This is a genomic window from Kitasatospora sp. NPDC002551 (genome assembly GCF_040296005.1).
Taxonomy (GTDB): domain Bacteria; phylum Actinomycetota; class Actinomycetes; order Streptomycetales; family Streptomycetaceae; genus Kitasatospora.
In genome coordinates this window covers 1-113956 of the sequence record NZ_JBEOWI010000025.1, presented here as the reverse complement: position 1 = coordinate 113956, position 113956 = coordinate 1, and the positions used below count along the sequence as shown (strand labels likewise).

Here is a 113956-nt window from a genome sequence, read left to right as displayed (position 1 = left end):
GTTGTGGCGGATCAGCAGGCACCGGTTCTTGTCCGCTCCGGTCTGCACCCACGCCCAGTCGTAGTAGCGCGGGCCCTTCGCGCCGGCGCCGGCGCTCTGCCTGTGCCAGGTGTCCCGGGGCAGTGACGCGGCCACGGTGACGGCCTTGACCACTGTGCGGTTCTCGTTGATCCTCACCTTGGTGGTGCAGGCGACCGCCAGGACGTAGCCGATCCCGCGTGCCTCCAGGACGGAGCGAAGCTGGGGGTCCTGGCCGCAGACCTCATCGCCGGTCACCCACGAGGAGGAGCACCCGGCATCCAGGACCGCTTCGATCATCTGCGATGCCAGGCGGGACTTGGTGGCGAACTCCACCTGCTCGTGAACCGCGGAGCCCGACCGGCGATCGGGATCCCGGCACCAGGTGTGCTCGGGAAGGTGGAGCCGACGGTCGATCAGGGCCCGCCCCCGCGAGGATGCGTAGGCGAGGAACACGCCGACCCGGGCATTCTCGATCCGACCGGCAGTGCCGGTGTACTACCGCTGTACGCCCGCCGAACGGAGGCCCTTTTTCAAGAACCCTGTCTCGTCCACAACCAACACCCCGTCACCGCCGAGGTGGGCCAGCTCAGAGGAACGGACCTCGTCGCGCACCCCGTCGGCGTCCCAGCGTGCGCTTCGCAGCAGCCGCTGCATCGCGCCGGGGCGGGCATGGCCGGCCTCCTCGGCCAGCTGCCAGCAGTTCTCGCGTTCGACGCCCGACAGCAATCCGAGGACGAACGCCCGTGCCGTCACCCTCGGTTCCACTCGGCGGAACCGGCCCGCGAGGCGGGCCGTGGCCTGGTCGAGCATCGCCCGCCAGCGGGCAGGGTCTGCGCCATGGCCCGCGGCCATGGCGCCATCTTCAGAAGCTCACACAACCTCTGATGATCACGCGGTGGCCGCTTCCGTATCGGCCCCTGCCGCCAACCGGTGCCATGCATGGGTGCATCCGCCGGCGCAGAACCGCTCCCGGCAGCGCTTGTCCGCCACCCCCAGTAGCGCGACCAGCAACCGAAGCGCCTTCACGCGCTCGTGCTGCGGCAGATTGATGATCTTTGTCAGCTGCCCGGCCAACTGTCCACGCGTGATCAGCACCGCCGGGGTGTGCGTCGGCCGGATACCGGCGAGTCGCATGCCCTCGGGCCCATCCTCCACCGTCGCGCGCGCCTGAAGGCCGTGCCCGCCCAGATCCCGCAGGACCTCGAACTGGTCCTCGGAGGGGAGGGCTTCGAACCACTCGACACCCTGCCCGAGCGGGCGCAGGCCCCGCGCGAGTTCGTTCAACATGACCGTGCGCTCGTCCATCCGCCCACCTCCGTGACTCGGCTGAGGCCAGAAGGTCCCGTGGGTCATCGAACCAGATCGCGAAGTATGACTGGAGTACTAAAGAACGCCTGCAAAGATCAGATCCAGTGAAGCTCAAGCGGCTGGTCGAACACGGGATCCTGGTCGAGACCGAGCACGGGTTGCTCATCCAGCCCCTTCCCCGGATCGGGTGACGGGCCAGCGTCCCGTAGCACACGAGGCTCCCGTGCCGTTGAGAGATGTGCTCGACGTCTCAATTCATCAGCACAGGTGCCTCGTTGGTTCCCCGTCCTGCCGCACTCGACTTGCCGCACGCTCTGGTCGAGTGGGTATCCATGCTCATCGTCACCCGTGAGGGTGACCGACGCTGCAAACTGCCGCCTCACCAGCGTGCTCTCGTCGGCCTGGTCTACCTGCGCCGGCACGACACGCTCGCACAGATCGCCGCCGGATTCGGCATATCCGTGGGGACCGCCCACACCTACGTCACGGCCGTCGTCGGCCACCTGTCCCGCCAAGCACCCGGCCTCCTGCGGGTCCTGCGCGAGACCGACCCGGACTACGTCCTGCTCGACGGGACGCTCGCCGAGTGCGACCGGGTCGGCGACAGTCGGGCCGACTTCTCCCAGAAGCACCGCCGTCACGGCGTGAACGTGCAGGTCGTGGCCGATCCCACCGGCAAGCTGCTGTGGATCTCACCCGCGCTGCCCGGCCGCACCCACGACCTGACCGCGGCCCGTGCCCACCGCATCATCCGGATCTGCGAACGCCAGGGCGTCCCCGTGCTCGCCGACCGTGCCTACATCGGGGCCGGCTCCTGGATGACCACACCCATCAGTCGGCTTCCCGGCCGGGACCTCACCACGACCCAGCGGACAATCAACCGAGCCTTGTCAGCGGCACGAGCAACGGTCGAACGAAGCATCGCTCGACTCAAGTCCTGGCAGATCCTCCGCCGGGCCCGCTGCAGCCCCAACCGGATGACCGTCATCGCCGCAGCCGTCCTCACGCTGGAACGCCATCGCTGACGAGGCTCATTGTCGTTCCAAGGTGAGGGCGGCCTGGCAATGGCCGTCATCCGGTTGAGGACCGTCTCACGACCAGACAAGTCGGCCTTCGGTGAACCGACAGACCGGGGAGCTTCCACCAGCGATCCTCGTCAGCGTCTCTGCCACGGAGTCGAAGTACCGGGCCATCGACTCGTACTCGCCCGTGACCGTGATCTCACCCACGAACCAGCTGCCGACACGCCCGTCCCGCACATCGATGAACTTTCCCCTCCAGCCGTCCTGGTCGGACAGGAACGGGATCCACTCGTTACGCCAGAACGGATAGTCCGGCTGGTCCGGAGGGTCGAATCCACAGGACGTCGAGCGGTTCGCATAAAGCCTCTCCATCGCCCGGATACCCAGAAAGAAGCTTCCCTCGTCGGGGAACCCGTCGAAGCCGCAGCACATCACGTCGTCGTCGACGTCTTCCACCGGCAGATCCGGATTGTTCTGCAACAGCCACGTCCGCAGGTCCCCATGCAGGGAGATCCCCATCCGCTCTTCGGCTGCCGCGAGCATCTGCTCCGTAGCGGGCCCCGGCAGATCCGCGTGATCGGCCGGCGCGTGCTCCCGAAGAAGACTCATCACACGCGACCAACTCTCAGCCACACTCATCGCCCTCTGCCCTCCCTGCAGAAATGTCTCCGTCCGACCACGCCACTGCGGAGGTTGAGAAGTACCGGCCGGAGAACCTTGCAGAGATGGTACTTGGAGCGTGTGTTCCATTCCTCCCCACGATCGTCTTCCGCCCCGAAGCGCAGGGTCGGCCCCTCAGCGAACTGCCCGCCCGCGACTTTCACAGACAAGCCACTGTGCCCGGCGGGCCCAGCCGAACAGCTTCCAGGACTCAAGCGAGGGCCACGGCGTCACCCCGGAGTGGCGAACCTGAAAACGCTCACTCTCCGAGATCAGGTGGCCGTTCTGGAGTTCTCATCAATTCAGCGCAGGCGCTTTCCAGCTCATCGCCAGTGCGAACCCCAGATCATCGAAGTGGGCTCCCGGGAAGACCGAGCCGTAGAGGGAGCGGAACTGGTCGCGGGAGAGGTACCGGTCACTGAGCAAGTGGTCGAGCCAGGGTTTGCTGTGCCAGAACCGCAGCATGAACCAGGCGTCCCGCAGACCGAGTTCGCGCACGCTGCGCGGGAACCCCCAGACCGCCGGCCAGGTGTATGCCGCTCGGGGCGGCGTCGGACAGAGATCTGAGACGTTGTCGATCAGTGCCACCGTGCCGCCAGGACGGACCAGGGACTTGAGGTGTTCCAGGCCCGCCCGGTAGTCCTCCAGGTGGTGCAGCATCGTGTGGCTGTAGACCAGGTCGAAGCCGCCCTCTTCACGTATGTCGAGTACGTTGCTCCGCACGTACCGGACGTTGTCCCTGCCGCGCTTCACGCTCGCGATGTCTAGCAAGGGCTCGCTCAGGTCGACCCCAACAACCTCTCCGAACGAGTCGGCGAGCACCTCAACAGCATGGCCCGGGCCGCATCCCGCGTCCAGGGCCCTCTTCCCTGCGAGGCCAAGGCCCGAGATCCAGGAGGTGTTCCGCCCTGGAAGCAAGCCGACGAAGCGGTCATAGTCCCGAGCAAACCTGTCAAACGACTCCGGGTTCGTGTCGGCTGCCACAGCGGGAAATCGTATCGCCTGGATCCGGCGTGCGGCGGGCCGTCACCTGAACCGAGGTCTCGACCTTCGACATCGCCGATGACCGGGCCGCCCGACCCGACCAGGTTCCCAACCGAACAAGGATGGCGCCGCCTTCGAGCGTTCACCGCAGTGACCCGCAGAACGCCGGGCAGCCGAGGCCACGACCCACGCCAGAGGCGATGGACGGCCTTCCAGCACCTCCTACACACTCCTGACAATCCCGGCCACACCCATCCCGCCATCGCAACACGCGCAACAACCAACTCATCAGGCACGTCCGACCGAACACTCCGGCGTGCACCACAAACCACCACGGCGGAAACCTCAAACCGAGGCGCCACGAACAGCCCAACGCCCCCAACCCCGACCACCACAGCCCGCACGACGAGCGCCACCTCGGCCACCCCGGGCCGACGAACGGTGGACCACTCGTACCGCGCGGGAAGTCGGCCACTCCGACTTCCTGCGCGACGGATGCCGCCCCTCACCCCAGCTGACCCTGGATAAGCTTCTCCAGCATCCACCACGCACCCCAAAGGCCTGATATGCCCGAATCCCAACAAGTTGCAGAATCCGGCCCCGCCGCCCGATAGACCCGCAGCTCACGAACTCTGCTCCCCGCGCATGCGGGGATGGTCCCGAAGGCCGCGGCCGGGGTGCTCGGCGGGGCTTTGGCGCAGTTCTTTGGATTCCGATGGGTGGTCGCGCGGGGCCGAGGGGTTTGAGCGGGTGGTGAGTTGGTGGGCGTCGCGTGGTGGGGTTGTCGTGGTGTTGGTGGCAGCAGTTCGCGTCGGGGTGCCGAGGGAGGGGCGCATGGCGCGGGGGCCGTTGGCGGTGCGTAGTTTGGGGGGCATGCTCGGCGTAGGTGGTGATGTGGGGCCGAGACTTTCCCAGTAGTCGTGGGCGAGTTGGGCGGGCGGGCAGGTGAGGGAGGTGAATTGGGGGCGCTTGGCGGGCGCCGGGGGAGGGCAGGTTGTTCACGGTGGTGGCCTTGGTCCGGAAGGTCGTTCCAGGGGCCGAGGAGGTAGGCGGCGTGCGCGCTGGGTGTCCGGCTTGCGATCCTTGCCGCAGAGCCTGACGGGCGGTCGAGTGCGTCGCCGTCGAGCCGCTGTCGGAGCCGTTCGAGCATGTGAGGGTGGGGCAGCCGCACGCTGCTCGGGTCTCGTGGGCCCGGTAGCTCGTAGAGCACGGCGCGTCGGGAATTCCGTGGTCCTGGTAGCCGTTCCCGGTTCCGGGCCCCGAGCCTGAGGTCTCGTCAAGTTTGTTGGTGGTCAGGCGGGTTGGAAGAACGCGAGCATCTTCCGGCTGGCGTCCGGCGACGCCAGGATGTCCTGGATCTGCGCGGACTGCCGTCCGGCGGCGCTGGTGCGTTCGAACATCTCGTGTTCGTATTCCTCGACGGCGGCCGGGAAGTCGTCCGGGTGCGCGGCGAGCGCGAGGCCGAGGAGGGCGCCGTCGAGCAGCGCCATGTTGGCGCCCTGGCCCACCGGTGGCATCAGGTGCGCGGCATCGCCGAGGAGGGTGACGCTTGGTGTCGACGGCCAGGTCAGGCCGACCGGGAGGGTGGTGATCGGCCGCGGCAGGATCGTGCCGTCGCAGGCGGCGATCAGTGCGGTGAACCGCGGGTCCCAGCCGGCGAACAGGTCGATCAGCCGTGCCCGGGCGGCGGCCGGGGCGTCGAACGGGATGCCGCTGGTGGCGAGCCAGTCCTCGGCGGTGTCGTAGAAGCTGAGGTAGACGCGTACGCGGCCGTCCCCGTTCCGCTGCGCCGCGAGGGACTGCCGGTTGCCGAGCACCCAGTAGTTGCCGCGCCCGACCATCGCCGCGAGGTCGGGGTGCGTGTGGTCGATGTCGGGGATGCCGAGCTCGACGACGTTCTGGCCGGTGTGGGTCGGCCGGGCATCGGTGAGCAGTGCGCGGACCCGGGAGTCCGCCCCGTCGGCGCCGACCAGCAGGTCGTACGTCGCTGAGCCGCCGTCGGCGAAGCGCAGGTGCCCGCTGTCGGCGGACTCGAACGCGCACCCCCAGCGAACCGTGCGGTCCGGGAGGGAGTCCAGCAGGAGGTTGCGCAGATCGGCGCGGTCGACCTCGGGCCGGTCGAGCGGAGCGTCGTCGGGCGTGTCCTCCTGGAGCAGCAGGGTGCCGTCCGGTTCGAGGAGACGCAGGTCCTGGCCTTGACGTCGGGCGATCGCGTGGAACCGGTCGATCAGGCCGGCCTTGCGCATGGCCTGTTGGCCGGTCCCGGCGTGCAGGTCGAGCATGCCGCCCTGAGCGCGCGCACCGCGCGAGGATTCGCGTTCGTAGACGACGGCGTCGATGCCGTTCACGTGGAGCACACGGGCGAGGAGCAAGCCGCCTAAGCCGGCTCCGACGATGGCGATGGTCATGGCTACCCCGATTCACCGTATTGGTCGATACACCGTATCGAGCGAGGTCACTGTAACAGGGAGGCGGGGTATTGTCGTCGGCATGTTGGTATGGGAGCGGCCGGAGCCGTCGGATCGACCGGTGCCCGCCCCGCTGAGCCGGGAGCGGATCGTTCGAACGGCGATCCGACTGGCGGACGCGGACGGCCTGGAGGCGGTGTCGCTGCGCAAGGTGGCCGCCGCGCTCGACGTCGGGCCGATGCGGCTGTACGGCTACATCGCCACCAAGGACGAGTTGCTCGACCTGATGGTCGACACCGTCCACGCCGAGATCCGACCGACCGGTGACGGCTGGCGGGAGGTCCTGCGCTCGCTGGCCGAAGCCACCCGGCAAGCCGCCCACCGGCACGAGTGGTTCGCCGACCTGATCGGTGGACGGCCGCAGCTCGGGCCGCACACGCTGGCCAGCGGGGAGGCGGTGGTGGCCGCGATGGGCGGCGTCGCCCTGGACGTCGCCGTGCCGGCGATCGGAGCGGTCAACGCGTACGTGATCGGCGCGGTGCGCCGGGAGATCACCGAGCGGCGCGCCGAGCGGTCCACCGGGATGGACAAGGCGCAGTGGCAGGCCGCCTTCGGGCCCTATCTGCAGCGGACGTTCGCAACCGGCCGCTTCCCCGCGCTCGCCACGGTCGTACGCGACGGCCCGCATCTGGACCCCGACGAGACCTTCCGGACCGGCCTCGACTTCCTCCTCGACGGCATCGCGGCCCGCATCTCAACCTGAGGCCCGAGCATGGGAGCAGAAGAACTCAGCCCGTGACACCCACTCAGCGACGCCACATTGCAGCGACGAACCCCGCACCGGAGCACGGAAGCCAGGCGATCACCCTGGACCATGTGCCGAGCAACTACATCGACACCCTGGGGCATGAGGAGAACGCCTTCTTCCCCCGCACGTTGGGGAACAGAGCAGTCCGTTCCCCAACTGCCCGATTGGCGCCCGCATGGGGGAACAGCTGAGATCTGCTTTGTAAGAGCAGCGCTCTTGGGAACCATCCCCGCGGCGCGGGGAGCAGAGCTTCTCCCACCGCAGCGCGCCAGGGGAGACGGGACTATCCCCGCGGGCGCGGGGAGCAGCGTCCAGCTCCCCGGTGCGCGCCATCCGGACCAGGGACCATCCCCGCGGGCGCGGGGAGCAGAGTTCGTGAGCTGCGGGTTCATGGGGCGATGGGGCGGGATTCTGCAACTTGTTGAGAGTCGGGCATATCGGGCATTTGGCGTGCTTCGCAGCGGGTGTGGGAGAAGCCTATCCGGGTTCGGGGTGGCCGGCGTGGGTCAGTTGTGGTGAATGCGGTGTTCGGCGGTTGGGTGGGCGGTCCATGCGGGCAAGGGTCGGGGGCGGGCGGGTTCCAGGCGCGGGCGTAGAGAACTTGACGATGCGTCGACAGCTGTGGGAGTTCATCGCCGGGTCCCCCGTCGCCCGCTGCGGCATACTGTGCCGCGAGTGATGCGGCCGGGGGGTCGGTCGCGACACGCTGGGGGACGCTTCGTTCGCCGCTACCTGGACTCCCTGTTGGTGACGGGCGCGGACGCGGTCGGCGGTGCGGGGGAAGCGGCGCGCGGGAGCCACTCGTGGTGGCGGCGGTACCTGGCCGCCCTCGTCGACGTGCGGTTGACGACGGGCGGCCCCTGGCTCCGCCCACGCCCTGATCGCGTGCCCCGCCGTCGGAGCTCCGGTCGTCTGCACACGCACGTCCACGCGTCCGGGAACGCGTCTGCGGGGATCCGGACCCCTGCCAGACCGCGCTCGTTCGGCCTCCGCAGGCTGGTGGGCGCCGCCATGGCGTTCTTCGTGGTCTCGGGATTGGCCTACGGCCTGGTGGGCCAGAGCGCCGACGTGGCGTCCCCGCCGCCGGGGACCGGTAGCGGGGACAGACCGCCGCTCCCCACGGCGACGTACCCGACGTTCGCGCCGACGACCGCCGGTGCGCGGCCGGCGGCGTGCACCGGCGCCGCCTGGAGCCTCATCGTCAGCGTGAAGTTCGGCGTGGCGATCGGGATGGCGAAGGACGACCTGTCCGCCGACAATCCCGTCGGACTGGGCGGCGCCTCCGAGTTCGGCCGGGTCAGCGCACCCGGGCCGTTCGGCACCACCATGTACGGCGCGTGCGATGAACACGGGCCCCGGCTCACCTCGGACCGGACCGGGCCGGTACGGCTCGGTTCCGAGGACCGGGCCTCCGCCAGTGGCTTCTGGCACGTCCAGCCGGCGGCGGGAGGGACGGGCTACACGATGCGTGACGTCGTCACCGGGCGCTGCCCGCGGGCCAACGGCGTGAACGCCGCCGTCACCATGGCCGAGTGCCGGCCGGACGACCCGGCGCAGCTGTGGAGCTTCAGCGCTGGTTGACGTCCGAGAGGACCAGGACGGTCCAGTGGACGTCGGAGCGGCCGTGCAGGTCGGGGCGTTCGGTGTGCAGCACGGGGCGCAGGCCCCAGGCGCGGGCGAGGGCGAGCGTCTCCTCGGCCGGGGCGTCGTACATCCGGCGGCCCGGCGGGACGGGGCCGTGGCGCAGCGAGAGGAAGAGCCGGCCGGCGGGGGCGAGCAGGCGGGTGAGGGCGTCCATGGCCGGCGGGCGCTCGTCGGGGCGCAGGTGCATCCAGACGGCGGTCAGCAGGACGACGTCGAAGCGTGCGCCCGCCGCGCCGAGGCGGGGCAGGGCGGGCAGGGCGTCGTCCACCCAGCGCACGCCGGCGGCGGCGTGCAGGTGCTCGCCGATCCGGCGCAGTTCGGCGGTGGGCTCGGCGGCGACGACGCGGTGGCCGAGGGCGGCCAGCGCGGCGGCGTCGCGCCCGCTGCCGGCGCCGATGTCGAGGACGTCGGCGGGCCGGGTCGGGAACAGGTGCAGGGCCTCGCGGTGGACCTCGGCGAAGGTGACGGCCTCGTACTGCGCCGCCAGTTGTTCGGCCGCCTCGCCGTAGCCGGCGGTACCCGCCGGGCGGTCCGTGCGCGCGTCCCCCACAGCCACTCCCCCTCCACCCTCCGAAGCCGTCCGACCGGCCCACGTCCCGGCCCGCCTGCCGGCCGGCGCCGCGCGGTGTCAACCGGGGCCGTCAGCGGGCCGCGTCAACCCTACCCGGATGGGCGTCACGCCTGCGGTCAGGCCTCGCCCGGGTGCCAGGCGGGCCATTCCCAGGGGCGGTCCTCCCACCGGACGCGCACCGGGTCGCGGGGGTCGAGGTCGGGGAACAGCTGGTGGACCCTCGGTTCGAACTCCTCGGGGCCGAGCGGCTCCCAGCCGTGGCCCTCGAAGTGGACCAGCCGGTAGCGGCTGTCGGTGCGGAACTCGGCGACCTTGACGAGGGGCTGCGCGGTGCCGGAGGTGCTGTTGGTTTCCATGGACCCCAGCATGTGGCGGACCTCCGGGGAACGCACCCGGGGTACGGCAGGCAGCGTACGGGCGGGGCGCGGGCGGGCCCGGGCGCGCCCCCGGGCCCCTCTTACGGGTCATGTCCCGCCGTCGGCGCGCTCGTTGAGCACGGCGAGCAGGGGCCCCTCGGCTGTGCCGGACCGGCCCCGTTCCCGTACGACCGGGCGTCGGTGACGGGTGGGCCGCCAGCGGGCCGCCGGGGAGCCGGGGCAGGCGATGGCAGGAGGACGAGGACATGAGCGGGCATTCGGCAGGCGGCGGGGCTCCGGCGAACGGGGGTCCGCCGCCGCGCGGACCGGTGGTGGGCGGGCCGCCCAGCGGGTCGGCGGGAGGAACGGCGGGCAGAACGCGGCCGACCGGCGCGGGCACCACGAAGCCCTCCGGCGCCGTGCAGTGGCAGTGGCCCTCGCAGGCGTGGCAGCCCCCGCCGGTGCCGGCCCCGCCCGCGGCGCCCCACGAGCCACCGGCCTGGGAGGCGATGGCGGCGGCGGCCGAGGCGTCCCGCCGGCGGCGGCGCCGGATGTGGGCGGTGGGCTCGGCCGGGATGGTCGCCGGACTGGCGGCGGTGCTGGCGATGTGCGGGACCGGGCCGGGCGAGGAGTCGTCCGGGGTGGTGGCCTTCCCGGCGCCGTCCGCGGCACCTCCGCTGGCGCCGTCCCCGGCCGCGTCCCCGGCGGCCGACCGGCTGCCGGTGCCGGCCCCCTCCCCCCTGCCGCCGCCGACGACGACGGGCGGCGAGGCCGCGCGGCCCGCCACCGCGGAGGGCGGGACGGGTGAGACGAGCGCGGCGGCCGGGCCGACGGCGGGCGCGGTGTCCCGGGCCGACGGCGGGGATCACGCGGCGTCACCGCGACCGAAGACGAGCCGCTCCCCGCGCCCGGCGCCCACCCGGACGGCGGGCGCCCCTGCCGCCGCTCCCGCTCCGGCGCCCACCCCGGCGCCCGGGGCCACGCGCGCGCCTTCCCCCGCCGTCAGCGCCCCTCTGGCGGGCACTGCACCGGGAGGGGCGGACACGATCTGTGACCAGGCGGAGCGGTTCGGCCGCTGGACGGCCGGCTCCGAGCAGGCCCGCCTCTGCCACAGCATCTACGGCTGAGCGGGCGCGTCCTGTGGACCGTCGGCGGCGGCCGCCGGCAGCGACCACCCGTCGGCCCGCACCGCCGCCGCTCCACCACCCGCCGCTCCCCCGGCCGCCACGCCCCGCGCGCCGGCACCGCGTCGAGCACGGCCCGCACGGCGCCCGGTTCGCGCAGGTTCGGCGAGGCGCCGTGCGTGAACCCCACGCCACCGCAGCCCGGCGGGAACCCGCCCGGGACGAAACGGCCCGGGCCCCTCAACGAGGACGATGCGCAGCGGTCCGCCGGAACCGGCGGGCTGCGGGTGGAGCCCGAGCGTCCCGCGGCACTCCCGGGACCGGACGCCACCCGGCGCGGCGCCGCCGTGGCTTCGGCTGTGGGCGTGGCTGTGGCTGTGGCTGTGACGGAGCGTCCACAGGGAGGTGTGCCCGTCGGAGACCGGGCGGCGGGGCTCGTTCCGATGGCGGGGCACGTCGCCGAGCGTACGCGGCCTCCCCGGAGGACTCCCCCGCAAGGACCTGGGTGATCGGCGACTGGAACAATCACGATCATGTTCGAGCACGAAACACCGGAACCCGATCCCGCACCGCTCACCGTCGTGGCCGCCGCCGTCGTCGAGGACGGCCGGCTCCTGGTCGTCAGCAAGAAGGCGGCACCGGACGTCTTCTACCTCCCCGGCGGCAAGCCGGACGCCGGGGAGGAGCCGCTCGCGGCGCTGACCCGCGAGCTGGCCGAGGAACTCGGTGCGGCCCCCGTCGGACCGCGCCACCTCGCGGACATCGAGGCGGTCGCGGCGCTGGAGGGCGTGCCGATGCGGATGACCGTGTTCGAGGCCGGGCTGGACCGCGTGCCCGCCCCCGCCGCCGAACTCGCCGACCTGCGCTGGACGGACGGCCTCGACCCGGCCCTGCACCTGGCCCCCGCCGTGCGCGACCACCTGCTTCCCCTGCTGCGCGAACGCGGTCTGCTGCCGGTCCTCACCCAGGGCTGATCCACGACGGAGAAAGCGGCAGAGGCCGCCCGCCACCGCACGGGCGGGCGGCCCCACACCGGGCCCGCATCACGCCGGGCCCGCATCAGGCCGGTGCCGCGCACCGCCCGACGCCGGGTCGTCACGGCCGGGCGGTGAGCTCCTTGGTCAGCTTCTCGAACCGCAGATCGGGACGGAGCGGGATGCCGAAGCGCTCGTCTCCGTACGGGAACGGCGAGTAGTGGCCGGTGCGCCGGAAGCCGCGCCGCTCGTACCAGGCGATCAGCTCGGCGCGCTGCTCGATCACGGTCATCTCCATCTCCACCGCGCCCCACTCCTCGGCCGCGTACCGCTCGGCCCGCGCGAGCAGGGCACGCCCGAGACCACCGCCCTGGCGGCCGGGCCGCACCGAGAACATGCCGAAGTAGGCGTGCTCGCCCCGGTGTTCCAGCTGGCAGCAGGCGAGCAGCTCGCCGTCCAGTTCGGCCAGCAGCACCACGCCCTCGGGGTGGGTGACCGCCGCGGTGACGCCCTCGGTGTCGGTGCGCTGGCCCTCCAGCAGATGGGCCTCGGTGGTCCAGCCGGCCCGGCTGGCCTCGCCCCGGTAGGCGGACTCGACCAGGGCGAGCAGGGCCGGGACGTCGGCGGTGGTCGCGGTGCGGAAGGCGAGCCGGTCGGTGCCGACGGCCTCGGCGGCCGCTCGGGTGCTGCTCTCGGGCACGGGGGCCTCTTCTCGGGCGGGCCCGGGACGGGTCCCCGGGCGGGGCGGCGGCCGTGGGGCCGATCCCTGGCATCGTGCCACAACCGACCGGGCCCCCGACCTGCCCGGACGTCCACCTCGGCACCCGCCCCGACGCCACCCGACGCCACCCCGGCCCGCCGTACCGCGCGCCGGTGTCCGCCCTGCGCGCGGCAGCCGTCCGACAGCCGGACGCCACCCCGGGCGCCGCGCCGCCTCCGGCAGGATGGCCGGGACGAGCCCGGCCCTCCCTCCCCTCCAGCCCGTCCCACCCATTCCGTCCTCCCTGTCCATTCCGCCCATCCCACCCGGCCCACTCATCCCGGAGGCCCCATGACGACCGTCGAGATCCCCGGCTCCAAGTCGGTGACCGCTCGGGCGCTGTTCCTCGCCGCAGCCGCCGACGGCACCACCGCCCTGCTCCGGCCACTGCGCTCCGACGACACCGAGGGTTTCGCCGAGGGCCTGCTGGCGCTCGGCTACGCGATCACCCGCGAGACGGACCGGTGGACGGTCGAGGGCCGCCCGCAGGGCCCGGCCCGCGACGCCGAGGTCTACTGCCGCGACGGAGCGACCACCGCCCGCTTCCTGCCCGTGCTCGCCGCCGCCGGCCGCGGCTCCTTCCGCTTCGACGCCTCCGCCCAGATGCGCCGGCGCCCGCTCGGCCCGCTGACCGGGGCGCTGCGCGCCCTCGGCGTCGACCTGCGGCACGAGGAGGCCGAGGGCCACCACCCGCTGCGGATCACCGCCGACGGGGTCCGGGGCGGCGAGCTGACCCTCGACGCGGGCCTGTCCTCGCAGTACCTCACCGCGCTGCTGCTGCTCGGCCCGCTCACCGAGCAGGGCCTGCGGATCACGGTCACCGACCTGGTCTCGGCGCCGTACGTGGAGATCACCGTCGCGATGATGCGGGCCTTCGGCGCCACCGTGACCCGCACCGGCCGGGTCTTCGAGGTCGCGCCCGGCGGCTACCGGGCGACCGCCTACCCGGTCGAGCCGGACGCCTCGACGGCGAGCTACTTCTTCGCGGCCGCCGCGCTCACCGGCCGGGAGCTGACCGTCCCGGGGCTCGGCGAGGACGCGCTCCAGGGGGACCTGCGGTTCGTCGACGTGCTGGCCCGGATGGGCGCGCGGGTGGAGGTCGGCGCGGACCGGGTGACCGTCGAGGGCCCCCGGGACGGCCGGCTCTCGGGCCTGACCGTCGACATGCGCGACATCTCCGACACCATGCCGACGCTCGCCGCCCTCGCCCCGTTCGCCGACGGGCCGGTGCGGATCGAGAACGTCGCCAACACCCGGGTCAAGGAGTGCGACCGGCTGGACGCCTGCGCCGAGAACCTCCGCCGGCTCGGCATCGCGGTCGCCACCGGCCACGACTGGATCGAGATCAGCCCGGGCACCCCGCGCGGCACCGCGCTCGCCTCGCACGGCGACCACCGGATGGTGATGTCCTTCTCGGTCACCGCGCTGCGGACGCCCGGGATCACCTTCGACGACCCCGGCTGCGTGCGGAAGACCTTCCCCGAGTTCCACGAGGTGTTCGGGCGGCTGCGCGAAGAGTGGGCGACGGCCGGCTGACCGCAGCGGAAAGACGCGGCGGTGCGGGTGCGCCGGCCGGGCGCTCCCGCACCCCCCGTCCGCACCCGCGCCCGCGCCGTCCGTAGCCGCGTCGGCCCAGGTGGGCGGTGCGCCGAGGGGCGGCACGGGCCGGGTTCCCGTGCGAACGGAGGCCGAAAGGTGGGGACCAACACCATGTGACGCCCGTTCAGGATGTGGCCACCGATACCTGGCGGGCTGGCACGTACATGGCTAACCTGCTCCAGCCGGTTGCCGTCACCGGCGCACCGGCTGTCCGCGCATCCAACGGGTCGTCACCACGGACCAGAGGAGTGTCATGCCCAGCACTTCCCGCTCCGCCAGCCCCACCGCCACCGCCACCGCCAGCACCCGCAAGCAGGGGAACCGCCGTCTCCCCGCGTTCGCCGCCCTCGCCGCCTCGGCCGCCCTGGCCGTCGGCGTCGCCGCCCCGGCGTACGCGGCCGAGCCCGCGCCCACCACCGCGTCCCCCTCCGACGCGGTCACGGCCGAGAACTCCGCCGCCCGGCACGGCGAGCTGCCGCCCATCCACCCCGAGCTCGACTTCGCCGGCTCCACCGTCGCCGCCCACGAGGGCCGGGAGGCGGGCGCCGCCCCGGCCGCCGCCTTCGCCGTCACCCAGACCCCCGGCCTGGACGTCTCCAGCTACCAGGGCAACGTCGCCTGGTCCACGGTGCGCGCCAACGGCGCCCGCTTCGCCTACGTCAAGGCCACCGAGGGCACCACCTACACCAACCCGTACTTCGCCCAGCAGTACAACGGCTCCTACAACGCCGGCCTGATCCGCGGCGCCTACCACTTCGCCCTGCCGGACCGCTCCTCCGGCACCGCGCAGGCCAACTGGTTCGTGGACCACGGCGGCGGCTGGTCGAAGGACGGCAAGACCCTCCCGCCCGCCCTCGACATCGAGTACAACCCCTACGGCGCCACCTGCTACGGCCTCAGCCAGAGCGCCATGGTGAGCTGGATCCGCTCCTTCAGCAACACCGTGCACACCCGCACCGGCCGCTACCCCACCATCTACACCACCACCAACTGGTGGCAGACCTGCACCGGCAACAACGCCTCGTTCGGTGCCACCAACCCGCTGTGGATCGCCCGCTACGCCTCGACCGTCGGCACCCTCCCGGCCGGCTGGAGCTTCCAGACGATCTGGCAGCACGCCGACTCCGGCACCTTCCCCGGCGACCAGAACCTCTTCAACGGCGCCTTCGACCGCGTCCAGGCCCTCGCCAACGGCTGACCCGAACGCCGCTGCGCACCCCGGCCCGGGCCGACCGCGCCCCGGCGGCGGAACGGCGCTCAGGCCCCGAACACCGGCGGTACCGGGAGGACTTCGGGGACCGGCAGGACCAGCTCCCAGGTGTCCACGGCGAAGTCCGTCGTCATCCCGTGGGCCTCGTAGAGGGCGAGCGCGCCGGTGGCGTTGGCGGTGTCGACGCCGAGCGCGACCCGGTCGCGGCCCAGGGCGGCGTAGTGCGCGAAGAAGTGACGCAGCAGGTGTCCGCCGACGCCCCGCCCCCGGGCGGCGGGCAGGACGCCCAGGCGGTCGGCCCACCCGTGGACGGCGCGGTCGTCGCGGGTGCGGAGCACGGCCGCGTCGCCGACGCCTTCCAGGGTGGCGATCCAGGTCAGCGACCAGTCGAGGCGGGCGCCGTCGATGTCCCGCCACCACTGCTCGAAGCCGCGCGGGTGGTGGTCGAAGTGCCCGGCGAAGGCCTCCTCCTCCAGGCGGTGGGCGGTGCGGCGGTCCTCCTCCGAACGGCAGTCCCGGAGGGTGACGCCCGGCGGCGGCACGGGGGCGGGGTCGCTCCGCGGGCCGACCCGGCGCGCCATCACGTGGTAACGGCGCACGCGTTCCCAGCCGCGCCGGCGGATCGCCGGGGTGTCCAGCGTGGGCCGGGTGTTCAGCAGCAGGTGGAGGACGGCCCGGGAGGCGCCGTTGGCCGCCGCCCACTCCGCCGCCCGGTGCTCCATCAGCGCGAACAGGTGCAGCGCCTCCGCCTGGTAGGGCGGCAGGACGTACTGGTCGAGGTCGATCCGCTCGCCACCGGACCGGTCCCGGACGAGGCCGTAGCCGACCAGTTCCTCCCCGTCGAAGAGCAGCCAGGAGTCCCGGCTCAGGTCGGTGCCCGGGTGCTCCAGGTCCGCCCGGACCTCGTGCAGTTCGGTCTCCGCCCGGCCGATCTCCAGCAGGTCCACCCGGTTGAGCAGATCGCGGACGGCCGGGGCGTCGTCGGGGGTGGCGGGCCGCAGGGCGAGGCCGGCGGGCGGGAGGCTGGTCGTGGTCATCCTGGTGGTTCTCCTGATCGGGGACGTTCCCGGCGCGGGGCCGTCCCGGCAGCCTGCCGGACCCGGCGTGCAGAACGCGTGCAACCGGCACGTACGCTGCACCGGACCCTCCGGCCGCGTACCACCGCCGACGGGGGACGGCACGACGGAAGGGGCGGCGGATGGCCGGTCGGGATTGGCGGTTCGGCGTGCTCGGACCCCTCGCGGTGCACCACGGCGGGCGGGCGCTGCCGCTGGGCGGGACGCGGCAGCGGACGGTGCTCGCCACCCTGCTGCTGGCGCACGGCAGGGCGGTCCCGGTGGCGGGCCTCGTCGAGAGCGTGTGGGACGGCCGGGAGCCCGCCAGCGCGGTCAACACGTTGCAGAGCTACGTCTCCCGGCTGCGCGCCGTCCTCGCCGACACGTCGGGGGACACCGGCGCGCCCGGGGGCACCGGCGCGCCGGGCACGGCCGGCGCGGCGCCGCGGCTGCTCGGTACCGCCGGCGGCTACCGGCTCGACCTCGGCCCGGCCCACGGCCCGGACGAGGAGGCCGTCGACGTCCTCCGGTTCGAGCGGCTGACGGCCGAGGGCCGCGCGCGGCTGGCGGACGGCGACGCACACGGCGCGCACGCCCGGCTGGTCGAGGCCCTCGGCCTGTGGCGCGGGCCGGCCCTCGCGGACCTGTGCGAGGTGCCCCGGCTCCGGGCGGAGGCCGTCCGCCTGGAGGGCCTGCGGCTGGCCGCCGTGGAGGCGGCGGCCGAGGCCGAACTCGCCTGCGGGCGACCGGCGGCGGCCGTCGACCGGCTGTCGCGCGCGGCCGCCGAACACCCGCTGCACGAGGGTCCGCAGGCGCTGCTGATGCGCGCGCTGTACCGCGCCGGGCGGCAGGCCGAGGCGCTGGCGCTGTACGGCCGCACCAGGCGCCGGCTGGTGGAGGAACTCGGCGTCGAGCCGGGCGCCGGCCTCGTCGCCGTCCACCGGGCCATCCTGCGCGGGGAGTTGCCGCCGCCTCCGGAGCCCGCGGCGTCGCCCGTCGCCGCTCCGGCGCCGTTCGTCCCGCACCGCTTCGAGGTGCCCGACCGGCTGGAGGGCCCGGGCTTCCTGCTGCGCCCGATCGGCATCCGGGACCTCGCGCAGGACCACGCGCTGGTGACCGCCTCCCGGGAGCAGCTCCGGGAGCAGTTCGGCCGGGCCTGGAACTGGCCGCCGCCGGACCTCACCGAGGAGCAGGACCTCGTCCAGCTCGCCTGGCACCAGCACGAGTTCACCCGGCGGACGTCCTTCGCGCTGGCGGTGGTGTCACCGGGCGACGAGCGCCTGCTCGGGTGCGTCCACCTCGATCCGCCCGGCGACCCCCGGCACGAGGCCGACCTGTTCTTCTGGACCGGCGACGGCCCCGGGTCCGCCCTGGACCGCGCGCTGTCCACCACCCTCGACCACTGGCTCGCCGCCCGCTGGCCCTGGCGGCGCGTCGCCCGGCCCGGCCGCACCGACCCCTGGCCGCCCGGTCCCTCCCCCGCCTGAGCGGGCGGCAGGAGCCGGGCGGCGGAAGCCGGACGACCGGGGTCGGGCGACGGCGGCGGGACGACGGCGGCCGGACGACGCGCCGGTGCGGCCCGGCCGCCGGTGCGCCTCACGCCGACGGCGTGCCGGCGGCGGCGAGCGGTGCACCTCGGTCGGCCCCGGTCAGTGCCGCCAGCAGCAGCCGCCAGGCCGCGTCGTACGCGGCCGGGCCGGCCCCCTCCGGCGGGCCGAAGGAGACGTGCGGGGCCCCGTGCAGGACGGCCAGCAGCAGCTGGGCGACCAGCTCGGGCGGCCGGGGCGCCATGCTGCCCTCGCCCTGGGCCCGCCGGATCAGGGCGACCAGTCCGCGCTGCACCTCCTTGAAGATGTCCGGCGCCGACGGGTCCGGGGCCGGCCGCGCCGGGTGCGGTTCCTCCTCCGGCTCCGGGATGTCGGTGGCCAGGCGGAGCGCCGCCCGCAGCCGGACGTCCTCCTTCAGCCGGTGGGCGAGGTCCAGGACCAGCCCCTCCAGCACGGCGGACGCCTCGGCGCCCGGGACGTCGCGGGCCAGCCGCATCTCCTCCCAGACCCGCTGCGACTGCGACATCAGCGCACCGGCGAGCGCGCGTTTGGAGGCGAAGTGCCCGTACAGCGCCCCCTTGGTCATGCCCGTCCGCTGCGCCACCGCGTTGAGGGTGGCCCGGCTGTAGCCCTGGGCGGAGAACTCCTCGGCCGCGGCGTCGAGCACCTTCTCCCTCGTCCGCCGGGCCCGTTCCTGCTTCGTCATGCGCCCTCCCTGGGGGAAGAACATACCTTTCTGAACGAATGTTCTCAGCGGCGGGCCCGTTCCCGCAGGGCCTTCCCGCATCAGACGGGATCCGATCGGTGACCGGCCGTCACCGCACCCGCGTTCCGGGGGCCGCGCCGTCCGCCGAGCACCGCCCAGCCGACCCGGGCGGCCTCGGCGAGCAGGTCGGGCGAGCCGTTGACCACCACCGGGTGGCCGACGGCGCGCAGCATCGCGAGGTCGCTTCCGTGGTCGCCGTAGGCGAAGCAGTCGGCCGCCCGGGCACCCCGGCCGCGCAGCACCGAGGCGACCGCCTCGGCCTTGGCCGGGCCGATCATCGGACGGTCCACCTCCCCGGTGAGCAGACCGCCGGGCGACACCGACTGCTCGGTGCACCGGACCTCGTCCGCCCCGAGGTCCTCGGCGACCGCCTCCAGCAGCGGGCGCAGCGAGCCGGACACCAGCACCACCGCGTGCCCGAGGGCCCGGTGGCGGGCGAGCGCGGCGAGGGCGGGGGCGACGAAGGCCTGCGGGCCCCGGCGGTAGTCGGCGTACCAGGCGCGTACCGCCGGGCGCAGCGCGGCGGCGGGCACGCCGGCGAAGCCCCGGTAGTAGCGCCGGTTCAGCTCCTCCCGCGGGACGCCGGGCGCCGTGTAGTCGAGGTCCGCGGGGCGCTCGGAGGTCCGGGCATGTGCCCGGGAGGCGTCCCAGTGCTCGCGGAAGGCGGCCATCCCCTTGACCGCGAGCAGCGTCTCGTCCACGTCGAAGAAGGCGACCGGGGCCGGTCCGGGGCCGCTCACCCCGGCCCGCCCCGCGCCGCGAGCACCGCGTCCAGGTAGCCGCGCGCCGCCGCGTCGGCGTCCAGGGTGCGGTGGGCCGCGATCGCCGCCGCGTCCCGCCAGGCCCGCTGGAGCACCGAGGCCGGGTCCTGCGCGCCGACGCCGGACGCGAGGAACAGCGCGTCCACCGCCTCCCGGCAGAGCGCGGCGGCCGTCGTGGCGTCGCGCCGGTTCTCGGCCACCGCCAGGGCGGTCACCTCGCCCCGGTCGGCCCGGCCGGCGGCGCCGTCCAGCAGCAGCCCGGCCATCCGGACCTTGGCGGACGCCCCGGCCAGCACGGTGTGCGCGGCCGGGTGCGGGACGGCTGCGCGGCGGGCCCCGGCGGTCCACTCCCGCAGCGCGGCGCGGGCGATGCCGAGCAGCGGGGCGGCGAAGACCAGCGCGGCGACCATCGGGTAGGGCACGCGGTGGCAGCGGGCGCCGCCCTCCTGCGGGGCGAGCAGGGTGTCCAGGACGAGCGTGCGGTGGCCGGGCACGTGGACCGCCGTGGCGCTCACCGAGGTGCTGCCGCTGGCGCGCAGGCCCGCGGAGTGCCAGGTGTCCAGGACCGTCAGGTCGGCCCGGGGCACGGCGAGGACGCGGTGCTCCCGGGCGTCCTCGCTCCCCGTCCAGGCGGCCAGCAGGATCCACTCGGCGTGGTCGGCGCCGCTTGCCAGCCGCCAGAGGCCGTCCACCTGCCAGCCGTCGCCCCGGCGTTCGGCCCGGCCCTGGGGCGGGATCACCGAGGCCGCGATCCGCGCGTCCGGTCCGTCGCCCCAGAGGTCGCGCTGCCCCTCGGGCGGGAGGTAGGCGGCCAGCCGCCCGTGCGAGGCGTACAGCGCGGCGCACCAGGCGGCGCCCGCGCAGGACTCGGCGAGCGCGGCCACCGCGGTCACGAGGTCGCCGAACTCCCCGGCGGTGCCGCCCCAGCGGCTGGGCACGAAGTGGCGGGGGAAGTGCGCGCGCCGGATCCCGGCGGCGACCTCCTCGGTGAGCCGCCGTCCGGCCTCCGCCCGCGGGGCGTCCCGCCGGGCGAGGTGGGCGAGTTCGGCGGCGCGGCCGGTGAGGCCGGCGGGCCCGGCGGGGTGCGCGAGGTCCTCGTGGCTCACCGTCCCGCCTCCGCGCCGGGAGCGAAGCCGGGGACGGGGCCGGCCGCGCAGCGCAGCCGGGCCTCGGCGATCGGGCGGCCGTCCTGGACGGCGCGCAGCCGTACGGTGCCCTCCGCGCCGGGAGCGAAGCCGGGGACGGGGCCGGGAGCGGGGCCGGGAGCGGGGACGGGGTCGGGCTCGGCGAGCACGGCGATCGGGGAGCCCGGCTCCCCGAAGGCGAGGAAGTCGACGTGCAGGGTGCGCGGTTCACGGTCCGCCGCCCCGTCCCCGGCCGCGCGACCGCCGCCGGCCAGGGCGGTCAGGGCGGTCAGGGCGGTCAGGGCGGCGGCCTGGCGGAAGGCCTCCAGCAGCACCATGCCGGGCACGTGGTCCACGGCGTGGTCGTAGAGGACCGGGTGGTGCTCGAAGGGCCGCAGCCACCACCGGTCGGCGCGCTCCGGGTCGGCCGCGAGCAGTACGTCCCGCGCCTGCCCCGCCCGGGCGGTGTCCGGCGGCAGCAGGGCGGGCGGCTGCGGCTCCGGGTCACCGGCGCCCGCGGCGGAGCGCCGCCGGAGCACCGCGTAGCGCTCGGGCGCCAGCACCTCCCAGCCCAGCCGGACCCGGCCCACCGGCCGCTGCCCGGCCCAGGCGACGCCCTCCAGGAGGAAGCGTTCGCGGCCGGGCGAGGGCCGCCGGGCGGCGAGGGCCCGGCAGTCCAGGTCGAGGCCGACGTCCAGCCCGTCCGGGCCGGCCGGCGGCAGCGGCCGGTCGAGTTCGACGGCGAGGCCGTTCAGGACGAAGGGGTGCCCGTAGGTGCTGCCGTGGAAGCGGTGGGCCAGGTGGATCGCGCTCTGACGGACCGTCTCGGCGAGCAGCAGCGGGTCGGCGGCCGGGGCGTCCCGGTGGCCGAGGTGGTGGTCGCGGTCCCAGAGCGCCGCGACGGCGAACCGCTCCTCCCCCAGCCGCGCCGAGTCGGTCAGCAGTACCTCGGCGTCCGCCGCCTTGTGCACCGCCTCGCGCGGTAAGTGCCGGTCGAAGCGCAGGCCGCGCCACCCCGCGCGGAGCGGTGGACGGTGCTGCGCGGACACAAATGATGACAGAACATTCATGAATTCTTCCTCCCCCACGGTCGCGGAGGCCGCAGCGGGCCCGCTACATTGCGGTGCCCCGACCGGTGCGACAGCTCAGGAACATACCTTCTGGAAGGTTTACCGTCGAGGCGAAGATTCCCGCCAGCGTGTCCAAATCGCCTTGTCTGCCGTCGAGTTGACCTAGGAGCCGATCATGCCCGAGCCCGATCAGGCCGCCCCGTTCCGGGTGCGGCCCATCATCACCCGGCGAGGCCCCGATCCCAAGCAGGACCGGGCGGCCCGCACCAAGCTGCTGGTGCTCACCGCGGCCGCCGAGCTGTTCGCGGCCCGGGGCTTCCGCCACACCTCGATGAAGGACGTGGCGGACCGGGTGGAGATGACCAAGGGCGCGGTCTACTTCCACTACCCCACCAAGGAGACCCTGGCGGTGGCCGTGGTGGAGCAGCACTACGCGCGCTGGCCCGAGCTGCTGGCGGACGTGACCGCCGAGGGGCACGGGCCGCTTGAGACGGTGGCGCGCCTGCTCGCGAGCGCCGCGGCCGCCTTCCGGGACGACATCGTCGTCCAGGCGGGCGCCCGGCTGCAGATCGAGCGGCCGCAGATCGACGCCGAGCTGCCGACGCCGTACGTCGACTGGACCCGGCTGCTGGCCGGCCTGCTGGAGCGCGCCGCGGCGGCGGGCGAGCTGCGCCCCGGGGTCTCCCCGCAGGCGGCGGCCCGGTCGCTGGTGGCCGCGTTCTTCGGCACCCAGCACATCTCGGACGTCCTGCACGAGCGGACGGACGTCGTCGAACGCTGGTCGGAGACGGCCGAGTTGCTGTTCCGGTCGATCGGCACGCGCTGACCGGCACGCACCGGCCGGCGCCCGTCCCGGCACGCGCCGGAACAGCAGGGCGGGCCCGCCGGGCACACCCGCGCGCCCGCCCGTCCACCGCCGCTACCCCGCCGCCGGCGCCGGCGCCCGCTCCCCGGCGGGAGCCGCCGCCCCGGCGGCCCGGACGGGCGCGGCGCCCCGGGTGGTGACCCAGGCCGTGGCGGCGGCCAGCAGGGCGAGCACCGTCGCCGCGAGCGGGAACCAGCGCCCGCCGACCAGCGCGATCGCCGCGCTGCCAGCCGCGCCGCCCGCCGCCGTGCCCAGGTAGAGGGCGCTGCTGTTGAGCGAGATCAGCACCTGGGCGTTGGCCGGGTCCAGCGAGGCCAGCCGGTGCGGCAGCGCGACCGAGACGGCCCACCCGGCCAGCGGGGTGACCACGGCGTAGGCGAGCGCACCGGGCATCGAGCGCCCCGCCCAGGGCAGCGCGGCGAACGCGGCCGCCGCCACCGTGCTGCCGACCAGCAGCACCCGCCGGACACCGGCCCGGTCCACCAGCCGCCCGCCCAGCCAGCTGCCCGCCACCGAGGCGAGGCCCGAGACGAGCAGGACCAGGCTCAGCCGGTCCGCCCGTCCCCCGGTGGCCGGGGCGACGGCGGTGGCCAGGTAGATGTAGACGGACTGGAAGGCCAGGAAGAACACCAGGGTGGTGAAGGCCGCGCCGAGCACCCGCCGGTCGCTCAGCGGCGCCAGCCGGTCCCGCAGCCCGGGCGCGGCGGCGGGCACCGGCAGCTCGCGCAGCAGCAGCGCCAGACCGGCCAGGGCGACCGCGCTCAGCGCCGTGACCAGCCACATCGTCAGCCGCCAGTCACTGCGCCCGACCCAGGTGCCGAGCGGCACGCCGAGCGCGGTGGCGACCGTCATGCCGCCGAGCACGGTGGCCAGCGCCCGGCCGCGCCGCTCGGGGGCGACCAGCGTGGTGGCGACCGCGTTGGCGGTCGGGGTGTAGAGCGCGGCCCCTGCGGCGGCCAGCACCCGGGTGGCCAGCAGCGTCCCGTACGAGGGGGCGAGCGCGCTGAGCGCGTTGGCGGCGCCGAAGACGGTGAGCGCGGTGAGCAGCAGCCGCCGGCGCGGCCAGCGGGCGGTGAGGGCGGCGAGCGGTGGGGCGAGCAGCGCGTAGCCGAGGGCGAAGACGGTCACCAGCTGGCCGGCGGCGGCGACCGAGACCCCGAGGTCGTCGGCGACCGTGCCGAGGATGCCGGCGGTGACCATGGTGTCGGTGCCGACGGCGAAGGTGCCGAGGGCGAGCAGGAGCAGGCGGACGGGCACGTCGATCCCCCACGATCATTGTTGGACGTCAATGCAACAGTTTGATGCTCGCCAAACAGTACGGATTGGTGGATGATTGTCAAACCGTCCCGCCCGCGCGCCGCACCCCGCGCCCGACCCCGAGGAGGCCGCCGGCCATGACCGACGACGAGCGGCTGCCCCAGCCCGCCCCCGCCGAGATCGACCTGGTCACGGTGCTGCACGCGCTCGGCGACCCGGTCCGGCTGCGCCTGCTGACCAGCTACGCGGACGGCGCGGAGCACTCCTGCGACCCGCGCCACCTCGGCCTCGAACACCTCCACAAGTCGACCGTCTCGCACCACATGCGGGTGCTCCGCGAGGCCGGCGTCACCACCACCCGGGTCGCCGGGCGCAACCGGTACGTCTCGCTGCGCCGCGCCGACCTCGACGCCCGCTTCCCCGGCCTGCTGGACGCCCTGCTCGCCGCCACCCGGCCCCGGTCGGGCTGACACCGGGGGGCCTGGCCCTCCGCCGCCGCCGCCCGTCCGGGCGTACCGGACCGGCGCCGCACCCGGCCGCTCGGTAGCGTGACCGGGACGGCGAGGCGCCGATCAGCGGAAGGCCGGGCGGGTGCGATGGTCGAAGACGTCGGCGGCGGGCTCGATCTCGGCGGGCTGCGACGCGTCTACGGCACCCCCGGCCACCGGCTCTTCTACACCCTGGTCTGCCGCCGCGCCCGGCACTGGGGCTGGACCGAGCCCGGCCAGTCCAAGTGGCACTGCTGGCGCGCGCAGCGCCGGCTGGAGGCCGTGCTCGGCCGCAAGCTGGCCCTGCCTCCCGGCTCCCTGGTCCTGGACGCCGGCTGCGGCTCGGGTGTGGTCGCCCGGCGGCTCGCCGCCGACTTCGGCCTGCGGGTCACCGGCGTCGACCTGATGGACTTCCACGTCCGCGAGGCGCGCCGGCTCAGCGCCCGGACCGCCCTGGAGGACCGCACCGCCTTCGCCTGGGGCGACTTCCACGACCTGGTGTACCCGGACGGCTCGTTCGACGGCGTCTACGCGATGGAGACGCTCTGCCACGCCCACGACCCCGCCCGCGCGCTGGCCGAGTTCCACCGCCTGCTGCGCCCGGGCGGGCGGCTGGTGCTGCTCGGCCCGGCCGCCGTCCCGCGCGCCGAGATGCCCGCCCGCCAGCGGGCGCTGCTGGAGCCCTTCCTGGACGCGATGGTGCTGCCCGGCGCCCGGCACTACACCAGTCGCACGCTCGGCGCCCTGGTCACCCGCGCCGGGTTCCGGCTGGAGGAGGAACTGGACGCCACCCGCTACTACCTGCCGACCACCGAGGCGCTGTACGCCTACTTCCGGCTGCCGTACGCGGTGCTGCGGCGCTGCGGCGCCACCGAGCAGTGGCTGGGGCTGCGGTCCACCGTGGAGATGTACGAGCTGCGCCACCACGTCGCCTGGCTGGTGCACACCGCCGTCAAGGACGGCTGACGAGCCCGGGAGACCAGCGCGCGGCGCCCAGCATCCGGAGCACCAACTCGCCGTATCGGCGGCCGAGTTCCTCCGGCGTCTCGCTGCTGCGCTCGGTGTACCAGCGGGACACGTCGATGCCCAGCGAAGTGACCGCGCGGGCGGCCGTGCGGACCTCGGCGACCTCGAAGTCCCCGGCCGCCCGGCCCTCCTCGATCAGCGTGCCGACCTCGCGCTCGATGTCCAGCCGCAGCGCCGAGACCACCGCGTAGGCGTCCGGCGGGAGCGCGTGCAACTCGTAGTTGACCACCCGGCCGACCGTCCGCGCCCGGGCGTGCCAGACGGTGAACTCCTCGACCAGGCGCCGCATCCGCGCCACCGGGCCGCCCTCGCCGGCCGCCGCCGCGCGGACCAGTTCCAGCGTCGCGGCGTGCCCGACCCGGCTGATCTCGGCCAGCAGGGCCGCCTTGGACGGGTAGTGGATGTACAGCGCGGCCGGGCTCATCCCGGCGCCGGTGGCGATGTCCCGGGTGGTGGTGGCGTGGAAGCCGCGCTCGGCGAAGGACTCCACGGCGGCCTGGAGCAGCCGGTACGCCGCCTCCGGGCGGGCGTCGGCGCCGCCGGGCAGGGTGGGCCAGAGGTCGGCGATGGGCGTGCTGGTCATGGCGCCATCCTCGCAGATCGGTGGTCCGGGCAGCCGTACGGGCGTTCGCCTCGCGGGGCCGCCGGGCTGTTGACAGGGTCTCGCACCCGCACCATGCTGAGCAAGCGCTTGGTCAGCGGCCCCGCCGGCCGCGCTCCACGCCGAAAGGACCCCCCGTGGTGAACTCCTTCAAGGGCCGGGTGGCCCTCGTCACCGGATCGAGCCGGGGCATCGGCCTCGGCATCGCACGCGAGCTGGTCGCCCGGGGGGCGAAGGTCTGCCTCACCGCCCGAACCCCCGAGCCGCTCGCCGAGGCGGTCCGCGACCTCGGCGGCCCGGAGGTGGCCATCGGCGTCGCCGGACGCGCCGACGACCCGGCCCACCAGGAGGAGGCCGTCACCCGCACCCTGGAGGCCTTCGGCCGGCTCGACCACCTGGTCAACAACACCGGCATCAACCCCGTCCACGGCCCGGTGCTGACCGTCGACGAGGCCGCCGCCGCCAAGATCCTCGCCGTCAACGTGCTCGCCCCGCTGGCCTGGACCCGCCGCGCGCACGCCGCGTGGATGGGCGAGCACGGCGGCTCGGTGGTCAACGTCGCCTCGGTGGCCGGGATCCGCGCCTCGCCCGGCATCGGCATGTACGGGGTCTCCAAGGCCGCGCTGATCCGGCTCACCGCCGAACTCGCCGCCGAACTGGGCGGGCAGGGCATCCGGGTCAACGCCGTCGCCCCCGCCGTGGTGAAGACGAGGTTCGCCGAGGCGCTGTACGAGGGCCGCGAGGAGCAGGTCGCCGCCGCCTACCCGCTGGGACGGCTCGGCGTGCCCGAGGACGTCGCGGGCGCCGTGGCCTTCCTGCTCTCCCCCGACGCCGCCTGGATCACCGGCCAGACCGTGGTGGTGGACGGCGGCGTGACCCTCGCCGGCGGCCTGTGACCGGCGGCGCACCGCCGCGGGCCGCGCCGGGGCCCGCACCGTCGGCCGGGCCGTTCGCGCCGCCGGCCGGGCCGGGCACGGTGGTCACCGGGCCGCGTCGGGGCCGGCCGCGATGACGTCGAGGGCCGGACGCGGGGCGCGGCCGAGCAGCGCGGCGAGGTCGCCGGGCTTGCCGGGGCCGGACAGGAAGCCGTGCGCGATCGCCGAGCAGGTGCTCGCCAGCATCGGCACCTGGAAGGCCTCGGCGCCCGAGGCCGCGACCGCCGCCCGGGCCCCGGCGAGGGTGCCCGGGCGGTACACGACCGGGCGGCCGGTGCCGCGGGTGAGCGCGGCGGCGACGTCCGCGCCGCCCACCGCCTCCTCGCCGACCAGTTCGTAGACCCGGCCCGCGTGCCCGTCCGGCGCCAGCGCCACCCGCGCCGCGACCTCGGCGAGGTCCGCCCGGGCGACCGCCGCCAGCCGGCCGTCGCCGAGCGGGGCGGTGATCACGCCCTCGGCATCGGGGCGGGCCAGGAAGCCGAGGAGTTCGGCGTAGAGACCGTTGCGCAGGACCGTCCAGCGCAGCGTGGCCGATTCGCGCAGCCGGCGCTCGGTCCAGCGGTGGGCCAGCGCGTAGGCGAGGTGGTCGCCGTCGCCGGAGAGGCTGGTGTAGACGACGTGCCCGACCCCGGCGCGTTCGGCCGCCTCGATCGCCGCCCGGTGCCGGGCGATCACCACGTCGTCCTCGCCGTAGCCGGCCGAGACCAGCAGCAGCGTCCGCACCCCCGCGAAGGCCGTGTCCAGGGTCCGCGGCCGGTCGAAGTCGACCGTGCGCACCGGGACGCCGGTCCGCGCCGCCCGCTCCGGTGTGCGGCTGCCGGCCAGCACGCCCGCCGGGCCGCCGGGCCGTGCGGCCAGCCGCTCCAGCACCAGCGAGCCGAGGCCGCCGTTGGCACCCGTGACGAGAAGCATCGTTCCTCCGAGGATCGGTATCGGGTCGGTGGCGGGCGAGAGGTCGCCGCCGGGCCCCGCGCCCCCGCCCGGCGGCCCGGTGACCATCCTGGATAGGCTGGGCCTCCGTCGTAAGGAGGCACTTCGATGTCAGTGGGGCACACCGCGGTAACCACCCCGGCCGGCACCGACCGTCCGGTGGTCTGGTGCGAGGACGGCGTGGACTGCGGGATCCGTGACCTGCTGAACCGGCTCGGCGACCGCTGGACGGTCCTGGTGGTGGTCGAACTCGCCCAGGGCGTACGGCGGTTCCGCGAGCTGCAGCGCGCCGTGCCGGGCATCTCGCAGCGGATGCTGACCCTGACGGTGCGGCGGCTGGAGCGCGACGGCCTGGTCTCCCGCACCGTCCACCCGACGATCCCGCCGCAGGTGGAGTACGAGCTGACGGCGCTCGGGCACAGCCTGACCCACCTGGTGCGGGCGATGGCCGACTGGTCCTACGGCCACCACGACGCCATCGTCGACTCCCGCCGGGCCTGGGACGCCGCCAACCCGGAGTCCGAGCTGGCGAGATGACGGGCGGTCAGCCCTGCCGTCAGCCCTCGAAGCGCATCTCCGGGAAGCGCGCCGAGGGCCCGTCGAGCAGGTGGTCGTCGTGGCCGCGCAGCCAGCGGTCGAAGAAGGAGCCCACGTACGCGCGGGTGGCGAGCACCGCCCGCTCCGGGCGGACGTCGCCGATGTCGCCGCGCACGGCCTCGGCCGGCACCGCGCCCTGGCGGGCGAGCTGGGGCAGCAGCGCCTGCGCGTCGGTGTACGAGCCGTGCCGCGAGCCGAGCAGGGTGACGTCCGCCTTCCAGCCGCGGGTGTGCTGCCAGAAGGCGGCCCAGCCGGGCTGGCCGGTGTAGGGGCCGGAGTCCGGGCTCTCGGTGCCCATCAGCAGGAACGGGCGGTCCAGACCGTCCTCGGCGACGCCGCCCAGGTGCACGCCGGTGCCGTCCGGGCCGGGGAAGTGCAGTTGGCCGTCCAGGTTGACGCCGGCCTTGATCCGGGGGTCGTCGTGCATCGCCTGGGCGGCGGTGAACCCGCCGGCGGACTGGCCGGCCATGCCGATCCGGCCGAGGTCCAGCGAGCCGGCCAGGGCCGCCGGGAGCCGGCCGTCGGTGCGCAGCGCGGCCAGCTCGTCCAGGACGAAGCGGATGTCGGCGACCCGGACGGCCAGCGCCTTGCGCAGCAGCGCGCCGATGTCCAGGCCGGGTTGGGCGGCGAGCGCGGGGAACACCGAGGTGGCCAGCCGCCCGTCTGGGAAGGCCACCTCGGAGGCCTCGTAGGGGTGGTCGACGGTGACCACGACGTAGCCGCGCGAGGCGAGGTCCTCGACCAGGCCGGTCCCCCAGGTGCGGGGGTCGCCGAGCCCGGCGGACCAGAGCACCACCGGGCGCGGCCCGGCGCCGAGCAGCGGCGGGGCGTCGGGGCGGGCGTGGGTGCGGACCGCGGACCAGTCGGTGCGGCCGGGCTCGGCGCCGTAGTTGAAGGCGGCGGCGCCGTCCGGGCCGCCGAAGTGCCGGGCGGCGCGCGGCACCATGTAGGGCGCGCGCTCGTCGCCGTACGCGGGGCGGCTGGCCGGGTACCAGAGGCTGATCATCAGTTCGCGGGCGCGTCCCGGCCGCCAGGGGTCCTCGCGGCCGGGGTCGACCAGGCGCAGGTCGGTGGTGCCGACCGCGTAGGGCCCGGTGGGCAGCGGGAGGGCGGCCCGGGCCCGGCGCTCGGCGACGGCCGGGGCGGCCGAGGCGGGCGCCGCCGTCCCGGCGGCGCCCAGCACCGTCGTGGCCGCCAGGGCGACGGCGACGCCCCTGCGCAGGCCCCGCGCTCCCCACTGACTGCGGGCGTCCTGTCCCCGGCCCCGTTCGCGCATGCTCCCCAGCTCCCCTGTCCCCGTGCGGGGGCCCGCCGCCCGTCGGCCGGCCCGTACGGCGACAGTACGGGCCGGGCCGGTGGGCGGACGTCATACCGCGGAGCCAACCCTCCGGGTGCTACCCGGGTATGACCCGGGCGGGGGTGTCGGTCTCCGGGAGGGGGTGCGGCCCGGGGGTCAGCGGTGACGGCGCAGCTCCCGCCGGGCCAGCGAGCGCTTGTGCACCTCGTCCGGCCCGTCCGCCAGCCGGATCGTCCGGGCGGCCGCCCACAGCGCGGCGAGCGGGGTGTCCTGGCTGACGCCGGCCGCGCCGTGCGCCTGGACGGCCTTGTCCAGGATCCACTCGACGGTGCGCGGGGTGGCGATCTTGATGGCCTGGATCTCGGTGTGCGCGCCCCGGTTGCCGACGGTGTCCATCAGCCAGGCGGTCTTGAGGACCAGCAGCCTCAGCTGCTCGATGCGGACCCGGGATTCGGCGATCCAGTCCTGGACCACGCCCTGCTCGGCGAGCGGGGCGCCGAAGGCGGTGCGGTCGAGGACCCGCCGGCAGGTCAGCTCCAGCGCGCGTTCGGCCATGCCGATCAGCCGCATGCAGTGGTGGACGCGCCCCGGGCCGAGCCGGGCCTGGGCGATGGCGAAACCGGAGCCCTCCTCGCCGATCAGGTGGTCGGCCGGGACGCGGACGTCCTCGAAGGTGATCTCGGCGTGGCCGCCGTGGTCGGCGTCGTCGTAGCCGAACACCGTCATGCCGCGCCGCACCGTCACGCCGGGGGTGTCGCGCGGCACCAGGATCATGCTCTGCCGGCGGTGCGGTTCGGCCTGCGGGTCGGTCATGCCCATCACGATGAGGACGGCGCAGTCCGGGTTCATCGCGCCGCTGACGTACCACTTGCGGCCGTTGACGACGTACTCGTCGCCGTCGCGCTCGATCCGGGTGGCGATGTTGGCGGCGTCCGAGGAGGCGACGCCGGGCTCGGTCATCGCGAAGGCGGAGCGGATCCGGGCGTCGAGCAGCGGTTCCAGCCAGCGCTCGCGCTGCTCGGGGCTGCCGAACCCGGCGAGCAGTTCCATGTTCCCGGTGTCGGGGGCGGCGCAGTTGAGGGCGGGCGGGGCGAGGTGCGGGCTGCGGCCGGTGATCTCGGCGAGCGGCGCGTACTGGAGGTTGGTCAGCCCGGCGCCGTGCTCGCCGGGCAGGAAGAGGTTCCACAGCCCCTGCTTGCGCGCCTCCACCCGCAGGTCGGCGATCACCGCCGGCACCTCCCAGGTGGGCCGGCGCGGGTCGGCGAGCCGGGCGGCCAGCACCGGTTCGGCGGGGTGGACGTGCCGGTCCATGAACTCCGTGAGCCGCTCGCGCAGTTCGAGGGTGCGCCGGTCGTAGGCGAAGTCCATCGGTCAGTGTCCCTTCAGGGTGGTGAGGCCGTGGTCGACGAGGAGGGGTGCCATGGTGCCCGCGCGCTCGAAGCCGGCTCCCAGGGTGCGCCCCTGCCGGTAGCGGTAGTGGATGCCCTCGGCGACGACGGCGAGCTTGTAGCAGGCGAAGGCGACGTACCAGTCCAGCGCGGCGGCCTCCCGGCCGGTCGACCCGGCGTAGCGGGCGACCAGTTCGGCGCTGGACGGGAAGCCGGGGGCGGTCGCGGCGGAGGGGATGAGGCCGCCGCCGACGCCGGCCAGCTCGGTGTACATCACCAGCAGCCCGACGTCGGTGAGCGGGTCGCCGAGGGTGGACATCTCCCAGTCCAGGACGGCGGCGACGGCGTCCCGCCCGTCCCGCTCGGCGACCAGCACGTTGTCCAGCCGGTAGTCGCCGTGCACCAGGGCGGGCGCCGGGGAGTGCGGGCGGCCGGCGGCGAGCAGCTCGCGCAGCCGGTCGGCGCCGGGCAGCTCGCGGCTGCGCGAGGCATCCAACTGGGACGACCAGCGCCGCAGTTGCCGCTCCAGGTAGCCGTCGGGCCGGCCGAAGTCGGCGAGCCCGACGGCCGCCGGGTCGATCCGGTGCAGGTCGGCGAGGGTGTCCACCAGGGCCTCGCCGATGCCGCGCACCCGCCGCTCGCCGAGCGCGGCGAGGGCGGCGGCGTCCCGGTGCACGGTGCCGGGCACGTACGCCATCAGGTACCAGGGCGCGCCGAGCACCTCCGCCCCCGGGTCGAGGTGGACGGTGGCGGGCACCGGCACGCCGGTGTCGCGCAGCGCGGTCATCACCCGGTACTCGCGGCCCATGTCGTGCGCGGTGGCGAGCACGTGCCCGAGCGGGGGCCGGCGCAGCACCCAGACGGTGACGCCGTCGGTGAGCCGGTAGCTGAGGTTGGAGCGGCCGCCCTCGATCAGCTCGGCGCGCAGCGGGCCGGTGACCGTGCCGGGCCGTTCGCGGTCGAGGTGGGCGCGCAGCCGCTCCAGGTCCAGCCCGGGCGGGGCGGGCGGCTCCGGCGTGGTCTCGGGCACGGGCAGTCTCCGTTCGTCGGCCGGCGGCGCCGGTGGTGACTAAGCGCTTGCTCAGCATTCAGTCGGCGGCCGCTCCCTGTCAATCCCCGCCGTGCCCGCACCGGCGCGCCGGCGGCGGTCACGGCGGCCCCCGGCGGACCGTCACAATGTGCGCCATGAGGTTGATCCACACCGCCGCGGGCGTGCTGCTCCTGCTGCTCGTCATCGCCAGCATCCTGCGCACGCTCGTCGTCCCGCGCGGCCTGTACTCCTCGCTGGTGCACGGCCTGTGGCGCATCCTGCGCAAGGCCCTGGGCCTCGCCGCCGCGCCCTTCGGGACCTACCGCGCGCAGGACCGGGCACAGACCTGGCTGGCCCCGCTGATGCTCACCGGCATGCTGGCCGTCTGGCTCGGCGGCATGCTGGTCTCCTACACCCTGATACTGCACGGCACCTCCGAGCTGAGCTGGACGGTCGCCGTGCGCGAGGCCGGCTCCAGCCTCTTCACCCTCGGCTTCGCCAGCGGTGAGCGGCTCCACCTCTCCCTGATCGACTTCCTCGCCGCCGCCAGCGGCCCGCTGGTGATCGCCCTGCAGATCGCCTACCTGCCGACCCTCTACGCCGCCTACAACCGCCGCGAGCTGGAGGTGACGCTGCTGCAGTCCCGGGCCGGCGAACCCGCCTGGGGCCCCGAGCTGCTCGCCCGGCAGTCCCTGGTGGACACCGAGACCGCCCTGCCCCAGCTCTACCGGGACTGGGAGCGGCTCGCCGCCGACATCGGCGAGAGCCACTCCAACTACCCCGTGCTGATCTCCTTCCGCTCCCCGCAGCCCAACCGCAGCTGGGTGGTCGGGCTGATCGCCGTCATGGACGCCGCCGCCGTCCACCTGGCCGTCTGCCCGCGCAGCGCCCCGCCCGAGGCCCGGCTGGTGCTGCGGGCGGGGTTCACCGCACTGCGCGACATCGGCCGCTCGCTGCGCGTCGACTTCGACGCCGACCCGGCCCCGGACGCGCCGATCCGCCTCGGCTACACCGAGTTCGACGCCGCGGTGGCCATGCTCGCGGCCGCCGGCTTCCCGCACGAGCGGCCCGCCGCCGAGGCCTGGCCGCACTTCCACGGCTGGCGGGTCAACTACGAGCCGCTCGCCTACGAGCTGGCCCGCCGCAGCGACGCCGTCCCCGCGCTGTGGACCGGCCCGCGGGACTTCCGGGCCCCGTCGATCCCCCCGGCCCGCCCCGCCGACCGCCGCCCGGCGGCCCACCCGGAGGGCTGAGCACGGCGCGTTGCCGCGGCCCCGGCCCGCTGCTCTGTGCTCGGCGCCATGCCGATCGAACATTTCTTCGACTGCTCCTGCTGCGCCGACCGGCACGAGGGTCCGCCGCTGTCCTACGGAGCCCCCGCGCCGGAGGGCTGGAAGCCGCGCTACGCCCGGCGCCGGGACAGCGAGCTGACCGCCGACCAGTGCGTGATCAAGGACCGCGAGTTCTACGTCCACGGCCTGATCGAGATCCCGGTCCTGGACGGCGACGAGCCGTTCTCCTGGGGAGTGTGGGTCTCGCTGAGCGAGGCGAACTTCGCCCGGATGCACGACCTGTGGGAGGACCCGGCGCGCGAGCAGGAGCCGCCGTACTTCGGCTGGCTGACGACCGAGCTGCCGCTCTACCCGCAGTCCACGCTGCTGCTCAAGACCCACGTGCACACCCGGGCCGTCGGCCGGCGTCCGCTGATCGAGCTGGAACCCACCGACCACCCGCTCGCCGTCGAGCAGCGCGAGGGCATCACCGGCGAGCGGGTGCGGGAGTTCGCGGACCGGCTGCTGGGCGGCTGACGGCGGGCGGTAGGCCGGCGGGCGGGGCGTCGGCGGGGCGGGTGCTCAGACCTCGACGGTCGCGCCGGTGGCCAGCGAGCGCTCGGCGGCGGCCAGGATCTCGACGGTGCGCAGGCCGAAGGCGGCCGAGCACGGGTGCGGCTCGCCGGTGCGGGCGGCGGTGGTGAGGGCGTCCAGGGCGCGGTGGTAGGCCGCGATCGGCCCCTCCCCGCGCGCCGGCAGGTGGACGGTGCCCGACTCGCCGCGCAACTCCATCCCGGTGCCGCCGCCGGCCACCGGGGTGGTCAGGCTCAGCCCCAGGGTGCTGGAGGCGCCGCCGACGTGGCGCAGCACGAGGTGGACGGTGTCCAGCGGCCCGGCCACGGCGGTGACGGCGGTCGCGTCGCCGATGACCGGGAGCAGCACGGAGAGCGCGTGCGGGCCGACGTCCCAGAGCGCGCCCTTCTCCTCGCGCCAGGCCGAGGCGGCGTACGGGCTGGTGGAGTCGGGGGCGAACACCGAGCCGAACCAGTCCGAGCGGCCGGTGAACCAGCCGCCGACGGCCGCCTGCTCCTCGATCCACGGCAACTGGTCGCCGCCGAAGCGCACGGTGAAGAAGACCACGGACGCGACGCCGTGCGCCTCGGCCGCCTCGGCCACCCGGCGGGCGTCGGGGACGGTCAGCGCCACCGGCTTGTCCAGCAGCAGGTGGCAGCCGGCCTCGGCGGCGCGCACCGCGAGGTCGGCCTGCACGGTCGGGGGCAGCGCGATGGCGACGGCGTCGACCCCGGCGAGCAGCCCGTCGAGGTCGGCGTGGCCGGGGACGCCGTACTGCGCGCCGAGCGCTTCGGCCGCCTCCGGGCGGCGGCCCCAGACGCCCGCGAACTCCACGCCGGGGTGCTCCGCCAGGACGGGCGCGTGCACCCGCTGCGCCCAGGGTCCGGTGCCCAGGAGTCCGATCCTCATGCTGTTCCCACTTCTCCGTCGTGCTCGGTGCTCGGTGCTCAGTACTTCAGTGTGCTCAGTGCCCGGTGTGGTGCCCGGTGCCCGGTGCCCGGCTCACGCGAACGCCGCTGCCGGGACGACGTCCGGGCAGCGGCGGGCGTGACGGTCCGGGTGGACCCGGGTGGACCGGGGTGGACCCTCGCGGGCCCGGGCCGGTCAGTCCGCGGCGGGCGCGACGACCGTCGTGGTGGCGGGCGCCTCGCCCGCCCGGTCCTGCGCCGCCGCGTCCTCGGCCTCGTGGGCCTCGGCCGCCTTGGCCGCCCGGCGCTTCATCAGCCACGCCGAGAGGGCGCCGCCGGCCACTGCGGCGAGCAGGCCGATCCAGGAGAACTTGGACAGCCACTGCTCGGCGACCTTGCCGACCTGGTAGACCAGCAGGGTGGTGCCGCCGGCCCAGACCACGCCGCCGAGGACGTTGGCGATCAGGAACTTCCAGTAGGGCATCTTCAGCGCGCCGGCGAGCGGCCCGGCGAAGATCCGCAGCAGGGCGATGAAGCGGCCGAAGAAGACCGCCCACATGCCCCACTTCTGGAAGGAGCGCTCGGCGGTGGCCAGGTGGCTGGGGCCGAAGTGCTTGGGGAACCTCCGCCCGAGCTTCTCGAACAGCGGCTTGCCGCCCCTGCGGCCGATCGAGTAGCCGATCGAGTCGCCGATGATCGCGCCGAGGATCGCGCAGACCGCCACCCAGACCGGGCTGACCACGCCGCGCGCGGACAGCAGGGCGGCGGAGACCAGGGCGATCTCCCCGGGCAGCGGAATCCCCAGCGACTCCAGTCCGATGATCAGAGCCACCAGGGCGTACACCGCGCCCGGTGGTACGCCTTCGATCCAGGCGTCGATGTGCAGCAAGGCCAGTACCTCCGTGGCAGGACGGGACCCACGGCGGCACCGGCCGGGGCCCGATCAGGTCCCCGCGGCCCGCACGCCGGTCCCGACGTCGTCCTCATGGCGGCACCAGGCCGCTCCCCGAAGATGCAGCCTAACGTGCCGGGCGGCCCGTCCCCCCGGCCATCACCCCTGGTTGGGACGTACGGGGCCACTGCGCGGTTCCGGTCCGGGCGCCCCTGCCGCCCGCCGGCCGGCCCGGCCGGCGGGCCGCCCGCGCCGTGCGGCGCCAGCAGCGACTCCAGGGAGGCGACGTCCCCGGTCCGGACGGCCCCGACGAACACCTCCAGCAGCCGCCGGTGCTCCCCTGCGTCCACGGCTTCCCGCTGCCCCGCCACCAGACGCTTGCGGGCCCGGCTGGTGATCTTGCGGACGTTGACGACGCTCAGGCGCAGCATCCCGGCGATGTCGGCATAGGCGTAGTCGAAGGCCTCGCGCAGGATGTACACCGCCCGCTCCGTGGGCGTCAGCCGCTCCAGGAGCAGGAGCAGCGCGGAGGCCGGCTCCTCCGCCCGCTGCACCCCGGCCGCGGGGGCGCCGCCGGGGTCGACGGGCTCGGGCAGCCAGGGATCGATGGAGGTCTGCCGGCGCGAGCGGGCGGACCGGGCCACGTTTGATGGCCAGCCGGGCGGTGGCGCGGGACAGGAAGGCGGACGGGCTGAGCACGGCCGAGCGGTCGGCCTTCTGCCAGCGCAGCCACACGTCCTGGACCACGTCCTCCGCCTCGACCGCGCTCTCCAGCATCCGGTACGCGATGCCGAACAGCCGCGGCCGCAGCTCCTCGAAGACGGCCGCGGCCTCGTCCAGGGAGTCTTCCCCGGCGGACGGCCGGGACTCCGCGAGCAGGCCGGACAGGTCTATGGACACGGTCACCACGGCTCCGTTTCACCCACGGCATCCGTCGATGCCCTCGGGACCACGCTCCCGCCGTGCCCCCTCGGTGACGCCTCGGAGAGTGCCTGGTCCTGCCCCCCCCGGTGGCACCCCGGGGTACCGGGCGGGCACCGGGAGGCGCGGCCCGCGCCGGGAGCTCAGGCCGTGACCGGGGCCGCTTCGAGCAGGGCGCCGCCGAGCTGCCTGCGGGAGGTGACGCCGAGCTTCGTGTAGACCTTGCGCAGGTGCCACTCCACCGTGTGCGGGCTGATGAACAGCTGGGCCCCGATCTCGGGGTTCGTCATCCCCCCGCCGGCCAGGGCCGCGATCCGCGCCTCCTGCGCGGTCAGGGCGGTGCGCGCCTCGGCCGTGCGCCTGGGCGCCGCCGCGCCCGTGGCGCGCAGTTCGCGCCACGCGCGCTGCGCGAACCCCGCGACCCCGGCCCGGCTCAGTGCCCGGTAGGCGGTGCCCAGGTGCTCGTGCTCCACCGCCCGGACGGCGTGGTCGAGGGCGTCCCGGTACCGGCCGAGGCCGTTGTACAGGACGGCGAGGAGGTGGTGTTCGAGGCCGGTCGCCCGCCCCTCCCCCCAGGACACCGCGTCACCGGCGGCGTCGCGGATCACCTCGGCGGCCCGGGCGCCCTCGCCGCGCCAGGCCATGAGCAGCAGCGCGGGGTACGCCATCGGCGAGTGGCCGGTCACCTCCGTCAGGGAGTCGGCCTCGTCGATGAGCGCCGAGGCGAGGTCGAAGGCGCCGGCGTGCACGGCCAGGGCGGCCCGGTAGCCGAGGGCCAGCGGCAGGACGTTGAGGGCGCCGCTCTCGCGGGCCGACCTGACCGCGTGCTCGGTCAGCCGGTGCCACGTCCCGTCGTCCCACATCTCCCCGGCCACCAGCCACGTCAGCCAGAGCCAGCGCATGACGTCGCCGCCCTCGTGTCCGGCGGCCCGCCCGAACGCCCCCAGCGCGGCGCGCAGGTGCGGACCCCCGGGGCCGCAGCCCTCGGCGAACCAGGTCACCAGGCCGTCGAGCAGGAGGTCCGTCGGCCGCGGCGGGCGCGCCCCGGGCGGCGCCGTCCGGGTGGCCTCGGCGACCTCGCGCACACCGGGGCCGTCGCCGAGGCGCCCGGCGAAGACCGCCGATCCGAGGGCGTCGAGGTACGCCTCACGGGCCTCCGGGTCACCCACCCGCGCCAGCCGGCCGGCCGCGTCCAGCAGCAGGGGCAGCGCCTCCCCGCCGCGTCTGCGGGCGAAGACCACCCGGGCGTGCAGCCTGGTCAGCCGGGCCTGCTGCACCTCGTCGGACGGGCTCAGCCGCGCCGCGGCGAGGAGTTCGAGCGCCGCGTCGGGTGACCCCGCGTCGAACGCGGCCTGCGCGGCGGCCGCCGCCCGCGTCCCGCGCCGGACCGGATCGGGTGTCAGCTCGGTCGCCCGCCTGAAGAAGGCCGCCGCGGCCGCGATCCCGCCGCGGGCCTGGGCCCGGCCGGCCGAGCGTTCCAGCGCGCCCGCCAGCGCCTCGTCGGGCTCGACCGCCGCGTGGGCGCGGTGCCAGGCCCGGCGGTCCGCGTCGAAGTCGGGATCGGTCGCCTCGGCCAGCGCGCGGTGCACGTCCCGGCGCACGGTCGGGTCGGCCGCGCGGTAGGCCGCCGAGCGCACCAGCGGATGACGGAACCGCACCCGCGTGCCGAACTCGACCAGCCCCGTCGCCTCCACCGCTCCCGCGGCGTCCGCGCCGATGTCGAGCCGTTCGGCGACCCGCCGCAGCAACGAGACGTCCCCCACCGGCTCCGCGGCCGCCGCCAGCAGCAGCCGCTGCGCCGCGAGGGGCAGCGATCCGATCCGCCTCAGGTAGCTCTGCTCGATCCGGCTCGCCAGCGGGCGGACGTCCGGGCGCCCGAACCCGCCGGCCAGCTCCGCCGCGCTCAGACCGCGGGTCAGTTCCAGCAGCGCCAGCGGGTTGCCGCGGGTCTCGGCCACGATGCGGTCCCGCACCCGCTCGTCCAGCCGACCGGGGACGACCGATTCCAGCAGCGCCCGCGCGTCGTCGTCGCGCAGCCCCCGGACGACGATCTCGCGCAGCCCCCCGAAGGGGTCACCGCCCTCGGCGGGCTCCGACGCGCGTATCGCGAACACCAGCGCCACCCGCTCCGCCAGCAGCCGGCGGGCGACGAAGGCCAGCGTCTGGGCGGAGACCCGGTCGAGCCACTGGGCGTCGTCCACGACACAGACCAGCGGCCGCTCCTCCGCCGCCCCGGCCACCAGGCTGAGCACCGCCAGACCGACCAGGAACCGGTCCGGCGCGCCGCCCGCGCTCAGTCCGAACGCGACGGACAGGGCGTCACGCTGGGGGCCGGGCAGCCGGTCGAGCCCTCCCAGCAGGGGCACGCACAGCTGGTGCAGCCCGGCGAACGCCAGCTCCATCTCGGGCTCGACGCCGACGGCCCGCAGGACCTGACACCCCGTCGCGCCGTCCACCAGGTACTCCGCCAGGGCGGACTTGCCGACTCCCGGCTCACCGCGCAGCACGAGCGCCCGGCCCCGGCCGCTCCGGGCGCCGGCGATCACCTCGTCCAGCGCTCCGCACTCGCCACGCCGCCCGAGCAGCCGGCGCCGTCCACGCCTGGGAGCGCCGTCCGCCATCCATCACCACCACGCAGTCCGAGGCCCTGACCCTGATCAACTCGGGCCCCGCCCATCATGCATCAGCGCGCGGACCGGACAGACGTCCGCCGGACAGGTGTCACATCCGGCGCGGCCACCTTGTCATGACTGGTGTCAGCACGTCGGCGGCCACCACGTCAGGAACCCGGTGGCCGCCGGCGCGGCCGGTGCGACGCGGCGGCCGCGCTGACGCGCGGGGCGCCGACGCCTCTGCCGCACACCGCGGTTCGGCCCCCGCTCCCGCGCGGCCCCCGCTCCCGGGCGCGCCGCGCGCACCCCCGTTCGAGAGCAAACCGGAGGAAGAAATGCCCAGCAAGCCGAACACCTTCCGCACGGCGGCGGTGGCGCTCGTCGCCACCCTGGCCGCCGCGAGCGCCGTCACGGTGCCGGCCACCGCCGGGGCCGCACCGGCCGGCACCGCACCGGCCGGGGCCGACGCCGGCATCTCCGCCCTGAGCTTCCCCGGTGAGGGCAGCGACTGGAAGCCGGTGACGTACGCCGGCGGGGCGATCACCAGCAGGTCCACCCCGGGAGAGGCCCGCGACAACCGCGGCAACATCCTGCACGCCTGGCGCGGCGGGGACAACGACACCATCTGGATCTCCTTGAACAACGGGCCCGCCCGCGCGCTGCCCAACGCGCAGACGTGGACGTCCCCGCGGGTGATCTGGACCGACGACGGCGGCCGCGGCAACTTCCGGATCTTCCACACCGGCACCGAGGGCCACGTCTACCAGCACCGCGTCCAGCTCGACACCGGCTACCAGCTGCCCGCCACCCTGCCCGACTGGACCAGGATCCCCAACGACACGCGCACCACCGACACCGTGCCGGTGGCGGCCGCCGCGCTGCCCGGAAACTCCTTCATGCTGGCCTGGAACAGCCAGTCCAACGACGACATCTGGACGATGTACTACAACGGCCAGACCGCCTCCTACGGCACTCCCTCCCTGGTTCCGGGCGCGCTGAGCAAGGACGCGCCGGCCCTGGCCGCCCAGGTGGACACCGACAACAACGATCCCGCGCCCTGGAACCAGGTCGTCCTCGCCTTCACCGGCACCGACAACCGCGTCTACCTGTCCCGCCAGCGGTACGGGACCTCCGGCTGGACGACGCCCCGTCAGATCTTCGCCGCGAACTCCTACGGCTGGACGAGGCAGGCCCCGTCCGTCGCGCTGTCCCGCAACGGCTGGGGCGTGATCAGCCTCACCGAGGACCGCGACTCCACCATCGGCAGCTACCTGATCTCCCGCGACGGCGGGTGGAGCGGGTACTACGAGGAGCCGAGCTTCGCGAGCACGTACGGCAGGACGCCCCTGGCCGTGATCGCCGGCACCGAGCTGTACTACGTCATCAACGGCACGGGCGGGGGCCACAACGGCGTCCTGTGGAAGCGCGTCTACGACCTCGCGGCCCTGCCCAAGCCCTCGGCCCCGCAGTGGTGATCCCGGGCCGGTCTCCCGCGCTCCCCCGCATGCGCGCGACACGACGAGAACGCCGAGGTGGACATCACGTGAAACCGCTCCGACCGGCGGCCGGGCTGCTGTCCGGCCTGCTGCTCGCCCTGCTGATACCCGGGACCGCCGCGGCGGTGCCCGTTCCCGTTCCCCGGGAGACGGTTGCGGCGCCCGTCCCGGCGGCGGACCCGCCACCGGCCGGTCCCGGCGCGTCCGGACCGGACCTGAGCTCCGCCAACCGCACCGGCCCGCCCGACGGCATGCCCGACTGGTCCCGCGTCGGCTACCGGGGCGGTCGGCAGCCGCCCAGCGGCGAGACCTCCCGGAGCACCGACGCCGCCTGCCGGATCACCCCGGCCGAGCTCGCCTCCGGCTACCAGGTCCGGCCGGACGACGGGGTCGACGACACCGCCGGGCTGCAGAAGGCGATCGACGACATCAGGAGCGCCTGCTCGCCGACGGCCAACTTCGACCGGCTCTCGCTCATCGAGCTGCCGACCGGACGCGTCGACCTCTCCCGGCAGGTCTACGTCGACGCCGACTTCCTGACGCTGCGCGGTCAGGGCTCCGGCGAGGGCGGCACCCGCCTGGTGTTCCGGCCCGACCTCAGCACCCGCTACGACACGGTGATCAACGGCCGCTGGGACCAGGACGGCATGGTGGCCGGCACCGGGAGCGACGTCGGCACGGGCGGCTGGATGTGGCCGGGCCGCGGCATGTTCCGGGTCCAGACCCGCGACGTGGCGGAGCGGTACAAGGACGACTGGGCGGCCGCCTCGACCCTCCCGATGCGCAAGGACATCTTCGAGGGCAGCGTCAACCAGCACTGGGTGTCCGGCATCAAGGTCGCCGCCCGGGACGGCGACCCGGGCTTCGCGGGCCGCCAGGGCCACACCGTCGTGCGGCTGGACCCGAAGGCCGACATGAAGAAGTTCCGGCTCGGCGGCTACGTCTGGGTGGGCGCGGCCAACAGCAGGAAGTTCTACGAGCAGCAGGGCATCACCGACCCGGGCATGATCGAAGCCCTCCACATGCGCCAGCAGATGTTCCGGGCCACCGGCGTGGACGTCAACAACAAGACGATCACCCTGGACCGCCCGCTGGAGTGGGACCTTCCGGTCAACTCCGAGTCGGACGGCTCCGATCCGCTGACCGGCAGCGGCACGCCGTACGCCAGCAAGGTCACCCCGCTGAAGGCGGTCGAGGGCGTCGGTTTCGAGGACTTCGCCTTCACCCAGGACATGAACGGCCTGCCGAAGATCGGCGGTCAGGGAACGTACGACCTGACCCCCGATCAGGCCGTGCACAACTACGGCAACCTGGCGCCCGAGTACGCGATGCACGGCATCGTCTTCAAGTGGGCCGCCAACAGCTGGGCGCGCGGGCTGAAGGCCGAGATGACCGGCTCGCACCCGATCGTCACCGAGAACGCCCGCAACCTCCAGATCGAGCGCAACAGCTTCGACGGCGCCTGGAACAAGGGCAAGGGCGGCAACGGCTACCTGCGCGGCAGCCGCGTCTGGGACTCCCTGTGGGCCCACAACCTCAGCCGCAACCTGCGTCACTTCACCTTCCAGTGGTCGGCCGGCGGCAACGTCGCCTTCCGCAACGACCTCGACTCCGACCTCAACCTGCACGGCGGCTGGGAGCACAACAACCTCTTCGAGCAGAACACCGTACGGATCCCCTACGAACACCGCTCGGGCAGCTGCCGGGCCAACTGCGGCGGCGAGGGCGGCGAGATCGACGAGGGGACCTGGTACCCGATCTGGTGGGCGGCCGGCCCCAAGGCGGGCAAGTGGTCCGGCTCCTCCGGCCCGCAGAACGTCTTCTACAACAACACCCTCGTCAAACAGACCACCCCGGGCGGGCCGTTCGAACCGTACGCCCCGTACGGCACCCGCTCCGGCACGGCCTTCCGGTTCGGCTCCGCCGACGACGACCCCCGCCGGTTCCTGCCGCTCGGCCAGGCCGGGCAGCCCATCGCGGACTGGACCGGCCGGGAGGCCCTGGACTACCGGGGCCAGGGAGTGGCGACCCTCGACGTCGGCAAACGCCATTCCCTGTTCCTGCGCGACACCGGCGGCGAGATCGAGCCCCGTGACGAGGCCCGCCGCAACGCGATCACCTGGAACATGCTCGGCTCGGGCGTCAACCGGGGCAACTTCAAGTGGACCTCGGGAGTGCGCGCCCTGGCGGACACCAACGACGCCGACGTCATCGCGCTGCAGGAGGCCGGCACCCCGCCCCCGGGGAGCGAGTACCAACGGCCGGGGACACTCGCCCTCATCGAACAGTCGGAGTTCGGCCGGACGTACGGGGACGATCCGCGCGTGAACTATCCGCCGGTCCGGGAGTACCGCATCGGCACGGCGGCCCAGACGCACGGCTACGTGTACTGGCTCCACACGGACACCAACAGGCTGGCGAACACCGCCCGGGCGAACCTCGCCGTCTGGACCAGGGACCGCGTCTACGATCCGATCCTGGAACCCAACGCGGAGGGACGCGTCTTCGTCGTGCCCGGAAGGACCGCCGCGGGAGTGCACACCGGCCGGCCGGCGCTCGGCGTCCGCGTCGGCGACGTCGTCTACTTCACCCTGCACGGGGACTCGCAGGCCAACGGCACCGACGTCCCCGTGCTCCTGGCCAACATCGAGGCGCGGATGCGGACCGCGGGCCCCAACGGGACGCCGCTGCACTGGGTCGCCCTCGGCGACTTCAACCGCGAGCCGCTCGGCCTCGCCCTGGAACTCGGCGGCGTCACCGCCCCGTACCGGGTGCGCGCCGGCGAGGAGCCCACGTATCCGGCGGGAAGGCCGGTCAGCCGGTACGACTACGCGGTCCTGCCCCGCACCGTCGGCGACGCCCCGAACGCGGTGAGCGCCGCGCACATCACCCGGCTGGACCTGCCCTCCGCCGGGATCTCGGACCACCATCCCGTCCTCTACGAGTTCAGCAACCTGCCCAACAGCGGTCCGCGGCCCGTGCCCCGGCCCCTGGCCCGGACCGTGCCGACGGACACACCGGTCGTGCTGCGCAACGCCGGCAGCTCCGCTGCCGCCGCCCGCTCCGGCAGCGGCAGCGGCACCGGCCAGGTCGTCGACCTGCCGGTGAACCGGGCCAACCGGGCCGCCCAGGAGTTCACCCTGCAGGCGGATCCCGAGTACCCCGGCTACTTCCGGGTGCTCCACACCGCGAGCGGCGCCTACCTGGGCCAGTCCCTCCCCGCCACCGGAGCACCGGTGGTGCTGCAGAACGAGGACCGGGGGCCCACCCAGCTGTGGCTCGTCGTCGACCAGGGCGACGGGACGTGGGTCCTGGAGAACATGGCCACCAGTCAGATCCTCACCGCCGTCCCCTGGAGCACCGGCGAGGAGCCGCAGGGCCGCGAGTTCGACCAGGCCGATCCCGCCCAGCGCTGGTTCCTCCAGCCGCCAGACGAGGCGGAGGCCGTCGACGAGATCGACCTGGTGGACGCCACCACGGTGCCCCTGGTGCTCAACGTCGAGTACGGGGACACCGCGGAGGGCACCCCGGTGAACGTGAGCCGTGACCAGGACCTGCCTAGCGAGCGGATCCGCTTGATCTACGCGGGCAGGAGCGGCAACGACAGCTGCTACTACCTGACCTACGGCGGGAAGTACATCAACTCGACGGCGGCCGGTTCACCGCCGCAGTCGGGCAACACGGTCACCCTGAACGCCTTCCGTCCCGACGACGACGGCTTCATGTGGCGCGAGTCGCCCAACCGGTCGGGTGTGTCCCTGAGCAACCACACGGCGTCCGGTGAGCGCCTCCATCTGGACACGCACGGGATGGACGCCCAGCTGACCGTCCGCCTGTTCGGCCCCGACGAAGTCCCGCCCGTCTGGAGGTACGAGCGGACCAGCTGACCCGCGCACGCGTGACGGCCCGCCGGCCCCGTCGGCGGGCCGTCACGCGTTCCCGTCACGGCCGGCCGGGGCACTCGGGCCGCTCGGCGAAGTCCAGGACGGTGACGGAGGGACCGCGGACGGCCAGCGGGGGGACCGCCGAGGCGAGCCGCAACAGGGCGCCGAACGGGCCGCGGCCCCGAGGTACAGACCGGTGCGGTTGGCCGTCCTCGCACCTGTTCGGGCGGGCGGCGCGAGAGACGGGCCCGACCCAACGAGCACCCGTCTCAATGAAATGTCACCGGTCACACCTTGACAAGTCACCCACAGCTCGGAATCATCCACCATCAAGAAGTCTCCCCCCCAGGCCGCGTCCGCACCCGGCCGCAGCACCGGCGGACGGCGGCGCGATCACGCGGCGGCACCACATCGCACCACGGGAGCGGGTTCGGCCCCACGGCGAAGCCCTCGCTTCTCTGGGCCCGGGAACCTTCGAATTACCCTTCCGGCAGCGATTTCTGACTGCACGGCGCCCGAGAGAGGTGAGCGACATGGGGATCCTCGACGCGGAGTTCATCGACCTGGAGCCACTCGGTGCGGACAAGGCGGCCGACGCACGCGACCCCATCGCCGAGGCCGAGGTGCTCGCCGGCCTCACGGGCTCCGGCCGCACCCTTGTGGTGATGGCCCACCCCCTGAGCGCCGGCCGGGTCATCACCGTCGGGTCCGGGCGGATCCACCGGCCCTCACCCGCCTCATGACCGGGACCCTGCGGATCACGTCGGACTGTGCGCGGCTGGTCGCGATGTTCGACTGGGCGGTACGCACGGCCCGGACCCATGTGTACCCCGCCGGGTGGACCGGCCCGGTGAACGCCGACGAGCATCGGCCGCTCGGCACCGGGACGGCGCCCTACCTCCCCACCTACCACGCCGGCTACCGGCACCGGAGCGCCTTCTACGCCCGCGACTTCGCGCACCAGGCGGTCGGCGCCCATCTGCTCGGGCTGGCCCTGGAGAATGCCACCATGCTCCGGGCCTTCGCCGCGTCGGCCACCGCCGGGCACGGCCACCACCCGGTCTGGGCCTGCAACTTCGACGGCACGTTCCACACCATCGACTACCACGGGCCCGAACGATTCGTACGTGAACTGCCCGCTGTCTTCGAACTCGTGGAGACCGTCCTGCGCCTGTACCGGTGGACCGGGGACCGCACCCTGGTCGACGACCCCGTGCTGTGGGCGTTCTGCCGCACCACCGTGACCGAGTTCGTCCGCCGCCGCACCGCCGGCTCGCCAGTCGCCCGCGGCACCGGCGGCGGCATCTTCGACGGCACCGCCAGCTACCACGAACTGAGCGAGGAGCGGCTGGTGGAGGCGGGCGACGGAATCGCCACCCAGTACCGGGCATACCTCGCGGCGGCCGAACTCGCCACCGCCCGCGGAGAGCACGCCTTCGCCGCCCGGTGCGCCGAGCTCGCCCGAGAGCTGAAGCGCTACTTCAACGAGGAATGGAGCCGCGTCCGCCCTGCGGACGGCCAGGCGCGGCGGAACGGCCGGGGCGAGCACCCGGCCGACACGGTCCGCGGGTACACCGGCGACGGTCGGCCGGTCACCGGCTGGGGCCGAGAAGGCAGTTGGTTCATGCCGCTCAAACGCATCATCGACGCGGGCCCCCGCAACGAGCGGTACCTCGACTACATCGACGAGGAAGCCGCCGGTCCCGACGCCCCGCCCAACGCGGAGGCGTACACCTACCTGCCAGAGGTGTTCTTCGCCCACGGCCGCGCCGAGACCGCCTGGCGCTGGATGACCGCCGTCCACGACCTGCGGGACCGGCCCCACCCGGTGCCCGAACAGGGACGCAACGGCGACTACCCCGAACTCTCTTTCACCCTCGTCGGCCAGACCGTCGAAGGGCTGCTCGGCCTGCTGCCCGACGCGCCCGCACACCGCCTGTCCACCCTGCCCGGACTGCCGGGCGCCATCGGCCGGGTCGAGGTTCGGGACATCCCCTTCGGAGACGGTCTGTTGACGCTCCGACACGACGGCGACGGCAGCACGCTCACTCGCTCGACCGGCGCCGAACTGAGCTGGGAGGCCCGGCTCCCCGGTGCGCACACGGCGCTCACCGTGGACGGGCAGCCACGTACGCCGGAGGTCAGGACCGATGGCGGGGTGACATACAGCCGCACCACCGTACGCGTCGCGCCCGGCCGGGCGTGCACGGTGCGCGTCGCGCGCCCGGCCGAGGCCGTCCCTCCGGTCGGCCCAGGTGGTCGGCGGCCGCGGGACGCCGACTCCGGGCGGTGAGCCTGCCGAGAGCCAGTAGGGCTGGAGGCGGCCTTTGTGCTGTCCTGGCCACAGTGCGGCCACAAGCACCGGCTCGCCCCGGCGGGCGCGGGCCGGGTGGTGCCCGCTCAGTCGGTGGCCTCTGCGATCAACCGGTGTCCCAGGGCTGACATCTCCCGGCCGAAGCGGTCGTTGGTGAAGCGGTCCAGGACTCGGTCGCGGGCCCGGGCACCGCGGGTGGTGGCCTCGTCCGGGGTCTCCAGGGCGAGGCGGAGCGCTGCTGCCAGGTCGGCCGGGTCGAGGCGGCGGCTGCCCGACGGGCCCCCGACCGGGACGGGGTAGCCGACGGAGTCGTCCGGGACCAGTTCGCGCAGGGAGTCCACGGCGGTGGCCACCACCGGGCGGCCGAAGGCCATCATCTCGGCGCACACGTAGCAGAACGACTCCCAGAGACTGGGCACCACCGCCACGTCGGCCACCGACATCCAGCCGAGCGCCTCCGCGCGGCTGATGTCGCCGAGGAAGGCGACCTGCCCGGTCAGGTCGAGCTCCGCGGCGCGCCGCCGCAGGTGCTCCTCCTCCGGGCCGACGCCGACCAGCGCGAGCCGGACCGGGACGGGGGCCGGGCCCAGGTCCGGCCGGTGCACGGGACCCAGGCGGGCCAGGGCCGTCAGCAGCGCGTCGAAGCCCTTCACCGGGACCAGCCGGCCGCAGGCCACCACGAGCGGCTGCTCCCAGGCCCGGGCGCCCAGCAGAGCGGCCCGCCGCTCGAACCGGCCCGGGTCGGCCTCGACGGCGGCGATCTCGGCCGGGTCGACGCCCAGGTGGACCACCGACCGGGTGGCGTCGTCGGCGCCGTAGCGGGCGGTGATGGCGTCGCGCAGGGCGTGGCTGATGAAGACCGTGTGGTCGCTGCCGTGCAGCGCCTTGGCCTCGATCGCGAGCAGGTCCGCGCGGTCGGCGGTGGTGCCGTTCGTCACCCGGTGGCCGTCCCGGTCGTAGGGCGTGATCGCCTCGAAGTCCTGGAGCAGCACGTTGACCAGCGGCGCGGAGTGCTCGCGGGCCAGGACCGCGGCCTCCGGGAAGCAGAACAGGTCGGGCAGGGCGACCAGGTCCGGCGGGCCCACCTCGCGGACGAGCTGCTTGGCGGCCGCGAGCAGGCGGTGGTGGGTCCGCAGGCTCTGGTCCCGCAAGCCGGTCTCGCTGTTGTAGAGGACCCCGGTGCCGGTCCGCAGCACCCGCACGCCGTCCACCTGCTCGTGGATGTCACCGGATCCGGTGTGGCTGGTGACGACGTGGACCTGCCACCCCTGGGCGGCCAGGCCCGTCGCCAGGCTCCTGGCCACCGTGCTGGTGCCGCCGACGGTGAGCGGCGGGTACTCGCGGGAGAAGACGAGGACGCGGGGTGCGGGACTCATGAGCGGTTGCCTCCGGCGGGGTCGGCCAGGTCTGGGACGCGGGTGAGGAACCGGTCGATCTGCGCGCGGGTCGCCAGGTCGGCGCCCATGCCGCGGTCGACCGTGCGGTGCCACTCGACGATCGCCGCCGCGGCCCCGTGCAGGTCGAAGTGGTGCTCCCAGCCGAGTTCGGCGGCCGCCCGACGGCCGTCCAGGCGGAGCACCGCCTCCTCGGCGAAGCCGGGATCGGACTTGGCCAGGACGGCCGGGGCGTCGAGTCCGGCGGCGGGCGCCGCGGTGCGCGCCCAGTGGGTGCGGAGCGCGCTGACGAGCTCGTGGACGGTGGCACCGTCGCCGGGCGGGGCGAAGTTGAACACACGGCCGGCGGGCACCCGGCCGGCGGCCAGGGCGTCGGCGAGGCGCAGCAGGCCGGCCGTGACGTCGAGGACGTGCTGCCAGGGCCGCACGGCGGACGCGTTGCGCAGCTCGATCGGCGCCCCGGCGGCCAGCGCCGCCATCGTGTCGGGCACCAGCCGGTGCGCCGCGTGGTCGCCGCCCCCGATCACGTTGCCGAACCGCACCGAGGCGGCCAGGGTGCCCTGCCGGTCCCGGGAGCCCTGCCGACCCCCGGTGCCCTGCTGGTCGAAGAGCGCCGCGTACCCCTCGAAGACGAGCTCGGCCGCCGCCTTGGAGACGCTGTAGGGGTCGCCGCCGCCGATCTCGTCGGTCTCCCGGTAGGGCCAGGGCCAGCCGAAGTTGCGGTAGCACTTGTCCGAGGTCACGTGGACCAGGACGCCGGGCCCGGTGCTGCGGGCGGCCTCCAGGACGTTGACGGAGCCGCCGATGTTCGTGGTCAGGGTGGTCCGCGGATCCTCCAGGCCGGCGCGGACCAGGGGTTGGGCCGCCAGGTGGAAGACGCAGTCGTAGGGCGCGCCGCCCATCAGCCGGTGCACGGTGTCGTAGTCGCGGATGTCGCCGACGTGGCCCTTGACGCCGTGCTCCGCCAGCCAGCGGGAGCGGGTGCGGGTCACCGGGTCGGCGTTGTGGGCGATCCCGTCGACCTCGGCGCCGAGTCGACGCAGCATCAGGGCGAGCCAGGAACCGACGAATCCGGTGTGACCGGTGATCAGCACCCGGCGGTCGCGCCAGGCTCCGTTCAGCTGGGTGTCGGCCACGGGAACTCCTCTCGCGCGATGAGGTCCTCGACCTCGGTGAAGTCCTTGAAGGTGTCCAGGGGGTGCCAGCGGCCCTCGTGGACGACCGCCCGCAACCGGCCACCGGCGGCCAGCCGGGGCAGCACGGTCTCTTCGAACTCACCACACGGCTCCGCCAGTTCGTCGAAGACGGCGGGAGTGCACAGGAAGTAGCCGGCCGAGATCAGCTCGGGGCGCAGCGGTTTCTCGACGAAGGAGGTGACCAAGGCGTCCGGTCCGACGGTCAGTTCGCCGTAGCGCGCTCTGACCCGGGTCGCGGCCATCACGGCCATCGCGCGGGTGGCCTGCTGGACGCTCTGCAGCATACCCAGGTCGAAGTCGGAGAGGACGTCGGCGTAGCCCAGGAAGAAGGAGCGCTCCCCGATGTGGCCGCGCGCGTCCCGCAGGCGCCGGGACTTGGACGCCAGCGGGCCGCTGTCCACCAGGGTCACCCGGACCCCGCCGGTGAACCGGGTCCAGCCCGGACCCGACTCGACCGCCTCCGCGGGGACGTGGAACTCGGCGAGCAGGGCCCGGCGGATCGCGTCCGCGCCATAGCCCACGCAGAGCACGAACTCGTCCGAGCCGAAGGCGCGGTAGTAGTCGATCACGTGCAGCAGGAGGGCGCGCCCGTCCGGCAGCGGCCGCAGCGGTTTGGGGGTGTGGTCGTCATGGGTGCGCTGGCGCAGGCCGAGGCCTCCGCACAGCAGCAGGACCGGTGGGCGGCCGTCCGCCCTCGTCGCCTGCCCGGGTGTGGCGGTCATCAGGGATTCCCGTTCTCGTTGATTCCGGTCCGGCACCGGGGCGAGTCCGGCGGGGTCGCCGGACTCGCCCTAACGCAGACCGGTTCGGTAGGCCTCCGCCTGGATCCCGTACAGCTGTGCGTAGTGCCCTCCGAGTGCGATCAATTGGTCGTGGGTGCCGAACTCGGTGACGCGGGCGCCGTTCAGCACGAGGATGAGATCGGCCGCCCGGACGGTGGAGAAGCGGTGCGACACCAGCAGGGTCACCCCGCCCGTGCCGGACCGGGTGCCGCTGCGGGCGAGCACGGCGTAGCGGTCGAAGAGCGCGTGCTCGGTCTCGGCGTCGACCGCGGAGGTCGGCTCGTCCAGGACGGTGAGCAGCGGTTGTTCCCGCATGAAGCCCCGGGCGAGGGCGACCCGCTGCCACTGGCCGTGCGAGAGGTCCACTCCCCGCGGCCAGCCGGCGCCCAGCCGGGTCTCCGCTCCGTCAGGCAGGGCCCGCGCGATGTCGTCCGCCCCGGCCCGCTCCAGCGCCGTGCCGACGGCCTCCGGGTCGTCCGCGCGCGGCAGGTCGCCGATGCCGACCGAGGTCCGCAGCCGGAACTCGAAGGCGAAGAAGTCCTGGAAGGTGCCGGTCACCCGGCGGCGCCAGGAGACCGGGTCGGTGCGCGCGAGGTCCTGGCCGTCCAGGGTGATCCGCCCGGAGGTCGGCGGATACAGACCGCACAGCAGTTTCACCAGGCTCGACTTGCCGGCGCCGTTCTCGCCCACGACCGCGATCACGGCTCCGGCCGGCAGCAGCAGGTCGATCCCGTCGAGGACCGGGCGGTCCGTCCCGGGGTAGGCGAAGGTGACCGCGTCGAGCCGGATGCCCTCGGCCAGGCGCTCCGGTGCGGACCACTCGGCTTCCGCCCGGTGCTTCGCGGCGTAGTCCTCCAGCCAGGCCAGCTTGCGGGAGCAGTCGAGCCAGATGGTCCGGAAGAAGTGCAGCTGGGTCATGGTCTGGCCGATGTACCCGGAGAGCCGGCTGCCCGCCGCGAGGACGAGCAGCACGGCGGCCGTGCGGTTCGCGGCGTGCGCCGCCGTGTAGGCCAGGGCCGCGATGAAGGCCGCCGCGAACAGGGCCTGCGCGCCGGCCTGCCAGGCGGTGCTGACCCAGCGGGCGCGGGCGAGCGGGCGGTGGCCCTGCTCCCAGGCCCGGTGCCGCAGTCGCCGGATCAGCGGGCCGGTGCGGGCGACGCGCAGTTCCTTGCCCGCCGTCGCGGAGGTGGCCAGCAGGAACAGGTGGCGGGCGAGCCGGTCGTGCCGGGCGCCGGCCTCCTCCACCCGCTTCTCCGCGGCGGCCCGCCGGCCCGAGACGAGGAGCGTCGGCAGCGGGAAGAGCCCGAGCAGCACCAGGAGCGGGTTCACCGAGGCCAGCAGGCCCAGGGTGATCGCCGCCCGGAGCAGCACTCCGATGAGGGTGAACAGGTGCCGGTACAGGTCGCTGAGCGCCGAGGCGTGGTCGCGCAGTACCGAAATGCGGTCGAGCTGGGCGGGCCGCTCGTGGTGCTCGATGGTGGCCACGCCGGCCTGCAGCTCGGCGATGTGCGACTCGACGACGACGGCGGCCCGGTCGGCGAAGCGCTGGTTCACCCGCGAACTGACCGTCTCTAGCAGCCAGTTGCCCGCCGCCATGGCGGCGAGGAGCCCGCAGCCGGCGGCGATCTGCGTACCGCTGTGGGCGATCACCGCGGTGGCGAAGGCGGTGAGTCCCCAGGCGAACATCGCGTCCGGCACGGCGCTGAGCACCTCGGTGCAGAAGGCCGTGGCGATCATCGCGGGGCTGGAGCGCCAGCCCATGCGCAGCGAGCGGCCCAGGGAGCGCCAGGCTCCGGGCAGCGGGTCGAGTTCGTCGGCGGTCACGGCCGGACCTCCTGTCCGTGGTCGTCCTGGGCGCTCCCGGCCGAGCGCGTGGCCGGCACCAGGCCCTCTGCCGGCTCGGTGCCGTCCGACGACTCGATGCCGTCGGCGGCCGGCTCGTCGAAGCGGGAGGCTTGCAGGGTGTAGAGGTCGTGGTAGCGGCCCTGGGCGGCCATCAGCTCGGCGTGGCTGCCGAGTTCGACGATCCGGCCCTGTTCGAGCACGCAGATCCGGTCGGCCTGGCGCACGGTGGAGAACCGGTGCGAGATCAGCAGGGTGGTGACGCCACGGGTGGCGCGCAGCAGGCGTCCGAAGATCTCGGCCTCACCGCGCACGTCGAGCTGCGCGGTGGGCTCGTCCAGGATCACCAGGCCCGCCCCGGAGCGCACGGCGGCCAGCGCTCGGGCGATGGCCACCCGCTGCCACTGGCCGCCGGACAGCTCGGTGCCGCCCTCGTACTCGCGGGCGAGGACGGTGTCGAGCGGCGCGAGCCCGAGCCCGCCGGCCTCCCGCAGCACGTCCTCGACCACGTCGTCGTCCGCTCCGAGCGGGGCGACGTTGTCCCGCAGCGGCAGGTGGTAGCGGAGGAAGTCCTGGAACACCGCCGCGACCTGCCCGCGCCAGGCCTCCAGGTCGAACTCGCGCAGGTCGGTGCCGTCCACCTCGATGGCCCCGCCGGTCGGGTCGTGCAGCCGGCAGAGCAGCTTCGCCAGCGTGGTCTTGCCTGCCCCGTTGACGCCGACGACGGCGAGCGAGGTGCCCGCCTCGATCGTCAGGTCGACCCCGTCGAGGACCGGTCCGGTGCTCCCGGGGTAGCGGAACTCGACCCCGCGCAGCCGGATCCCGGCGGCGGGCAGGCCGGCCGCCGCCTTCGTGCCCGACGGCAGCCGGCCGATCTCGGCCATGGACTCCCGCAGGGCCAGCGCGGTCGCGACCGATTCGGCGGTCGGCGGCAGTGCCCAGTTGATCCCGCCGAAGGCCACGGCCGAGACCCCGAGGGCGGCCTGGGCGAACATCGCCGCCCGGCCGACCGACAGATCGCCGGCGGTCGCACGCTGGGCCAGCGACCAGAACAGCAGGCCGTTGGCGGCCAGCAGGACGAGCACCGCCCAGCGCACCGGCCTGCGCCGCAGCCGGGTCGCCTGCCCGCGCAGGTCGCCCAGCTTGCGGCGGTGCGCGGTGAACCGGGCGACGGTCCATTCGCTCAGCCCGAAGATCCGCAGCTCCTTGGCCGCCGGCGCGGCCACCGCCAGGCGGTAGGAGTAGTCGGCCTCGCGTTGGGCCGCGAGCACCTCCTCCTCGGTCCGGTCCCAGGAGCCGCTCTCGCGCAGCAGCCAGTGCGTGGACAGCCAGGCGCCGGTGAGCAGCAGGGCGGCCCACCAGCTGTAGGAGAGCAGGACCACCGCCTGGGCCAGCCCGGCGGCCGCCTCGACCAGGCCGCCGGCGATCAGCCCGATCGCGATGACCATCGGCGGGCCGGACATGCCCTGGTCGAAGTCCTTGGCGAGGGTGAGGCGTTCGGTGAGCTCCCGGGACTCCAGGTGGGCGAGCGCGGGCGGTTCGGTCGAGGCGCCGGCCAGCACGTCCTGAAGCCGGTCGGACATCCGCTCGCCCAGGCTGCTGCTGACCTGGGCGTGCACCGGGGCGAGCAGTTGGACGAGCACGAACGCGACGCCGACGGCCACCAAGGGGCCGAGGTAGGACCGGCCGACGTCGAGCGCCCCGACCAGTCGGCCGGTCAGGACGGCGAGGACCGCCGGCAGTGCGCCGCGGCTCGCGATCAGGCACCACCAGGCAATGCCCAGGCGTAGGTGGGTCCGGGTGAGGAAGGCGAAGAGGACGGGCTCCTGCCGCCGCCGGATCGCGGCGATCACCGCTGCCTCGCGGTGAAGGGGGTGCACATGCGGTTCGTCGGTCCTGTCTGGGGAGGAGGCGGTCGGTACGGTTCCCGGACGGCGCCGGGGGCCGCCCGGGTGGCAGCGCGTGCGCCGGTCGGCACGTCGGCCGGCGGCACGTCACGTGGTGACACGTCACGTGGTGGCATGTCAGGTGACTTCCCTTGCGGCGGACTGGTGCCGATCCGGCGCCGGGGCGTCGCCCAGTCGCAGGCAGGCGGCGGTGAAGACCTCGCCCACGACCATCGCGGGGCGCCCGCCGATGAACACCCGGTAGACGCGCTGAGCACCGGTCACCGTCCGGTCCGGTCCGCGGTTCGGCCCACAGTCCGGCCCACAGTCCGGCCCGCGACCCGGCCCCGAGGCCCGCACCCACGCCTGCGCCTGGTCCAGCGGGTCGGCGCCCTCACCACCGAACAGCACGCGGATGCACAGGAGTTCACGGAAGGTCTCGACCCGCCGACGGCGCAGCACCCGGCCGATCGGCTCGCTGGTCGTGGTGAGGTCGCGGTGCACCGGTCCGGGCAGCGCGTCGGTCGACAGCACGGACCGGGCGCGGACCAGGGTGGTGCCGGAGCCGGCGGCGACCAGCTGCGTGGAGCGGGTCAGCACGGGGCCGGTGCCGGGGCCGGGGCCGTCCGCCAGGGCGGCCAGCGCCCCGGCGGGCGCCGGACCGCCGTGCCGCAGCTCGGCGAGCCGGACCGGCCCGCCGAGCAGCTCCTCCAGCAGCGTGGTGACGGTTCCGTCGGTGGTCACGAGCAGCCGGCCGAACGCGCTCAAACGGTCGACCGGGAGCTGTCCCGCCGCAGGCCCGGCGGGGCTCACCGGTCGTCCTGCGGCGGCTTGCGCAGCGCCTTCCCGGTGGCCGACCGCGGGATCCGGTCGACGGGTTCGAAGGCGCGCGGCATCTGCTGGGGGGCCAGTTCGGCGCGGCACCAGTCGACGAGACCGCTCAGCACCGCACCGGGGCGCAACACGACCCGGGCGACCGGGACCTCGCCGCGCACCTCGTCGGCCGCGGCCGCGACGGAGACGTCGAGGACGCCGGGGTGCCGGGCGATCACCTGTTCCACCTCGGCCGGCGAGACCTTCTCCCCGGCGACGTTGATGACGGCGGCCGCTCGGCCGTACAGCAGCAGCCGCTCCGGTGAGGTGACCGACCGGCGGGCCAGGTCGCCGGTGCGGTACCACCCGTCGGGTCCGGCGACGGGCACCAGCCGGCCACCGGTCCCGGGTCCGAACCGCCCGAGGGCGAGTGAGGAGCTCTGCACCTGGAGCTCCCCTTCCGTGAGCCGGACCCGCACGCCGGGCAGCGGCTCCCCGAGGTCACCGGCTTCCTGACCGGGCTCGACCCGGGTGAGGGTCATCGCGCCGGCTTCGGAGGATCCGTAGCAGTTGTAGAGGGGCAACTCTGCCATGCCGCCTGCGCGTTGCCGAACGGCCGGGGGCAGGGCGGCCCCGGCCGAGACCGCGGCGTTCAGCCGGGCCAGGTCCTGGGCGACCGTCCCCTGCCGCCCGGCCCCCTGGGCCAGCAGGCCGTAGTGGGCCGGCAGTGCGATCAGGGTCCGGGCGTCGACCGCCCGCACCGCTGCGGCGCAGGCCGAGGGCAGGCACCTGCTCGGCAGCAGGCGCACGGGGGCACCCGACACGAGCGGTCCGAGGAGGCCGTAGTTGAAGCCGTAGGCGTGGAACGTCGGCGCGGCGCAGACCACGGCCGCGTCGGGCCGGTAGCCGAGGAAGTCCGCGACCCGCCGGGCGTCCGCGAGCACGGCGGCGCTCGACCGGACGACCGCCGTCGGCACTCCGGTCGAGCCGGAGGTGAAGAACACCTGCGCGTCGGCCGGCAGGCCGCTCGCCGCCTCCGGGCCGTCGGCAACGCGGACGGACCCCAGGTACGGCGACTCGTCGGCGCCGGGCCGGACCGCGGCGCCGGGCCCGGACGGGCCCGCCCCGGTCGCCGGGTCGCGGTGCAGCAGCGGGAGGCCGGCCCGGTCCGCGGCGAGGGTCAGCAGGACCGTCGCCACCGGATCCCGGGTCTCGACGACCACGGCGCCGCCTGCGTGGCGCCGGAGCAGCGCCTCGGACAGCTCCGCCGCCACGGCCAGCAGCTCGTCACGGCTCCACGAGCGGTCGCCGGTGATCAGCGCGGGATCGGTGGCGCGGCCGGCGGCCGCGGCGACCGCGGCGAAGATTCCCGGCGACATCATGACGGCTCCTGGAGTGCGGTTTCGGCTGGGGGCGGACCGGGTCGGTCAGCCTCGCGCGACGATGTAGTCGGCGATCTTCGCGGGCGTGCTGAAGCTCTCCACCGTGAGTTCCTCGTCGGGGATCGTGAGGGAGAACTCGTTCTCGATCCAGACCAGGAGTTCCAGGACGCCGAGCGAGTCGAACTCGGGGTAGTCGCGCAGGTCCGTGTCGGCTTCCGGGGCGGCGTCGCGCAGCGCGGGGATCACCTCCCGCAGGCGCAGCGAGATCGCGTCGAGGACGTGCTGACGTTCTGCCATTCCTGGTGACCACCTGTCTGGTTGGGTGTGGTGGGGCGGGGGTGGGGCCGGGGCGGGTCCGCGTTCAGGCCGTGGCGGTGAACCCGAGCTCGGCATCGCGCACGGCCGACAGCAGCGCGCGGTACGCGTCGGCGGCCGGCCCGTCCGGCAGCAGGTCCTTCCAGGGCTTCGCCGGGCTCGCGAAGTGCAGCACCGCGGCCGTCTCCTCCAGCCGGGCGAGGTCCTGCAAGGGCACCAGGTCCTCCGTGGTGTAACGGACCCAGGGGGTCCGGACCAGCGCCGACAGCGGGAAGGCGTTCCAGTGCGGGTCCAGCCGCTGCCACCGGTCCGCCGCGGCCCAGTTGAGTGCGTCCTGGTCCCAGAGTCGGATGTGCTCCGGGTGGGCGGCGATGAACTCGACCGCCCGGGCGAACAGCCGTTCCTCCCGGCAGCGGGCCGGATCGATCAGCAGCACTCCGGAGTTGAAGTACTCCTGCCCGGGCGGGATGCCGAGCCTGGACCAGCCGGGCAGGGCCCGGCCGCGTCCGACGACCGGGTTGAGCGGGTCCCGCACGGCGGCGATCGGCCGGCCGTCGAGCCCGGTGTCGAGCAGCGCACGCAGGTCCCCGCGGACGACCAGGTCCGCGTCGAGGTAGAGGACCCGCTCGCCGTCGAGGTACAGCTCGGGAATGACCAGGCGCAGGTAGTTGGCCTGGGCCCCGCCGAACGCGGTCGGGTAGCGGATCGGCTCCAGCCGGACGGGGCGCAGCCGCACCCGCAGGCCGAGGAGTTCCGCGTGCCACCGCAGCCGCTCGATCGTCGGCGGTGAAAGCTCCTCGTAGAGCACGTCGATCGTCAGACGATCCGTCAATTCCGAATTCGACGCACGGAGCGAGTGCCATGCCACGGTGAGCGGGAGGCTGTAGGCCTCGTCGATGGCGAAGACCAGGCGGGTCGCTTCTCCGTCGCTCGAAGGCATTGTTTCGGGCACAGGCGCTCTCCCCCGGATTCACGGCAAAGGATGGGTTCCGCGGCGAACACCGCCGGGCTCCGCCGACCGGCCCCATCACGCGGCCGGAGTCGCAACTACGCCTCCACCTGCGTCGGCTGACTGTTCGGCGAGCCTCGTGAGCGATCACGTGAACCTTCCCGGAAACTATGATCCGGGCCGTCCGCCGCTGTCAACAACCGCTTGTGAAGCATTCGCGGACGGGTTGGTCGTCATCCGAACTGACTGATTGACAGCTCTCCCGGCCTGAGCCATAGTTCCGTGAACGGTCACGTGAACGATCACGGATAGCACTGTCCACTCACTCCGATTACCCGCTCCGCGTGTTCCGCGCGTTCCGCACGGTCCACGCAGTCCGGAAGAACGGGCCGGATCGCGGACCCGCCGGAACACCGAGCCGGATCGCGCCGCCGCAGACCCCGCGACCGGACCGCGCCGTGCGAGGCGCGCCGCACGCCGGACCTGCTCACCATCCCTTTCCCGCCGCGGACACCGGTCGCGTTCGGGCACGTCACGAGAATCGAGGGAGTCATGACACGGCCTCGGACGGCACGGGCTGACCGGCCGCTCCCCGCTCCCGGCCCCGCCGCCCCGCCCTCACCGCCGACAACAGCGACAGCGACGCCGGCGACGGCAACGGCGACGGGTGGGCCGGCCGACCGGCTCGCCGAGGCCGTCGCCCGGGTCCGCCTGGTGCCCGACCGGTACCGCGAGTTCCGCCAGGACGGGCGTCAGGCGGCCCGCGAGCACGGCATCGGCCCGGCCCTGATCGAGGAGCTCGGCGAGGCCGGACTCCCCTCCCAGGTCCGCGACGGCGTCGGCTACTTCGACCGGGTGGACCTGGCCAACATCGCGCTGGCGCTGCGCCTGCCCAACGCGCGCACCCTGGCCATGCGCGGCTGGGCGAAATCGCTGCGCACCGCGTCCGGCGCGGCCGCCGGCACCTTCGAGGTCGAGGTGCGCGCGCACTGCCCGCAGCCGGGGCACCCCGGCGAGTGCGAGTACACCCGCAGTGAGGCCCTGCGCTCCCTCGACGGCTACACCCCGGCGGCTGTCCCCACCCTCGGGCAGCTGCGCCACCGGGCCACCGCAACCGAGTCCACCGGGCGGCTGCCCGAGGCGGTCGCCGGTCTGCTGCGGCCCTTGCACTTCCACCTGCTTCCGGAGCCGCTCCGCGCCGACCTCGGCTTCCTGGCCGAGACCGGCCTGGCCGACTGCGACCTGGCCGCCCTGTACCTGACCCGCGAGGCCGGCCGGCTCGGCCTGGCCGCCCGCTACGGCTTCGGGTTCTTCCTCGCCGCGCCCTACTCGATCATCCACGCCTGGACGGAGGTGCTCGACGGCGGCGAGTGGCACGCCTTCGACCCGCACCTGCTCAACCTGCTCGGCGACTGGTCACTGCTCGACCCCGAGGAGTGGCCGTCCCACCGGTCGATCGGGAGCTGCACGGCGCGGGTCAGCAACCACCACCTCTGGTTGACCACCCATCACGGGGCCTGCGCCCCGCTGTCGCTCGCCACCCACTGGGCCGAGGCGGACGCCGCATGAGCGACCGACCGCGGAACGCGGACCGGCCGGTCCGGATCGTCCTGGTGGGCGCCGGTGCGATGGGCCAGGCCTGGGCCCGGGCGCTGCACGGGCACCCCCGGTGCCGGCTCGCGGGGATCGTGGACGCCGATCCGCGCCGGGCGCGCGGGCTGGCGCTGCGCCTGCGGCTGCCGGAGCTTCCGGTCGGCACCGCGCTGGACGCGCTGCCCGGAGTGGCAGCGGACGCCTGCGTCAACGCCACCCCGCCGCAGGTCCACCGCTCAGTGATCACCGAAGCCCTCGGCAGCGGCCTGTCGGTGCTGACCGAGAAGCCCTTCGCCATGGACGCCTACGAGGCGGCCGAACTGACCAGGGCGGCCGAGCGCCACGACCGACTGCTGATGGTCAGTCAGTCCCGCAGTCTCCAGCCCGGTGTGGCCGCCTTCCGGGCGGCCATCGACCGCCTGGGCGGCCTGGACCGGCTGGAGGCGCGGTTCAGCCGCGGCTACCCCGCCGACGGGTTCCGCGCGGACCTGGACCAGCCGCTGCTGCGCGACATGGCGGTGCACGCCTTCGACACGAGCCGCAGGCTCACCGGGAGCGACGCGCGCTCCGTCTACTGCGACGCGCCCGCGCGCCCCGGCACCGGCTACCGCGGCCCGGCCGAGGCGACCGCCCTGTTCACCATGCTGAACGGCGCCCGCTTCCTCTACCAGGGCAGTTGGTCCGCCCCGGCGATGCCCACCGCCTGGAGCGGCAGCTGGCGGGCGACGGGCCGGCACGGCACCGCGACCTGGAACGGAGCGGGCACCGTCCGGCTGGCGCTGGTGAGCGGTGCACCGGCGCCCGTCCCGGGAGCGGGAGCTCGCCCCGAGCCCGACCCCGGCGCGGCCGGGACGGTCCTGGCCGAGGCCGAGGCCGACGACCAGGGCTTCGACCGGGACCCGGTCCGCCAAGTGACGCCGCCGCTCGACGAGTTCCTCGACGCCCTGGCCACCGGCGCACCGGGCTGGGGCAGCGCCCGCAACAACCTCGCGACGATGGCGATGCTCGACGCCGCGATCGCGTCCGCGCGCTCCGGCACGCCCGTCGCGGTCGTACCGGTCGCAGAGGTCACGGCGCGGCCCTCCGCCGGACCGGGCCGCTGATGCGCCTCGCCCTGGTGCAGAGCGCCGCCAGCCCCGGTGATCCGCAGGAGAACCTGCGGCGCGGGCTGGCACTGTGCGAGGAGGCCAAGGCCGGCGGCGCCGACCTGGTGGTCTTCCCCGAGCTGTGGCAGACCGGGTACGCCCCCTGCCCGGGCGACGCGGCGGGCGGGCAGCGCTGGCGCGACCAGGCCACCTCGGTCGACGGTCCCTGGCTGGGCGCCTTCCGGGCGGCCGCGCGGCGCCTGCGCCTCGCCGTCGTCACCACCTTCGTGGAGGCGCACAGCACCGGCCCGGGCAACGCGGCGGCCGTGATCGACGCGGCCGGCCGGGTCACCGACGTCTACCGGAAGGTCCACGTCTGCGACTTCGGCTGGGAACGGGTCTTCACCCCCGGTCCCGGGTTCACCGTCAGCACCGTGCGGACGGCCGCCGGACCGGTCAGGCTCGGGGTCATCATCTGCTTCGACCGCGAGCAGCCGGAGGCCTGCCGGGCGCTCGCGCTGGACGGCGCGGAACTCGTCGTCTGCCCCAACGCCTCGCTGCTCTGCGACGACCGGATCGGACAGGTCAGGACCAGGGCGTTCGAGAACTCGGTCGCGGTCGCGGTCGCCAACTACCCGCTGCCGCGGATGAACGGGCGCTCCTGCCTGTTCGACGGGCGGGCCGTGCACCGAAACCGGCCGCGCGACCACACGGTCGCGCTCGCCGACGGCCGCAGCCGGCTGGTCCTCGCCGACCTGGACCTCGCGGCCCTGCGGGAGTACCGCACCGGCTCCATCTGGGGCGCCGCGCACCGCCGTCCCACCGCCTACGCCTCACTGACCCGGGAAGTGGTCCGATGACCCAGTCACCCGAGATCCGGCCGTTCCGCTTCGGCGTGCTCGCCGGCCGTGCCGCCGACGCCGCGCAGTGGGAGGAGCTGAGCCGGCGGCGCGAGGAGCAGGGGTACGGCTCCCTCCTCGTCCCCGACCATCTGAACCGCGAATGGGGCCCGCTGGTCGCCCTGACCCTGGCGGCGCGGGCGACCCGGACGATCGCCGTCGGCCCGCTGATGCTCGGGGCTGCGCTGCGGCAGCCGTCGGTGCTCTACAAGGAGCTGGCCACGCTCGGCCTCGTCGCCCCCGGGCGCCTGGAGATCGGGGTCGGCGCGGGCTGGCTGGCCTCGGACTTCAGCCGGGCCGGCGTCGTGATGGCGTCCGGCGGCGACCGGGTCCGCCAGGCCGTGGAGGCGGTGACGGTGCTGCGCCGGCTCTGGGAGGAGGGAAGCGTCAGCTTCGAGGGGCGCACGCAGCGGGTCCTCGACGCGGTCGGCGAGCCCCGGCCCGGTCCGGCCCGGTGGACGATGGGCGGCGGCGGCCCGCGGATGCTGCGCGCGGCCGCCGAGCTGGCCGACATCGTCTCCTTCTCCGCCCGGCTCTCCTCCGGCAGCAAGGACAACCGGTTCGGCCCGTCCGCCCTGGCGGCCGAGTTCGACCGGCGGGTGCGCTGGGTGCGGCAGGCCCGGCCGGGCGCGGCGGCACCGGAGTTCCAGTGCCTGCTCTTCGCCGCCTCGATCTGCGCCTCCAGCACCCGCTACGCCGAGCGGGTCCTCACCCACATGTTCGGCCTGCCGCCCGCCGAGGCGCTGGACTCCCCGCTGGCCCTGGCGGGCAGCGTGGCGGAGGTCTGCGAGCGCCTGGAGGAGCGGCGGCAGCGGTACGGGATCTCCTACTGGGTGCTCCCCGCCGCCCAGGCGGACGCCTTCGCGCCGGTGGTCGAGCGACTGGCCGGCAAGTGACCCATGCCCGACGAGAACGATCAGGAGCAACGTTGCGTGTCCTAGGACTGGGCGGATCACACCACGACTTCTGCGCCGCCCTGGTGGTGGACGGTCAGGTCGTGTCGGCCATCGAGGAGGAACGGCTCACCCGGGTCAAGATCGCCTACGGGCTCGGACCGCGGCTGCAGCGGTGCCTCGCGGCCGACTACGTGCTGCGGGAGGCGGGCCTGGGCGCCGACGAGGTCGACCTCGTCATCGCCAACGACTTCGTCAACCCCGTCTACACCCTCCGCCTGCGCGACCGGGTGCGCTGGATGGGGCACCACCTCGCCCACGCGGCGAGCACCTTCTACACCTCGCCCTTCGAACAGGCCGCCGTGCTGGTCATGGACGGCCGCGGTTCGACCGTGGTCGAGCACGGGCAGCCGCACGGCGAGACGGTGACCTGCTACCAGGCCGGAGCGGGCGGTCTGGAGGTGCTGCGCGCGCAGCACGGCCGGGTCACCCTCACGGACCGGCGCTCCGAGGACCCCTACGAGGACTCGGTCGGCTGGATGTACGAGGCGGTGTCCAAGGCCATCGGCCTGTTCACCACCGGAGGCATGGGCGCGCCGGGCAAGACCATGGGGCTGGCCGCCTACGGGACGCCGCGCTACGTCGCGCGGCTGGGCGGGTTCTTCCGGCTCTCCTCCGGCGAGTTCCGCCAGTCCACCGCCGAGCAGATCGCCATGCGCTCCTTCATCGACCGGGAGCTCGCCGAGGCCGGCGGCGCCGCCGAGCTGGCGGCCCGGCGCGCCGACCTGGCCTACGCCGTCCAGCACCACACCGAGCGGATCGTGATCGAGTTCGCCCGCTGGCTTCACCGGCGCACCGGTCTGACCGACCTCTGCCTGGCGGGCGGGGTGGCCCTCAACAGCGTCGCCAACTTCAAGCTCCTGTCGGAGACGGGCTTCGAGCGGGTGCACGTGGTCCCGGCCGCGGGCGACGGCGGCACGGCGCTCGGCTCGGCCCTGTACGGCTACCACGAACTGGGCGCGAACCCGTGGAAGCCGGCGGCGGGGCCGTTCTCCCCCTACCTGGGGCGCGCCTACGGGGCGGACCGGATCGAGGCGGCGCTCGCCGCCGAGTCCGGCCGGCTGCGCATCGTGCGCCCGGACGACCTGTCCGCCCTGGTGGCTCGCGAGATCGCCGACGGCGCGATCGTCGGCTGGTTCCAGGGCCGTTCGGAGGCGGGTCCGCGGGCCCTGGGCAACCGCAGCATCCTCGCGGACCCCCGGGACCCGGGCATGAAGGACCGGATCAACGCCCGGGTCAAGCACCGCGAGGCCTTCCGGCCGTTCGCCCCGGTCGTCCTGGAGTCCCGCCAGGCCGAGTACTTCACCACCGCCGTCCCGGCCCCCTACATGCTGATGGTCCCGGACGTGCGACCGCAGATGCGCGCGGTCATCCCGGCCGTCACCCACGAGGACGGCTCGGCCCGCCTCCAGACGGTGCTGCCGGAGCTCAACCCGCGCCTGGACGCCCTGCTGCGGGCCTTCGACGACCGCACCGGCGTCCCCGTGCTGCTCAACACCTCGTTCAACGACAACGAGGAGCCGATCGTCGAGACGCCCGAGGACGCCGTGCGCTGCTTCCTCAAGACCCAGATCGACGTCCTGGTGCTCGGTGACCTCGTCGCCTACAAGACCTCGGCCCCGTGACCGGCGGGCCGGCCTCGATCGACGCGCTCTGCGCGCTGGTCGGACCGACGGACCGGCAGGCGGGCCGGCTCGGGGCGCTGCGGCTGCGGACCCTGGCCCGCCCGCACGGTGCGCTCGGCCGGCTCGACGACCTGGTGCCCAGGATCGCGGCGATCCGCAGCGACCCGGACCCCGGGCCGCTGCCCGCGCTGGTCAGCGTGCTGGCGGCCGACCACGGGGTGGCCGGGCAGGCCGTCTCGGCCCTGCCGCAACCCGCCGGGGGGCGGATGCTCGCCCTCGTGCGGTCCGGGCGGGCACCACTGAACCTGATCGCCGACCGGGTGCCCGCTCGGGTCGTCAGCGCCGACTTCGGCCTCGTCGAGCCGGTCGGCGAGGCGGAGTTCCGGATCGGACCGGGCACCGGGGACATCTGCCTGCGCGACGCGATGACGCGGGCCGAGGCCGAACGCGCGGTGCTGAACGGCGCCCGGTTCCTGCGCGGCCGGCTGGACGCGGAGACCGCGGTCGCGGTCGGCGAGATCGGGGTCGGCAACACCACCGCGGCCGCCGCGCTGACCGCACGGCTGCTGGTACTCCCGGCGGCCGAGGTGGTGGGAGCGGGGTCGGGCATCGCCCCGGCCGCCGCGGCCCGCAAACTGGTGCTGGTCGAACGGGCGCTGGCCCGCACCGAGGGCGGGCCGGCGGCGGACCCGCTGGCGCAGCTCGCCGCCCTGGGCGGCTACGAGATCGCCGGGAACGTCGGGGTGATCCTCGCCGCCGCGGCGGCCCGCCGGGTGGTCGTCCTCGACGGGTTCATCACCGCCGTCGCCGCCCTGATCGCGGTCCGGCTCTGCCCGCCGGCCGGCCACTACCTGGTGGCCGCCCACCGGTCGGCGGAGCCGGGCCACCGCCCGCTGCTGCAGGCGCTCGGCCTGGACCCGCTGCTGGACCTGGGCCTGCGGCTGGGCGTGGCGAGCGGCGCCGCCCTCGCCCTCGGCCTGGTCAACACCACGCTGGAGCTCGCCCACCGGACGCCGCGCGCCCGTGACGTGGGCCTCGCCCTACCCGCGGAGGACCGATGAACCACCCGGCCGCCGGACCAGCGGGACCGCACGGGGTCGTCTTCGACCTCGACGGCACCCTGCTGGACAGCTGGCAGGTCCACGAGCACTGCCTGCGCGAGGCCGTCCACCAGGTCACCGGGTCGCCGCCGGGCCGGGTCGGCCTCTGGCGGGCCCAGCGGCCGACCGACCTCGCCACCCTCGGCGAGCTGGTCGGCGCCGACCGGGCCGAGCAGGCACTGTTGGCCTATCACAAATTTCTCACACGGGAACTGACGATCCGCCATGTCCTGCCGATGCCCGGGGTCGAGGCGGCGCTGGCCGGGCTGCGGGCCCGCGGGATCCCGGTCGGCGTCTGCACCGGACGGTCCCGGGAGGACGCGCAGGCCCTGTTGAAGGCCGCGCGGCTCGACATCCCGCTGCTCGTCGCCCGCCAGGACGCGCCGCCCAAGCCCGCCCCGGACGCCCTGCTGCTCGCCCTGCGACGCCTGGGCCCGGCCCACCACGACGTGCTGTTCGTCGGTGACAGCGAGTGGGACCGGTCGCAGGGGCGGGCCGCAGGCGTCCGCACCCTGATCGTCGGGCGGGCCGGCCTGCCCGACGAGCTGGCCGCCGCGAGCTGGCCCGCAGGCACCCATCCAGCCGCTGCCGCCGTCTCCAGCAGCGCCCCCAACCCCCACTGGGAGTCGGACATGGAGATCAGTACAGGGAACAGCCGGCCGGCCGACGCCCCCGCGGGCGAGGGCCCCATCGCCGTCCTCGACCTGGCGCAGGCGCACGACCCGGCGGGCCGGGCTCGGCTGGCCACCCGGATCCGGGAGGTCTGCGAGGACCTCGGCGCCTTCCTCGTCATCGGGCACGGCATCCCCGACCAGGTGGTGACCGGGGTCCGCGACGCGACCGCCGCGCTGTTCGGCGGCCCAGAACGGTTCGCCGCCGAGCTCGCGGTCGACCCCGACGACCCCTTGCAGCGCGGCCTGGTGGCCGGCCGGATCGAGCCGCTGCTGGCCTTCACCGTGAACAGCCTCGGCGAGTCGGGCCGGGCCGCCCGCCTGCCGGAGGACGTCCCGGCGGCCCTGACCGCGCCGAACAAGTGGCCGCGGATCCCGGGCTTCGCCGCGGCATACCGCGCCTACCTGGCCGAAGTTCGGCGGCTCGCCGATCAGTTGATGGAGCTGTTCGCTCTCTCACTCGACCTCCCCGAGGACTGGTTCCGGTCCGGCTTCACACCCGACATGTCGGGGCTGAGCGCCAACTGGTACCCGGCCCCCGCACCGGGCGGTACCTCGGGCCTGCTCAAACTCGCGCACCGGGACTGGAGTTCGCTGACCGTGCTGCACCGGGACCAGGCCGCCACCGGGCTGCAGGTCCTGGACCGCGACGGGGCCTGGCACGAGGTGCCGCTGGTCCCGGGGGCGTTCGTGATCAACGTCGGCGACCTCATGGCGCACTGGACCGGCGGGCGTTGGCACAGCGCCGTGCACCGGGTGGCAGGCCCGCCGGCCGGCCACCCCGCCGGCGACCGCTTCTCGCTCGCCTACTTCCACCAGCCGGGCCCGGCCACGATCGTCACCCCGCTGGCGGGACCGGGCGACCCGGTGGCCGGGCACGCGTACCGCCGGGTCCGGGTCGACGACTACTTCGCGGCCAAGCGCCGCCTCGCGCGCGCCTACGAGCGGCTGGTGGCCTCCTCCGACAGGCGCCGGCCATGAGCGGGGAGCTGGTCCTGGTCACCGGCGGTGCCGGCTTCATCGGCAGCCACCTCGTCGAGGCGCTGCTGCGCGACCGCCCCGAGGCGCTCGTGGTGTCCGTGGACTCGTACGCCACCGGGTCCACGGACAACCACACCGACGATCCCCGGGCGCGCTACCTGACCGGGGAGACCGGGGAACTCGGCCGCCTCTGGGCCGAGAACGGCCTGCTCTCCCCCGGCACGGTCTTCCACCTGGGCGAGTACTCCCGCGTCGACAGCTCCTTCGACGACCTCGACCTGGTGTGGCGGTCCAACCTGCACGGCACCAAGGAGGTCGTCGACTTCTGCCGCCGGCACGGCGCCCGGCTGGTCTATGCCGGGTCGAGCACGAGGTTCGGCCAACCACCCCACGACGAGCACTCAAGCCCGTACGCGTGGATGAAGGCGAAGAACGTCGAGTACATCCGCAACACCGCCCGCTGGTACGAACTCGACTACGTCATCACGTACTTCTACAATGTGTACGGACCACGGCAGATCCGCCAGGGACCGTATGCGACGGTCATCGGCGTCTTCGAGGAGCAGCGGCGCCGGGGCGTCGACCTGACCGTCGTCGAACCCGGTTCCCAGCTGCGCGACTTCACCCACGTGGACGACATCGTCTCCGGGCTGCTGGTGTGCGCCGCCCGCGGTGCGGGGGACGGCTACCTGCTCGGCCGCGGCGAGGAGCACCGGATCATCGACGTCGCCCGGATGTTCGGCGGCCCGGTGTCCATGATCCCGGCCCGCCGCGGCGACCGCGTGCGCAGCGCGTCGGACTTCTCGAAGGCCCGCGCCCTGGGCTGGACCCCGACGATCCGGCTGCGCGACTACATCTCCGGGCTCGACCACCCGGATCCCCGGCCCGGGCCCGGCACGGCCACAGAACTCGACCGAGGAGCGTGCGAGTGAGCATCACCGAGAGCACCGAAGCACCGGCCACCTGCCCGGTGCGGTTCCCCGCCGCGCGGGAGAACCCCGTCGCCCCGCCCGGCGCCTACCGCCCCGAGGGCCACGACGGCGGACCGATCGAGGTCGACCTGGCCTACGGGGGCCGGGCCTGGCTGGTCACCCGGCACGCCGACGTGCGGGCGCTGCTCGGCAACGGCCGGTTGAGTTCGGACGCCACCGTCGAGGGCTACCCGCAGATCCCGCTCTCCTACGGCCGGCAGCGGCCCGGCGTCTTCCTCTCGATGGACCCGCCGGAGCACGAGCGCGTCCGCAACCTGCTGAGCCGGGAGTTCAGCGCCGGCGCGGTGGCCACCCGCCGGCCGGCCGTCGAGCAGCTGGTGGACCGGCTGCTCGACCGGTTCACCGCGGACGGCCGCCGCTCGGGCGACCTGGTCAAGGAGTTCGCCGACCTGCTGCCCTGCTACGTCTCCGGCTACCTCTACGGCGTCACCGACGACTACGAGGGATTCGTGCGGCAGTGCATCAACGCCCGGGCCACCCACGACGGGTCGCTGGCCAAGCGGCTGGTCGCGGGAGAGCGGATGCGGCGCTTCCTCGGCGAGCTGCTGGACGCACGGGACCGGGAGCCCGGCGACGACCTGCTCTCCCGGCTGCTCGCCAACGCGCGTACCACAGGCCTCGGCCGGGAGGACGTGGTCGGCGCGGCCACCCTGCTGCTCGCGGCCAGCCTGGACGCCACCGCGGCCGTCACCTCGATGACGGTCCTGGCGGTGCTGCGGGACCCGGCGCTGACGGAACGGCTGCGAACGGACCCGCGCCGCTGGGCCGCCGCCGCGGTCGAGGAGAGCCTGCGGTACTGGACGGTGATCCAGCACGGTCCGGTGCGCGCCGTCACCGAGGACATCGAGCTGGCCGGCCGGACGCTGCGCAAGGGCGAGTTCGTCATCCTCCACCTGCACTCGGCGAACTGGGACCCGGCGGTCTTCCGGCACCCCGAGCAGTTCGACATCGACCGCCCCGCCAACCCGCACCTGAGCTTCGGCCACGGCATCCACCGCTGCCTGGGCGGGGGCCTCGGCACCCTGGAGGCGACCATCGCCCTGGAGCGGATCTTCACCGCGCTGCCCGGCCTGCGGCTCGACATCGCCGAGGACGACCTGGCCTACCGTCACGACGACCTCGTCTACGGGGTCCGCGGCCTCCCGGTCGCGTGGTGACCGGGGCCATGGGCCTGCCGGCGGACGGCGCCACCGGCGGAGTCGAGCGGATCGGGCCGATGACGCTCGGTCAACTCGCCCAGCTGGTTGAGCTCGAAGAGATCGCCGACCGCGCACCCGATCGCACCTGGACCCGGGTCCTCGCGATGCGCTGGCCGCTGCCGGACCGGGTCGCGCCGGAGACGGTGCGCGAGGCACTGCGGATCCTGGTGCGGCGGCACGAAGTGCTGCGCAGCACCTTCACCCGCGACGCCTCGGGAGCACCCGTTCAGCTGGTGCACCGCCCCGGCCGGGAGCGGATCACCCTGCGGGACCTCCCGCCCGGGGCGGGCGAGGAGTGGTCGGCCGCCCTGGCCGACCGCGCCTGCCACCGGCCGATGAACGTGGCGGCCGAGCCCCCGGTCGAGTTCGAGGTGCTCAGCGACCGCGCGGCCGCCCGCGAGGTGCTGGCGGTCCTCCACCACGTGGTCGCCGACCTGCGGACCAGCCAACTGCTGCACCGGCAGCTGGTGGAGCTCGTCGAGGCCCTGCGGGACGGCGCGCCACCGCCCGTGCCGGGCCCGGTGACGCAGCCGATCGAAACCGCGCTCGCCCAGTGGGCCGGCGCCGGCCGGAGCACCGGGCTGGCGCGCTGGCGCGAGGTGCTCCGGGCCGCACCGCCCAGCCAACTGCCCGTGCTGGACGACCGGCGCCGCGACAGCAGCTACACCGCGACCTTCACGTCCGGGAGCCTGTACGGCTCGGTGAAGGTGCTGGCGGACCGTCACCACCTGCTCCCCGCCCAGGTGCTGCTGGGGCTCTACAGCTTCGTCATGGGCCGCTACACCGGCCTGGACACCTGCGTGATCTGCGTGATCAGCTCCAACCGGTTCGCCTACCCGTCGGCCGTGCACTGCTGCGCGCTGCGCTACCCGTGTGCCGTGGCGGTACCGCGCGAAGCCGACGAGGCCGCCCTGATGGCGGCGGCCCGCGCGGCCACCGGCGGGCTGCTGCGCAACTGCGACCACGACGTCCGGGAGCTGCGGGCCCTGTTGGAGGAGCACCAGCGCAGCACGGGCGGCAACACCCGGTTCCGGCTGGAGTACAACTACATGGTGCTGGAACCGTTCCCCGACGCGCCGGCCCCGGAGCGGGCGGAGCCGGCGCAGCGGCCCGTGGAACGGTTCCGCAGCGACCCCACCGACCCGGCCGACCCCGCGCTCAGCTACCTGCTCGCCGTCCCGGACGCCGCCGCGGGCCTGATGATCCTGGAGCTGGAGTCGAACGAGGCCGTCATCCCGCTGCCCGCTGCCCAGGACCTGCTGGCCGGTCTGGAGTCCCTCGCCCGGGAGCTGGCCGAGGGCGTCCCGCACGGCTGGTCCGACCAGCTGGCGAACGCCCGGCGCCGAGGACCGGTCGGCACCGACCTGGTGCCGTACCGCAACGGCGTGGTCGACGCGTCGCGTGCCGCGCGGGCGGTGGCGGCCGAGCTGGGCCTCCCGGACGGCGTCCGGGTGCTGGTCAGGGGGCGCGGATCGGACCGGGAACGCCTGGTGGCGCTGCTCCCGGTCGAGCTGCGCCCCGCCGAACTCGACGCGCTGGTCGACCGGTTGCACCACCGGACCCGCAGCGACCCGGCACTGGTCGTCCCCGTCGAGTTCGTTCGGGAGGCGAACCGTGCACCCTGACACCCGTCCGGCCGTCGCGGTCGAGCGGGCCCGCCTGGTCCCGGACCGGTACCGGACCTTCATCGCCGAGGCCGCCCGCGACGCCCCGGTGTTCGGCCTCCAGGACGCACTGCTCCAGGAGCTCCTCGACCTCGGGCTCCCGCACGAACGGCGCGACGGGCGGCTGTTCCTCGATCCGATGGACCTGGAGAACACCACCAACCTGCTCGGCCTGCCCTCGCCGTACCGCAGTGCCCTGGAGCTCTGGGCCAGGTCGATGCGCGCCCCCGCCGCGCTGACCGGGAGCCGCTACGAGATCACCCTGCGCTGGACCTGCCCGGCCCCCGGGCACGCCGCCCGCTGCCGCTTCGTCCCGGCCACGCCGGCCCTGGCCGGGGCGGTCCCCGGGGACGGTTCGCTCACCGTGCGGGTGGACACCCCGGACAGCCGGCACGACTTCGGCGCGGCGATCGAACCGCTGGTGGCCGCGGCCGCGGAGCTGACCTTCCACAAGGTCCGCTGGCCGCTCGCCGGCGACCCCGGTTTCGTCCGGGAGACCGGGCTGGCCGAGTGCCGGCTGGCCACCCGGTGCCTGCTGCGGGTGGCCGAGGAGGCGGGCATCGCGACCCGCCCGGCCTGCGGCTTCTTCCTGGGTCTGCCGTTCCCGGCCCCGCACTCCTGGCTGGAGGTCCGCACCGGGGACGGCTGGGCCGCCGCGGACCCGTTCTTCCTGGCCACGCTGCACGGGTGGGGCGTGCTGGACCCGCAGGACTGGCCGGTCCGCGGTTCGCCGCGCCAACTCCTGTGGCGGACCGGAGCGGAGTTCCGCTCGCACGTCCCGCTGCTCACCCACGACGGGCGGCCCGCCGCGGTGCGGGTGACGGCGCGGCGCACCGGGCGGCTGCACCGGCCGGGTCCTGCGGGCCGGGGCGGGGTCAGTCCGGGACCGCCGCGCCCGCCGTCGATGCCCTGACCACGAGTTCGGGACGGACCACGGACACCCGCGGCTCGCGATCGGACGGCCCGCGATCGGACGGCCCGAACTCGGCCGCGACCAGCCGGACCGCCTCGGCGCCGAGGCTCCGCTTGTCCACGTACAGGGTGGTCAGCGCGGGCTCCACGAGTTCGGCCAGCCCCAGGCCGTCGAAGCCGGCGACGGCGCAGTCGTCCGGCACCGACCGGCCGAGCGCGCGCAGCCCGCGCACCGCACCGACCGCGACGATGTCGTTGTAGGCCAGCACCGCCGTGACGCCCGGCCGCTCCTCGGCCAACCGGGCGACGGCGCGCTCCCCGCCGGCGACCGAGTTGGCTGCGCGCTGCAGGCACCCGGGGTCCGCGGCGAGTCCGGCCTCCCGGAGCAGGTCGAGCATGATCCGCCCGCGCGGGCTGACAGTGCCGCCCGGCTCGACCGGCCGGCCGGCGTCCAGTATCCCGATCTCGCGGTGGCCGAGCCCGACCAGGTGACGGATCGCCGCGGCCAGACCGCTGCCGAGGTCGATGTCCACCCGGTTGACCGCGGCCGCCGCGCTGCCCGAGCCCTCATAGCCGAACAGGGCGAACGGAATCCCGATCTCCGTCGCCCGGCGCACCGACTCGTCGAACTCCAGATAGCCCACGAACGCGTCGGCCTGACCGGCGAACAGGTCCAGACCCACCTGCTCGCCCTCGGGCGTGGCACCGGTCTGCTGGATGACGACGTGCCAGCCCCGCTCCGCGGCGGACTCCAGAATGCCGTTCGCCACCTCGGGGAAGAACGGATTGGTGATGTTGGGCAGCAGCAGGCCGAGGGTGACGGTCTCCTGCCGCACCATGGCGCGCGCGAAGCGGTTCGGGCGGTAGCCGAGCGACCTGGCGACGTCGAGCACCCGCTGCCGCGTGGACGGGTCGATCTCGCCCTTGTCGTTGGTCGCACGGGAGACCGTCTGCCGGGACACTCCGGCGGCCCGCGCCACGTCCTCGATGGTGACGCGCCGAGCGGTCGGCTCGAAGACTCCCGCACGCGAAGTCTTCAACTGGGGCGAACTCTTCAACTGGAACTCCTGGCGAGCGGCCGGACACCGCCCCTCTGGCACGGGCTGCGACGTCGTCGACGCAGCACCAGCATACGCGGCCGGCCATTCCCTCCGTGGCCGCCCTCGAATCCCGAACTACGCCCACGAACGGACCGGCTGACAGTTGTTGACAACATTTCAGGGCATGGGTGAGACTCTGATCCACGTGAACGCTCACGTGAACGCTCTCAAATCCTGTCCTGCTCGGCTGCACCGCTCAGAGACGAGGTATCGCAGTGACGTTGGAAGCGGACACCACCCCGCCGTGGGACCCGGCGTTCGAGGAGCTGCTCCGGGCCACCCTGGTGGACCTGCCGGCCGGGCCCGCGCTGCACGCCGACCTCGACCTCCCGGCGGCCGGCCTCGACTCGATGCGCATGGTGGTGCTGCTGAGCCGGATCGAGGAGCGGTACGGGCTGGTCCTCCCCGACGAGTACCTGGCCATGGAGACCTTCGCGAGCCCCGGGGCGCTCTGGCAGGCGCTGGTGGCCGCCGGCGGGCGGGGCTGAGGCCGGTGCGGCCCGAACTCCCCGACGCCCCCCGGCCGCCGGCCCGTGCCCTGGCCCGGCTGCCGCTGCACCCGGGCACCCTCGACGCGGCCCGGGCGAGGGCGCTGCGCTCACCGCTCCCCCGGACCGACCCCTCGACCGGCGTCTGGGCCCACGTGCGGGAGTGGGCGGAGCGGGACCCGGACCGGGTGGCCGCCGTGTCGGACGCCGGGACCACCACGTACCGGCAACTCGCTCACCGGGTCCATCAGTTGCGGGCGGTCCTGACGGCCGGGTCCTGCACCCCCGGGAGCCGGGTCGCCGTGGCCGGCCCCCGCAGCACCGACACCATCGCGGCGTTCCTCGCCATCGAGAGCCTGGGCGCGGCCTACCTCCCGCTCGCCCCCGACTGGCCGCAGGCCCGGGCGGAGGCGGTGCTCCGCACCGCCGGGCCGCACTGCGTGCTGGTGCCCGACACGGCCGACGCCACGTCGGTGACCGCCGCCCGTGCGGCGGTCGGCGCCGCCGTCCCCCTGCTGGTGTTCCCGCCGCCCGCCGCCGCGCAGCCGGGCGAGCGACTCGCACCGGCGCGGGTGGCCGCGGGCGACGAGCCCCGCTACGTCATCCACACCTCCGGGAGCACAGGCGGCCCGAAGGGCGTGATCGTCGACCAGCTCGGAATGCTGAACAACCTGCGGTTCCTGGTCGGCCGGTTGCAGCTGACCGGCGCGGACCGGGTGGCCTTCACCGCCCCGCCGGCCTTCGTGATCTCGGTGTGGCAGATGCTCGCGCCGCTGCTGGTCGGCGCCACGGTCGTGATCGTCACGGACGCCGACCAGCGGTTCGCCCGGCGCCTGGCGTCGACCGTCGAGCGCACCGGGGTCACTGTCCTGGAGCTGGTGCCGACCGCGATCGACTGGACCGTGCGGGAGGCCGCGCGGCGCGGCGCAGGCCGGGAGTTCGCGCGGCTGCGCTGCCTCGTCTCGACCGGCGAGCGGCTCGACCCCGGGATCGCCGGCGCCGCCCTGCGGCTGCTCCCGCACGTCGAGCTCTTCAACGCCTACGGGGCGACGGAGTGTTCGGACGACGTGGTGCTCCACCGGATCACCGCCGACGACCTGGCCGCACCGCTGCTGCCGGTGGGGCGACCGGCTCCCGGCGTCGTCCTCTACCTCCTGGTCCACGAGGACGGCGCGTGGCGCGCCGCGGAACCCGGCGAGGCGGGCGAGCTCTGGGTCGGCGGCGACGCCGTCAGCGCGGGCTACCTGCACGATCCGGAGCGCACCGCGGCGGCCTTCTACGCCGACGGGTTCGACCCGGCCTCGCGCACCGGGCGGCTCTACCGCACCGGCGACCTCGCGCGGTTCGCCGACGGGATCGCCCACTGCCTCGGCCGGACCGACCGGCAGGTCAAGATCGGCGGGGTCCGGATCGAACTGGACGAGGTCGAGGCGGCCCTCTCGGCCCTCCCCGGCGTGCTCGGGTGCGCCGTCCTGGCGGAGGTCCAGGACGGTACGGCGGGGCTCGTCGCGTTCTTCGTCGCGGCACCGGGGGTTTCGCGCGACACGGCGTCCGACGCCCTGCGCGCCGCCCTGCCCGCGGCATTCGTCCCGCGCCGCTGGGTACGGCTGGATTCCCTTCCGGCCAATGGCAGCGGAAAGATCGACCGGCTCGCACTGCGCAGCCTGGCCGGAGCCCCGTGAATTCCTTGGCCTCGTCAATTCCGAGGCCTCGCCGATGTCGATGACAGACGCCCGGAATATTCCGGCGGAATTCTGCTCTCCGGGCCCGTGCACCGGGCCGCGCCGGCCGTGCTTCCGCGCGGGGATTCCCGTCACGGAAGCACGGCCGGCGGTGGGACGCGTCAGCGCCGGCGAAGGAATTCGCCGGTCACCACTACGGCTTCCCCATGGTGAACTTGCGGTCGTCGGCCTCCTCCAGCTCAGTGATCCAAGCCTCGAAGTCCGCGATCTCCTCGACGGTCAGCGCCGTCCGGGTCTCCTCGACGAGTGCGACGGACATTTCTTCCACCCCCCTTCTCCTCGAAGTTGGGATCGAGATTAGCAGTTCGGTCCTGAATTGCAAGGATTGATTCGGGGCCGCCGGCCGAGCCGCTTCAGGCATTTCGGGCCAATGGCCCGCGGCACGGCTCGCGATGCGGGCCATCGACAGGACGACCCCGATCATCTATCGTGACTTCCGGCCCCGGCCCCGGGCGCGCCGCGCGAAGGGGAATTTCCGGAATGCCGCAACAACGGGGCAATCGGAATTCCCGTGCCGGATTCCCGGATTCCCGTGGAATCGAATCGCATCCCGCAGCACGCGCCGCCGAGGCAGGCGGACCGCCGGCCTCCGGGGTGCGCCGCACGGGTGACTCGGAAGGGTGGAGCAGGTGACGGGTGCGAAGGACGTCGAGGAGACCGGGGCCGGCCGGCCGGGGGCGCAGCGCCCGGCGCCGGCGCCGCTGACCGGCAAGTCCGCCCTGGTGACCGGTGGTTCGCGCGGTGTCGGCCGCGGGATCGTCGAGCGCCTGGTCCGTGACGGCGCGGTGGTGGTGGTCGGCTTCCGCCAGGACGCGGACGCGGCCGCGGCGTTGGCGGCCCGCCTGGCAGCAGCGGGCGGCCTGGTCCACCCCGTGCGGGCCGACCTGACCCGGCCCGGCGCGGTGGCGCGCCTCTTCGCCGAGGCCGAGGAACTCACCGGCGGGATCGACATCCTGGTGAACAACGCCGCCACCATGCTCCGGGGCAAGTTCGCCGACACCACGGAGGAGGACTTCGACAGGATCATGGCACTCAACGTCAAGGCTCCGTTCCTGGCCATCCAGCAGGCCGCCCACCGGCTCCGGGACGGCGGGCGCATCGTCAACATCTCCTCCACCGCCACCGCGCTGGCGCACCCGTCGCAAGCCGCCTACTCGGCGAGCAAGGCGGCACTCGACCAGTTGACCAGGGTCGCGGCGAAGGAGTTCGCCCGGCGCGGCATCACCGTCAACACCGTGTCGCCCGGTGGCGTGGAGACCGCGGAGGTGACGGCCGGCGTCCGCCCCGAGGTACTGCAGCAGTGGCGCCGGGCGAGCGCCTTCGGCCGGCTCGGGCTGCCGCAGGACATCGCCGACGTGGTCGGCTTCCTGGTCGGCCCCGACGCACGGTGGCTGTCCGGCCAGAACCTGCAGGCCGCGGGCGGGGCGGTCTGATGGCGGCGGACCGTGGCGAGCGCTCGCTGGGGCTGTACTTCTTCTCCGCCCTGCAGGACGACGCCGCCGACGACGCCGCGGGCTACCGGCTGCTGCTCGACGCGGCACGGGCCGCCGACGACGCGGGGCTCGACTTCCTCTGGCTCCCCGAGCGCCACTTCACGCCGTTCGGCGGCGCCCACCCGAACCCGTCCGTGGTGGCGGCCGCGGTGGCGGTGGCCACCCGGCGGATCCGGATCCGCGCGGGCAGCGTGGTGCTCCCGCTGCACGATCCGCTCCGAGTGGCGGAGGAGTGGGCGGTGGTGGACAACCTGTCGGGCGGGCGGGTGGAGATCGCCTCGGCCGCCGGCTGGAACCCGCGGGACTTCGTGCTGTCGCCGCAGGCCTACCAGGACCGGGCCGCGCTGGCCGACGAGAACCTGCGGACCGTGCGCGAGCTGTGGGCCGGCGGTGAGGTGCTCCGCACCGGCCCGCTCGGCGAACGGTACGCCGTGCGCTCCTACCCGCGACCGGTCCAGGCCGTGCTGCCCCACTGGGTCACCGCCGCCGGCAGCCCCGGGACCTTCGAGTACGCCGGCCGGATCGGCGCCGGAGTCCTCACCGGCTACGGCGCTTTCACCACCACCCAGCTCACGGAGCGGATCGCGCGCTACCGTGCCGCCTTCGCGGAGCACCACGGCGGGACGGGCCGGGTGTCGGTGATGGCGCACGCCGCCATCGGGACCCCGGGGCAGCAGATCCGCAGCGAGGCCGAGCAGCCGCTCCGCCGCTACCTGGCCGGCTACGCGAGCCAGCAGGAGGCCCGCAGCGACCAGCGGACGGTCGACAAGGGCCTGGACTTCGCGGTGCAGCGCTACCTGCGGGGCCGGTCGCTGATCGGCGACCGGGAGGAGGCGCTCACGGTCCTGCACAGCGCCTTCGCCGCCGGCGCCGACGAGGTGGCCTGCCTGGTCGACTTCGGCGTGCCGCGGCGGACCGTGCTCGGCACCGTCGACGAACTCGCCGCGATCCGGTCCACCCTGCGCTGACCCGAGCCCCGCACCGTGTCCGGCAGGGCCGTGACCGTGCCGAGAGGAAAGGACCACCATGCCCCGCGAATCCCGAGCCGCCGACCCGGTCGAACCCGGGCAGCCGCTGCCGCTCCCGTCGGTGCGGTCGTACGTGCGAGAGGTCGTGGCGGCCGTCGTCGGCGGCGCGGCGGCGGACCTGACCGGCCCCGACGCACTGCGGGAGCTGGACATGGACTCGCTCACCCGGCTGAACATCACCCTGCGGTTCGACCAGGACCTCGGCGAGATCCCGACCACCCTCATGTTCGAGCACCGGACCGTCGACGACCTGGCCCGCTACCTCCTCGCCGAGCGCGCCGACGGCCTGCGCCGAGTGCTCCCACCGCCGCCCGGACCGAGCCGAACGCCGGACCACCCGCGCCCGGAGCCGGCCGTTGCCGTGGACGCCCCGGCGACCGGGTCCGCCGGGTCCGCCGGGTCCACCGGGTCCACCGGGTCCACCGACGACATCGCGGTGATCGCGGTGACCGGGCGCTACCCGGGCGCGTCCGACCTGGAGACGCTCTGGCGGAACCTGCGCGACGGCGTGTCCAGTATCGGCGAGGTGCCGGCGGACCGCTGGGACTGGCGCGAGTTCGCCGACCCGCACCCCGGACAGCCCGGCCCGAGCCGCGGGCGCTGGGGCGCCTTCATCGACGGGGTGGCCGAGTTCGACGCCGAGTTCTTCAACATCCTGCCGGTCGACGCGGTGAACACGGACCCCCAGGAGCGGCTCTTCCTCCAGACCTGCTTCCACCTCCTGGAGCAGGCCGGCCAGTTGGGCCCGACCACGCACGAGCCCTCGACCGGTGTCTTCGTCGGGACGATGAACGCCACCTACGGCCGGATCGGCGCCACCGCCTGGCCGTCCGGCCGACTGACCGGGGCCAACTCCGCGCCGTGGTCGATCGCCAACCGGGTCTCCTACTTCTTCGACCTGCACGGCCCGAGCTTCGCGGTCGACTCGGCCTGCTCCTCCTCGCTCACCGCCGTCCACCTCGCGGTGCAGAGCCTGCGCAGCGGGGAGTGCCGCACAGCGATCGTCGGCGGGGTGAACCTGATCCTCCACCCCGCGCACCTGGCCGGCCTCGCCGCGGCGGGCATGCTCTCCTCCGACGAGGCCTGCAAGGTCTTCGACGCGGCCGCCGACGGATACGTGCCGGGTGAGGGGGTCGGAGCCGCGCTGCTCAAGCCCCTCGCCGCGGCAGTGGCGGACGGCGACCGCATCTGGGGCGTGATCAAGGGCACCGCGCTCAACGCGGCCGGCCGGACCTCGGGCTACGCGGTGCCCAACCCGGCCCGGCAGGCGGAGGTGGTGGCCGCCGCGCTGCGGGCGGCCGGGGTCACGCCGGGATCCGTCTCCTACGTCGAAGCCCACGGCACCGGAACCGGGTTGGGCGACCCGCTGGAGGCGGCCGGGCTGGTCCGGGCGCTCGCCCCGGACCGGGCACCGCGGGCCCCGTGCGCCGTCGGCTCGATCAAGGCCAACATCGGGCACCTTGAGGGAGCCGCCGGCATCGCCGGCCTGACGAAGGTCCTGCTACAGCTGAAGCATCGCCAGATCGCCCCGAACGCACAGGTGGCGACCCTCAACCCGAAGATCGTCGAATCCTCGGCGCTGCGCTTCCCGCGCGCCCTGGAGGACTGGCCGGCCGACGGCCCGCGGCGGGCCGGTGTCAGCTCCTTCGGCGCAGGTGGCGCCAACGTCCATCTGGTCGTGGAGGAGTACCAGTCCGTACCCCCGGATCCGACGGGCGAGCCGGCCGAGCCCGCCGAGTCGGCTCACCTGGTATTGCTCTCCGCCCGCACAGAACCCCAACTACGGCACCTGGCAGCCGCGTTAGCCCGGCAGCTGGCGGATCCCGGCCAGCCGGACGACCTTGCGGCGCTGGCGCACAGCACCCAGACGGGACGCCGGGAGCTCCCGGTGCGACTGGCCGTGACCGCCGCCGACACGGCCTCGGTCCGAGCAGCCCTGACCGCCTTCGCCGACGGTGACCGGACCCCCTCGGTCCGCACCGGCCGTCTGCACCCGGACCGCGCCCCCGGCGAGCTGCTGGACGACGAGGACGGGCAGGCGTACGTCGACTCCCTGCTGGCGAAGCGCCGGCTCGGCAGGCTCGCGGACCTGTGGGTGGACGGCACCCCGATCGACTGGTCCCGGCTCTGGGCCGGCCGCCCGCCCGCCCGGGTCGAGCTTCCCCCCTACCCGTTCGAGCCGGTGCACTACTGGGTCCAGGCCGCCCGGGAGCCCGCACGGACCACCGATCTCCAGCCCGCCGCCCCGGCGGCGACGGTGCCGCCCGCCCGCACCACGCCGAGCGGGCCGGGCGGGCCGGGCGGGACCGACGGCCGGGCCGGAACCGACGGCCGCCGTGCGCTGGTCGAGAGCGACCTGCGGCTCGCGGCCTGCGGCTTCCTGCTGATCGACCCCGCCGACGTCGACCTGTCGGCCGACCTGATGGAGCTGGGCTTCGACTCCGTCTCCCTGGTCCAGCTGACCGGCCGGATCGGTGACACGTACGGCGTGGAGGTGGAACCGGTGGTGGTGTTCGACCACCCGACGCTGGCCGACCTCGGCCGCCTCCTGCTGACGGGCTTCGCCGACGCGGTCGACGCGCGCCACCGGAAGCTGACCGACGGGACGGCGGACGCCGCGCCGGCCGTCGGGGACGAGCGGCCGTGACGGTCCAGACGACCGCCCAGGTGGTGGAGCGAACCCGGTGGATCCCGGACCGGTACCGGAACTTCGAGGTCCCGTCGGACATGGTGCTGACGGTCTACCGGGTCCCCCGGCCGCTGCTGGACGAACTGCTGGAACTCGGCTTCCCGCACCGCGACCGGGACGGGGAGCGCTGGTTCGACGTCTTCGACCTGGAGAACCTGACCAACGCGCTGGAGCTCAACGCGCCCAACTGGCTGCTGATGCGGGCGCTGGGCCACACCTACGACCGGGACCTCGGCCGGTTCGACGACGCGTACCACCTCCAAGTGACGGCCCGTTGCCCGGATCCGGGCCACCCCGGCGACTGCGAGTTCGGCCCCGGCCGGCTGCTCCTCCCCGCGCCCGGGGAGGCGGACGGCCTCCACCGGACGTCACCGGGGGCCTTCGTGCGGCGAGTCACGCTGCCGGCCGACGAGTACCACTTCGACGACTCGCTGCTCCCGCTCTTCGAATCCGCTGCGCGGCTGACCTTCCACCTCATCCCCACCGACCTCGCAGGCGACCTCGGCTTCGCCACCGAAACCGGCCTGGCGGACTGCCGCCTGGCCAACCGGCTGCTCCTCGACCACGCCCGGAGGTCCGCCGTCGAGTGCCGGATCGCCAGCGGTTTCGTGATGGCCGCCCCGCTCCCGCTGCGCCACATGTGGATCGAGCTCAGGGTGGGCGGGCACTGGATCGCCGCCGACCCGTTCTTCATCGGGACGCTGACCCGCTGGCGGATCATCAGCCCCCGCGACTGGCCGCTGCGGCGCTCCCCCCGGCGCATCTACTGGCCCGTCACCGGCGCGCCCCTGCCCGAGGACATGGCCCTGCTCACCCACCGCGGCGCGGACCTGCGCGGATCCGCGCGGATCACGAACTGGCGGCAGGCGCAAGCCTGACGGCCCCGCCCCGCCGCACCGGCTACTGATCGTCACTGCGGGCGGCATGCTCGTCGACGACCGGGAAGTCGTCGCCCGGCCCGGTCGGCGAGCCCGCGAGCGCGGCGACGGTCGGGCGGTCCAGCAGCCCCCGTCCTCGGGGGGACCACCGCGGCGGCGTGGGTCCGCGCCCGGGCCTGGTCGCCGGCGCCCCGCATGCTCATCACGGCCGCGACCAGCCTCGCCGCCACCACCCCCGGGGTGACGGTGGCGGCGGTTCGGCGCCTGGCGTTGAGGTGTTCTGGCGGACGATCGGCGGGCCGGCGGCGGGCCGCAGCAGCACCGGCGCGAGCAGGGCGAGGCCGCGGTGATCGTCCAGCCGGTGGCGACGGCGCCGGCCGGCAGGCCGACGGCCAGTACTCAGCGCAGCGGCGTCGGCCGGTTGAAGAATGTCCCGCAGCGGTCCGCCTGCTGCGGCAGGCAGTTGCCGCGGCTGAAAGCGATCACGTCTGTCGGGACCTCGACATGCCAGCCAGCCGGGCCTGTTCCTGCCGTAACGCCGGAATCGACCGCTTCCACGAGGGAGGTAGGCCGTTGAACACCGCATCCGCCCCGCAGCCGAGCCAATTGGTACAGCACCCGGCTGGCCGCGACGGCGAGTCGCGGGAGGCTGGCGCGGAGCAGGTTGCCAGTGCCGGGAGGAGCGGCCCCAGGATCACCGCGTCGACCCGGCCGCTGTATCACCCTGCTGGCTTGGAAGATGCGCTGCGGGCTGCGGTGGACGACCTGCGGGTGGGGCGCTGGTGGTCGACCGGCCGGTTGCTGGCGGCAATTGGCGATGCCTGGGAGCGTCGCACCTCTCGTACGCAGGTGCTGGCACTGGGTGGCTGCCCGGTCCACCGTGCTCGCCGACCGGGGGCGCGAGGACCCGGAGAACCCGGGCCTGGCCATCCTTCGGGCGCGGGTCGCGGTCGAGCTCGCCTCAACTTCCGGGATGGGTGAGCTTGCCGCCGTTGCCCCGCGGCTGGAGGGCATGGACGGTCATCGACCCGTCGACGGGCAGTTCCGTGCTGAAGATCAGGGCGGGTGTGTCGGTCCACCCCCCGATGTGCACGGCGTCGGCATGGACCGACGCGGAGGCCAGTTGGGTGTGGGAGGCGGAGGCGCCGCTGTGGTCACCTTTGCAGACGATCGGGAAGACCCGCGACGGCTGGCCGGGCTTCCACACTTCGGCGAAGTACTGCGGCCGGTGGCGGTAGCCGACGGATGTCCCGGCGTCCCTTCCGGTCACGGCGAATCCGGCCCGAAGTGCGGTGTCGGCGGGAACGATGGACACGCTGTGATCCGGATAGCGCCTGGTCAGCACGGACTCGGCCAGGGCGAGTGCGAAGCCGACACCGAGCTCGTCGGACTGGAGAGCCTTGTAGTGGTCCGCGGTGTCGCGCCCCTCGGCCGACAGCGCCATGAAGGTGCCGAGAGCGCCCTCCAGGGCCTGGCTGCACGTGAGGCGGCCCCAGTGCTCCGCGAGCCCGCGGCCGGCGCCACGCCGCGAAAGCGCGATCGCCCGCCCGAGGGTGTGCAACACCTCCCACGGCGTCAGCTGGACCCCGTCGCCGAGCTCCTTGACCGGGACGGGCTGGAGGCCGGGCTTGCGGCGCAGTGCATCGAGTTCCTTCGCCGCCCGCTCCTCGTCGTCCTTCGCCGCGACCGCCTCCACCTCACCGAGCAGCTTGGCGCTGGAATGGACTGCGACATTCGATCGCTGGGCAAGCTGCCGGAACACCTCTCCCAGGTCCTTCAGTTCGTTGCCCTCCATACGGTTCCCCAACTCTCCAGTCCCGCAGAGCAGATGCCGCACCTCAGGCCGCACTCGCAGGGCGCATGCCAGGGGCGTATACGAGCACGGACGCGCTTTGGGCCACCGCGCGCGTGCCGCTGGTCACGGTTCGGAGCCGGCCCCGGGTGGGCATGCGCGCGCGGGGCGGTCGCCACGCTGACCGGTGGCGTCGAGGGCGTCCCGCAGGGCGGGCAGGTCCGCGAGGGCGGCCTGTTCGGCGAAACGTGCCAGCAGTCGGCGCAGGACCCGCTCGTCCCGGTCTCGTACCGCCTCGGCGATGGCCGCGGTCAGCGACGCCTGGGTATGGGGGTCGGGGGTGCGCGCCGCCGCGCGGCCTTGCCCTTCCACCGCTCTCCTCCCTTTCACTCGCGGTCCTGGCCGCCGGACGCGGCGCCCTCCGTCCTGGTGCGGCTGCGGCCACCGGCCGCTCCACCGCGTGCGGGCGCAGACTACCTCCCCGACCGACACCGGAAAATCTATGCCCGCCGGAGTAGACATTGCCGTGCACCGCGGTTAGTGTTTCTCTCGTAGACAGCAGTCGATCGGTACCCGCCAGACATGAACTGGCGGGCAGCAGTACAGAAGTGCGCAGGTCGGCACGGTTGCAGGGTCCTGAAGCCAGGGTTGGTGCAGTAAGGCGACAGGGCCGGTGGCCGGGCCGGGCGGCCCGCAGGCATCAGGGGCCGCCATCGAGCGGTACCGCGGTTCAGCAGGAGCAGTACCCGTAGGTGAAGCTGAGTCGAGTGGTACCGGCAGTCGCAGTACGCGGTATCCCGGTGAAGGCGCCCCCAGACTGCGGGCGCGCGTGCCGGGAGTCCGGCAGCGGGGTTCCAAGCCGAGCAGGTTGAGCAGGACGGGCGACGGGGCTGGCTGCCGGAGTCGGCGGGACCGCCAGGGACCGCCACAGCAGTACCGGGTAGTTGGCACGACCAAGCAGTTCGCAGTAACCGGCCAGTACAGAGGATGAATGGAGGGACAGCGCGCCATCAGGATCGCCCGGCCCGCGAGGAATCAGCCCGGGCGGACTCCGTAGACCCCAAGGCAAGGACGGTGGTTTCCGGTCACGCATACGCGATCCCCGCACGCCCCCTCCCACGGGGCTGTGCGGACATAAGGAACCCGGCCCCAGAGCCGGTAGATGGTGTAAAACCCTTCGGGGCCCCGGGAGCCGCTATGGCCCCGGGGCCCCTCAGCGCGTCCCCGGACACAACAGCAAGAAGAGGTGCAGTGACCACGGCAACCATTCGACCGCACACCCCCGACTCCCTCGACGACGACGACTACCCCGCCTACACCATGGGCCGCGCCGCCGAGATGACCGGCACCACCCCCGGCTTCCTACGCGCCCTCGGCGACCAGGGCCTCATCACACCCCTGCGCTCCGAGGGCGGGCACCGCCGCTTCTCCCGTTACCAACTACGGATCGCCATGCGCGCCCGCGACCTCGTCGACCAGGGCACCCCCATCGACGCCGCCTGCCGCATCATCATCCTCGAAGACCAGCTCGAAGAAGCCCTGCGCATCAACGAACAGCTCCGCCGCGACGCCGGACAGGAACCCGCCACCGACACCTGACCCACCCGCCAGGCCGACGAGACCGGCCCGCGGTGAGGGGCACCGTGCTCACCGCAGGCCGCCCCGGACACGAGCACCCCAGCCCTCCGACCGCCGGCACCGTCCGACACGACGGCTCATCGCCCCGTTGGAGTGCCCACCCGGGGGTGTCCAGTACCGTTCCGCCCGGGTCATGAGGTGTACCCCGCCGCGTGGGCCGGACCGGTCTCCCCCTGACCGGACCGAGCCCACGCCCCCACCACCTCCACTCCCGGACTTCGCGTTGTTCAGGGAGCGCACGAAGCCTCACACGGTGGCGCTCACGGCACAGGTCCGACGTCTTGAGGCCGAGCAGCCTCAGCCCTTGCAGCGGGTCGTCCGGGCGTTGTGCGCTCTCAGCAAGGCGGGGGGCGTGGCGGGGCGGGTTGCACCCGGCGGACATCGGTCGCCGCGGGCAGATCGCTGTCACCGATCGCCTGTTCGCAGCCGGTCCTGCTGCCGTCCTCGAGTTCCCGGCGCGTGCCCGGGGCGAGCGCCCCTGAAGGCCCGCCCACCTCCTGCTCCGTCCGCACACCACGAAGGAAAGTCGACCACGACGCGCCGCGCACGCTACTGACGCCTGGCCGTCACAGGGCCGAACGAGTGGCCTGCCACGGGCCACGCGCCTGGACCGGGCGCCGGGCGTAGGGAGCCGGGCGGAGGTCAGTCGGGCCAAGTGCCGGTGAGCCGGCGGGCCCCGGCCGCGCCCCCGCGGTCGATCGCCGCCTTGACCAGAGCGAAGACCACCCCTTGCAGGGCGGCGGCGAGCAGCACCTCTCTCCAGCTGCGGTCCTCGTCGGTGGCCCGGGGCGCCTCCTCCTCATGGCCGAGGACCGCCCACAGGCGCTTGAACACGGCGCCGGCCACGACGCCGCCGAGTGCGCCGAACAGCAGGCCGAGCGGCTTGTACAAGATCTTGCCCATCGTCATCATCTCCAATGTGGACCGCACCGCCGCTTCGCGGTTCGGAAAGCACAGCCGAGCGGTCCCCGAGAACGGCTTCGCTTCACCGGCGGTGCCGGCGCGAGCCCGGCACCGCCGCGTCGGCGATCCTGGTCGGCGGGGTCTCACAGCCTCTGGGAGTCGGCAGGTCGGGCATGAGCGGTGCCGGCCGGGGCGGTGGCCGCCCCGGAAGGGGTGGCGCGGGCGGCAGCGGCGCTGTTGCTGTGGTTCCGGCGGTCATGGTGTCTGCTCTCCTCCGGGTCGTCCCGCCTGCACCGCGTCTACCCGGGGCGGGTGCCGCCACGCGCCGCGGCGGACGTGGCCTCACCGCGACGGCCCGCGCGACCTGTGCACGGCGGGCGTGCGACCCGGACCGCCGGCCTGCGGCCCGGGTTTCGCCCCTGCAGGCCCGGGACACAGGGCTGCCCTCCCGGCACGGAAGGCGTGAGGGGTGCACGACGGTCGACGACGGTGAGCAGGGGAAGCGGGTCGGTCATGCCGCCGTACTCGCCGGACAGCGAGATGGTCCCGCTCCGTCGGACGATGTCGATGTCGATGGCGAGGCAGAGGGCGTGGAGGCGGTCGACCCCCACGTGTTGCATGATCCTGGCGGCCAGTGCGCTGGGCAGCAGGGCCGTGGACTGCTGGGCGAGCGCGGCGGCCGTCGGGGACGGCGGCAGCTGCCACTCCGCCCCCGTACGGTGCTCGTCGTCGGCCTCACCCGGTGGGCGCGGAGCGGTGGTACCCGGCGCCGTGCGGGGCGAGGACGTTGACGCTGACCTCGTGATGCCATCCGTTCAGCAGACGGGCCTGTTCGTCGGCCCGCTGTGCGAGGCGGTCCAGGTCGTCCGGGTCCAGGCGTGCGTCCTGGTCGGCGATGGCACGCAACGCCCGCCACAGCGCGGCCTTGCCCTCGACGCCGACGCGCATCGTCTCCAGCTCGATCAGATCGCTCAACGGGGATCGGCGCACCAGCGTGCCGTTCGGCTTGAGACGCGCGAGCCGTTCGCCGGCCACGCCCAGCCAGGTGCGGTAGTGCCGGACCGGTACGCCCAGCCGGTTCATGATCCGTACGAGGTCGTCCCGGTCCTGCTCCACGTCTAGGGCCAGCTGGCGCAGCGCGGAGGCGCGCGCACGGTGGGGATGGGTGTCGGCCATGCGGCGGGCGAGCGCGCTTCCGCCGAAGGCGCCCGTGAGATGGTCGTTCAGGTAGACGTTCAGCGGATCCGTCCGCAGCTGCGCAGTCATCGCCTGTCCTCCGAAGACCTGGGACTGCTGAGTGACAGCCCCGACGGGGCTGTCACTGTCCATCGTTGCGCACACGGCCGATGGACGCCTGCGCACCGGGGCCGCCGCCGGGGAGGCGGCCTGGGGCCCAGCCGCCTGTTCTCCTGTTCCTGACCCGCTCGTCCGGGGGGGGCGCCCGGGCGCGACGTGCCCGCCCGCGCGGGTGGTGCTTCAGCGCGCACGCGGGGCACGTCGACGGACATCAGGCCTACGCCGGAAACCGCTCCCAGACGCGGTGGGTGCCGAGCAGGTCCACGAGCTGGGGGACGGCGTCGGTGTCTTCCGTGGCGGTGATCACGCCGGGTGCCTGTGGGTCGACTCCCGCGGCTGCCCACAGGGCGCGGGAGTCGGCGAGGCCGGCGATCGGCTTGGCGTGCCGCCAGGCCTCGTTGACGAGCAGGACGGCGCGGGAGTCCAGCGTGGACTGCCCGCCCGCGACGGCGCCGGACTTGGCATCACGTGCCCCTCGGTCGTCCGCGCCCGGCGCGGGTGCGCCGGCCACCAGGAGCGCGTCGAACTCGACGGACCGGGCCGCGGCGTAGGTCCTCTGCACGGCGAGGCCGCCGGCCAGGGGGGCACCGGTGGGGGCGATGATCAGCGGGAGCAGTCCGGCGTCGAGGGCGGCCTCCCGCAGCTGCCGGACGACGGCGGGGTCGCTGGTGGCACGGGTGAGGATGCCGAGGACCCGGCCGGTGGCCGGCCAGCGCCGTCCGACCTGTGACAGCGCCGCGCTGGGCGCGACCTCGGCATGGACGGTGACCGCCCGGGGCGCGGGCAGCCCGAGGCCTGCGGCGACCTCCGCGCAGAGCACCTCGTCGACTCCGGCGAGGACGGTCAGGACCCGCTCCCTGATGGCCGACTCGTGGACCTTCGACAGCTCGAAGGTGTAGGCGGCGATGATGTGTTCGCGCTCGACCGGGCTCATGCTCAGCCAGAACAGCCGCGGCTGGCTGAAGTGGTCGGCGAACGAAGCAGGCGCTTCGCGGACCTTGGCTGCGGCTGCGATCGGGGTGGGGTGTTCGATGAAGGCGTGCTCGGCGGCACCGGCGAAGAACGGGCAGCCGCCGTCGAGGGAGTTCGGCTCGTAGGGGGCGACGCCGCTGTGGACGGCGTCCTGGTGGAAGCCGTCGCGGAGCATGTCGTTCACCGGGGCGTGGGTGCGGTTGATCGGGATCTGCGCGAAGTTGGGGCCGCCGAGGCGGGTGATCTGCGTGTCGAGGTAGGAGAACAGGCGCCCGGCGAGCAGCGGGTCGTCGGTGACGTCGATGCCGGGCACGAGGTGCCCGGGGTGGAAGGCGACCTGCTCGGTCTCGGCGAAGAAGTTCGTCGGGTTCGCGTTCAGGGTCATCAGCCCGATCGGCCGCACCGGTGCGAGCTCCTCCGGGACGAACTTCGTCGGGTCGAGCAGATCGATGCCTTCGAAGGTCTGCTCGGGAGTGTCGGGGAAGGTCTGGACGCCGAGTTCCCACTGCGGGAAGTTCCCGGTCTCGATGGCGTCCGCGAGGTCGCGGCGGTGGAAGTCCGGGTCCATGCCGTTGATCAGCTGCGCCTCCTCCCAGACCAGGGAGTGCACGCCGGCCTTCGGCTGACGCCGGCGGCGGTGCCGTACCCGCGGAAGATCCCGTGCGCGGCGGCGCCCCGGGCGTGGACCACGCGCTCGGGGATCCGCTCGTGGTCGAAGTGCGTGATCTTCTCGCGCAGGTGGTGGTCCTGCAGCAGCACCGGACCGCGCGGCCCGGCCTTCAGCGAGTGGTCGGAATCCGGCAGCCGCGTACCGTTCGCAGTCGTCAGGTAGCCGCCGTTCTGCGCGGCAGCGTCCGCAGGAGCGCCGGTCTCCCGGCCGGTCGGGGACTGCGAAGCGGGCGCCCGCTGGTCCGGCTTCGACGGCAGCGGCGCCCTCGGCTCGGTGGGCTCCGCGAGCGGCGGCGGCTGGACGCCGGGAGCGCCGGGCACCTCCACGGTCGGCCGCTCGTCGTCACGCACCGCTTCGGAAACTGCGTCGATGATCTTCTTCACCGGTCCGGGCTTGGACATGGTTCCTCCGATGCGGATGGGGTGCCCGGCGGCGCGGTCCTCGCCGGGAGCGGGGGATGTGGGTCTGTGGGTTCCATACGAACGCATATCGCGACGGGCGCGGCCTCTCCGAACGGCGACACAACACGGAGCCTCTCGGCCGGGGGCCGCTCCCGCGCCTCACCGTCGAGGGGGCCGGGGCTCAGGGCAGGGGGATGCCGCCGGTGGCGTTGACGATCTCACCGGTGATGTAGGAGGCCTCGGGGGACGCGAGGAAGACATAGGCGGGAGCCATCTCGGCGGGCTGCGCGGCACGCCCCATCGGGGACTGCTCACCAAAGCGCGCGACCTTGTCCTCGTCCATGGTGGCCGGGATCAGGGGCGTCCACACCGGACCGGGGGCGACGGCGTTGACCCGGATACCGTCGGGGGCGAGCTGCACGGCCAGGCCCTGGGTGAACGCGACGATCGCGGCCTTGGTCATCGCGTAGTCGAGCAGGTGCGGGCTGGGCTTGTACGCCTGCACCGAGGCGGTGTTGACGACCGACGCGCCCTCCCGCAGGTGCGGAAGTGCCGCCTGGGTGAGCCAGAACATGCCGTACAGATTGGTCTTCATCACGCGGTCGAACTGGTCGCTGCTGATCGCGGCCAGGCCGTCCGGCTGGGACATCTGGTAGGCCGCGTTGTTCACCAGGACGTCCAGGCCGCCCAGTTCCCGGACACACCGCTGTACGAGGTCCGCGCAGAACCCCTCCTCGCGGATGTCACCGGCGACAACCACCGCACGACGACCGGCCTCCTCGACCAGACGGACCGTCGCGTCGGCGTCCTGCTGCTCGGCGGGCAGGTGACAGAACGCCACATCGGCGCCCTCCCGGGCGAACGCCAGGGCCACGGCCCGCCCGATCCCGGAGTCACCGCCCGTGATCAGGGCAACCCGACCCGCGAGCCGGCCCGACCCCCGGTAGCTGTCCTCCCCGTGATCGGGTACCGGCTCCATGGCCTCACCGCGTCCCGGGTGTTGCTGGGACTGCTGCGGCATCGGCGGCTCCGGCCGTCGGCGCGCCGGTTGGGACGCGGTCGGCTGATCGCTCATCACAGGACTACGGCCTTTCCGGTCTCCGGAGGGACGTGCATCACGGTCGCGGCTACCCGTCGGCCTTCGCCCCAACCCATCCCGCTCGATCCTGGCGCCCGGGCCGGACCGTGGCGCGGCGGACTGCTGCACCCGGGTGGCCCGGCCGGGCGGGCGGGGTGAGCCGACCGATCGCGGGTACGCGTGCCCCACACACCGACCCACCCGTTGCCCACCTCACCGGAGGACCGTATGGACGCGATCGTGTTGCTCAAGGACGACCACAAGACCGTGGAGAAGCTCTTCAAGGCCTTCGAGAAGGCCGGCGACCACGCGTACGCGGAGAAGCGGAAGATCGTCGACCAGGTGATCGAGGAGCTCACCGTCCACGCCGTCATCGAGGAACGGGTCTTCTACCCGGCCGCCCGCGAGGCCGCCCCGGACACCAAGGACCACGTCCTGGAAAGCATCGAGGAGCACCACGTCGTGGTGTGGATGCTGTCCGAGCTGGCCGCCATGGATCCGAAGGACGAGCGGTTCGACGCCAAGATGACCGTGCTGATGGAGAACGTGCGCCACCACGTCGAGGAGGAGGAGAAGGACTGGTTCCCCGAGGTCCGCAAGGCCATGGGCCGCAACCGCCTGGTCGAACTCGGCGAACGGCTCCAGGAAGCGAAGGAGGCCGCCACCCGGGACCCCCTGAAGGTCCCGAGCGCCGACGCCTGACTGCCGTGGGCAAGACGACGTCCCGGTCGGCCTGGTCGACCGACCGGGGATGGGGGCCTCCCATTCTCCTCCTGCCGGCGCGGCCGCGGCCCCGCTCGGCAGGCAATGGTTCCCCGCATCGTTGCCGGCCGACCGGGTAGCGGCTCTGCGGCGGCCGACGCTGTCGGAGCCGTTCATCATCGCGGGCCCGGACCGCGTACCCGGGCCCAGCGGTACGGACCGGTGCCGTATGGTCACGCGGGCACTCGCCGACGCGGCAGCGCGCCCGCACCCGGCCACCGCCAGAACCGCCCCGGCACATACCTCATCTGGTCGGCCTTCGCCGTTGCGCCGAGGCGGTGGGTGATCAGAATGACGGTGGTACCCAGGTCGGTGAGCTGGCGGGTCCGCTCGAACGCTTCGACCTCTGCCTGCGGGTCGAGGGCGGAGGTGGGTTCGTCGACGACGACCAGCGCAGGCAGGCGGTTGGCGGTGTCGGGTGTGGTCAGGCGCGGGCGAATGCGGGCCAGGGCGACCTTCTGCCACTGCCTGCCGGAGAACTGGACACCACCGATCCGGTCCGGATGGCCACCACCGCCGTGCCGGCGGCGGCGAGCGGGATCGAGGAACCGCGGCATCTGCCGGGCCACCGCCAAGAACGTCACCTCCCCACTGGCCGTCTCGTGCTTGGCCCAGCCGTAGTCGTACTTCATCGGCCCCCGAACAGCAGCTGCTCGCTGTCGGAGACCTCCTCGGCGGTTTTCGGCCTACTGCTCATCCGGTCCTTCCGTCAGCGGGTGGGCGCGGCGTGGAGCCCGGGGACGGGGGCGAACTCCCGTCCCCGGGCTGCGGACGGGGGCTCAGGCCGGGGCACTGTCACTCGTGTCGCGGGCGGCGACCGAGCGCAGGTGTTCGTCGAAGAAGCGGCGGGGGTCGCCGCCCATCCGGGCGAGCATCACGAGGGCGGACAGCGCCACGTCGCAGGTTTCCTTGCGCACGTCGTCCCAGTCGTGGGAGAAGCCCTTGCGGGGGTTGGCGCCGAGTGCCCCGATGACGGCTTCCGCGACTTCCCCGGCCTCTTCCTGGAGCTTGAGGGCCTGGACGGTCCAGCGGAGCTCGTCACTGCGGTCGAAGTGGCTATCGAGCCTGCCTGCAAGGGAGCTGACGATTTCCCAGGTCTCTTCCATGGGTGAGGATCCTGTCGCTGTTCGAATGGGGCGATCAAGCCGATTCGTAATCTGACGGTTCCCGGCGAGCCCCGCTCCTTTCGATTCCCAGGCCACACCGGACCGACTCGGTGGCAGCGCGGCTGACTTCGGGGTCTTGCCGCCGTCAGCCGCCGGCCAGGTCGTCAATGATCTTTTCGGTGGTGTCGAGCGCGGTCTCCAGTTCTTCGCGCGGCGGGTCGGGGAGGGTGCCTTCGCCGAGCCCGCACGCGGTGATCTGCCGGATCAGCCGGTCGTGCTGGTGCGCACTGAGGAGGCTGGTGCAGCCGGGGTGGGCGAGCAGGTCGCGGGCGGTGTAGCCGTCGGGCCGGGCGAGGGTGCGGTCGATCAGTTCGACGGCGACGGGATGGGCCCGCGGTGTGGCTCCGGTTCCCGGTCCGATGCGGCCGCCGACTTCGGGTTCCCCTGTCTGCGCCGAGGACATGACGGTGGGCCGGCAACGGTGTGCCAGCCACACCGTGGGAACGCTCCGCGGGCGGTCGCTTCCGTCACTTGACGTGGTTCGGCCGACCCCCGGCGCCTCTTTCCGGTCGTGCGCGTCGCGCAGGGCGCCTCGGGAAGCCGCCCCGAGCTTCGGGAAGCGCTGACGGAGGTGGGTGGAGACCATGCACGGCGAGAGGAACGGCCGTTCTCCGATCTCCCTGTTGGTGAGGTCGGCCGCAGATCGAGCAGACCAGGCCGCCCATTGCTCACCGCACGGTGCTACCGCCTCCGGAGCCATCACCAGCCTCCGGTAGCTGACCCTGAGTTCCGATGGCAGCCCCACCATCGCGGCAACCCGCCTCGCCTCCCAGGCCGACGGGCAACCGCATACGGTGGCGGCCCGCCCCGCGGGGTCAACGAAACGTTCGCCGTCACAGATGTGGTCAATCCCGTGAGCGCCTCGCCGAACCATTCGGGAGGAAATTGCCTCCGGCCCGTCGACGATGACCGAGAGGGCCTTCCGGTCCGTGATCACTCGAAACTTCTGCCCCACCGTCTCCTCGACCGAGCCTCCGAGGGCGGCTGGAATCTCCATCGCCGATTCATGGGTCCTCATCTCAAAGCACCAGGTCATGCCAGGAACGACCCGGCCAACGGCCGTGTTCGCAGGTGAACCTGACCCAGGCGGCGGCTGGGTGGACGCCAAAGTACAGGGCACGGTGCCTCTCTCTCCTGCGCAGGCTGGCGAGAGACCAATCCCCATGTGACGGTCAGGTTCGGCCCGGCCGTCGATTCCGTGTAGGCCCACCGGCCCGGTGCCAGCGTGAACAACGTCTTCGACTCTGGCCTTCCAGCCGACGCGGCACTCCACCAGGTGGGCATATCCGCTCGACTACGCCGGTTCGGGGCCTTCGGCGAAGTTCAGGACCGTGACCGAGGGACGGTGGGCGGCCAGCCACGGGGCGGTCAGGGCCAGGGGCAGGAGGGCGCCCAGCAGACCGCGTCCGCCCGTCGGGCGGACGTCGCGGACGGCCGTCACCGCCGGGCTCGCGGTGCGGAGCTTGTCGCGTTCGCCGGCGTCCATCGCCCAGGGCATGGCGGGCACCTGGTAGGCGGCAGTACGCATCCTCCCGCTCGTGGCGAGCCGTGCGAACCACCGCGGTACGGCGTCCACGATCATCGAGCCGCCGGGGAACCGGTCCGCGCAGCCCGCGATCAGGGCTTTCACCTGGGCCGGGGGGAGGTACATGCACAGGCCCTGCGTAGTGACCAGAACTGCGCGGGCGCGGTCCACCTCCTCGGACCAGGCGGCCAGGTCGGTGGCGTCGGCGGGCAGGTAGCGCTGGCGTGGGCCGGGCGGGAGGAGGTGCTCACGCAGGGCGATCATTTCGGGGAGGTCGACGGTGAGCCACTGGGCGCGGCCGTTGTCGATCCGCCAGTACTGCGTCTCCAGGCCCTCGCCCAGGCAGACCACCGTGCCGCGCGGCTCGCGGGCCAGGAAGTCCGCCACCTCGCGGTCGAAGCAGCCCACCCGTAGCGCCTGCAGCTGGGAGTGCGGGCCGATGGTGCCGAACCGCTCCTCGAAGGGGTAGTCGATCCGCTCGACGAGTTCGACGGCCTTGGGGTCGTGGAGCAGGCCGTCCGGCCGGCGGGCTTCGACGGACCGCTGCCAGAGGGTCCACAGCGCCGTCTCGGGCACCCCCGACAGGTCGGTCCGCTCCACGCTGCTCATCGCTCGCTCGCTTCCTCCGGTGTGGCGGGTGTGCCCCGTGGGCGCCCCAGCGCGGACCCGCCGATTCTGACACCGCGGGGCGTGCGAACCGGGGTGCGCGCGGCCTCGGCGCGCCGGGGCGCCCGGCCGAAGCGCTCGGCCGACGTGTGCGGACGGGGCGCTCAGCCCACGCTGAACGCCCCGTCCGGCGGCGGAGGGGAGTCGGTGGCGGTCGCGTCGGTGACCGGAGCCGTGCGGCCGGCGAAGTCCGCGAGGCCGGCGCCCTCGGTGAGCCGGGCCGGAAAGATGTCCCCGGCCAGCCGGCGGGCGAGGTCCGCGAGCGGCAGCGGCCCGGCCGAGCCGACCAGCAGGATGTTGCCGTACCGCCGCCCGCGCAGCACCGCGGGCTCGGCGATCAGGCAGGTCTGCGGGAAGACGGCGCGCAGCGTCGCCGCCTGGGCGCGGGCGAAGGCGAGCGGCGGGCCGTCGGCGAGGTTCGCCGCGTAGCAGCCGCCGGGGCGCAGCGCGGCCGCCGCCAGCCGCAGGAACTCCACCGAGGTGAGGTGGCCGGGGGTGCGCGAGCCGTGGAAGACGTCCGCGACGACGAGGTCCAGCGTGCCGGGTGCGGACCGCGCCCTCGCGTCGAGGGCGGCGCGGGCGTCCCCGACCCCGGCGGTGATGTCGACGCCGGGCCCGCGCCACGGGAGGTGCTGCTCGACGAGGGCGAGCAGCGGGCCGTCCACCTCCACCACGTGCTGGCGCGAGCCGGGGCGGGTGGCGGCCAGGTAGCGGGGCAGGGTGAGCGCGCCGCCGCCCAGGTGGAGGGCGTCCAGCGGGCGGCCCGGCTCGGCGAGCGCGTCGACGAGGTGGCCGAGGCGCTGGGTGTACTCGAACTCCAGGTGGGTCGGGTCGCCGAGGTCGACGTAGGACTGCGGGGTGTCGTCGAGGGTCAGCAGCCAGCCGCCGTCGCTGTCGACGTCGGGCAGGAGCTTGGCCTGCCCGAGGTCGGTGCGCCGCGCGACCGGCACGGGGTCGTCGGCCGGGGGCGAGTCGGGAGGTTCGGGCATCTCGGGCATGTCCGCAGCATAGGGGCCCGGCCCGCGTCGCCGTCACGCCGGAGGCTACCGGCCGGTATCGTCGTGGTTCCCCGAGATTCCGAGCAGAGAGCGGGTGCGTGCGGCCATGGAGTTCCGCGAAGACATCCTGGGTGCCCCCTACGAGGCGGCCGAGCTGCCGCTGCGGCCGGACGAGGAGGGCGAGGTCTCGGCGACCCTGGTCCGCCGGCTGGTCCCCGGGTCGGACCGGGCCGTCCTGTACATCCACGGCTACAACGACTACTGGTTCCAGACCCACCTCGCCGACCACTATGCCGCAGCCGGCTTCTCCTTCTACGCGCTCGACCTGCGCAAGTACGGCCGCTCGCTGCGCCCGCACCACTCGCCGAACTTCGTGCGCCACCTCGCGACGTACGACGAGGAGCTGGACGAGGCGGTGCGGATCATCCGGCAGCAGGACGGCCACACCCGGCTGCTGGTCAACGGCCACTCCACCGGCGGCCTGATCGCCGCGCTGTGGGCCGGGCGCCGCACCGGGCGGGGCCTGGTCGACGGCCTGTTCCTCAACAGCCCGTTCCTCTCCATGCCGGCCGCGCCCGCCGTACGCACCCTCGGCGCCCCGGCGCTGGACGCGCTCGGCCGCTTCGCGCCCACCCGGGTGCTGCCCTCCGCGCTCAACCCGCACTACGTGCACAGCCTGCACCGCGACTTCCGCGGCGAGTGGGACTTCGACCTCAGCCTCAAGCCGGCCGAGGGCGTGCCGCTGTTCGCCGGCTGGCTGGCGGCCGTCCAGCGCGGCCACCGGGAGCTGCGGCGCGGGCTCGGGATCGACGTGCCGGTGCTGCTGATGGCCTCCACCGCCTCCATCTCCACCACCCGCTGGCACGCCGCCCTGCACCACGCGGACGCCGTCCTGCGCGCCGACGACATCGCCGCCGCCGGCCCCCACCTGGGCCGCCATGTGACGATCGTGCGGATCAAGGGCGGCATGCACGACCTCGTGCTGTCCGGGGAGACCGCCCGCGCCCAGGTGTTCGCCGAGCTCGACCGCTGGATCGGGGCGTACTTCCCGATCGCGGTGGGCTGAACCGTCCGCGCCCCGCGGGGGGCCGGGGGCGCGCCGCCCCCGGCCCCCCGCCCGCTCCCCGTGCGCCTGCTGTGCGCCCGCGAGTCTGTGGAAGGCTACCCGGGCCCCTGTCACTTCCCTTGCCCAACAGGCGAGTTGAGGAGCCAGCATGCCGCATGGACACGGCCCGCACGACGACCGGCAGCCCGGACACAGCGATCCCTCCCTCTACCGCACGCCCGCCGAGGCGATCGCCGCGCCGCCGGAGAAGCTCGCCTACGTGGCGGGCTTCGACCGCTCGGCGCAGCGGCCGGACGCGCTGATCACCGTCGACACCGACCCGGCGTCGGCGAGCTACGGGCGCGTGCTCAACTTCACCGACATGCCCGGGGTGGGCGACGAGCTGCACCACTTCGGCTGGAACGCCTGCTCCAGCGCGCTCGCGCACGCCGGCCACCACGACGCCGAGCGGCGCTACCTGCTGCTGCCGGGCCTGCGCTCCTCGCAGCTGCACGTCCTGGACACCCGACCGGACCCGGTCCGGCCGCGGCTGGTGAAGACGGTGGCGGCGGAGGAGCTGGCGGCCCGAGCCGGGTACTCGCGCCCGCACACCCTGCACTGCGGGCCGGACGGCGTCTTCCTGTCCTGCCTGGGCGCGGCCGCCGGAGGCGACGGCCCCGGCGGGGTCGCCCTGCTCGACCACACCACCTTCGACGTGCTGCGCCCCTGGGAGACCGAGCGCGGCCCGCAGCACTTCTCCTACGACGTGTGGTGGCACCTGGGCACCAACGTGGGCGTCACCAGCGAGTGGGGCACCCCGTGGATGGTCGAGGACGGCGTGGTGCCGGAGCTGCTGCTGGGCCGCAAGTACGGGCACGCGCTGCACTTCTGGGAGCTGGACTCGGGGCGGCACCTGCAGCGGATCGACCTGGGCGACCAGTACCAGATGGTGCTGGAGCTGCGCCCGGCCCACGACCCGCAGGCCGAGTGGGGGTTCGCCGGGGTGGTCACCAACGTGGAGGACCTCTCGGCCTCGGTCTGGCTCTGGTACCGGGACGGCGAGGCGTTCACCGCGCGCAAGGTGATCGAGATCCCCGCCGAGCCGGCGAAGGCCGAGGACCTGCCGCCCGTCCTGCAGCCGTTCGGCGCGGTGCCGCCGCTGGTCACCGACATCAACCTGTCGGTGGACGACCGCTGGCTGTACGTCTCCGCCTGGGGCACCGGCGAGCTGCTGCAGTACGACGTGGCGGACCCGTTCCACCCCCGCCTCACCGGGTCCGTGCGGCTCGGCGGGGTGACGGCGCGCACCCCGCACCCGGCCGAGCCGGACCGCCCGTTGAGCGGTGCCCCGCAGATGGTCGAGATCAGCCGGGACGGGCGGCGGCTCTACCTCACCAACTCGCTGTACGGGGCGTGGGACGACCAGTTCTACCCGGACGGCGTCGAGCCGTGGATCGTCAAGCTGGACGCCGACCCGGAGCTGGGCGGGCTCACCGTGGACCCGCGGTTCTTCCCGCACGGTGAGGACTTCCGGGGGCTGCGGGTGCACCAGACGCACCTGGCGGGCGGGGACGCCTCCTCGGACTCGTACTGCTACCGGTAGGCGTACTGCTGCCGGTGGGCGTACTGCCACCGGTGGCGGGGGCGGGCGGACCGGGGCTCAGAGGCGGCTGAGCACCGGGTCGTGGTGGATCCGGGTGGACGGCAGACCGGAGGCGGCCAGCCGGGTGCGGACCTCGTCGACCAGGCCCGCCGGGCCGCTGACGCAGGCCAGGTGCTCGGACCAGTCACCGGCCCGGCTGACCGCCTCGGCCAGCCGCCCGCCCGGGCCCGCCGGACCGTCGGCGGTGTCGTCCGCGACCGGGATCAGCTCCAACCAGGGCTTGCGCCCGCCGAGTTCGGTGAGGGCCGGCCAGTCGTAGAGGTCGGCCCGGGCGCGGGCGCCGACGAACAGGTGGACCCGGCGACCGCGCGCGGGGTGCTCCACCAGCTGCTCGACGATCGCCTTCATCGGGGCGAGCCCGGTACCGCCGGCCACCAGCAGGAGGTCCCGGGTGTCGTCCTCGGGCATCAGCGTGCCGCGCGGCGGGCCGAGCCGCAGCCGCTCGCCGACGGCGGTGTGCTCGACCAGCGCCTCGCTCACCCCGCCCGGCCCGGTGCGGCGGACGTGGAACTCCAGCTCGTTGTCGGCGCGCGGCGCGCAGCCCATCGAGTACTGCCGCCAGGTGTGCGGCAGCATCGGGTGCTCGACGGTGCCGTACTGCCCGGCCCGGTACGGGTACGGCTCGCCGGTGCGCACCCGGAGCACGGCGAGGTCGGCGCGGCGGCGCTCGTGGCCGACGACGGTGGCGTGCCAGTACGGGGGTTCGGTGAGCGCCGACTCCGCGCCCGCCACCATGGAGCGGACGGCGAAGCGCAGCATCCGCACCCAGGCGGCCTCCAGTTCGTCGGTCCAGTGCGCGCCCGCCCGGAGCCGCAGCGCCTGGCAGAGCGCCTCCTCGAAGGCCTCGTAGTGGACCGGGCGCACGCCCAGCTTGCGGTGGTCGCGGCCGAGCTGGCCGAGCGTGGCGGCGAGCCGGTCGGGCCGGTGCAGGTGCTCGATCAGGTAGTCGAACATCCGCTCCAGGTGGACCTGCTGGAACTCCATGGACTCCGGGAACAGCCCGCGCAGGAAGGGGCGGCGGCGGAACATGAACGCGTAGAGGTGGTCGATCAGGTCGGCGAACGGGGTGACCAGGCCGAGACCGCCGAGGATCAGCCGCTGGTCGGCGGCGGCGTCGTGGTCCCGGGCGTAGGCCTCGTGCGCGGCCGGGGCGTCGTGCGTGCCGCTCGTGCCCGTGGCGCCGTGGGCGCCGTACGCACCGTGGGCGCCGTAGGCCTTCGCGGACGGCTGGGCACCGGGGCGGGGGCCGGGAGCGCCGCCCGGGAGCGCGGGCGCTGCGGCGAAGGACGGCGCCGGCGCCAGGATCTGCCGACGCAGCCGCATGGCGTGGTGGCGCGCGATCAGCCGGTCGTACTCGGTGGTGCCGCTGGGGGTGTCCGTGTCCATGATCCGCAGCCTAACCAGCTGTCAGCAACCTTCTGGACAACGGCTGTTCACCGTCCGGACGGCCTCCGGGCCGATTTCGGGCAGGGGGTGGCCCGGATCGGCGACAGGTCCAGTAAACGGCCGCTCGCGGGATCCGGACAGGGCCGGTGGTCCCGGGTCCACCGGGACCACCGGACCGGGTGGGGCCCCGGGAAGAGGACTACCGACCTGTCGACGGACCGGGTCCGGGCTCCGGCGCGGATGCGGGCGCGGGTGCGGGTGCGGGCGCGGGTGTGGGTGTGGGTGCGGGTGTCCGCCCCTGTGCCGGGCCGGGTCGCTGCTCGGTGGCCGTCCAGCTGGCGAGCAGGCGCAGGCACTCGGCCGAGGCGGAGCCCGGATCCGCGTGGTAGGCGACCAGCACCTGGTCCGGGTCCCCCGCAGGACGGAAGGTCTCGTAGCGCAGGGTCAGCGGGCCGACCACCGGGTGGTGCAGCTCCTTGAGGCCGTGGCCCTTGTCCCGGACGTCGTGCGCGGCCCACAGCCGGCGGAAGTCCTCGCTCTTCACGGACAGCTCGCCGATCAGCGAGGCGAGCCGGGGGTCGTCCGGGTCGCGGCCCGCGTCGAAGCGGAGCATCCCCACCAGGTCGGTCGCCTTGCCCTCCCAGTCCACGTACAGCTCACGGGCGGACGGGTCCAGGAAGACCAGCCAGGCCAGGTTCCGCTGCTCCGGCGCGAGCGCGGAGACATCGCCGATCAGGGCGTTGCCGAGCCGGTTCCAGGCGATCACGTCGAGCCGCCGCCCGAGCACGTACGCCGGGACGCCCTCCATCGCGTCCAGCAGTTGCTGCAGTTCGGGCCGCACCTGCTGCGGACGCCGCGTGCGGGCCCGCCCCGCGCCCCGGCGGAGCGGCTGGGTGATCCGGCGCAGGTGATCGCGCTCGGCGGAGTCCAGGCGCAGGGCGCGGGCGATCGCGTCGAGGACGGCCGTCGAGACGTTCTCGCCGTGCCCCTGCTCCAGCCGCACGTAGTAGGCCGTGCTCACACCGGCCAGCTGGGCCAGCTCCTCGCGGCGCAGCCCGGGCACCCGACGTCGGCCGCCGTATTCGGGCAGCCCGACGTCGGCGGGCCGCAGCCGCGCCCGGCGGGACCGCAGGAATTCGCTGAGCTCGGTGCGCTGGTCCATGCCAGCAGTATGGGCCCGGGTCCGGGGAGGCGGCGGTGCGGAGGGTGATACTGCCGATGGTAGGAACGGGGAACCTACGACGATCACTGGTCTGGCCGGGCGTGAACGGCGCGCCGAGCCTTGAGGCATGACGAACACGACGATCACCGACGCGATCACCGGCACGATCACCGACGCTGACGCCGAGGCCGCTACCGACGTCGACGCCGAGGCCGGCACCGAGAGCGCGGCCGGCGTCTCGACCGCCGGGGCCGGGCGGACCGAGGCCTACGCCGCCCCGGCCCCCGGGGCGCCGCTGGAGCGGACCACCGTGCCGCGCCGGGCGCTCGGCGCCCACGACATCCTCATCGACGTCCGCTACGCGGGCATCTGCCACTCGGACATCCACCAGGTCGGCGAGGAGTGGGGCCCAGGGATCTTCCCGATGGTCCCGGGCCACGAGATCGCCGGGGTGGTCGCGGCGGTCGGCGCCGGGGTCTCCCGCTGGTCGGTCGGCGACCGGGTCGGCGTCGGCTGCTTCGTCGACTCCTGCCGGGAGTGCGACAACTGCCGCGCCGGGCTGCAGCAGTACTGCACGGGCGAGGGCGGCACCGTCTTCACCTACAACGCCCTCGGGCGGGACGGCGCCCCGACGTACGGCGGGTACGCCCGCCAGCTGGTGGTCGACGAGCAGTACGCCCTGCGCATCCCCGACGCGCTGCCGCTGGACACCGCCGCGCCGCTGCTCTGCGCGGGCATCACGCTGTACTCCCCGCTCACCCACTGGGGCGCCGGGCCCGGCCGCAAGGTCGCCGTGGTCGGCCTCGGTGGCCTCGGCCACCTCGGGGTGAAGATCGCCCGGGCCAAGGGGGCCGAGGTCACCGTGCTCAGCCAGTCGCTGCGCAAGCGCGAGGACGGACTGCGGCTCGGCGCCCACGACTACCGGGCCACCTCCGACCCGGCGACGTTCACGGAGCTGGCGGGCCGCTTCGACCTCGTGGTCAACACCGTCTCGGCCGATCTGGACCTGAGCGCCTACCTCGGACTGCTGCGGACCGACGGCACGCTGGTCCAGCTCGGAGCGCCGGAGAAGCCGGTCGGCGTGGGCGCGCACGCGCTTCTCACCGGGCGCCGGTCGATCGCGGGCTCGATGATCGGCGGGCTGCCGGAGACCCAGGAGATGCTGGACTTCTGCGCCGAGCACGGCATCGGCGCGGAGATCGAACTGATCCGGGCCGACCGGATCAACGAGGCGTACGAGCGCGTGCTGCGCAGCGATGTGCACTACCGCTTCGTCATCGACGCGACGACCATCTGACGCGGGGCCGTCCGGTCCGGACGGGCCCGTCCGGACCGGCCTGGTCCAGCCCGGCCCGGCCTGACAGCGCGCGTACGGCGCCCCGTCCCCGGTGCTCTCCCATCGCCGGGGGCGGGGCGCCGGTCCTGGGCCGGCCGTCGGCGGGAGTCGGGCGTCGGCCGTCGGCCGTCGGGCGAGTCGCTCGCCGACGGGGGTGCTCGCCGACGGGGGCGGTCGCGGCCGTGCCGGACGCGGGGTCTGCGTCGGGCGCCGGCCGTGACCGCCTCAGACGCCGGCCGGTCCGGCGGCCTTCCGGCGGGCCTGGCCCCGGCGCAGCAGGCGGCGGCGCGGGGGCTGGTCCGGTATCCAGCCGAAGGTGAGGCAGCTGCCGATCACGCCGAACAGCATGCCGATCAGGAAGCCGCCCAGGTTGGAGGTGAGCCAACTGCCCAGCGACGCCAGCACGGCGACGATCGAATAGAACAGCCGCTGGGCCGGGTTGAACAGGATCAGCAGGCCGCAGACCACCATGACCGTCGGGACGAGGTAGCCGGACAGCCCCTGGAGCCCGATGTGCAGGACGACGGGCAGCGGGGCGCGCAGGGTGAAGAGGATCTCCGCGCCGCCGAACAGGACCAGCACTCCGCCCCAGAACGGCCGCCGTCCCCGCCAGCCGCGCCAGGCCGGGCGGGCCCGGGCGGCGGTGAGCGCTCCGGCCCGGGCGGCCTGCGGCTCCGGCACCGGCGCGGCCTCGTTCACCGGCTCGGACCCGGTGGCCGGCGCGGGTTCGGTGGCCGGCGCGGGTTCGGTGGCCGGCGCGGGTTCGGAGGCCACCGGCACGGGCGCGGGGGCCGGCTCTGGCGCCGGGGCCGGCACGGGCGCCGGCTCGGGCTCGGGCTCGGGCTCGGGCTCGGGCTCGGGCTCGGGCTCGGCCACCGTCAGCAGCCCTCGGAGCTGAAGCTCAGCCGCAGGTTGGGCAGTTTGAAGGCGCCGGCCGTGGTGGCGTAGTTGTGCTGCCGCAGGTTGCGGATCTGAACGGTGTCGGCCTGTTGCCCGAAGACTCCGGGCAGGCCCTTGACGCCGGCCTTGGTGAACGTGCTCGCGTCGCCGCCGATCTCGATGTTCTTGAACTCGGCGTCGCCGGAGAGCAGGTCGGAGTCGGTGGTGAGGTCGGTGGCGGTCACGGGCGTCCCGGCGTCACCGGCCTTGATCAGCAGGTTGATGCCGCCGAGTTCGACGCTCTGGCAGAGCTTGGTGAGCGAGGCCTCCTTGATCGCGGAGACCGCGACCAGCACCTGCCCGCCGGTGTCCCCGGCGTTGGGGCTGTCCTCGATCATGTGGTCCAGGCTGCCGAACTGTTCGAAGCCGACGCCGTCCAGGCTGTCGGCGGTGACGGTGAACGGCATGCCGGAGATCGCGAACTGGGCGGCGAGCACGCCCTGCGCGGTCAGGGTCATCAGCACGGCGCCGGCGGCGACGGCGGGAACGGCCATCAACGCGGTGCGCTTCAGCCGGACCCGGCCTCTGCGCTGCACGGGCGTCTCCGCGGTGTCGGCGGTGCTCTCGGTGTGGGCGGCGTCCTCGGACGTGGCCATGTGCGCTCCCTCGGGTGATGGGGACGGGCAGTCACTGGCACGTTGTCCTGGCGCGGACAGCGTTCTGCGGCACGGCCGGGAGGGACCGCCCCTCGGCAGCGGGGCGGGCCGGTCGGCCGCAGTGGGTAACTGGGAAGCTACTGCCCAGTATTGAAGCGGGTCAATACGGGCGCACGAAGGATCATCGTCCGCTCCCGGCGGGTTCGCCCCACGGCGTCGGGTCCAGCGACAGACGGCGCGCCGCCTCGGCCGGACCCAGGAAAGGAGCCAGGCAGAAGAGGCTCAAGGTCGGCAGGAGATCAGGGAGTTCGGCGGTGCGGTCGTTGTCGATGCAACGCTGGAGGGTGCAGTAGACGCCGCCGACCACGGCGTCCACCATCGCCTCCGCCTTCACCCCGCCGGGGAGTTCGGGCACCTCGGCGAAGAACGCCCGGAAGCGGGTGAGGAGTTGTTCGCGCTCGCGGCGCCCTGCCGGACCGACCGCGTCCAGCTCGATGACCGCCATGGTCGCGAAGGCCGGCACCCCGGCCAGCAGACCGAGCATCGCCCGCAGCGCCTCGCGGATCCCGGTGCACCAGTCCGGCGCCGCCGCGAACGCGGCCGCCATCCGGCGGATCACCACCCCGGTGCCGTGCCGGTGGGCGGCGAGGAAGGCGTCCTCCTTGCCGGTGAACAGCTCGTAGAAGACCGGCCTGGTCACCCCGGCCGCACGGCAGATGTCACTCACCGTGGCGCGCTGGTAGCCGTGCTGCGCCACGGTGAGCACCAGGCCGTCGAGCAGGCGCTCGCGCTGGGTCGCGGCGACCACCCCCGGCGGCAGCCGGCTCGGGCCGCGCTTGATCGACCGGGCGGGGTCGCGCCCGGTGCGGGCGCCGGGCAGCAGGACGGTTTCGGCGTGCCGACGGGTTTCCGGGTTCATCGCCAACTCCTGTGTTTCTTCTTGACATTGACGTGACATCCGGTTTACAACACTGGCGGGTTTCCAATCTGCGGCGGACGCCGCCGGAAGCCCGCACGCGTTCCGACTGCTCAGTATGGCGAACGCATGCCCGGCGGTGGCAGCCGCCGACGTGCACCCTGCACCGCGGGTACCCTCGTGCCCCACCCTTGCTCCACCTCCGCTCCATCCCGCCGTACTCAGCCGTACCCGACCGCCTCCGGCCCGGCCGGCCGTGCGCGGTCGGTCCGGGCCGTGCCGTACCCGCCGCACAGCGTCGTGCCGCCGGTACCGCCGCCCGTACGGGCGGGCCCGTGGCGCCGGGCCCGCCGAGTCGCCGTCCGCGGTGCCCGTTCCGCTTCATCCCGTCGTGGTCACCCCGCGGCCGACGCCGCCGCGCGCACCCCCACCCCGACCGCGCGGGCTCCCCCACCCGACTCGCCCGGAGAGGCACACCCTCATGCGCATCCGCCGTACCCTCGGAACCGCGGCCCTCGCCGCCGCCGCGGTCCTGGCCGCCGGCACCGTCGCCCCCGCCCAGGCCGCCGCCCCCGCCGCCAACGCCGTCGCCGTGCTCACCCACACCTCGCTCGCCGGCCCGAACGTCTCCGTCGGTGACGTGCTCGTCGCCAACCTGGTGGCCGGTACCACCGCCAACTTCTACTCCAGCGCCACCGGAACGACCGGCATCAAGTGCGCCACCTCCGCGTTCTCCGCGACCGTCCTGACCAACCCGGCCGCCCCGGGGGTCGCCACCGAGTCGCTCAACACCCAGTCCTTCGGCTCCTGCACCGCCAACGTCATCGGCGTGACCGGCGTGCAGAGCATCACCGTCAACAACCTCCCGTACACCAACTCGGTCAGCGACGCCCCGGGCAACCCGGTCTCGCTCGACCCGACCTCGGCCGGACCGGTGCAGACCACCGTCGTGCTGAAGACCATCCTCGGCACCATCACCTGCGTCTACCGCGCCGCCGGCGGTCTGGCCGGCACGACCAACAACGTCGGCCAGACCATCGGCTTCAACGCCCAGGCGCTGCCGAAGTTCTCCGGTCCGAGCACCTGCTTCCCGGTCGGCTACTTCAGCGCCACCTACGGCCCGGTCCGGGACAGCTCGGTGGCCGGGAGCCCGGTCGTCTACGTCAACTGACGCCCCCGCGGCGCGGTTGAGTTCGCCCGGCCGGCGGTCCCCGACCGCCGGCCGGGCATGGCCGTGCCGTGCCGTGCCCCGTCCTGCCGTGCCCCTCCGCGCCCGGGACAGCGAAGTGACCCACCGGTAGGGTGCTGGCAACAGGCACCGGACGACGGGGATGTGGGGCACGCATGGGCGGCGAGGGCACGCAGTTCTTCGAGTCGGTGGCCGACACGGCCGCCCGGCTGGCCGAGGCCGGCTACCTGGCCTCCACCGACGTGGCGACCACCGTCTTCCTCGCCGACCGGCTCGGCAAACCGCTGCTCGTCGAGGGGCCGGCCGGCGTCGGCAAGACCGAACTGGCCAAGGCCGTCGCCGCCACCGGCCGCGCCCGGCTGGTGCGGCTGCAGTGCTACGAGGGCATCGACGAGGCCCGCGCCCTGTACGAGTGGAACCACGCCAAGCAGCTGCTGCGGATCACCGCCGGGCGCGACGAGGGCTGGGACCAGGCCCGTACCGACATCTTCGGCGAGGAGTTCCTGCTCACCCGGCCCCTGCTGACCGCCATCCGCGGCGACGAGCCGACCGTGCTGCTCATCGACGAGATGGACAAGGCCGACGTCGAGGTCGAGGCGCTGCTGCTCGAGGTGCTCAGCGACTTCCAGGTCACCGTGCCCGAGCTGGGCACCATCACGGCGAGCCGCCGCCCGTTCGTCCTCCTCACCTCCAATGCCACCCGGGAGCTCTCCGAGGCGCTGCGCCGGCGCTGCCTGTTCCTCCACCTCGGCTACCCGGAGGCCGAGCTGGAGCGCCGGATCGTCCGGCTGCGCGTCCCCGGTCTGGACGCCGCGCTCGCCGAGTCGCTGGTGCGGGTGGTCGGCGCGCTGCGGGCAATGGAGCTGCGCAAGGCCCCCTCGGTCGCCGAGACCGTCGACTGGGCCCGCACCCTGCTCGCCCTCGGTGCCGACACTCTGGATGAGACGGTCGTGCGCGCCACCCTCGGGGTGGTCCTCAAGCACCAGGACGACGTGCTGAAGGCCACGCAGAAGCTCACCGTGGCATGAGCGTTCCCCCGCAACCGGCGGACGGAGCCACGGCGACGGGTGGCGCGACAGGCGGTGGCACGGCGGTCGGCGGCGCGGCGGACGGCGGCGCGGCGGACGGCGGCGCGGCGGACGGCGGCGGCGCGGCATCGAGGGCGGGTGCCCCAGCGGCGGACCTCGCCGCCCGGCTGACCGGCTTCGTACGCGCCCTGCGCGGCCACGGCCTGCGGATCGGGCCTGCCGAGACGGTCGACGCCGCGGCCGTCCTGGACGTCCTCGGCCTCGCCGACCGCGAGCAGGTCAGGGCCGGGCTGGCCGCCGCCCTGCTGCGCTCCGACGGGCAGCGCGGGGTCTTCGACGCCGCGTTCGACCTGTTCTTCCCGCTCGGCGTCGGCGACCCCGAGACCGTGCGCCGCGCCTCCGGCCCGGACGCCTCCGACCCCGCCCTGCGGGATCCGGCGGCACCGGAGCCGGACCAGCCTGACCTCGCCCCGCTGGACCCGGCTCACCTGGACCTGGCCCGGCTGGACCCGGCTCAGCTGGACCTGGCCGCCCTGCGCGAGGACCTCCGGGCCCGGCTCGCGGCCGCGCTCGCCGCCGACGACCGGGCCGCCCAGGCCCGGCTCGCGGGCGAGGCGGTCGCCGCCTTCGGCCGGTACGGCACCGCCGGCGGCTCCGGACGCCCCGGCAGCGACGGCTGGTCCGCCTACCAGACCCTCGGCCGGCTCTCCCCGGAAACCCTGCTGGCCCGGGTGCTCGCGGCGCTGCGCGCGGGCGCCGCCGGCCGGGCCGCCCCCGGCCCCGACGACCTGGCCGATCACCTCCTTCCCGACGAGATCCGCCGTCGTATCCAGGACTTCCGTGCCATGGTCGCCACCGAGGCCCGCCGCCGGGCCGCCGAAGTCCGCGGCACCGAGCACGTCGCCGAACGGGCCGTCGCGCCCAGCACCGACCGGATCGACTTCCTCGCCGCCGGGCGTGACCAGCTCGCCGAACTCCGCCGCACCGTCCACCCGCTGGCCCGCAAGCTGGCCACCCGGCTGGCCGCGCGCCGGCGCCGGGCGGCGCGCGGCCACATCGACCTGCGCCGCACCCTGCGCCGCTCGCTGTCCACCGGTGGCGTCCCGCTGCGCCCGGCCCACCGGTTGCGCCGACCAGCCCGGCCGGAGCTGGTCCTGATCTGCGACGTGTCCGGCTCGGTGGCGGGCTTCTCCGACTTCACCCTGCTGCTGGTCCAGGCGATGCGCGAGCAGTTCAGCAAGGTCCGGGTGTTCGCCTTCGTCAACCGCACCGCCGAGGTGACCGATCTGCTCACCCGCGGCGGGGGCGACCCGGCCGCCCTGGCCCGGCGGATCCTGACCGAGGCCAAGGTGACGGGCTACCACGGCAACAGCGACTACGGCTCGGCGCTCGGCGAGTTCGCCGACCACCACCTGGACGCCGTGGGCCCGCGGACCAGTGTGCTGATCCTCGGCGACGCCCGGAACAACTACCGGGATCCCCGTACGGCCGCCCTCCAGCGCATCGCCGCCCGCGCCCGCCGGGTCTACTGGCTCAACCCGGAGCAGCCCGCCCTCTGGGGCACCGGTGACTCGGCCGCCCCGGCCTACGCCCAGGTGGTCGAGATGCACTGCTGCCGCAACGCCCGCCGACTGGGCGAGTTCATCGCCCGGCTGCTGCCGGTCTGAGGCCGGCGAGTGGGGCGGTTCGGTCCGGTCGTGCGGGCCGGTGCGGACCGGACCGCCCTCCGGTGGTCTCAGCCGTCCATCAGCCGTCCAGGTGCCGGAGGAAGTCCAGCAGGGCGGCGGTGACCTCGGCCGGGCTCTCCTGCTGCGTCCAGTGCCCGACGCCCGGGAGGGTGACCCTCCGGTGCAGCTTGGGCGTCAGGTGTTCCAGCAGCAGCCGCATCCCGTCCTCGGGGATCAGGGCCGTGACCATGTCCCGCTCCCCGGCGACGTAGAGGGCGGGGACGTCCACCGGCCGACCGGCGAGCCCGGCGAGCAGCTCGTTGTTCCGGTCGATGTTGCGGTACCAGTTGAGGCCGCCGGTGAAGGCCCGCTCGCCGTGCTCGGCGTAGTCGGCGACGAAGGCCTCGATGTCCGCCTCCGACAGCCAGGCGGGCAGCTTCTCCGGGTCGACGGTGCCGTCCAGCAGCGTCTGGCCCTCACCGACCACCCACGCCCGCGGCTCCGCGCCGCGCGGGTTGTCGCCGGAGCCGCTGTAGAGCATCCGGCGGAAGGTCGCGTGCGGGTCCCGGGCGAGTTCGGCGTCGGCGACACCGGGACGCTGGAAGTAGATCTGGTAGAAGCCCTCGCCGAACCGCTCCCTGGCCTCGGCCAGCGGCGGCAGGCCGAGGGTCGGCAGCGGCGGGACGCTGAGTCCGGCGACGCCGCGCACCAGGTCGGGACGGAGGGTCGCGGTGGTCCAGGCGACCGGGGCGCCCCAGTCGTGGCCGACGAGCACCGCGCGCTCCTCCCCCAGCGCCCGGATCAGGCCGGTGACGTCGCCGACCAGGTGGAGCAGGGTGTAGGCGTCGACCGAATCGGGCTGCTCGCTTCGGGCGTAGCCGCGCTGGTCGACGGCGACCACCCGGTAGCCCGCCGCGGCGAGCGGGGCGAACTGGTGCCGCCAGGAGTACCAGCTCTCCGGGAAGCCGTGCAGCAGCAGGACCAGCGGCCCCTCCCCCTGCTCGGCGACGTGCAGCCGAACGCCGTTCACCTCGACATGACGGTGCGCGATCCGTCCGTACGCCTGCTTGGTCATGCGGCCCTCCTCGTCGACGACTCGTCACCCGGCCGAACCGATAGCGTCCGACCGTTCGCTTCCTTCCCTGCCCACCGGGGCGCCCGGGGAACCACGGCTACCGTCCCGCCACGGCGCTCTCCTCCTTCCTCTCCTCGCTCCTGTCACTCCTGTCCGGTGCCCGTGCGCCCCGCCCGTCAGGGCTTCAAACGGTAGGCGTGCAGGATCGTCTGCTCGACCGCCGAGCCGTCCGCGTCCTGGGCGGTGACGCGCAGCGAGACGTCGGCCTCCCCCTGCGCGGGCGGGTCGACGATGATCCTGTGCGCACCCTGGCCGGCTCCGCTCACGGAGGCGTTCTGCCAGCTCGCACCGCCGTCGAAGGAGACCTCGGCGGTGAGCCGCGTCGTGGCGGGCGCGGGCGCGCCGCTCTGGCGCTCGACCCTGGCGGTGACCGTGTGCCGGTCACGCGGGGCCCGGCTCTCGGCGTCCACCGGGGCGCTCAGCCGGACCACGCCGATCGGCAGGGGTGCGGTGCGCACGGACCCGCCGGGACCGGCCGCGACGGGGCCGGAGCGGAAGGTCCAGGCGGCCTCGACGGTGCTGGAGAGCGCCCAGGCCTCGGCGCGGATCGCCTTGGCCGTCAGGCGGTAGGAGCCTTCGGTGGGCGGGACGGCGAAGGTCGCGGCCGGGGTGTCGGCGGCGCCGATCCGCTGACCGTCGCGGGCCAGTTCGAGCTGGACGGTGTCGTTCATCCGCAGCGGCAGCGGGGAGCCGTAGTGCCCGGGGGCGGCGTCGGTGAACAGCTGCGGGAAGACCGTCATGAAGTGGTCGCTGGTGCGGGCCATCGAGGCGGCGCCGTCCTTTCCGGCCGCGAGGCCCGGGCCGGTGACCGCGCCGTTCCACCACTCGACGCAGGACGCGCCGGCGTCGCAGGGGACCACGCCGCTCTGGGTGACGGCCGGCGGGAAGAGCTCCCCGCCGGGGCCCGCCTCCTGGCCGAAGTACGTCTCGCGCTGCTGCCCCCGGGTGGTGAAGTACTCGGTACGGGCGGCGGGCAGCGGGAAGGTCGGCTCGCCGTAGGTGAGCCCGCCGACGCCGTCGGCCTCGGCGTAGCTGCTCATCACTCCGCTGGTGCCGGCGGACTGGGCACCGTAGAGCGTGGAGACGGTGGCGAGGTCGGCCGGGGCGACCCGGAACGCCGGGTCCGGAAGGGCTCCCGTGGTGTGCAGGAACAGGTCGTAGCGGTCGGGCAGACGGCCGTCCTTGCGGGCCGGTCCGCTCTGCAGACTCTGCACCGAGAAGTCCACCGTGCCGGCGGCCGGCCTGGCACTCGGGATCACATAGAGGTTGCCGGGCGTGCCGAGGCTGAGGACCTCGCCGGCGCACGGGGTGCCCTTCGCGCTCCGGTAGCAGAAGGCGGCCGACAGCGAGAACGGCACGGCGTCCCGGTCCGGCACGGTGACGGTGATCTGCCGGCCCTGGCGGGCGTCGATGGAGAGCCGGCTGTCGCCACGCAGCTCCAGTTCGGGCTGGAGCAGCAGGGTGCCGGTGGTGGAGCGGCCGTTCCTCGCGGGGGTGACGAGCTTGCCGGCGAGGTTGTAGCGGCCCTCCGGGACACGGACGGTGGCGGTGCCGTCGGTGAACCGCAGCTCGTACGCCGCCCGGGTGTCGAGGTCGACGAGGTGGAGCTGGGAGCGGCCGGTCAGCCAGTCACCCGGCCCGAGCGGTGCTCCGTCACGGTCGACGGCCTGAACGGTGATCTCGTGGTGCACCGCCTCCCGGCTCAGGGCGAAGGCCGTGGTGACGGACGGCGCCGCCGGGCCGGCCTGCCCGCCGCCGGCGCCCGCGCCGGTGACGCCCGCGGTGACCCGGCCGCTGAGGGTGGCACCGGCGGCGACCGCCGCCGGGTCGACCGTGACGGTGGCCAGGCCGCTGCCACCGGCCGGGACGGTCAGCCGGGCCGGGGCCACGGTGAGCGCGCCGGCCGGTCCCGCGGAGCCGTCGGCGGCGGTGACCGAGCCGGCCAGGTCGAGGGTGACCGGCTCCGTGCCGGTGTTCCGGTAGGTGATGGTGCGGGTCACCGCGGGGCCGGTCTGCCGGTCGGTGAAGCGGATCCCGGTGGACTCGGCGGTGGCGAGGACGGTCTGCGCGGTGGCGCGGGCGACGTCCAGCCGGCCGGCGCCCTGCTGGTAGCTGCTCTGGTCGGCGGCGGGCCGCGCGGAGGAGGTGAGGGCCGCCTTCAGCTGCGGGCCCCTCCAGTCCGGGTGCTGCTGCAGCAGCAGGGCGGCGGCGCCGGCGGCGTGCGGGGCGGCCATCGAGGTTCCGGAGATGGCGGTGTAGTGGTCGCCGACCGGGTTCTGCCCGGTGGTGCCGGCGGCCCGGGCCGCGACGATGTCCGTGCCGGGCGCGGTGATGTCCGGCTTGACCGCGTGGTCGCCGGTGCGCGGCCCCTGGCTGGAGAGCGGCGCGAGCCGGTCGGCGCGGTCGACCGCGCCGACGGTGAGCGCGGCGTCGGCCGAGCCCGGGGAGCCGACCGTGCCGGCCCGGCCGCTGTTGCCCGCGGCGGCGACGAACAGCGTGCCGTACCGCTCGGAGAGCGTGTTGACCGCCTGGGCCATCGGGTCGGTGCCGTCGGTGGGCGCACCGGTCAGGCTGAGGTTGACGATCGGTGCCCGGGCGGCTGCCCACTCCATGCCCTGGAGCACCCACGACTCCTGGCCCCTGCCCTCGTCGTCGAGGACCTTGCCGACCAGCAGTTCGGCGTCGGGGGCGACGCCCTTGAAGCGGCCCTCGGCGGCGGCGCCGTCACCGCCGACGATCGAGGCGACGTGGGTGCCGTGCCCGTCGGCGTCCTTGACTCCGGTGGCCCCGCCGGTGAAGTCGGAGCTCTCGCCGATCGATCCGGCCAGGTCGGGGTGGCCGCCGTCGACGCCGCTGTCCAGCACCGCGACCTTGACGCCCCGTCCGGTGAGTCCGGAGCGCCAGGCCTCGGGCGCGCCGATCTGCGCGGTGGAGCGGTCCAGGGCTGCGCCGACCTTGCCGTCCAGCCAGATCTTCGCGACGCCCGGGGCGAGTTCGGCCGTCCCGGCGGGGTCCGGGGCCACGGTGGGGGCGGCGGCGGCCGGGCCGAGCCGCTGCCAGAGCTCCCCGGTGCGCGCCTTGTCGGCGCGCAGCGCCGTGCCGTGCACGCTCTCCAGCTCGCGCACGGCGGTGGCACCCGGCGGTGGAGCGGTGGCGGCGAGGCCGGCCGGGCCCTCCCCCGGCGCGCGGCCGACGATCAGCGGCAGCTCACGGCTGCCGCCGTCGTCGTAACCCTGGGCGATCAGCCCGGCGATGTCGAAGAGCCGCGGGTCGAGCCGGCCCGCGCGCAGCGGCTGGTCGGCGTCCTGCGGGACCAGGGTGAGGCTGCCGGGGACGCCCGGCACCCGGTTGAAGGCCATCCCCTCGCGGCCCGGGCCGGGCTGGACGCCGACCGGCGCCACCGTGCCGTCGGCGCCGACCCGGGCGGTGACCCGGTCGCCGGTGATCAGGGTGACCTGGACCAGCCTCCCCGGTCCGCCCGCGCCGCCCGGTACGGTGTCGGCGGGCGGGCCGGCCGGCCGCGCCCAGGCGGCCGGCGCGGTCACCGTCCCCACGAGTACCGCTCCCAGCAGAGCGGCCGTCAGCCGCCCCGTCCTCGATGTCCTGCGCATGCGCACCCGTCCCCTCCGGCGGGGCCCGGGTCGGGCCCGGTCCCCGCGTGTTCGGTCTGTCGTGGGGATCGACGGAACGGAGGACGGCGGAGGATGTCATGAGTCGTCAGGAAAAATCCCTCGAAAAAACTTCCCGAGCCGTGTCATCTCCGGGGCCGGTCCGTTCCGTCGGTGTGTGTACAGAGACGAACGGAGGCTTCCCATGCGCATCTCTGACCAGGACGAGTTCCGCGCCTTCGCGGAGGAGCGGCTGCCCGAGCTCCGGCGTACCGCTCACTGGATCTGCGGTGACTGGCACCACGCCGAGGACATCGCCCAGATCGCGCTGACCAAGATCTACGCGACCTGGGACCGCAGACACCGGATCGACAACCTGGAGGCCTTCGCCCAGACGGTAGTGACCCGCGCCAGCATCGACCACTGCAGACGACGATGGCGCAGGGAGCGGCCGGTCGAGACGCTGCCCGACTCCGCCGGGCCGCACACCGACCCGTCGCTCGGCCTGCAGGTCAGGACGGCCCTCAACGCCCTGCCGACGCGTCAGCGGGCGGTCGTGGTGCTGAGGTTCTGGGCCGACCTGGACATCGCGACGACGGCGAAGGCACTCAACTGCAGCGCCGGCACCGTCAAGAGCCACACCGCCCGGGCGCTCGCCAAGCTGCGCGAACTGCTGGGTGACGCCGATCCGTTCGAGCAGCTCACCGGCGCGCCCGGGCCCGCTCCCGCGACGCGCGCCCAGTGAGCGCATCCCTGAAGGAAGATCCGATGAACCCCGTGAAGGACACCCCGTGAGACACGACGACACCCACGAAGACCAGGAGCACATCCGCCTCCTCCTCGCGGCCGGGCTCGGCTCGGAACCGCCGCTGCGGGGCGGCACGGTCGAGGCCGCGATGGCCGCCGGCCGCCGCCGCAGCGGGGTCCGGAGGCTGGCGCGGACCGGAGCCGGTGCGGGCGTCACCGCCGCCCTCGCCACCCTGGTGGTGTGCCTCGCCTCGGCGGCCCCGGCAGGCGGGCCGGCGGTCGCCGCCGCCGGTGCGCCGGCCGATCCGCTGGCCGGCCCGGTGGCACTGGTCGGCGAGTCCGGCGAGACCCCGCAGGCGCTGCGGCCCGATTCCTTCGGGCCCGGCGCCGACCGGCCGACCGCCTGGACCAGCCAGCAGCTCGGGGCGACGCTCGCCGGCCTGCTGCCGGCCGGTGCCTCCGATGTCCGGGCCGGGGACATCGCCGGGCGAACCTTCCGGGTCGCCTGGAGCGGTGCGGCCGGCCCGGTGGAGTTCATCGGCGGCGCCGAGCGGACGGCGGACGCCCCGAAGGTGCCGCTCTGCGCCACGGTGGCCTTCCCGAAGATCACCCCGCCCCCCGGCCAACCCACACCCGAGGAGGTGCTGCCGGCCAACCGGTGCGAGCTGGTCGACCTGCCCGATGGCGCCCGCGCCGAGGCGGTGACGCTCACCTTCCCGCAGAGCGGGCGCACCTCGCAGTACGTCCGCGTGCTGCGGGCCGACGGCCGGACAGTCACCCTCCAGCAGTTCCCGGAGCGGCCGGAGGGCGCATTGGACCCGACCGCGCTGCTGGCGATCGCCAACGATCCGGCCTGGCGGTTCTGAGCTGCCTCGGCCCGTTCGAGCGGCACCAGTTCGCGCGGCGGCGCCTCCAGGGGCGTGCGGGGGCGTCCCACCGTCGCGGTGCGGCGGTTCTGCGGCTG

General features: G+C 74.3%; 96 protein-coding genes and 3 pseudogenes (1 of these 99 cut by a window edge). 46 read left to right on the top strand and 53 right to left on the bottom strand.

All coding sequences use genetic code 11. From position 1 onward, the window contains the following. Nucleotides 1-873 (bottom strand): annotated as a pseudogene (locus ABT093_RS21835) (IS701 family transposase); its annotated part reaches 229 nt to the left of the window's first position; the annotation flags it as partial. A gap of 36 nt (nucleotides 874-909) precedes the next feature. After that, complete coding sequence (locus ABT093_RS21830) at nucleotides 910-1326, bottom strand: DUF5958 family protein (RefSeq protein WP_350566669.1); 417 nt, start codon at nucleotides 1324-1326, stop codon at nucleotides 910-912. A gap of 278 nt (nucleotides 1327-1604) precedes the next feature. Between ABT093_RS21830 and ABT093_RS21825 the strand changes: the two genes are divergently transcribed. Beyond that, nucleotides 1605-2354, top strand: coding sequence for a transposase family protein (locus ABT093_RS21825; RefSeq protein ID WP_350566684.1), 750 nt, complete (start codon nucleotides 1605-1607; stop codon nucleotides 2352-2354). A 66-nt stretch (nucleotides 2355-2420) separates the two neighbouring features. Here the strand turns inward: ABT093_RS21825 and ABT093_RS21820 are convergent, their stop codons facing one another. The 3 genes from ABT093_RS21820 to ABT093_RS21810 all read right to left on the bottom strand — a co-directional run bounded on the left by ABT093_RS21820 (nucleotide 2421) and on the right by ABT093_RS21810 (nucleotide 6403). Further along, nucleotides 2421-2960, bottom strand: coding sequence for an SMI1/KNR4 family protein (locus tag ABT093_RS21820; RefSeq protein WP_350566682.1), 540 nt, complete (start codon nucleotides 2958-2960; stop codon nucleotides 2421-2423). 348 nt (nucleotides 2961-3308) lie between these two features. After that, a complete protein-coding gene (locus ABT093_RS21815) occupies nucleotides 3309-3995 on the bottom strand; it encodes a class I SAM-dependent methyltransferase (protein WP_350566668.1) in 687 nt (228 codons plus the stop codon). A gap of 1292 nt (nucleotides 3996-5287) precedes the next feature. After that, on the bottom strand, nucleotides 5288-6403 hold the full coding sequence (locus ABT093_RS21810; protein ID WP_350566666.1) for an FAD-dependent oxidoreductase: 1116 nt from the start codon (nucleotides 6401-6403) through the stop codon (nucleotides 5288-5290). Nucleotides 6404-6485: 82 nt separating this feature from the next. On the opposite strand from ABT093_RS21810, the gene ABT093_RS21805 reads away from it, so the two are divergent. Next, the gene (locus ABT093_RS21805) at nucleotides 6486-7166 is read left to right on the top strand and encodes a TetR/AcrR family transcriptional regulator (RefSeq protein ID WP_350566664.1); all 681 of its coding nucleotides are present in this window, start codon (nucleotides 6486-6488) and stop codon (nucleotides 7164-7166) included. A gap of 1056 nt (nucleotides 7167-8222) precedes the next feature. Continuing rightward, entirely contained in the window at nucleotides 8223-8792 is a 570-nt protein-coding gene (locus tag ABT093_RS21800; RefSeq protein ID WP_350566662.1) for a hypothetical protein, read from the top strand. On the opposite strand, the gene ABT093_RS21795 is transcribed toward ABT093_RS21800, so the two are convergent. Then, nucleotides 8779-9411 carry a class I SAM-dependent methyltransferase gene (locus ABT093_RS21795; protein ID WP_350566660.1) on the bottom strand — a complete coding sequence of 211 codons (633 nt, stop codon included), beginning with the start codon at nucleotides 9409-9411 and terminating at the stop codon, nucleotides 8779-8781. The two genes, ABT093_RS21800 and ABT093_RS21795, sit on opposite strands and share 14 nt — an antisense overlap. A gap of 131 nt (nucleotides 9412-9542) precedes the next feature. Beyond that, nucleotides 9543-9782: a hypothetical protein gene (locus ABT093_RS21790; RefSeq protein WP_350566658.1), complete on the bottom strand. Its 240-nt coding sequence runs from the start codon at nucleotides 9780-9782 to the stop codon at nucleotides 9543-9545. Between the two features lie 419 nt (nucleotides 9783-10201). On the opposite strand from ABT093_RS21790, the gene ABT093_RS21785 reads away from it, so the two are divergent. Then, complete coding sequence (locus ABT093_RS21785; RefSeq protein ID WP_350566656.1) at nucleotides 10202-10909, top strand: hypothetical protein; 708 nt, start codon at nucleotides 10202-10204, stop codon at nucleotides 10907-10909. A gap of 530 nt (nucleotides 10910-11439) precedes the next feature. After that, complete coding sequence (locus ABT093_RS21780) at nucleotides 11440-11880, top strand: NUDIX hydrolase (RefSeq protein ID WP_350566655.1); 441 nt, start codon at nucleotides 11440-11442, stop codon at nucleotides 11878-11880. Between the two features lie 121 nt (nucleotides 11881-12001). Here ABT093_RS21780 and ABT093_RS21775 read toward each other — a convergent pair whose 3' ends face one another. Beyond that, nucleotides 12002-12580: a GNAT family N-acetyltransferase gene (locus ABT093_RS21775; RefSeq protein ID WP_350566653.1), complete on the bottom strand. Its 579-nt coding sequence runs from the start codon at nucleotides 12578-12580 to the stop codon at nucleotides 12002-12004. A gap of 351 nt (nucleotides 12581-12931) precedes the next feature. On the opposite strand from ABT093_RS21775, the gene aroA reads away from it, so the two are divergent. Together aroA and ABT093_RS21765 are read left to right on the top strand one after the other, a co-directional pair. Then, on the top strand, nucleotides 12932-14176 hold the full coding sequence (aroA, locus tag ABT093_RS21770) for a 3-phosphoshikimate 1-carboxyvinyltransferase (RefSeq protein ID WP_350566651.1): 1245 nt from the start codon (nucleotides 12932-12934) through the stop codon (nucleotides 14174-14176). A gap of 316 nt (nucleotides 14177-14492) precedes the next feature. Beyond that, complete coding sequence (locus ABT093_RS21765; protein WP_350566649.1) at nucleotides 14493-15437, top strand: lysozyme; 945 nt, start codon at nucleotides 14493-14495, stop codon at nucleotides 15435-15437. Nucleotides 15438-15496: 59 nt separating this feature from the next. Here the strand turns inward: ABT093_RS21765 and ABT093_RS21760 are convergent, their stop codons facing one another. After that, nucleotides 15497-16486, bottom strand: a complete 990-nt coding sequence (locus tag ABT093_RS21760; RefSeq protein WP_350566647.1) for a GNAT family N-acetyltransferase — start codon at nucleotides 16484-16486, stop codon at nucleotides 15497-15499. Between the two features lie 161 nt (nucleotides 16487-16647). Between ABT093_RS21760 and ABT093_RS21755 the strand changes: the two genes are divergently transcribed. Next, nucleotides 16648-17991, top strand: a complete 1344-nt coding sequence (locus ABT093_RS21755; RefSeq protein ID WP_350566645.1) for a BTAD domain-containing putative transcriptional regulator — start codon at nucleotides 16648-16650, stop codon at nucleotides 17989-17991. Between the two features lie 109 nt (nucleotides 17992-18100). Here the strand turns inward: ABT093_RS21755 and ABT093_RS21750 are convergent, their stop codons facing one another. From ABT093_RS21750 to ABT093_RS21735, 4 genes are all read right to left on the bottom strand, one after another. Beyond that, nucleotides 18101-18757: a TetR family transcriptional regulator gene (locus tag ABT093_RS21750; RefSeq protein WP_350566643.1), complete on the bottom strand. Its 657-nt coding sequence runs from the start codon at nucleotides 18755-18757 to the stop codon at nucleotides 18101-18103. A gap of 80 nt (nucleotides 18758-18837) precedes the next feature. Continuing rightward, entirely contained in the window at nucleotides 18838-19557 is a 720-nt protein-coding gene (locus ABT093_RS21745) for an HAD family hydrolase (RefSeq protein WP_350566641.1), read from the bottom strand. Beyond that, the gene (locus ABT093_RS21740) at nucleotides 19554-20684 is read right to left on the bottom strand and encodes an acyl-CoA dehydrogenase family protein (protein WP_350566639.1); all 1131 of its coding nucleotides are present in this window, start codon (nucleotides 20682-20684) and stop codon (nucleotides 19554-19556) included. Before ABT093_RS21740 ends, ABT093_RS21745 begins: the two co-directional genes overlap by 4 nt. Beyond that, nucleotides 20681-21751: a ScbA/BarX family gamma-butyrolactone biosynthesis protein gene (locus ABT093_RS21735; RefSeq protein ID WP_350566637.1), complete on the bottom strand. Its 1071-nt coding sequence runs from the start codon at nucleotides 21749-21751 to the stop codon at nucleotides 20681-20683. The genes ABT093_RS21740 and ABT093_RS21735 overlap by 4 nt, the downstream gene beginning before the upstream one ends. 196 nt (nucleotides 21752-21947) lie before the next feature. Here ABT093_RS21735 and ABT093_RS21730 point away from each other — a divergent pair, with 196 nt between their 5' ends. Continuing rightward, entirely contained in the window at nucleotides 21948-22598 is a 651-nt protein-coding gene (locus tag ABT093_RS21730) for a ScbR family autoregulator-binding transcription factor (RefSeq protein ID WP_350566635.1), read from the top strand. Nucleotides 22599-22691: 93 nt separating this feature from the next. Here ABT093_RS21730 and ABT093_RS21725 read toward each other — a convergent pair whose 3' ends face one another. Continuing rightward, nucleotides 22692-23894 (bottom strand): MFS transporter, encoded by a 1203-nt coding sequence (locus tag ABT093_RS21725; protein ID WP_350566633.1) that lies wholly within the window; start codon nucleotides 23892-23894, stop codon nucleotides 22692-22694. A gap of 137 nt (nucleotides 23895-24031) precedes the next feature. Between ABT093_RS21725 and ABT093_RS21720 the strand changes: the two genes are divergently transcribed. Together ABT093_RS21720 and ABT093_RS21715 are read left to right on the top strand one after the other, a co-directional pair. Further along, complete coding sequence (locus tag ABT093_RS21720; RefSeq protein ID WP_350566631.1) at nucleotides 24032-24364, top strand: ArsR/SmtB family transcription factor; 333 nt, start codon at nucleotides 24032-24034, stop codon at nucleotides 24362-24364. Between the two features lie 126 nt (nucleotides 24365-24490). Next, nucleotides 24491-25348, top strand: coding sequence for a class I SAM-dependent methyltransferase (locus tag ABT093_RS21715; protein WP_350566629.1), 858 nt, complete (start codon nucleotides 24491-24493; stop codon nucleotides 25346-25348). Here the strand turns inward: ABT093_RS21715 and ABT093_RS21710 are convergent. After that, the gene (locus ABT093_RS21710) at nucleotides 25335-25991 is read right to left on the bottom strand and encodes a TetR/AcrR family transcriptional regulator (RefSeq protein ID WP_350566627.1); all 657 of its coding nucleotides are present in this window, start codon (nucleotides 25989-25991) and stop codon (nucleotides 25335-25337) included. The genes ABT093_RS21715 and ABT093_RS21710 overlap by 14 nt on opposite strands. A gap of 155 nt (nucleotides 25992-26146) precedes the next feature. Between ABT093_RS21710 and ABT093_RS21705 the strand changes: the two genes are divergently transcribed. Further along, nucleotides 26147-26905, top strand: a complete 759-nt coding sequence (locus ABT093_RS21705; protein ID WP_350566625.1) for an SDR family oxidoreductase — start codon at nucleotides 26147-26149, stop codon at nucleotides 26903-26905. An 84-nt stretch (nucleotides 26906-26989) separates the two neighbouring features. Here ABT093_RS21705 and ABT093_RS21700 read toward each other — a convergent pair whose 3' ends face one another. After that, a complete protein-coding gene (locus tag ABT093_RS21700; RefSeq protein ID WP_350566624.1) occupies nucleotides 26990-27856 on the bottom strand; it encodes an NAD(P)H-binding protein in 867 nt (288 codons plus the stop codon). A 126-nt stretch (nucleotides 27857-27982) separates the two neighbouring features. On the opposite strand from ABT093_RS21700, the gene ABT093_RS21695 reads away from it, so the two are divergent. Then, entirely contained in the window at nucleotides 27983-28411 is a 429-nt protein-coding gene (locus ABT093_RS21695; RefSeq protein ID WP_350566622.1) for a winged helix-turn-helix transcriptional regulator, read from the top strand. 19 nt (nucleotides 28412-28430) lie between these two features. On the opposite strand, the gene ABT093_RS21690 is transcribed toward ABT093_RS21695, so the two are convergent. From ABT093_RS21690 to ABT093_RS21680, 3 genes are all read right to left on the bottom strand, one after another. Further along, complete coding sequence (locus ABT093_RS21690) at nucleotides 28431-29747, bottom strand: alpha/beta hydrolase family protein (protein WP_350566620.1); 1317 nt, start codon at nucleotides 29745-29747, stop codon at nucleotides 28431-28433. A gap of 177 nt (nucleotides 29748-29924) precedes the next feature. Beyond that, the gene (locus ABT093_RS21685) at nucleotides 29925-31136 is read right to left on the bottom strand and encodes an acyl-CoA dehydrogenase family protein (RefSeq protein ID WP_350566618.1); all 1212 of its coding nucleotides are present in this window, start codon (nucleotides 31134-31136) and stop codon (nucleotides 29925-29927) included. A 3-nt stretch (nucleotides 31137-31139) separates the two neighbouring features. Next, nucleotides 31140-32186, bottom strand: a complete 1047-nt coding sequence (locus ABT093_RS21680; protein ID WP_350566616.1) for a phosphotransferase family protein — start codon at nucleotides 32184-32186, stop codon at nucleotides 31140-31142. A 155-nt stretch (nucleotides 32187-32341) separates the two neighbouring features. On the opposite strand from ABT093_RS21680, the gene ABT093_RS21675 reads away from it, so the two are divergent. Both ABT093_RS21675 and ABT093_RS21670 read left to right on the top strand, forming a co-directional pair. After that, a complete protein-coding gene (locus ABT093_RS21675; RefSeq protein WP_350566614.1) occupies nucleotides 32342-33439 on the top strand; it encodes a hypothetical protein in 1098 nt (365 codons plus the stop codon). 48 nt (nucleotides 33440-33487) lie between these two features. Beyond that, nucleotides 33488-33994, top strand: a complete 507-nt coding sequence (locus tag ABT093_RS21670; protein ID WP_350566612.1) for a DUF2199 domain-containing protein — start codon at nucleotides 33488-33490, stop codon at nucleotides 33992-33994. Nucleotides 33995-34039: 45 nt separating this feature from the next. Here ABT093_RS21670 and ABT093_RS21665 read toward each other — a convergent pair whose 3' ends face one another. The 5 genes and pseudogenes from ABT093_RS21665 to ABT093_RS21650 all read right to left on the bottom strand — a co-directional run bounded on the left by ABT093_RS21665 (nucleotide 34040) and on the right by ABT093_RS21650 (nucleotide 39372). Then, the gene (locus ABT093_RS21665; protein ID WP_350566610.1) at nucleotides 34040-34939 is read right to left on the bottom strand and encodes a Gfo/Idh/MocA family protein; all 900 of its coding nucleotides are present in this window, start codon (nucleotides 34937-34939) and stop codon (nucleotides 34040-34042) included. Between the two features lie 195 nt (nucleotides 34940-35134). Further along, nucleotides 35135-35824, bottom strand: coding sequence for a DedA family protein (locus ABT093_RS21660; protein ID WP_350566680.1), 690 nt, complete (start codon nucleotides 35822-35824; stop codon nucleotides 35135-35137). Further along, entirely contained in the window at nucleotides 35761-36474 is a 714-nt protein-coding gene (locus tag ABT093_RS41010; RefSeq protein WP_502884278.1) for a sigma factor-like helix-turn-helix DNA-binding protein, read from the bottom strand. The genes ABT093_RS21660 and ABT093_RS41010 overlap by 64 nt, the downstream gene beginning before the upstream one ends. A gap of 61 nt (nucleotides 36475-36535) precedes the next feature. Beyond that, nucleotides 36536-36607 (bottom strand): annotated as a pseudogene (locus ABT093_RS41005) (hypothetical protein); the annotation flags it as partial. Between the two features lie 287 nt (nucleotides 36608-36894). Continuing rightward, nucleotides 36895-39372 (bottom strand): helix-turn-helix transcriptional regulator, encoded by a 2478-nt coding sequence (locus ABT093_RS21650; RefSeq protein WP_350566608.1) that lies wholly within the window; start codon nucleotides 39370-39372, stop codon nucleotides 36895-36897. A gap of 326 nt (nucleotides 39373-39698) precedes the next feature. Between ABT093_RS21650 and ABT093_RS21645 the strand changes: the two genes are divergently transcribed. From ABT093_RS21645 to ABT093_RS21630, 4 genes are all read left to right on the top strand, one after another. Further along, nucleotides 39699-40838 (top strand): hypothetical protein, encoded by a 1140-nt coding sequence (locus ABT093_RS21645; protein ID WP_350566607.1) that lies wholly within the window; start codon nucleotides 39699-39701, stop codon nucleotides 40836-40838. A gap of 68 nt (nucleotides 40839-40906) precedes the next feature. After that, on the top strand, nucleotides 40907-44746 hold the full coding sequence (locus ABT093_RS21640) for an RICIN domain-containing protein (RefSeq protein WP_350566605.1): 3840 nt from the start codon (nucleotides 40907-40909) through the stop codon (nucleotides 44744-44746). A gap of 530 nt (nucleotides 44747-45276) precedes the next feature. After that, nucleotides 45277-45486 carry a hypothetical protein gene (locus ABT093_RS21635; protein WP_350566603.1) on the top strand — a complete coding sequence of 70 codons (210 nt, stop codon included), beginning with the start codon at nucleotides 45277-45279 and terminating at the stop codon, nucleotides 45484-45486. Further along, nucleotides 45483-47036 carry a hypothetical protein gene (locus tag ABT093_RS21630; RefSeq protein WP_350566601.1) on the top strand — a complete coding sequence of 518 codons (1554 nt, stop codon included), beginning with the start codon at nucleotides 45483-45485 and terminating at the stop codon, nucleotides 47034-47036. Before ABT093_RS21635 ends, ABT093_RS21630 begins: the two co-directional genes overlap by 4 nt. A 107-nt stretch (nucleotides 47037-47143) precedes the next feature. Here the strand turns inward: ABT093_RS21630 and ABT093_RS21625 are convergent, their stop codons facing one another. From ABT093_RS21625 to ABT093_RS21585, 9 genes are all read right to left on the bottom strand, one after another. Beyond that, nucleotides 47144-48433, bottom strand: a complete 1290-nt coding sequence (locus tag ABT093_RS21625) for a glycosyltransferase family 4 protein (RefSeq protein ID WP_350566599.1) — start codon at nucleotides 48431-48433, stop codon at nucleotides 47144-47146. Continuing rightward, nucleotides 48430-49587 carry a CDP-glucose 4,6-dehydratase gene (gene rfbG, locus ABT093_RS21620; protein WP_350566597.1) on the bottom strand — a complete coding sequence of 386 codons (1158 nt, stop codon included), beginning with the start codon at nucleotides 49585-49587 and terminating at the stop codon, nucleotides 48430-48432. Before rfbG ends, ABT093_RS21625 begins: the two co-directional genes overlap by 4 nt. Beyond that, complete coding sequence (locus tag ABT093_RS21615) at nucleotides 49569-50369, bottom strand: sugar phosphate nucleotidyltransferase (RefSeq protein ID WP_350566595.1); 801 nt, start codon at nucleotides 50367-50369, stop codon at nucleotides 49569-49571. The genes rfbG and ABT093_RS21615 overlap by 19 nt, the downstream gene beginning before the upstream one ends. Nucleotides 50370-50438: 69 nt before the next feature. Beyond that, the gene (locus ABT093_RS21610; RefSeq protein WP_350566593.1) at nucleotides 50439-52253 is read right to left on the bottom strand and encodes an ATP-binding cassette domain-containing protein; all 1815 of its coding nucleotides are present in this window, start codon (nucleotides 52251-52253) and stop codon (nucleotides 50439-50441) included. Beyond that, a complete protein-coding gene (locus ABT093_RS21605) occupies nucleotides 52250-54151 on the bottom strand; it encodes an ABC transporter ATP-binding protein (protein WP_350566591.1) in 1902 nt (633 codons plus the stop codon). Before ABT093_RS21605 ends, ABT093_RS21610 begins: the two co-directional genes overlap by 4 nt. A gap of 144 nt (nucleotides 54152-54295) precedes the next feature. Beyond that, nucleotides 54296-54925 (bottom strand): chorismate--pyruvate lyase family protein, encoded by a 630-nt coding sequence (locus ABT093_RS21600; RefSeq protein ID WP_350566589.1) that lies wholly within the window; start codon nucleotides 54923-54925, stop codon nucleotides 54296-54298. 41 nt (nucleotides 54926-54966) lie between these two features. Further along, nucleotides 54967-56352: a class I adenylate-forming enzyme family protein gene (locus ABT093_RS21595; RefSeq protein WP_350566587.1), complete on the bottom strand. Its 1386-nt coding sequence runs from the start codon at nucleotides 56350-56352 to the stop codon at nucleotides 54967-54969. Nucleotides 56353-56397: 45 nt separating this feature from the next. Then, a complete protein-coding gene (locus tag ABT093_RS21590) occupies nucleotides 56398-56649 on the bottom strand; it encodes an acyl carrier protein (protein WP_328959074.1) in 252 nt (83 codons plus the stop codon). Nucleotides 56650-56713: 64 nt separating this feature from the next. Next, a complete protein-coding gene (locus ABT093_RS21585; RefSeq protein ID WP_350566585.1) occupies nucleotides 56714-57607 on the bottom strand; it encodes a glycosyltransferase family 8 protein in 894 nt (297 codons plus the stop codon). Nucleotides 57608-58330: 723 nt separating this feature from the next. Between ABT093_RS21585 and ABT093_RS21580 the strand changes: the two genes are divergently transcribed. Genes ABT093_RS21580 through ABT093_RS21530 form a run of 11 tightly spaced genes read left to right on the top strand, consistent with a single transcriptional unit; the run spans nucleotide 58331 to nucleotide 71291 of the window. Beyond that, on the top strand, nucleotides 58331-59185 hold the full coding sequence (locus ABT093_RS21580) for a transglutaminase-like domain-containing protein (protein ID WP_350566584.1): 855 nt from the start codon (nucleotides 58331-58333) through the stop codon (nucleotides 59183-59185). Beyond that, a complete protein-coding gene (locus ABT093_RS21575) occupies nucleotides 59182-60312 on the top strand; it encodes a Gfo/Idh/MocA family protein (RefSeq protein ID WP_350566582.1) in 1131 nt (376 codons plus the stop codon). Before ABT093_RS21580 ends, ABT093_RS21575 begins: the two co-directional genes overlap by 4 nt. Next, entirely contained in the window at nucleotides 60312-61154 is an 843-nt protein-coding gene (locus tag ABT093_RS21570; protein ID WP_350566581.1) for a carbon-nitrogen hydrolase family protein, read from the top strand. The genes ABT093_RS21575 and ABT093_RS21570 overlap by 1 nt, the downstream gene beginning before the upstream one ends. After that, nucleotides 61151-62089, top strand: a complete 939-nt coding sequence (locus ABT093_RS21565; RefSeq protein WP_350566579.1) for a TIGR03621 family F420-dependent LLM class oxidoreductase — start codon at nucleotides 61151-61153, stop codon at nucleotides 62087-62089. Before ABT093_RS21570 ends, ABT093_RS21565 begins: the two co-directional genes overlap by 4 nt. 32 nt (nucleotides 62090-62121) lie before the next feature. Continuing rightward, entirely contained in the window at nucleotides 62122-63771 is a 1650-nt protein-coding gene (locus ABT093_RS21560) for a carbamoyltransferase family protein (protein WP_350566577.1), read from the top strand. Continuing rightward, nucleotides 63768-64832: a nicotinate-nucleotide--dimethylbenzimidazole phosphoribosyltransferase gene (locus ABT093_RS21555; RefSeq protein ID WP_350566575.1), complete on the top strand. Its 1065-nt coding sequence runs from the start codon at nucleotides 63768-63770 to the stop codon at nucleotides 64830-64832. Before ABT093_RS21560 ends, ABT093_RS21555 begins: the two co-directional genes overlap by 4 nt. Beyond that, entirely contained in the window at nucleotides 64829-66523 is a 1695-nt protein-coding gene (locus tag ABT093_RS21550) for an HAD-IA family hydrolase (RefSeq protein WP_350566573.1), read from the top strand. Before ABT093_RS21555 ends, ABT093_RS21550 begins: the two co-directional genes overlap by 4 nt. Then, complete coding sequence (locus ABT093_RS21545; protein ID WP_350566571.1) at nucleotides 66520-67455, top strand: NAD-dependent epimerase/dehydratase family protein; 936 nt, start codon at nucleotides 66520-66522, stop codon at nucleotides 67453-67455. The genes ABT093_RS21550 and ABT093_RS21545 overlap by 4 nt, the downstream gene beginning before the upstream one ends. Continuing rightward, entirely contained in the window at nucleotides 67452-68672 is a 1221-nt protein-coding gene (locus ABT093_RS21540; RefSeq protein ID WP_350566569.1) for a cytochrome P450, read from the top strand. The genes ABT093_RS21545 and ABT093_RS21540 overlap by 4 nt, the downstream gene beginning before the upstream one ends. Continuing rightward, nucleotides 68669-70339 carry a condensation domain-containing protein gene (locus ABT093_RS21535; protein ID WP_350566567.1) on the top strand — a complete coding sequence of 557 codons (1671 nt, stop codon included), beginning with the start codon at nucleotides 68669-68671 and terminating at the stop codon, nucleotides 70337-70339. Before ABT093_RS21540 ends, ABT093_RS21535 begins: the two co-directional genes overlap by 4 nt. Continuing rightward, nucleotides 70329-71291 (top strand): transglutaminase-like domain-containing protein, encoded by a 963-nt coding sequence (locus ABT093_RS21530; protein ID WP_350566566.1) that lies wholly within the window; start codon nucleotides 70329-70331, stop codon nucleotides 71289-71291. Before ABT093_RS21535 ends, ABT093_RS21530 begins: the two co-directional genes overlap by 11 nt. Here ABT093_RS21530 and ABT093_RS21525 read toward each other — a convergent pair. Next, nucleotides 71254-72330 (bottom strand): LacI family DNA-binding transcriptional regulator, encoded by a 1077-nt coding sequence (locus ABT093_RS21525; RefSeq protein WP_350566564.1) that lies wholly within the window; start codon nucleotides 72328-72330, stop codon nucleotides 71254-71256. The two genes, ABT093_RS21530 and ABT093_RS21525, sit on opposite strands and share 38 nt — an antisense overlap. Nucleotides 72331-72605: 275 nt before the next feature. Between ABT093_RS21525 and ABT093_RS21520 the strand changes: the two genes are divergently transcribed. Together ABT093_RS21520 and ABT093_RS21515 are read left to right on the top strand one after the other, a co-directional pair. Then, entirely contained in the window at nucleotides 72606-72878 is a 273-nt protein-coding gene (locus ABT093_RS21520) for a phosphopantetheine-binding protein (RefSeq protein WP_350566562.1), read from the top strand. Between the two features lie 5 nt (nucleotides 72879-72883). Beyond that, complete coding sequence (locus ABT093_RS21515; RefSeq protein WP_350566560.1) at nucleotides 72884-74560, top strand: amino acid adenylation domain-containing protein; 1677 nt, start codon at nucleotides 72884-72886, stop codon at nucleotides 74558-74560. A gap of 193 nt (nucleotides 74561-74753) precedes the next feature. Here ABT093_RS21515 and ABT093_RS21510 read toward each other — a convergent pair whose 3' ends face one another. Then, nucleotides 74754-74879 carry a hypothetical protein gene (locus ABT093_RS21510; RefSeq protein ID WP_350566559.1) on the bottom strand — a complete coding sequence of 42 codons (126 nt, stop codon included), beginning with the start codon at nucleotides 74877-74879 and terminating at the stop codon, nucleotides 74754-74756. Between the two features lie 370 nt (nucleotides 74880-75249). Between ABT093_RS21510 and ABT093_RS21505 the strand changes: the two genes are divergently transcribed. From ABT093_RS21505 to ABT093_RS21490, 4 genes are read left to right on the top strand one after another with little or no spacing between them, the layout of a single operon-like run. Further along, nucleotides 75250-76053, top strand: coding sequence for an SDR family oxidoreductase (locus tag ABT093_RS21505; RefSeq protein WP_350566557.1), 804 nt, complete (start codon nucleotides 75250-75252; stop codon nucleotides 76051-76053). Beyond that, nucleotides 76053-77081, top strand: coding sequence for a MupA/Atu3671 family FMN-dependent luciferase-like monooxygenase (locus tag ABT093_RS21500; RefSeq protein ID WP_350566555.1), 1029 nt, complete (start codon nucleotides 76053-76055; stop codon nucleotides 77079-77081). Before ABT093_RS21505 ends, ABT093_RS21500 begins: the two co-directional genes overlap by 1 nt. A gap of 58 nt (nucleotides 77082-77139) precedes the next feature. Further along, nucleotides 77140-79788 (top strand): beta-ketoacyl synthase N-terminal-like domain-containing protein, encoded by a 2649-nt coding sequence (locus ABT093_RS21495; protein WP_350566553.1) that lies wholly within the window; start codon nucleotides 77140-77142, stop codon nucleotides 79786-79788. Continuing rightward, on the top strand, nucleotides 79785-80708 hold the full coding sequence (locus ABT093_RS21490) for a transglutaminase domain-containing protein (RefSeq protein WP_350566551.1): 924 nt from the start codon (nucleotides 79785-79787) through the stop codon (nucleotides 80706-80708). The genes ABT093_RS21495 and ABT093_RS21490 overlap by 4 nt, the downstream gene beginning before the upstream one ends. Nucleotides 80709-81669: 961 nt before the next feature. Here ABT093_RS21490 and ABT093_RS21485 read toward each other — a convergent pair. Together ABT093_RS21485 and ABT093_RS21480 are read right to left on the bottom strand one after the other, a co-directional pair. Continuing rightward, on the bottom strand, nucleotides 81670-82503 hold the full coding sequence (locus tag ABT093_RS21485; RefSeq protein ID WP_350566549.1) for a hypothetical protein: 834 nt from the start codon (nucleotides 82501-82503) through the stop codon (nucleotides 81670-81672). 123 nt (nucleotides 82504-82626) lie between these two features. After that, complete coding sequence (locus ABT093_RS21480) at nucleotides 82627-82872, bottom strand: hypothetical protein (protein ID WP_350566547.1); 246 nt, start codon at nucleotides 82870-82872, stop codon at nucleotides 82627-82629. A gap of 879 nt (nucleotides 82873-83751) precedes the next feature. Here ABT093_RS21480 and ABT093_RS21475 point away from each other — a divergent pair. After that, complete coding sequence (locus tag ABT093_RS21475) at nucleotides 83752-84099, top strand: helix-turn-helix domain-containing protein (RefSeq protein WP_350566545.1); 348 nt, start codon at nucleotides 83752-83754, stop codon at nucleotides 84097-84099. A 681-nt stretch (nucleotides 84100-84780) separates the two neighbouring features. Here ABT093_RS21475 and ABT093_RS21470 read toward each other — a convergent pair. The 4 genes and pseudogenes from ABT093_RS21470 to ABT093_RS21450 form a co-directional block, all read right to left on the bottom strand. Continuing rightward, nucleotides 84781-85047 carry a DUF4235 domain-containing protein gene (locus ABT093_RS21470; protein ID WP_350566544.1) on the bottom strand — a complete coding sequence of 89 codons (267 nt, stop codon included), beginning with the start codon at nucleotides 85045-85047 and terminating at the stop codon, nucleotides 84781-84783. A 729-nt stretch (nucleotides 85048-85776) separates the two neighbouring features. After that, entirely contained in the window at nucleotides 85777-86307 is a 531-nt protein-coding gene (locus ABT093_RS21460) for a hypothetical protein (RefSeq protein ID WP_350566542.1), read from the bottom strand. 247 nt (nucleotides 86308-86554) lie between these two features. Then, nucleotides 86555-88380: pseudogene (locus tag ABT093_RS21455) on the bottom strand (catalase). Nucleotides 88381-88561: 181 nt separating this feature from the next. Next, nucleotides 88562-89455, bottom strand: a complete 894-nt coding sequence (locus ABT093_RS21450; RefSeq protein WP_502884276.1) for an SDR family oxidoreductase — start codon at nucleotides 89453-89455, stop codon at nucleotides 88562-88564. Nucleotides 89456-89686: 231 nt separating this feature from the next. On the opposite strand from ABT093_RS21450, the gene ABT093_RS21445 reads away from it, so the two are divergent. Beyond that, nucleotides 89687-90160: a hemerythrin domain-containing protein gene (locus ABT093_RS21445; RefSeq protein WP_350566538.1), complete on the top strand. Its 474-nt coding sequence runs from the start codon at nucleotides 89687-89689 to the stop codon at nucleotides 90158-90160. Nucleotides 90161-90393: 233 nt separating this feature from the next. Here the strand turns inward: ABT093_RS21445 and ABT093_RS21440 are convergent, their stop codons facing one another. The 5 genes from ABT093_RS21440 to ABT093_RS21420 all read right to left on the bottom strand — a co-directional run bounded on the left by ABT093_RS21440 (nucleotide 90394) and on the right by ABT093_RS21420 (nucleotide 94575). Beyond that, complete coding sequence (locus ABT093_RS21440) at nucleotides 90394-90852, bottom strand: P-loop NTPase family protein (protein ID WP_350566536.1); 459 nt, start codon at nucleotides 90850-90852, stop codon at nucleotides 90394-90396. A gap of 147 nt (nucleotides 90853-90999) precedes the next feature. Continuing rightward, nucleotides 91000-91326, bottom strand: a complete 327-nt coding sequence (locus ABT093_RS21435) for a MazG-like family protein (protein WP_350566535.1) — start codon at nucleotides 91324-91326, stop codon at nucleotides 91000-91002. A gap of 145 nt (nucleotides 91327-91471) precedes the next feature. Next, nucleotides 91472-92383, bottom strand: coding sequence for a hypothetical protein (locus ABT093_RS21430; protein ID WP_350566533.1), 912 nt, complete (start codon nucleotides 92381-92383; stop codon nucleotides 91472-91474). Nucleotides 92384-92680: 297 nt separating this feature from the next. Then, nucleotides 92681-93520 carry a class I SAM-dependent methyltransferase gene (locus ABT093_RS21425; protein ID WP_350566531.1) on the bottom strand — a complete coding sequence of 280 codons (840 nt, stop codon included), beginning with the start codon at nucleotides 93518-93520 and terminating at the stop codon, nucleotides 92681-92683. 161 nt (nucleotides 93521-93681) lie between these two features. After that, nucleotides 93682-94575 carry a spermidine synthase gene (locus ABT093_RS21420; protein ID WP_502884275.1) on the bottom strand — a complete coding sequence of 298 codons (894 nt, stop codon included), beginning with the start codon at nucleotides 94573-94575 and terminating at the stop codon, nucleotides 93682-93684. Between the two features lie 106 nt (nucleotides 94576-94681). Here ABT093_RS21420 and ABT093_RS21415 point away from each other — a divergent pair, with 106 nt between their 5' ends. Together ABT093_RS21415 and ABT093_RS21410 are read left to right on the top strand one after the other, a co-directional pair. Next, the gene (locus ABT093_RS21415) at nucleotides 94682-95641 is read left to right on the top strand and encodes an alpha/beta hydrolase (RefSeq protein WP_350566529.1); all 960 of its coding nucleotides are present in this window, start codon (nucleotides 94682-94684) and stop codon (nucleotides 95639-95641) included. A 148-nt stretch (nucleotides 95642-95789) separates the two neighbouring features. Next, nucleotides 95790-97223 carry a selenium-binding protein SBP56-related protein gene (locus ABT093_RS21410; RefSeq protein ID WP_350566527.1) on the top strand — a complete coding sequence of 478 codons (1434 nt, stop codon included), beginning with the start codon at nucleotides 95790-95792 and terminating at the stop codon, nucleotides 97221-97223. A gap of 57 nt (nucleotides 97224-97280) precedes the next feature. Here the strand turns inward: ABT093_RS21410 and ABT093_RS21405 are convergent, their stop codons facing one another. Then, complete coding sequence (locus ABT093_RS21405) at nucleotides 97281-98669, bottom strand: globin domain-containing protein (RefSeq protein ID WP_350566525.1); 1389 nt, start codon at nucleotides 98667-98669, stop codon at nucleotides 97281-97283. A 199-nt stretch (nucleotides 98670-98868) separates the two neighbouring features. Further along, a complete protein-coding gene (locus tag ABT093_RS21400) occupies nucleotides 98869-99831 on the bottom strand; it encodes a helix-turn-helix domain-containing protein (protein ID WP_350566524.1) in 963 nt (320 codons plus the stop codon). 127 nt (nucleotides 99832-99958) lie between these two features. On the opposite strand from ABT093_RS21400, the gene ABT093_RS21395 reads away from it, so the two are divergent. After that, nucleotides 99959-101128, top strand: coding sequence for an NAD(P)-dependent alcohol dehydrogenase (locus ABT093_RS21395; RefSeq protein ID WP_350566522.1), 1170 nt, complete (start codon nucleotides 99959-99961; stop codon nucleotides 101126-101128). A gap of 264 nt (nucleotides 101129-101392) precedes the next feature. Here the strand turns inward: ABT093_RS21395 and ABT093_RS21390 are convergent, their stop codons facing one another. The 3 genes from ABT093_RS21390 to ABT093_RS21380 form a co-directional block, all read right to left on the bottom strand. Beyond that, nucleotides 101393-102043 (bottom strand): DUF6114 domain-containing protein, encoded by a 651-nt coding sequence (locus ABT093_RS21390; protein WP_350566520.1) that lies wholly within the window; start codon nucleotides 102041-102043, stop codon nucleotides 101393-101395. Nucleotides 102044-102045: 2 nt separating this feature from the next. Then, nucleotides 102046-102702 (bottom strand): DUF6230 family protein, encoded by a 657-nt coding sequence (locus tag ABT093_RS21385; RefSeq protein ID WP_350566518.1) that lies wholly within the window; start codon nucleotides 102700-102702, stop codon nucleotides 102046-102048. Between the two features lie 181 nt (nucleotides 102703-102883). Next, entirely contained in the window at nucleotides 102884-103621 is a 738-nt protein-coding gene (locus ABT093_RS21380; RefSeq protein ID WP_350566516.1) for a TetR/AcrR family transcriptional regulator, read from the bottom strand. Nucleotides 103622-104099: 478 nt separating this feature from the next. On the opposite strand from ABT093_RS21380, the gene ABT093_RS21375 reads away from it, so the two are divergent. The 3 genes from ABT093_RS21375 to ABT093_RS21365 all read left to right on the top strand — a co-directional run bounded on the left by ABT093_RS21375 (nucleotide 104100) and on the right by ABT093_RS21365 (nucleotide 107502). Then, nucleotides 104100-104789 carry a Tat pathway signal sequence domain protein gene (locus tag ABT093_RS21375; protein ID WP_350566514.1) on the top strand — a complete coding sequence of 230 codons (690 nt, stop codon included), beginning with the start codon at nucleotides 104100-104102 and terminating at the stop codon, nucleotides 104787-104789. A gap of 173 nt (nucleotides 104790-104962) precedes the next feature. Next, the gene (locus ABT093_RS21370) at nucleotides 104963-105835 is read left to right on the top strand and encodes an AAA family ATPase (RefSeq protein WP_350566513.1); all 873 of its coding nucleotides are present in this window, start codon (nucleotides 104963-104965) and stop codon (nucleotides 105833-105835) included. Continuing rightward, the gene (locus tag ABT093_RS21365) at nucleotides 105832-107502 is read left to right on the top strand and encodes a vWA domain-containing protein (RefSeq protein ID WP_350566511.1); all 1671 of its coding nucleotides are present in this window, start codon (nucleotides 105832-105834) and stop codon (nucleotides 107500-107502) included. The genes ABT093_RS21370 and ABT093_RS21365 overlap by 4 nt, the downstream gene beginning before the upstream one ends. Before the next feature lie 79 nt (nucleotides 107503-107581). On the opposite strand, the gene ABT093_RS21360 is transcribed toward ABT093_RS21365, so the two are convergent. Both ABT093_RS21360 and ABT093_RS21355 read right to left on the bottom strand, forming a co-directional pair. Continuing rightward, nucleotides 107582-108577, bottom strand: coding sequence for an alpha/beta fold hydrolase (locus tag ABT093_RS21360; RefSeq protein WP_350566509.1), 996 nt, complete (start codon nucleotides 108575-108577; stop codon nucleotides 107582-107584). 176 nt (nucleotides 108578-108753) lie between these two features. Further along, the gene (locus ABT093_RS21355) at nucleotides 108754-112248 is read right to left on the bottom strand and encodes a S8 family serine peptidase (RefSeq protein WP_350566507.1); all 3495 of its coding nucleotides are present in this window, start codon (nucleotides 112246-112248) and stop codon (nucleotides 108754-108756) included. 202 nt (nucleotides 112249-112450) lie between these two features. Between ABT093_RS21355 and ABT093_RS21350 the strand changes: the two genes are divergently transcribed. Both ABT093_RS21350 and ABT093_RS21345 read left to right on the top strand, forming a co-directional pair. Then, complete coding sequence (locus ABT093_RS21350) at nucleotides 112451-112990, top strand: SigE family RNA polymerase sigma factor (RefSeq protein WP_350566505.1); 540 nt, start codon at nucleotides 112451-112453, stop codon at nucleotides 112988-112990. Between the two features lie 46 nt (nucleotides 112991-113036). Next, entirely contained in the window at nucleotides 113037-113858 is an 822-nt protein-coding gene (locus ABT093_RS21345) for a hypothetical protein (protein ID WP_350566504.1), read from the top strand. Nucleotides 113859-113956 lie beyond the last annotated feature (98 nt).

Bases quoted from the DNA above. Each gene is read 5' to 3' on its own strand.
- ABT093_RS21830 (WP_350566669.1), bottom strand. From the start codon at position 1,326: ATGGACGAGCGCACGGTCATGTTGAACGAACTCGCGCGGGGCCTGCGC.
- ABT093_RS21820 (WP_350566682.1), bottom strand. From the start codon at position 2,960: ATGAGTCTTCTTCGGGAGCACGCGCCGGCCGATCACGCGGATCTGCCG.
- ABT093_RS21810 (WP_350566666.1), bottom strand. From the start codon at position 6,403: ATGACCATCGCCATCGTCGGAGCCGGCTTAGGCGGCTTGCTCCTCGCC.
- ABT093_RS21805 (WP_350566664.1), top strand. From the start codon at position 6,486: ATGTTGGTATGGGAGCGGCCGGAGCCGTCGGATCGACCGGTGCCCGCC.
- ABT093_RS21800 (WP_350566662.1), top strand. From the start codon at position 8,223: ATGGCGTTCTTCGTGGTCTCGGGATTGGCCTACGGCCTGGTGGGCCAG.
- ABT093_RS21790 (WP_350566658.1), bottom strand. From the start codon at position 9,782: ATGGAAACCAACAGCACCTCCGGCACCGCGCAGCCCCTCGTCAAGGTC.
- ABT093_RS21780 (WP_350566655.1), top strand. From the start codon at position 11,440: ATGTTCGAGCACGAAACACCGGAACCCGATCCCGCACCGCTCACCGTC.
- aroA (WP_350566651.1), top strand. From the start codon at position 12,932: ATGACGACCGTCGAGATCCCCGGCTCCAAGTCGGTGACCGCTCGGGCG.
- ABT093_RS21765 (WP_350566649.1), top strand. From the start codon at position 14,493: ATGCCCAGCACTTCCCGCTCCGCCAGCCCCACCGCCACCGCCACCGCC.
- ABT093_RS21760 (WP_350566647.1), bottom strand. From the start codon at position 16,486: ATGACCACGACCAGCCTCCCGCCCGCCGGCCTCGCCCTGCGGCCCGCC.
- ABT093_RS21755 (WP_350566645.1), top strand. From the start codon at position 16,648: ATGGCCGGTCGGGATTGGCGGTTCGGCGTGCTCGGACCCCTCGCGGTG.
- ABT093_RS21750 (WP_350566643.1), bottom strand. From the start codon at position 18,757: ATGACGAAGCAGGAACGGGCCCGGCGGACGAGGGAGAAGGTGCTCGAC.
- ABT093_RS21730 (WP_350566635.1), top strand. From the start codon at position 21,948: ATGCCCGAGCCCGATCAGGCCGCCCCGTTCCGGGTGCGGCCCATCATC.
- ABT093_RS21720 (WP_350566631.1), top strand. From the start codon at position 24,032: ATGACCGACGACGAGCGGCTGCCCCAGCCCGCCCCCGCCGAGATCGAC.
- ABT093_RS21715 (WP_350566629.1), top strand. From the start codon at position 24,491: ATGGTCGAAGACGTCGGCGGCGGGCTCGATCTCGGCGGGCTGCGACGC.
- ABT093_RS21710 (WP_350566627.1), bottom strand. From the start codon at position 25,991: ATGACCAGCACGCCCATCGCCGACCTCTGGCCCACCCTGCCCGGCGGC.
- ABT093_RS21700 (WP_350566624.1), bottom strand. From the start codon at position 27,856: ATGCTTCTCGTCACGGGTGCCAACGGCGGCCTCGGCTCGCTGGTGCTG.
- ABT093_RS21695 (WP_350566622.1), top strand. From the start codon at position 27,983: ATGTCAGTGGGGCACACCGCGGTAACCACCCCGGCCGGCACCGACCGT.
- ABT093_RS21690 (WP_350566620.1), bottom strand. From the start codon at position 29,747: ATGCGCGAACGGGGCCGGGGACAGGACGCCCGCAGTCAGTGGGGAGCG.
- ABT093_RS21685 (WP_350566618.1), bottom strand. From the start codon at position 31,136: ATGGACTTCGCCTACGACCGGCGCACCCTCGAACTGCGCGAGCGGCTC.
- ABT093_RS21675 (WP_350566614.1), top strand. From the start codon at position 32,342: ATGAGGTTGATCCACACCGCCGCGGGCGTGCTGCTCCTGCTGCTCGTC.
- ABT093_RS21670 (WP_350566612.1), top strand. From the start codon at position 33,488: ATGCCGATCGAACATTTCTTCGACTGCTCCTGCTGCGCCGACCGGCAC.
- ABT093_RS21665 (WP_350566610.1), bottom strand. From the start codon at position 34,939: ATGAGGATCGGACTCCTGGGCACCGGACCCTGGGCGCAGCGGGTGCAC.
- ABT093_RS21650 (WP_350566608.1), bottom strand. From the start codon at position 39,372: ATGGCGGACGGCGCTCCCAGGCGTGGACGGCGCCGGCTGCTCGGGCGG.
- ABT093_RS21645 (WP_350566607.1), top strand. From the start codon at position 39,699: ATGCCCAGCAAGCCGAACACCTTCCGCACGGCGGCGGTGGCGCTCGTC.
- ABT093_RS21635 (WP_350566603.1), top strand. From the start codon at position 45,277: ATGGGGATCCTCGACGCGGAGTTCATCGACCTGGAGCCACTCGGTGCG.
- ABT093_RS21630 (WP_350566601.1), top strand. From the start codon at position 45,483: ATGACCGGGACCCTGCGGATCACGTCGGACTGTGCGCGGCTGGTCGCG.
- ABT093_RS21625 (WP_350566599.1), bottom strand. From the start codon at position 48,433: ATGAGTCCCGCACCCCGCGTCCTCGTCTTCTCCCGCGAGTACCCGCCG.
- ABT093_RS21615 (WP_350566595.1), bottom strand. From the start codon at position 50,369: ATGACCGCCACACCCGGGCAGGCGACGAGGGCGGACGGCCGCCCACCG.
- ABT093_RS21595 (WP_350566587.1), bottom strand. From the start codon at position 56,352: ATGATGTCGCCGGGAATCTTCGCCGCGGTCGCCGCGGCCGCCGGCCGC.
- ABT093_RS21590 (WP_328959074.1), bottom strand. From the start codon at position 56,649: ATGGCAGAACGTCAGCACGTCCTCGACGCGATCTCGCTGCGCCTGCGG.
- ABT093_RS21585 (WP_350566585.1), bottom strand. From the start codon at position 57,607: ATGCCTTCGAGCGACGGAGAAGCGACCCGCCTGGTCTTCGCCATCGAC.
- ABT093_RS21575 (WP_350566582.1), top strand. From the start codon at position 59,182: ATGAGCGACCGACCGCGGAACGCGGACCGGCCGGTCCGGATCGTCCTG.
- ABT093_RS21570 (WP_350566581.1), top strand. From the start codon at position 60,312: ATGCGCCTCGCCCTGGTGCAGAGCGCCGCCAGCCCCGGTGATCCGCAG.
- ABT093_RS21565 (WP_350566579.1), top strand. From the start codon at position 61,151: ATGACCCAGTCACCCGAGATCCGGCCGTTCCGCTTCGGCGTGCTCGCC.
- ABT093_RS21550 (WP_350566573.1), top strand. From the start codon at position 64,829: ATGAACCACCCGGCCGCCGGACCAGCGGGACCGCACGGGGTCGTCTTC.
- ABT093_RS21545 (WP_350566571.1), top strand. From the start codon at position 66,520: ATGAGCGGGGAGCTGGTCCTGGTCACCGGCGGTGCCGGCTTCATCGGC.
- ABT093_RS21510 (WP_350566559.1), bottom strand. From the start codon at position 74,879: ATGTCCGTCGCACTCGTCGAGGAGACCCGGACGGCGCTGACCGTCGAG.
- ABT093_RS21500 (WP_350566555.1), top strand. From the start codon at position 76,053: ATGGCGGCGGACCGTGGCGAGCGCTCGCTGGGGCTGTACTTCTTCTCC.
- ABT093_RS21495 (WP_350566553.1), top strand. From the start codon at position 77,140: ATGCCCCGCGAATCCCGAGCCGCCGACCCGGTCGAACCCGGGCAGCCG.
- ABT093_RS21485 (WP_350566549.1), bottom strand. From the start codon at position 82,503: ATGGAGGGCAACGAACTGAAGGACCTGGGAGAGGTGTTCCGGCAGCTT.
- ABT093_RS21470 (WP_350566544.1), bottom strand. From the start codon at position 85,047: ATGACGATGGGCAAGATCTTGTACAAGCCGCTCGGCCTGCTGTTCGGC.
- ABT093_RS21460 (WP_350566542.1), bottom strand. From the start codon at position 86,307: ATGACTGCGCAGCTGCGGACGGATCCGCTGAACGTCTACCTGAACGAC.
- ABT093_RS21450 (WP_502884276.1), bottom strand. From the start codon at position 89,455: ATGAGCGATCAGCCGACCGCGTCCCAACCGGCGCGCCGACGGCCGGAG.
- ABT093_RS21445 (WP_350566538.1), top strand. From the start codon at position 89,687: ATGGACGCGATCGTGTTGCTCAAGGACGACCACAAGACCGTGGAGAAG.
- ABT093_RS21440 (WP_350566536.1), bottom strand. From the start codon at position 90,852: ATGAAGTACGACTACGGCTGGGCCAAGCACGAGACGGCCAGTGGGGAG.
- ABT093_RS21435 (WP_350566535.1), bottom strand. From the start codon at position 91,326: ATGGAAGAGACCTGGGAAATCGTCAGCTCCCTTGCAGGCAGGCTCGAT.
- ABT093_RS21430 (WP_350566533.1), bottom strand. From the start codon at position 92,383: ATGGAGATTCCAGCCGCCCTCGGAGGCTCGGTCGAGGAGACGGTGGGG.
- ABT093_RS21425 (WP_350566531.1), bottom strand. From the start codon at position 93,520: ATGAGCAGCGTGGAGCGGACCGACCTGTCGGGGGTGCCCGAGACGGCG.
- ABT093_RS21420 (WP_502884275.1), bottom strand. From the start codon at position 94,575: ATGCCCGAGATGCCCGAACCTCCCGACTCGCCCCCGGCCGACGACCCC.
- ABT093_RS21415 (WP_350566529.1), top strand. From the start codon at position 94,682: ATGGAGTTCCGCGAAGACATCCTGGGTGCCCCCTACGAGGCGGCCGAG.
- ABT093_RS21410 (WP_350566527.1), top strand. From the start codon at position 95,790: ATGCCGCATGGACACGGCCCGCACGACGACCGGCAGCCCGGACACAGC.
- ABT093_RS21405 (WP_350566525.1), bottom strand. From the start codon at position 98,669: ATGGACACGGACACCCCCAGCGGCACCACCGAGTACGACCGGCTGATC.
- ABT093_RS21400 (WP_350566524.1), bottom strand. From the start codon at position 99,831: ATGGACCAGCGCACCGAGCTCAGCGAATTCCTGCGGTCCCGCCGGGCG.
- ABT093_RS21395 (WP_350566522.1), top strand. From the start codon at position 99,959: ATGACGAACACGACGATCACCGACGCGATCACCGGCACGATCACCGAC.
- ABT093_RS21385 (WP_350566518.1), bottom strand. From the start codon at position 102,702: ATGGCCACGTCCGAGGACGCCGCCCACACCGAGAGCACCGCCGACACC.
- ABT093_RS21380 (WP_350566516.1), bottom strand. From the start codon at position 103,621: ATGAACCCGGAAACCCGTCGGCACGCCGAAACCGTCCTGCTGCCCGGC.
- ABT093_RS21375 (WP_350566514.1), top strand. From the start codon at position 104,100: ATGCGCATCCGCCGTACCCTCGGAACCGCGGCCCTCGCCGCCGCCGCG.
- ABT093_RS21370 (WP_350566513.1), top strand. From the start codon at position 104,963: ATGGGCGGCGAGGGCACGCAGTTCTTCGAGTCGGTGGCCGACACGGCC.
- ABT093_RS21365 (WP_350566511.1), top strand. From the start codon at position 105,832: ATGAGCGTTCCCCCGCAACCGGCGGACGGAGCCACGGCGACGGGTGGC.
- ABT093_RS21360 (WP_350566509.1), bottom strand. From the start codon at position 108,577: ATGACCAAGCAGGCGTACGGACGGATCGCGCACCGTCATGTCGAGGTG.
- ABT093_RS21355 (WP_350566507.1), bottom strand. From the start codon at position 112,248: ATGCGCAGGACATCGAGGACGGGGCGGCTGACGGCCGCTCTGCTGGGA.
- ABT093_RS21350 (WP_350566505.1), top strand. From the start codon at position 112,451: ATGCGCATCTCTGACCAGGACGAGTTCCGCGCCTTCGCGGAGGAGCGG.